Source organism: Streptomyces sp. NPDC020983, assembly GCF_044333485.1.
In the GTDB taxonomy this organism is placed as follows: Bacteria; Actinomycetota; Actinomycetes; order Streptomycetales; family Streptomycetaceae; genus Actinacidiphila.
The window spans coordinates 168,565-278,650 of sequence record NZ_JBIRRA010000008.1; the positions used below are offsets into that span (position 1 = coordinate 168,565).

A 110,086-nucleotide genomic window follows, 5' to 3' on the forward strand; every position below is an offset into this window, starting at 1 on the left:
GAGGAGAAGGACGAGTTCGACGTCATCCTCACCGCCGCGGGCGACAAGAAGATCCAGGTCATCAAGGTCGTGCGCGAGCTGACCTCGCTGGGTCTGAAGGAGGCCAAGGACCTCGTGGACGGCGCCCCGAAGCCCGTCCTGGAGAAGGTCAACAAGGAGGCCGCGGACAAGGCCGCCGAGTCCCTCAAGGGCGCCGGCGCCTCGGTCGAGGTCAAGTAACACCTCACGTCACCACGAGCCTCACGCTCCGTGACGTAGGAGCACTTGCTGCTCCACCCACCGCAGGGCGGTCACCCGGAAGGGTGGCCGCCCTCGGTCGTTCGTACGGCCTCCGGCGGGCCGCGGCGGGGGTTGTCGTGGCCGGCGGGTAGGGTGATCCTTCCTGCTGGGAACGGGTGCTCGCGCATGTGTGCGGGGCCGGGGCCTTGACGTTTGGCACGCGGCGCGCAATTCTCAGGACGCGCCACGACGTTGGGCACGATCCCGGCGGGGCCGGTCGTGGTCCGGCGCCGATCCGGTGCATGATCCGATGCATGGATCGGCGGCGATGCGGGAATGCATGGCTATGCAGCACGACGCAGGACGACGGCAGCGTATGACGGAGGCGATTCCAGGTTCCGAGGCTTGGGGTCGCGAGACGGGCGGAGGAGGCGACGATTCGGTACTCCGAATCTCAGCCTGGACATCAGTGTGCCAAGTGGCTACACTGACCCTTTGCGCTGCCTGTTAGCTGCTGCCTGGCCCGTCACCAGGAGCATGCCCACGTCTGAGAGCTGCTGAGAAGGCCCTTCATCAGGGCTTTCCCTCTGGTCCTCAGGGGCGGACCGGTACGCGCGTAGTGAGTCCGAGCCCTCGGAAGGACCCCCTCTTGGCCGCCTCGCGCAACGCCTCGACTGCCAATTCGAACAACGGCGCCAGCACTGCCCCGCTGCGCATCTCTTTCGCGAAGATCCGTGAACCGCTCGAAGTTCCGAACCTCCTCGCGCTCCAGACCGAGAGCTTTGACTGGCTGCTCGGCAATGCTGCGTGGAAGGCCCGGGTCGAGGCGGCGCTGGACAGTGGGCAGGACGTCCCCAGGAAGTCCGGTCTGGAGGAGATCTTCGAGGAGATCTCCCCGATCGAGGACTTCTCCGGGTCGATGTCGCTCACGTTCCGTGACCACCGGTTCGAGCCCCCGAAGAACTCGCTGGACGAGTGCAAGGAGCGCGACTTCACGTACGGCGCCCCGCTCTTCGTCACCGCCGAGTTCACCAACAACGAGACCGGCGAGATCAAGTCCCAGACGGTCTTCATGGGCGACTTCCCGCTGATGACCTCGAAGGGCACCTTCTGCATCAATGGCACCGAGCGTGTCGTCGTCTCGCAGCTGGTCCGCTCGCCGGGTGTCTACTTCGACTCCAGCATCGACAAGACGTCCGACAAGGACATCTTCTCGGCCAAGATCATCCCCTCCCGGGGTGCCTGGCTGGAGATGGAGATCGACAAGCGCGACATGGTCGGCGTCCGCATCGACCGCAAGCGCAAGCAGTCGGTCACGGTGCTGCTCAAGGCGCTCGGCTGGAGCACCGAGCAGATCCTCGAGGAGTTCGGCGACTACGAGTCGATGCGCGCCACCCTGGAGAAGGACCACACCCAGGGCCAGGACGACGCGCTGCTCGACATCTACCGCAAGCTGCGCCCGGGCGAGCCGCCGACCAAGGAGGCCGCCCAGACCCTGCTGGAGAACCTGTACTTCAACCCCAAGCGCTACGACCTGGCGAAGGTCGGCCGCTACAAGGTCAACAAGAAGCTCGGCAGCGACGCCCCGCTGGACGCGGGTGTGCTCACCACCGAGGACATCATCGCGACCATCAAGTACCTGGTGAAGCTGCACGCCGGCGAGACCGAGACGACCGGTGAGAACGGCTCGGCCATCGTGGTCGAGGTCGACGACATCGACCACTTCGGCAACCGCCGCCTGCGCAACGTCGGCGAGCTCATCCAGAACCAGGTCCGCACCGGCCTGGCGCGTATGGAGCGCGTGGTCCGCGAGCGCATGACCACCCAGGACGTCGAGGCGATCACGCCGCAGACCCTGATCAACATCCGGCCGGTCGTTGCCTCCATCAAGGAGTTCTTCGGCACCAGCCAGCTGTCGCAGTTCATGGACCAGACCAACCCGCTGTCCGGTCTGACCCACAAGCGCCGCCTGTCGGCGCTCGGCCCCGGCGGTCTGTCCCGTGAGCGGGCCGGCTTCGAGGTCCGTGACGTGCACCCGTCGCACTACGGCCGGATGTGCCCGATCGAGACGCCGGAAGGCCCGAACATCGGTCTGATCGGCTCGCTGGCCTCCTACGGCCGGGTCAACGCGTTCGGCTTCGTCGAGACGCCGTACCGCAAGGTCGTGGGCGGCGTCGTGACCGACGACGTCGACTACCTGACCGCCGACGAGGAGGACCGCTTCGTCATCGCGCAGGCCAACGCGCCGCTGACCGAGGACCTGCGGTTCGCCGAGTCCCGCGTGCTGGTCCGCCGCCGTGGCGGCGAGATCGACTACATCCCCGGTGACGACGTCGACTACATGGACGTCTCGCCGCGCCAGATGGTGTCGGTCGCGACCGCGATGATCCCGTTCCTGGAGCACGACGACGCCAACCGCGCGCTCATGGGGTCGAACATGATGCGCCAGGCCGTGCCGCTGATCAAGGCGGAGGCCCCGCTGGTCGGCACCGGCATGGAGTACCGCTGCGCGGTCGACGCCGGCGACGTGATCAAGGCCGAGAAGGACGGCGTCGTCCAGGAGGTCTCCGCGGACTACGTCACGGTGACCAACGACGACGGCACGTACAACACCTACCGCGTCGCGAAGTTCTCCCGCTCCAACCAGGGCACGTCCTTCAACCAGAAGGTCGTCGTCAACGAGGGCGACCGCGTCGTGGTCGGCCAGGTGCTCGCCGACGGTCCGTCGACCCAGGAAGGGGAGATGGCGCTCGGCAAGAACCTGCTGGTCGCGTTCATGCCATGGGAGGGCCACAACTACGAGGACGCGATCATCCTGTCGCAGCGCCTCGTGCAGGACGACGTGCTGTCCTCGATCCACATCGAGGAGCACGAGGTCGACGCCCGCGACACCAAGCTGGGCCCCGAGGAGATCACCCGGGACATCCCGAACGTCTCCGAGGAGGTGCTCGCCGACCTCGACGAGCGCGGCATCATCCGGATCGGCGCCGACGTGGTCGCCGGCGACATCCTGGTCGGCAAGGTCACCCCGAAGGGTGAGACCGAGCTGACGCCGGAGGAGCGGCTGCTGCGCGCGATCTTCGGTGAGAAGGCCCGTGAGGTCCGCGACACCTCGCTGAAGGTCCCGCACGGCGAGGTCGGCAAGATCATCGGCGTCCGGGTCTTCGACCGCGAGGAGGGCGACGAGCTGCCGCCGGGCGTGAACCAGCTGGTCCGCGTCTACGTCGCGCAGAAGCGCAAGATCACCGACGGCGACAAGCTCGCCGGCCGGCACGGCAACAAGGGTGTCATCTCGAAGATCCTCCCCGTGGAGGACATGCCCTTCCTCGAGGACGGCACCCCGGTCGACATCATCCTCAACCCGCTCGGTGTCCCGTCCCGGATGAACCCCGGCCAGGTGCTGGAGATCCACCTCGGGTGGCTCGCCAAGCAGGGCTGGGACGTCTCGGGCGTCGCCGACGAGTGGGCGCGCCGGCTGGAGGCCATCGACGCGCACCGCGTCGAGCCCGGCACCAACGTCGCGACCCCGGTCTTCGACGGTGCGCGCGAGGACGAGATCCGCGGGCTCTTCGAGTCCACGATCCCGAACCGCGACGGCGACCGGCTGGTCCTGCCCTCCGGCAAGGCCCGGCTCTTCGACGGCCGCTCCGGCGAGCCGTTCCCGGACCCGATCTCGATCGGCTACATGTACATCCTCAAGCTGCACCACCTGGTGGACGACAAGCTGCACGCCCGCTCCACCGGTCCGTACTCGATGATCACCCAGCAGCCGCTGGGTGGTAAGGCGCAGTTCGGCGGGCAGCGATTCGGCGAGATGGAGGTGTGGGCGCTGGAGGCGTACGGCGCCGCGTACGCACTCCAGGAGCTGCTGACCATCAAGTCCGACGACGTTCTCGGCCGCGTGAAGGTCTACGAGGCCATCGTCAAGGGCGAGAACATCCCCGAGCCCGGCATTCCCGAGTCCTTCAAGGTGCTCATCAAGGAAATGCAGTCGCTGTGCCTCAACGTGGAGGTGCTGTCCTCGGACGGCATGTCCATCGAGATGCGCGACACCGACGAGGACGTGTTCCGCGCCGCCGAGGAGCTCGGTATCGACCTGTCCCGGCGCGAGCCGAGCAGCGTCGAAGAGGTCTGACGGGTTCCGCCGGCCCCCCGGCCGTACACCACGTACGGCCGGGCCCGGCGGCCCCCACGACCCGTTCAGACCATTTGAGAATCAACCCTGAGAGGGATTGACGACACAGTGCTCGACGTCAACTTCTTCGACGAGCTGCGGATCGGCCTGGCCACCGCGGACGACATCCGGACCTGGTCGCACGGCGAGGTCAAGAAGCCCGAGACCATCAACTACCGCACCCTCAAGCCGGAAAAGGACGGGCTCTTCTGCGAGAAGATCTTCGGCCCCACCCGGGACTGGGAGTGCTACTGCGGCAAGTACAAGCGCGTGCGCTTCAAGGGCATCATCTGCGAGCGCTGCGGCGTGGAGGTCACCCGCGCCAAGGTGCGCCGCGAGCGCATGGGCCACATCGAGCTGGCCGCGCCCGTCACGCACATCTGGTACTTCAAGGGTGTCCCGTCGCGCCTGGGCTACCTGCTCGACCTCGCCCCGAAGGACCTGGAGAAGGTCATCTACTTCGCGGCGTACATGATCACGTGGGTCGACGACGAGCGCCGCACCCGCGACCTGCCGTCGCTGGAGGCCCAGGTCTCCGTCGAGCGGCAGCAGATCGAGCAGCGCCGTGACGCCGACGTCGAGGGCCGGCAGAAGAAGCTGGAAGCCGACCTCGGCGAGCTGGAGAACGAGGGCGCCAAGGCCGACGTCCGCCGCAAGGTCCGCGAGGGCGCCGAGCGCGAGATGAAGCAGCTGCGCGACCGCGCGCAGCGCGAGATCGACCGCCTCGACGAGGTGTGGGCCCGCTTCAAGAACCTCAAGGTCCAGGACCTGGAGGGCGACGAGCTGCTCTACCGCGAGCTGCGCGACCGCTTCGGCACGTACTTCCAGGGCTCGATGGGTGCCGCGGCGCTGCAGAAGCGCCTGGAGTCCTTCGACCTGGAGGAGGAGGCCGAGCGCCTCCGCGAGATCATCCGCACCGGCAAGGGCCAGAAGAAGACCCGTGCGCTCAAGCGCCTCAAGGTCGTCTCCGCCTTCCTGCAGACCACCAACAAGCCCAACGGCATGGTGCTGGACTGCGTCCCGGTGATCCCGCCGGACCTGCGCCCGATGGTGCAGCTGGACGGTGGCCGCTTCGCGACCTCCGACCTGAACGACCTGTACCGCCGCGTCATCAACCGCAACAACCGCCTGAAGCGGCTTCTCGACCTCGGCGCGCCCGAGATCATCGTGAACAACGAGAAGCGCATGCTCCAGGAGGCCGTGGACGCGCTCTTCGACAACGGCCGCCGCGGCCGCCCGGTCACGGGCCCCGGCAACCGCCCGCTGAAGTCGCTGTCCGACATGCTCAAGGGCAAGCAGGGCCGCTTCCGGCAGAACCTGCTCGGCAAGCGCGTCGACTACTCCGCCCGTTCGGTGATCGTCGTCGGCCCGCAGCTCAAGCTGCACCAGTGCGGCCTGCCCAAGGCCATGGCGCTGGAGCTCTTCAAGCCGTTCGTGATGAAGCGCCTGGTGGACCTCAACCACGCGCAGAACATCAAGTCGGCCAAGCGCATGGTCGAGCGCGGCCGTACGGTCGTGTACGACGTGCTGGAAGAGGTCATCGCCGAGCACCCGGTGCTGCTCAACCGCGCGCCGACGCTGCACCGCCTCGGCATCCAGGCCTTCGAGCCGCAGCTGGTCGAGGGCAAGGCGATCCAGATCCACCCGCTGGTCTGCACCGCCTTCAACGCGGACTTCGACGGCGACCAGATGGCCGTGCACCTGCCGCTGTCCGCGGAGGCGCAGGCCGAGGCCCGCATCCTGATGCTGTCCTCGAACAACATCCTCAAGCCCGCCGACGGCCGCCCGGTCACCATGCCGACCCAGGACATGGTGCTCGGTCTGTTCTTCCTGACCACGGACTCCGAGGAGCGCACGATCGTCGGAGAGGGCCGGGCCTTCGGCTCGACCGCCGAGGCGATCATGGCGTTCGACAACCGCGAGCTGTCGATGCAGGCGCCGGTGGACATCCGCTTCCCGGTGGGCACCGTCCCGCCGCGCGGCTGGACCCCGCCGGAGCCGGTCGAGGGCGAGCAGCCGTACCAGGTCGGTGACAGCTTCCGGCTGCGCACCACGCTGGGCCGGGCGCTGTTCAACGAGCTGCTGCCCGAGGACTACCCGTTCGTGGACTACGCGGTCGGCAAGAAGCAGCTCTCGGAGATCGTCAACGACCTCGCCGAGCGCTACCCGAAGGTCATCGTGGCGGCGACGCTCGACAACCTGAAGGCGGCCGGCTTCCACTGGGCCACCCGTTCCGGCGTCACCGTCGCCGTCACCGACATCGTCGTGCCGGAGGCGAAGAAGGCGATCATCGCCGAGTACGAGGCCAAGGACGAGAAGGTCCAGAAGCAGTACGAGCGCGGTCTGATCACCAAGCAGGAGCGGTCGGACGAGCTGATCGGGATCTGGAACAACGCCACCAACGACGTTGCCCAGGCGATGCGGGAGAACTTCCCGAGGACCAACCCGATCTTCATGATGGTCGACTCCGGCGCCCGCGGAAACATGATGCAGATGCGTCAGATCGCGGGTATGCGAGGCCTGGTCTCCAACGCCAAGAACGAGACCATCCCGCGGCCGATCAAGGCGTCCTTCCGTGAGGGCCTGTCCGTGCTGGAGTACTTCATCTCCACCCACGGTGCCCGCAAGGGTCTGGCCGACACCGCGCTGCGTACCGCCGACTCGGGTTACCTGACCCGTCGTCTGGTGGACGTCTCGCAGGACGTCATCATCCGCGAGGAGGACTGCGGCACCGAGCGCGGTCTGAAGCTGCGGATCGCCGAGCGCGGCGCCGACGGCGTCCTGCGCAAGGCGGACGACGTCGAGACCAGCGTGTACGCGCGCATGCTCTCCGAGGACGTGGTGGTGGACGGCAAGGTCGTCGCGCCCGCCAACGTCGACCTCGGCGACGTGCTCATCGACCAGCTGGTGCGGCTCGGCGTCGAGGAGGTCAAGGTCCGCTCGATCCTGACCTGCGAGTCGGCCGTCGGCACCTGCGCCTACTGCTACGGGCGCTCGCTGGCCACCGGCAAGCTGGTGGACATCGGCGAGGCGGTCGGCATCATCGCCGCCCAGTCGATCGGTGAGCCCGGCACCCAGCTGACGATGCGTACCTTCCACACCGGTGGTGTGGCCGGTGACGACATCACCCAGGGTCTGCCGCGTGTCGTCGAGCTCTTCGAGGCCCGTGTGCCCAAGGGTGTCGCCCCGATCTCCGAGGCGGCCGGCCGGGTGCGCATCGAGGAGACCGAGAAGACCAAGAAGCTGGTCGTCACGCCGGACGACGGCTCCGACGAGCTGGCGTACCCGATCTCCAAGCGCGTCAAGCTCATGGTGGGCGAGGGCGACCACGTCGAGGTCGGCCAGAAGCTCACCTACGGTGCCACCAACCCGCACGACGTGCTGCGCATCCTGGGCCAGCGCCAGGTGCAGATCCACCTGGTGGCCGAGGTCCAGAAGGTCTACAACTCGCAGGGCGTGTCGATCCACGACAAGCACATCGAGATCATCATCCGGCAGATGCTGCGCCGCGTGACGATCATCGAGTCCGGCGACGCCGAGCTGCTGCCCGGCGAGCTGGTCGAGCGCGGCCGGTTCGAGCAGGAGAACCGGCGGGTCGTGTCCGAGGGCGGTCACCCGGCCTCGGGGCGTCCGCAGCTCATGGGTATCACCAAGGCGTCGCTGGCCACCGAGTCGTGGCTGTCGGCGGCGTCCTTCCAGGAGACGACCCGGGTGCTGACGGACGCGGCGATCCACGCGAAGTCGGACTCGCTGCTGGGTCTGAAGGAGAACGTCATCATCGGCAAGCTCATCCCGGCCGGTACGGGCCTGTCCCGTTACCGCAACATCCGGGTGGAGCCGACCGAGGAGGCCAAGGCCGCGATGTACTCGGCCGTCGGCTACGACGACATCGACTACAGCCCCTTCGGCTCCGGCTCCGGCCAGGCCGTCCCGCTGGAGGACTACGACTACGGCCCGTACAACGGCTGAGCCGCAGGTCCGCGCAGGCAACGGAGCGGCCGTCCCCCTCGGGGGCGGCCGCTCCGCGGCCTTTTCCGGTGGGGCCGCTGAGCTGGCGGAATCCGGACGGTATGCATGTGTTTTGACCGCGGCCGATGCGGTAGGTACGCTCTGACCTTGTGCCTGGGGTGTGCCCGGGTTCTTGCGCGTGCCATGCGACCGTGCAAGAAGCCCGAGGCGGTGGCGCCCGACGATACGTACCTCCCCGCCTTTTCCGGGGGATGTGCAGGGTCCGCGACACACCCGACCGCGTGGGTCGGAGCCCAGGTTAGTTTCATCGAGATCGGCACAGAGAAACCGGAGATACGGTGCCTACGATCCAGCAGCTGGTCCGCAAGGGCCGGCAGGACAAGGTCGACAAGAACAAGACGCCCGCGCTGAAGGGTTCCCCGCAGCGCCGTGGCGTCTGCACGCGTGTGTACACGACCACCCCGAAGAAGCCGAACTCGGCACTCCGTAAGGTCGCACGTGTGCGCCTTACCAGTGGTATCGAGGTCACCGCTTACATCCCGGGTGAGGGCCACAACCTGCAGGAGCACTCGATCGTGCTCGTGCGTGGCGGTCGTGTGAAGGACCTGCCGGGTGTTCGCTACAAGATCATCCGTGGTTCCCTCGACACGCAGGGCGTCAAGAACCGTAAGCAGGCGCGCAGCCGCTACGGCGCCAAGAAGGAGAAGTAAGAATGCCTCGTAAGGGCCCCGCCCCGAAGCGCCCGGTCATCATCGACCCGGTTTACGGCTCCCCGCTGGTGACGTCCCTCGTCAACAAGATCCTCCTGCACGGGAAGCGCTCCACCGCCGAGCGCATCGTGTACGGCGCTCTCGAGGGCCTGCGCGAGAAGGCCGGGGTCGACCCGGTCATCACGCTCAAGCGCGCCCTGGAGAACATCAAGCCGACCCTGGAGGTCAAGTCCCGCCGCGTCGGTGGCGCGACCTACCAGGTCCCGGTCGAGGTCCGCCCGGGCCGGCAGAACACCCTGGCGCTGCGCTGGCTGGTCGGGTACTCCCGCGCCCGCCGCGAGAAGACCATGACCGAGCGGCTCATGAACGAGATCCTCGACGCCAGCAACGGCCTCGGGGCGTCCGTGAAGCGTCGCGAGGACACGCACAAGATGGCCGAGTCCAACAAGGCCTTCGCGCACTACCGCTGGTAGTCGCTACCCCCATCGAGAACCGAGAGAAGACTGAGCCACATGGCCACCACTTCACTTGACCTGGCCAGGGTCCGCAACATCGGGATCATGGCCCACATCGACGCGGGCAAGACGACCACCACCGAGCGGATCCTGTTCTACACCGGTGTCTCCTACAAGATCGGTGAGGTCCACGACGGCGCCGCCACCATGGACTGGATGGAGCAGGAGCAGGAGCGCGGCATCACCATCACGTCCGCCGCGACGACCTGTCACTGGCCGCTCGACGAGGTCGACCACACCATCAACATCATCGACACCCCCGGGCACGTCGACTTCACGGTCGAGGTGGAGCGTTCGCTCCGCGTCCTCGACGGTGCCGTCACCGTGTTCGACGGTGTCGCCGGTGTGGAGCCCCAGTCCGAGACGGTGTGGCGGCAGGCCGACCGCTACGGCGTTCCCCGCATCTGCTTCGTCAACAAGCTCGACCGCACCGGCGCCGAGTTCCACCGCTGCGTCGACATGATCGTGGACCGCCTCGGCGCGACCCCGATCGTCATGCAGCTGCCGATCGGCGCCGAGGCCGACTTCAAGGGCGTGGTCGACCTCGTCCAGATGAAGGCCCTCGTGTGGTCCGCCGAGGCGACCAAGGGCGAGATGTACGACGTCGTCGACATCCCGGCCACGCACACCGAGGCCGCCGAGGAGTGGCACGGCAAGCTGCTGGAGACCGTCGCCGAGAACGACGAAGAGATGATGGAGCTGTACCTGGAGGGCACCGAGCCCACCGTGGAGCAGCTGTACGCGGCGATCCGCCGTATCACCATCAACTCCGGCAAGGGCGGCGACACCACCGTCACCCCGGTGTTCTGCGGTACCGCGTTCAAGAACAAGGGTGTGCAGCCGCTGCTCGACGCCGTCGTGCGCTACCTGCCCTCCCCCCTGGACGTCGAGGCCATCGAGGGCCACGACGTCAAGGACGCCGAGGTCGTCGTCAAGCGCAAGCCGTCCGACGAGGAGCCGCTGGCCGCCCTCGCGTTCAAGATCATGAGCGACCCGCACCTGGGCAAGCTCACCTTCGTCCGGGTCTACTCGGGCCGCCTGGAGTCCGGTTCGGCCGTGCTGAACCCGGTGAAGGGCAAGAAGGAGCGGATCGGCAAGATCTACCGGATGCACGCCAACAAGCGTGAGGAGATCGACTCGGTGGGTGCTGGCGACATCGTCGCCGTCATGGGTCTGAAGCAGACCACCACCGGTGAGACCCTCTGCGACGACAAGGCGCCGGTGATCCTGGAGTCCATGGACTTCCCGGCGCCGGTCATCCAGGTCGCGATCGAGCCCAAGTCCAAGGGCGACCAGGAGAAGCTGGGTGTCGCCATCCAGCGTCTCGCGGAGGAGGACCCCTCCTTCCAGGTCCACTCGGACGAGGAGACCGGCCAGACCATCATCGGCGGTATGGGCGAGCTGCACCTCGAGGTGCTGGTCGACCGTATGAAGCGCGAGTTCAAGGTCGAGGCCAACGTCGGCAAGCCGCAGGTCGCGTACCGCGAGACCATCCGCAAGGCGGTCGAGCGGGTCGACTACACCCACAAGAAGCAGACCGGTGGTACCGGTCAGTTCGCGAAGGTGCAGATCGGCATCGAGCCCATCGAGGGCGGCGACGCGTCGTACGAGTTCGTCAACCAGGTCACCGGTGGCCGCATCCCCCGCGAGTACATCCCGTCGGTGGACGCCGGTTGCCAGGAGGCCATGAAGTTCGGCATCCTCGCCGGCTACGAGATGGTGGGCGTCCGCGTCATCCTGATCGACGGTGGCTACCACGAGGTCGACTCCTCCGAGCTGGCGTTCAAGATCGCCGGTTCGCAGGCCTTCAAGGAGGCCGCGCGCAAGGCCAGCCCCGTACTCCTCGAACCGATGATGGCCGTCGAGGTCACCACCCCCGAGGACTACATGGGCGACGTGATCGGCGACCTCAACTCCCGCCGTGGCCAGATCCAGGCCATGGAGGAGCGCAGCGGTGCCCGGGTCGTCAAGGGCCTGGTCCCGCTGTCGGAGATGTTCGGCTACGTCGGTGACCTGCGGTCGAAGACCTCGGGCCGGGCCAGCTACTCCATGCAGTTCGACTCCTACGCCGAGGTTCCGCGGAACGTCGCCGAGGAGATCATCGCGAAGGCCAAGGGCGAATAACTCGCTCTAGGCTTGCAATCCAGCAAAGATCACCTGGCGCCGATGAAGCAAGGCGTACAGATCCACCCCCAGGAGGAACCCAGTGGCGAAGGCGAAGTTCGAGCGGACTAAGCCGCACGTCAACATCGGCACCATCGGTCACATCGACCACGGTAAGACGACCCTTACCGCGGCGATCACCAAGGTGCTGCACGACGCGTACCCGGACCTGAACGAGGCCTCGGCCTTCGACCAGATCGACAAGGCTCCCGAGGAGCGCCAGCGCGGTATCACCATCTCCATCGCGCACGTCGAGTACCAGACCGAGTCGCGCCACTACGCCCACGTCGACTGCCCGGGTCACGCGGACTACATCAAGAACATGATCACCGGTGCCGCCCAGATGGACGGCGCGATCCTGGTGGTCGCCGCGACCGACGGCCCGATGCCGCAGACCAAGGAGCACGTGCTCCTGGCCCGCCAGGTCGGCGTCCCGTACATCGTCGTCGCCCTGAACAAGGCCGACATGGTGGACGACGAGGAGATCCTCGAGCTCGTCGAGCTCGAGGTCCGCGAGCTGCTCTCCGAGTACGAGTTCCCGGGTGACGACCTGCCGGTCGTCCGGGTCTCCGCGCTCAAGGCCCTCGAGGGCGACAAGGAGTGGGGCGAGAAGCTGCTCGGCCTGATGCAGGCCGTCGACGAGGCGATCCCGACCCCCGAGCGTGACGTCGACAAGCCGTTCCTGATGCCGATCGAGGACGTCTTCACGATCACCGGTCGTGGCACCGTCGTCACCGGCCGTATCGAGCGCGGTGTCCTCAAGGTCAACGAGACCGTGGACATCATCGGTATCAAGCAGGAGAAGACCAGCACCACGGTCACCGGCATCGAGATGTTCCGCAAGCTGCTCGACGAGGGCCAGGCCGGTGAGAACGTCGGTCTGCTGCTCCGCGGCATCAAGCGCGAGGACGTCGAGCGCGGCCAGGTCATCATCAAGCCGGGTTCGGTCACGCCGCACACCGAGTTCGAGGCGCAGGCGTACATCCTGTCGAAGGACGAGGGTGGCCGTCACACCCCGTTCTTCAACAACTACCGTCCGCAGTTCTACTTCCGGACCACCGACGTGACCGGCGTCGTGACCCTCCCCGAGGGCACCGAGATGGTCATGCCGGGCGACAACACCTCCATGAGCGTCCAGCTGATCCAGCCGGTCGCCATGGAGGAGGGCCTGAAGTTCGCCATCCGTGAGGGTGGCCGGACGGTCGGCGCCGGCCAGGTCACGAAGATCGTCAAGTAGTCTCCGACGCTTCTTCGTGAGCTACGGCTCACCTCACGAAGGTCCCGCACCCCTCGGGGGGTGCGGGACCTTCGTGCGTAGGGCGGGCCCCCGGGGGGACGGGGGGAGCCGCGCGGGCGACCACCCGTGGTCCGGTGGTCCGCAGCGGACTGCCCCGCCGGGGTGGCCGCGGAGTGCGGCGCGGCCTCGGCTGCGCTGGTCCCCGCGGGGATCGCCCCGCGCCGCAGGGGCGAGCCGCTACCGGAAGAGGCGGTCCGCCGCGCGCCCGGCGAGGAGGGCCAGAGCCAGGGCGAGGCCCAGCGCGACGACCACGGCCTGGGCCGGTGGCCCGGCGAGGGCCAGGGTGAGCCCCCCGCACGCCAGCAGCGGGCCCGCGGCGTACCAGGCCAGGTAGATGAGCGGCCCCGGATCACCCGCGGGCGTCGCGAGCCCCAGGAAGAGCAGCTGCGTACGGGCCGGCCCGCGCGCCGCGGACACCAGCGCCCCCGCGGCCGCCGCCGGCGCGCACGCGGGCAGCAGCACCAGTGCGGAGGGATGCCCCGCGGCGGCGTACGGCACGGCGGCGAGCAGCCCCAGCCCCGCCCCGAGGACCGCCGGCACCACACCGTGCAGCAGCATCACCCGGCGGAAGCGGTACGGCGCCCAGGCGGCCCGCCGTACGTCGTCGGTCTCCAGCCGCGCGGGCTCCGCGAGCGTCCCCACGGCGAGGTATCCGGCGAGCAGCCCGAGCACGAGCCCCACCCAGCGCCGCTCGCCGCCCAGCTCGGCCCCGGCACCCGCGGCGAGCGCCCCGCACGCGGTCCAGACGGCGGCCTTCCCGAGCCGTCCCGGCGTGCGCAGCAGCGTCAGCAGGTCCCGCCAGGGCACGAGCAGATGCCGTCCGAGGCGTCCGCGGGGCGGGCGCAGGCGCAGCGTGCGGACGGCCGGGCCGCCCCCGTCCGCGGCCATGATCGCGAGCTTGGCGGCGCGCAGCTCCAGGGACCAGGCCACGGCGGAGACGGCCGCGGCGGTCGCCGCCCGCTCCCGGAGCCGGGCGGTGGGCACGCGACCGGCGTCCCGGTGGGCGGCGAGCAGCGCCGCGGCGGTCGCGGCCGCGAGCAGCGCGACGGCGGCGGGCCAGCCCGGCGCCCGCCCCCCGACGGCGTGCACGACCGGCTGCCCGGCCCAGCCCCACGGCCCGCTCCACAGCTCCGCCTGCTCGACCGCGGGGGAACGGTGCCCCTTCGCCGCGAGGGCGGCCTGCGCGGCGAGCGCGCCGAGCAGCAGTACGGCGGGCGCCGTCCACCGCCGCACGGCCCGGCCCCACGCGGGCCGCCGCTCCACCGCCGTCCCCAGCGCGACCGCGAGCAGCGGCAGGCACACGGCGCCGGGCAGGACGGCGAGCAGCGCGCCGCCGAGCGAGGCGAGCCGCGTGACGTCCAGGACGGCGGCGCAGCAGAGCCCGGCGAGCAGCCCCGCGACGGGTGCGAGCCCCGCGGTGAGCCAGAACCACGGGCGCAGGACGCGCTCACGCCGGACCGGCTGCGCCAGCAGCCACCCCGCGGTCGGCCCCGGCACGACCACCGGCCCGCGCCACAGCGCGTCCCGCGCGGCGAGCACCCCGAGCGCGAGGGCCCCGAAGGCGGCGAGCGCGGGCATCGCCCCCCGCAGTTCCCGGGCGAGCGCGCCGTGCGCGCCACCGTCGTCGAGCCCGCGCAGGAAGCTCACGGCGAAGCTGCTGCCGTACCCGGCGAGGGCGATGACGACGGTGTACGCGGCGACCGCCATCTCCCGCCCCCTGGCCCGCCGCCGCGCCCGCCGCCTGCCCCGCAGCCACGCCATGACCTCGGCGGTGCGGTCGTCCTCGGCCTCCGACCAGGCCTCGTCGCCGAGCTCGCCGGATTCCTCCGCCGGGTGGTCGCCGGGCTCGTCCGCCAGGGGGTCGCCGGGCTCGTCCGCCGGGTGGTCGCTGGGCTCCTTGGCCGGGGTGCCGGGCTCCTGCGCCGGGAGGGCGCGGGCCTCCTCCGTCGAGTGGTCGCTGGTCTTCTCCGACGGGTGGGCGCCCGCGGTGTCGGATGTGGGGGCCGGGGCGGTCTCCGCCCGGTCGGCCGCGGCGGCGCCGGGTCCGGCACCGTTCGGGCTCCCGGGTCCGTCCGCCTGGCCGGCCGGGGCGGGGTCCGTGCCGTGGCCGGGTGCGGGTGCGGGGACGGGCGGTCCCGGGGTGCGGGGGGACGGTGGGGTGCCCGGCGTGCGGGGGCGGGCGTCGCCGACACCCGGGCGCGGCTCCTTCCTCATGCGCGGACGCCCAGCTCGCGCAGGACGGCCGCGGGCGGGCCGTCCGCGATGACGCGGCCGTCCTCCAGGGCGAGCAACCGGTCGGCGACGGCTTCCGCCAGGTCCGGCTGGTGGGTCGCGAGCAGGACGGCGACCCCGTCCTCCTTCTCCGCGACCAGCAGCTCCGCGAGCCGGACGCGGGCGGCGGGGTCGAGCCGCTGCTCGGGCTCGTCGAGGATGAGCAGCTCGCGCGGACGCACCAGGGCGGCGGCCAGCATGAGGGACTGCAACTGCCCGGAGGACAGGGAGCCGGGCAGCGCGCGGGCGTGGTCGGCGAGGCGCCGGTCGGCGAGCACCTGGTCGATCCAGGCGTCGGCGTCGTCCACGGCGTGCGCGATCGTGACCAGTTCCAGGTGCTCGCGCACGGTGAGGTCGGGGTAGCACGCGGCGGCGTCCCCGACGACCGCGACCCGCGCGCGTACCTCCGGATCGTCCTCCCGTACCGTCCGCCCGGCGAACAGCGCGTCGCCGCGGGTGGGCGTGTCCCGGCCGGCCGCGATCCGCAGCAGCGTCGACTTCCCGGAGCCGTTGCGCCCGTAGAGCGCCACGCACTCCCCGCGGCCGACCTCCAGGTCCAGCGGCTCCAGCGCCCGCCGCTCCCCGTACGTCCGGCCAACCTTCCGCAGCCGCAGCAGCGCCCCGCCGCCACCGCCCGTCGCGCGCATGGCGCCTCCGTACGGGTGAAGTGATTCGTGTCCGCCCGACCCTAGTACGGCCGCGCCGCGGACCCGCGGCCCGTACCCCGCGTGCACGCTGGACGTTCGACGGAGTTCGACGGGGGAGGGTGCCCGACCGGCCGCGCGCCCGTCCACGCACGTGTCTTGACGGTGGCCGTTCCGCGTCGGTACGCCTATGGGAGCGCTCCCACGCAGCGCGCTCCCCCCTCCCGGAAGGACACCGGACATGTCCCGCGAACTCCCGCTCACCCGGCCCGCATGGCGGGCGCCGAGATTACTGCTCGCCCTGCTGCTGCTCGCGCTCGGCGCCCTCGCCGCGGTGGGCGGCGCACGCCCGGCGTCGGCCTCCATGCCCGCCGCCGCACCTGCCGCCGCCACGGCGCCCGTGCGGGTGATGCCGCTCGGCGACTCGATCACCGGCTCGCCCGGCTGCTGGCGGGCCCTCCTCTGGAACCAGCTCCAGGCCGCCGGCTACACCGACATCGACTTCGTCGGCACGCTCCCGCCGCAGGGCTGCGGGGTCGCCTACGACGGCGACAACGAGGGCCACGGCGGCATCCTCGCCACCAACATCGCCAACCAGAACCAGCTGCCGCCGTGGCTCGCCGCCACCTCGCCGGACGTCGTGCTCATGCACCTCGGCACCAACGACGTCTGGAGCAACATCCCGCCCGCCCAGATCCTCGCCGCCTTCACGACGATGGTCGGCCAGATGCGGGCGAGCAACCCCGCCATGCAGGTGCTCGTCGCGCAGATCCTGCCGATGAACCCCGCCAACTGCGCGGAGTGCGCGCAGCGCGTCGTCGCCTTCAACGCGGCGATCCCGGCGTGGGCGAAGTCCGTCAGCACGGCGCAGTCGCCGGTGACCGTCGTCGACCAGTGGACCGGCTTCGACGACGCGACGGACACGGCGGACGGCGTCCACCCGAACGACGCGGGCATCGCGAAGATGGCCGCGCGCTGGTACCCGCCGCTGGCGGCGCTGCTGGCGAAGGACGGGGGGACGGCGGGCGGTACGTCGACCGGTACCTCCACCGGCACGTCGGCGGGTACCTCCACCGGCACGTCGACGGGTACCTCCACCGGCACGTCGACGGGCACGTCCACCGGCACCTCCACCGGTACGTCGACGGGCACCTCCACCGGCACCTCCACCGGCACCTCCACCGGCACGACGACCGGCGGCACCGGCGGCAAGGACTGCTCCGCCGCGCTCACCGTCAGCAACTCCTGGCAGGGCGGCTACCAGGCGTCCGTCACCGTCACCGCGCTGCGCGCCGTCACGAGCTGGACGGTCACGCTCACCGGCGTCACCGTCAGCCAGGGCTGGGGCGGGGGCTTCACGGTCAACCCCGACGGCTCGGTGACCGTCCACAGCGAGTCGTGGAACGGCAACCTCGGCGCGGGCGCGTCCACCAGCTTCGGCTTCCTCGCCACGAGCAGCCCGAGCCCGGCCCCGGCCGCCACCTGCGCCACGCCCTGACGGGTTTCCCCGCGCGGGGGCGTTGGCGGGCTGTTGGCGGCGCGTTGGCGCCCTCGCGCAGGATCGGGTCCGACGCCGGTGACGAGCCGGCGGCCTGATCGGAGAAGCGGGGAGACATGACGAAGACGATGAGCGCAGTGCGCAGAGCCGCCGTGGTGGTGGGCACGATGGCCGGTGCGGCGGCGCTGGTCCTGGGGAGCAGCGGGGCCGCGTCCGCCGAGACGGCGCGCAACGCCGTCTGGAGCGGCAACTGCCACGCCACGATGATGACCGAGTACAACTCGCTCGTCGGCTGGCAGGTCCGCAACCTGGTGGACAACTACGGCAGCGTGTCCTGCTCGGGCTGGATGGACTGGGCGCCCGAGGGCGACACCGGCCACTTCTACGGCCTCCAGAACCGCATCTGGCTCAACGCCGGCCAGTCCCTGGAGAGCGGCTACCTGCCCGACAACAGCCCGGCCCTGACCCGGGTGTGCGTCCAGGCCGCCAACGACGGGACGGCGCGCTGCTCGTCCTGGTGGTAGCCGGACCACCACCGGGGCGGCGCGCGCTGCCCGCCCCGGTGGTGCAGTGGGGGAATGCGTGACGGGCCGCGGCGAACTGACCACTCGCCGCGGCCCGTTGCCGTGCCCGGGTCCGTCACGGGCGCCCGCCGTGTCCCGGCGCCCTCACACCGGCTTGTGCGCGAACAGGTCCAGGTGGCCGCACGAGGTGCAGCGGAACGCCTCGATCTGCCAGCGCTGCTTGCCCATGCGCCGCGCACCGCCGAATATGCCGCGTTCCAGCGGGCCGGCGATCCAGCGGGCGTAGCCCTTCGACCCCTCGCCGGAGTCCTCGATGAAGCCGGGCTCCAGCGCGGTGCCGCCGCAACTGCTGCATTTCGCGGACCGGCCTGCCGCCGGCACGTCCCCCGTGTAGGTGTCCATGACGCCCGATGGTCGCGGAACGCCCGCCCTACCGGCAAGGCGCATACGCGGTCCACCGCGTCATTCGGCACGTGCACCTCATTCCCTGCCCGTGCAGGAGGAGCTTATGGAGACCACGAATCTGACCGGCGACGACCTGGTGAAGGTGCTGGCGACGCTCGCCAGCCCGCAACGGATCCGCGTCCTGGCGGCCCTCTCGGCAGGGCCGACCTACGTGAGCCAGCTGGCCCGCGACCTGGGGATCAGCAGGGCACTGCTCCAGGTGCACCTCAAGCGCCTGGAGACGGCCGGCCTGGTCGCGGCGCGGATCGAGGTGTCCGACGACGGCAAGGCGATGAAGTTCTACGCGGTCGCGCCCTTCGACCTGCACCTGACGCTGCGGGAGCTGACCGCGGCGGCCCGCACCCTTCCGGACGCCGCGGAGCACGGCGGGAGCGCGCGGAAGGAGGCGTGAACCGCATGCCCGGCCGGCTCGCCGAAGCGGCCGTCGTCCTGGCGGCGCCCGGCGCCGTGCGTCACGGCCGTCCGGCAGCCCGGCGCGCACCTGCGGGCGGGGGCGGGGACGCGGGCGGAGCAGCCCGGCGGAGGCCCGGGCGGGCCGGGCCTCCGGACGGCTCCGCGGCTTCGGCGCACCGGCTTTTTCGGTGGCGGGCGGTCCGCGCGGCTGCGAGCATCCCGGCATGCTCAGTCTGCCGCCCGAGGAGGGCGCCCTCCGCTACGTCGTCGAGGGCCCGCCGTCCGGCGCCGCCCCCGCGGCCCTGCCCGTCGTCCTCGTCCACGACGGACTGACCGACCACCACGTGTGGGACGAGGTCGCGCCCGCACTGGCCGCCGACCGTACGGTCGTCCGCTACGACCTGCGCGGCTTCGGCCAGTCCCCGCCGCCGGACGGCCCCTTCGAGGAGGTCGCCGACCTCACGGCGCTGCTCGACCACCTGGGCCTCGCGCGGGTGGCCCTGGCGGGCGTGTCGTGGGGCGGGCGGATCGCGATCGAGTTCGCGCTGACCCACCCGGAGCGGGTGGGCCTTCTCGCCGCCTTCTCGCCGCCCTGGCCCGGCTTCGACCGCTCGCCCGAGCTGCGCGCCTACGACACGGCCGAGGCGGCGGCGCTGGCGGCGGGCGACCTCGACGCGGCGGTCGAGCTCAACCTCGCCATGTGGCTGCGCGGCCCCGCCCGTCCCTGGTCCGCCGTCCCGCCCGCCCTGACCGCGCGCGTCCGCGGCCCCCTCCGCACCGCCCTGACCCACCAGCCCGCGGTCGAGGCCCACTCCCGGCCGGGCACCTCCCTGCCCGTCACGGCCCTGACGGCACCGGCGCTGATCGGCACCGGAGGCCTCGACACCCCCGATTTCGTGTCGATGGCCCACCGCTACGCCACCGCGATCCCCGCCGCGACGCTCATCCCCTTCCCGGCCGCCGGCCACCTCGTCCCGCTGGAGGCCCCGGCCGCGGTGGTCACGGCACTGCGGGACGGGGGCTTCTAGGGGCGCGGTGGTCGCGGCACTGCGGGACGGGGACTTCTAGGGGCGAGTGACGGACCCCGCCGCTACGATGGCCGCCGCTGAGGGAGAGGGCTGGGGGGCCGACGTGGCATCACTGGCAGGGCGCGGCCTGTGGCCGCGGCGACGGCGGCCGGGCGAGGACGCCGAGCTGAAGGACGTCAGGGCGCTGATCGGCACGGGGGAGCTGGCGGAGGCCGGCCACCGGCTGAGGCATCTGCTGGCGGTGCGTCAGGGCGTGCGGAAGCCGGATCCCGGCAGGGTCACGCCGGTGCAGTCGATGCTGTGGACGGTCGAGCTGGCCCTGGGCCGGTTCGAGGAGGCCCTGCAGATCGTCGACGCCGCCCGCTCCGCGGCCGAGTCGAGCCGGCGGCCGCCCGTCACCAGGGTGATGGCCCTGCGCAGTATGGCCGCGACCACTCATCTCCTGGCCGGCCGGTTCGCGCCGGCCGAGGCGGAGCTGGCGGAGGTCGCGAGGATCTACGGGACGTGTTCCGCGCCGAAACCGGCCACGGTGAAGGCGTATTTCGCCAGCCGCGCCGTGTCCTGCCGGCTGCTGAGCAACCAGGCGCGCTTCGACGCGTCCGCCGCCGCCGCGGACGAACTCCTTCCGCGGGCGGTCATGGTGCTGGGCGCGCAGAGCCCGCTGGTCTACCGCATCGTCCTGCAGCGTGCGTACGCCCTGGCCATGCTGGGCCGCTACGAGCAGGCGGAGTCGGTGTGCCGGTCGGTGCTGGCGGTGCGGCCCGGGGCGGTCCCGGAGGTCGAACGCACCGACAGCGCCTGCGGACTGGCCTACTGCCTCGTCGAGACCGGTCGCGCCCGCGAGGCGGAAACGGTCCTGCGCGAACTGCTGGCCTCGTGCGAGCGGGACAGGCCGGTGAGCCACGTCGCGTCGGTCCTGCGCCGTGAACTGGCCAACGCGCTCTCGCGGCAGAGCCGGTTCGAGGAGGCGCTCGCCCTCGTCGACGTCCCGCCGTCCGGGGCGCAGCTGCACGCGCCCGGCGAGCGCCAGTTCCAGCGCGCGGTGGCCCTGCTCGGCCTCGGCCGCCGGGAGGAGGCCGAAGCGGCGGCCGAGCAGGCGCTCGCAGCGGCCCGCACCGCCCTCGCACCCGCCCATGTCAGCGTCCTGGAGATCCGTACGGTCCTGGCCCGTGTCCGTGACACTCCCGGGGAGTGGGCGGCCGTCACCGCCGACTGGCTCACCCACTACGGCCCCGACCACCCGCGCACCCGCGCCGCCGCGGCCCACTAGCGCCCGCCCGGTCCGGCGCCGCGTGCGCGCCGCACGGGCTCGCCGGGGCCGGGGCCTCCGGCCGGCGGAGGCGGTCAGCCGGTCGCCAGCAGACGGCGGGACAGCTCGCGGAGCTGGAGGTCGGGGTGGGGCTCCTCCGCCGTGGAGGGGCCGAGAAGGCGGTGCGGGGAGGTGGCGAAGTCCGTGAGCGCGGGGTGGAGCACGGGCGGGACGGGCCCCATCGTGGCGAGGGCCTTCAGGGCCTTCAGGCCGGTCGGGGTGGCCGACACGGCCGCGGTCAGGACGGGGGTGGCGCGGGCCGGGTCGGCGGTGAGCCGGAAGGCCGCCTCGGCCGCGGCGACGCGCGTCGGCTCGTAGGGCTCCCGCAGCAGGGCCTCGACCTGGGGGAGGAGGCGGGACGCCGCCGGGCCCAGGGATTCCAGGAGGGGCAGGTGCAGGGGGGCCTCGCCCGGGGAGGCCAGGAGCGGGGCCAGGACGTTCAGGGCGGCGGTGGGATCGCCGGTGAGCTGGGAGTAGGCGACGGCCGCGGTGGCCCGCACGCGGGTGTCCCGGTGGTGCAGGGCCATCCGCAGCAGGCCCAGGATCTCGGGCGAGCCCACGCCCGCGCCGCCCAGCGCCCGTGCCGTCGTGAGCACCGCGCGGTCCGTGCGCAGGCACTCCGTCAGCTCCTCCTCGGCCTCGCGCACCGCCGCCGGGCCGAGCGCGGCCAGCGCCTCGACGAGGGTGACGGCGTCGCCGCCCCAGAGCTTCGGCGCGGCCAGTTCGCGGCGCAGCACCGGTACGAGCCGGGCGGACCGCGCCGGGAAGTGCAGCGCCGCCGCCCGCAGCGCCGCGGGCTGCGCACGCTCAGGGAGCAGGTCGAGGGCGCGCGGGTCGCGGGCGCGGACGAGGGCGAGCAGCGCCTCCCGCGCGGGCAGGTCCTCCGTGCCGGACGCGTGGGCGTTCAGCGCGTCGCGCAGCCGTTCGCCGGGCTCGGGGTCCAGCGCGACCCACCGGGTGATCGCCCCGATCCGGTTCGCCAGCTCCCCGGGGTGCGTCGCATGCGGCAGCGCGTCGAGGGTGAGGGCCAGGAAGGCGGGCTCGTGGTCCCGCCACGCGTGGAGGACGGCTTCGGCGAGGCCGGTGCCGCGCCGCTCCTCGTCGCCGTCCGCGATCCACCGGGCGGCGACTTCGAAGGCGGCGTCCGGGTCCGCCACGAGGAGGTCGCCGAGGGCCCTGACCTGCGTCCCGGGCAGCCGGGTGCCCGGCCAGGGGAAGTCCGCCACAGGCCCGTCGCCGGGGGAGGCGCCGGGGGCGCCGCCGTCCTCGTACGAGCCGGGCGCGTCGTCGGCGTCCTCCGCCTCCTCGGCGTACGGGGTGCCGTACGGCCGGGCGGTCGCCTCCGCCCACAGGTCCGCGAGGTCGTCGTCGGCGGAGTCGTCCTCCCCGTACACCTCGCCCTCCCCGTACACCTCGTCGTCCTCGTACTCCTGCTCCGGCTCGGCCTCCGCGAAGACCCGCACCACCTCCGGTGCGTACGGCGGGCCCGAGGCCAGGGCCGTCAGGATGGCCGCCGCCAGGCGTATCGGGGGCTCCGGGCTGTCCAGCGGGAGGTCGTCGGTGCGGCCCAGCAGCGCGCGCAGCGCCATCGCGTCGGCGCGGACGGACACCGCCGGGTCGCCGGCGTGGAGGGTGCCGGCCTCGGCGAGGACGGCCTCCCGTACGCCCGGGTCCAGCAGGTCGGCGACCGCGGCGGGCAGCCGCAGGGCCGCGCGGCGGACACCGGCGGCGGCGTCGTGCAGGCAGGGCAGCAGCGCCGGGACCTCGCGGGCGACGGCCGCGCGGAGGGCGGCGTCCTCCTCCGGCTCGGCCAGGAGGGCCAGCAGCATCAGCACATCGTCCCGCCGGCGGCTCGGCGAGTGGAGGGCGGCGTGCGCGAGGAAGGGCACGGCCTGGGCGGCGGACGACGCGTACACGGAGGTGTCCCCCTGGAAGACGCCGTGCAGCTCGAACAGCGCCTCGTTCGCGGCCTCCTCGTCCGCGTACAGCGCCCTGAGCATGCCCGGCAGGTCGTCGGCGCCGCCGTACGCGTGCGTGAGGTCCTGCCACCGGACGCGGTCCAGTTCGTGCGGCGGGCGCATGACACGGCTCCTCTCGTCGCCTCCCCGGCGCCACCGACCCTAGCGTTCGCCGCCGTGCGGCCGCTGCCCCCGCAACTGGTGCTCAAGGCATTCGAGTTGGGCGGCGGACAACCGGCGGGCCGCCCACAGCAGCGCGGCCGCGTTCCCGGCGGCGGGGGAGGCACGGGCCGGTTCCGGGAGCGGTCCGCCGGTCAGCAGGGCCAGCTCGTGGGCCTCGACGCCCAGGACGGTGCCCGCGTCGGCGACGAGCCGGGGTGTGAGGTCCGCGCGCCCGCTGCCGATCGCGCCGTAGGTGGCGGCCGACAGATAGCTGGGGGTGGAGCGGGCGAGGATCCGCGCGATGCCCGTCCAGCCCAGGTTGCGGTGACGGAGCATGCGGACGACCCGGCCGCCCGGAAGGTCGCGGAGCGCGGCGCCCGGCGGCCGGACGGACGGGGCGCCGGGTTCCTCGTCGGGCAACGCGCGTATGCGGGTGAGGAGCTGCCGCTGCCCGGCCGGCGGGAGCCGCAGCACGTCCGCGACGACGACCGCCACGTGCCGCTCGGCGTCCGGATGCGGCGGGGCCAGGTCCGCGGGCAGGGCGAGGTCCGCGGCGGCGAAGAGGTCGGCGGCGTGCAGGCCGAGCGCCGGGGCGAGCTGCCGGAGCAGGTCCCCGGCGGGCGGTGCGCCCGCGAGGACGGGGCGGAGCGCGTCGGGGTGCGGCCCGCCACGGGCCGCCAGCTCCCCGGCCGGCAGCCGCCGGTGGTCGAGCAGTTGCGCCAACCGCCCGCCGAAGAAGGGCACGTGCGTCACGGCGCCTCCGCCACCAGCGCGGCGACGAACCTCTCCCGGTGCGCGGCCTGCCATGCCTGGAGGCGGTCCCACCGCTCCCAGCCGCCCAGTTCGGCGTGGGCGCGGACGTATGCCGGGTCGCCCGCGGCGAGGCGTGCGGTGACGAAGGCGCGGCCCGCGGCGGTCGCCTCCTCGACGAGGGCGGGGAGGGCTGTGCGGTCTTCCGGGGGGAGGCCGTAGGCGTCGGCGAGGACGCGGAGGCGGGCGAAGGGGTCGGGGGCGGTGGGGTACTGGGTCGTGGCGGTGGCGGGGTCGAGCACGGGGACCCAGTAGCGGGCGGTCATGGCGACGTCCCAGAGGGGACGGCCGGGGGCGGCGAGGTCGAAGTCGATGAAGGCGGCGGCGCGGCCGTCGCGGAAGACGACGTTCTCCGGGCAGACGTCGTTGTGGCACAGCAGCGTGCCGCCCGCCGGATCGGCCAGCTCGCGCGGCCAGTCCGCGCCCTGGTCGACGGGGATCCGCGCGGCCGCGTCGTGGAGCCGGCGCAGCAGGCGCCCCACGGACGCGAGGGCGTCGTCCGTCATCACCCACGCGGGGAAGGGCGGCAGCGCGACGTCGCCGGGCAGGTAGGTCAGCTGCTCGCGGCCGTCTCCCGTGAGCTGTACGGGAGTCGGCGCCCCGGTGAAGCCGCGCTCGTGCAGCGCCCGCAGGTGCGCGTGCAGCGCGCGGGCGGTCCGCGGCGCGGGGCGGTCGACGACGTCCCCCCGCCGGAAGACCGCGCCCGCGTTGGCCAGCCCTCCGGCCAGCTCTTCCGGCGTACCGCCGCCGTCCGCGCGCCCGGTCGTCATGGCGGCCAGGCTACGGCTTGAAGTAGTCCGCCATCATGCGGGTCACCCACTCCGGCTGCGTGACGTCCATGACGCGGAATTCCTCCATCACCGGCTTGAGGTCGATCACCGGCGTGCCGGACACCGCGTCGAGCCCCACGACCGTCAACTCCCGCCCCCGGACGGACTCGACGGCGCAGCACGTCACCCCGATCCGGTTCGGCCTGCGCGGCCCGCGCCCGGCGAAGACGCCCATCGGCGGCAGATCCGCGCGCCCGCGGTACGGGTGCGGCTCGCGGTAGTCGTCCTTCTCCGGGAACTGGTCGAAGACGAAGAGGACTTCGACGTGCGAGAAGCTCTCCAGGCCTTGCAGGCACGCCTCCCCGAACCGCTCGTCGACGGTGATGACACTCCGGACGGCCCCCCAGTTGTCCGTGTCCTGGACGTCCGTCCGGTCGTTCCGGACCGTGCCGATCGGGTTGATCTCGAAGCTGGTCATGGCATGTTTCTACCGCGGGCCGCCGCTTCAGGAGTAGCGGCAGAGGTTGTCCGTGGAGATCGTCCACTCGCCGATCGTCACGTCCTCGCCGTGGACGAAGTCCGTACGCGCCGCGTAGCGGGCCGCCCGGCGTCGGGTGGATGCCGCTCAGGACGGCGCCCTCGCCGGTGCGGACGTCCGGGTGGCGCATGACGTCCTCGTGGACGTCCTCCACGTCCGGCGTGCCGGTGTGCGCGAGCAGGCCCTCCGGCATGACCTTCTCCAGCCTGCGGCTCACGCGCGCTGCCGTCAGCTCGTGGGGGCCGCCGGGGGACGCCATGTCGGGGACGATCCCCTCCCCGGTGATCTCCAGCGTGCCGGGCACTGCATGCTGCATCTGCTCGACGATGTCCCGCACGGCCAGGGCAGGGGAGCGCGTCACGCTGTGCGTCACCGGGGGCGATGGCCATGGCGCACGCTCCCTCCGCTCCGTGGTCTCGTGCTCCGCATGCTGACGGGCACCCCAGGCCTGAGCTGGTGTTCGCGCCTTGGATCACTCCGCCGCCGCGGGCTCCTCCGGCGAGGTGGGCGGCTGCGGTGGCGTCGGGGGCAGGGGCGGGGCCGCGGGCAGCGGCGGGGTTGCCGGGAGGGGCGGGGCGGTGGGCTCCGCGGGGGGTGGCGGGGGCGTCGCGGGCTTGGCGGGCGGCTCGGGCAGGGCCTCCTCCAGGGCGGGGCCGGGCTCTTCCGGCGCCTCCGGGCTCGGCTCCTCCGCAGCCGCGACCTGCGCGGGCTTCTCCGGCGGGACCGCCACGGCGTCCGGGGCCTGCGTCGCCGTCGACGGTGCGGGCTCCTCCGCGGGCGGCACCGGCGCAGTCACCGGCTCCTCCGCTCGCAGCGGGCCCGCCGCCGCGATCACCACGTCCACCAGCTGTTCCGCCGCGTCCGGGCGGCCGTGGGCCCGTGCGGCCTCCGCCATCGCCGTGCGGCGGGCGGGGTCGGCGAGCAGCGGGGCCACCGCCGCCGTCAGCGTGTCCGGGGTCACGGTGGGGTGCAGGGCCACCGCCGCGCCCGCGGCGGCGAGGTGCTGGGCGTTGTGGACCTGTTCATTGCCCGCCGACGACGCGAGCGGCACCAGCACGGACGGCTTGCCCAGCGCGGTGAGTTCGGCGAGCGTGCCCGCGCCGCTGCGCGAGACCACGACGTCCGCGAGCGCCAGCACGTCCGGCAGCTCCGCGCCCACGTACGGGGTCAGCAGGTAGCGTCCCGCCAACTCCCTCGGCAGCAGCGCCGCGGTGGACCGCAGCGAGGCGAAGTTGCCCGGCCCGCACTGGTGGATGACGTTCGCCTGCGCCAGCAGCCACGGCAGGACGGTCACGATCACGTCGTTGATCTGCTGCGAGCCCTGCGCGCCGCCGGTCACGTACACGGTCGGCAGGGTGCGGTCGAAACCGCCGAGCCCGAGCGTCTCGACGGCCCTGTCGGCGCGCCCGGCGAGGACCTCGGGGCGTACCGGGTTGCCGGTGACGGCCGCCTTCGCCCGTGCCCCGCGCGGCAGCAGCGGCAGCGTCGACTCCGACGACACGGCGAAGGCCGTCGCCACACGCGCCAGCAGCCGGTTGGCGAGCCCGAGCCGTACGGTCTGCTCGTGGACCACCAGCGGGCGCCCGTTGGCCTTCGCCGCGAGCCCGAGCGGCACCGCCACGTACCCGCCCGTCGCGAGCACCACGTCGGGCCGGAAGTCCGCGACGACGCGCCGCGCCTGGAGCACGCCGAGCGGCACACGGCCCATGTCCCGCAGGTTCGCGAGCGAGAGGAGCATCAGGGGGTTGCGCGAGCGGCGCACCTTTCCGGTCGCGACCGTCCGGAAGGGGATCGACTCGCCGGTCGCGACCCGCTCCTCCAGGCTGTCCCGGGTGCCGACCCACAGCACCTCCAGCGCCCGCCCCTCGTCCGCGAGCCGGGCCCGCAGCGTGCGTACCGCGGTGAGCGCGGGATACGTGTGGCCGCCGGTCCCGCCACCGGTGACGATGAGGCGGAAGGGCCGGGTGCCCGCCGGCCGCGGCGCGACGAGGTCAGGGTCACTGTTCACGAGGTGCTCCCCTTCTGGCGGGGCCCGCGCCCCGGTGGTGCTGGTCACAGTAGCCGCAGGCCGGGCACGCGGCCGAGCGGGAGGGGCGCGGGCCCGGTTAGCCTTCCGCTGCACGCGCCGTGGGCGACGGACCAAGGGGGACAAGTGCCGCGTACAGCAAGGGCATGGGCAGCCGTACTGCTTCCGGTGACGGCGGTCGCCGTGCTCGGCGCCTGCGCGTCGAAGGACGACAAGGACGACGACGGCAGGTCCGCCCCGGCGGCGTCCACCACGCCGGCGCCGTCCGCGAGCGCCACCTCCGCCGCCCCCGCGGACGGCGGCACCCACGGCCGCCTCGACTACACCGGCTCCGCGAGCGGCGGCTTCGACGTCACCACGAGCGTCGCCTGCGCGACGGCGGGCGGCAAGCTCGTCGCCGTCACCGCGCCCGCGCCCGACAGCGGTGGGTCCACGACGCCCTCCTTCGTCGCCACCGTCGGCGACCAGTCCCTGGCGACCCTCGTCACCGCCGAGAAGAAGACGTTCGTCAAGCTCGGCGCCGACGGCATCTCCGCTGGCCGCCAGGGCGCCACCTGGACGGTCAGGATCTCCGGCACCGAGCTCGGCGCCACGGACGCCTCGGGTGGTTCCGTCACCCTCAACGGCTCGCTGACCTGCACGAAGGTCTCGGGTACCTGACCTCCCGGCGTCCTGGCCGGGGCGTCACGGTTTGCGGTCCCCCGTTCCGGTTAGCCGACGGTTGTGGCTTTCGCGGCGATTCCGCCGGGGCCGCGAGCGAAGGAGGCTGCCGTGACCACGATGTACAAGCCGCCGGGGGACACGAAGCGGGAATCCGCCGGACCGGCCCACGCCCGCCCCCGCGACCCCCGCCTGCGGACGGCGCTGATCCTCGCGCCGCTCTACCTGATCACCTCCGCCCTGCTGGCGTGGTGGGCCTCGGACTCCATCACCGACCACAAGTGGTTCCTGGAGGTACTGGCCGGGGTCGCGCTGCTGCTCTTCGTGGTCGAGGTGGTCCGCGGGTACAAGGCCTGGCACCGGTCCCGCCACTGACGGCGGGCAGTCGGGAAGGAGGGCCGCACGCCGTGCGGCCCTCCCCGCAGCCGGCGGACCCCGGTAGCGTCCCGGCATGGCCTACCCCACCGTGATCTTCGACTTCTACGGCACGCTCACCCCGAGCACACCCGCGGCCGTCTGGGACGGCCACGCCGCCCTGGGCGCGGCCCCGCTGGGGATCCCCGCGGAGCAGTGGCGGGAAGCGCTGAACACGTCCTTCCCCGAGCGGGCGGTCGGCGCGCTGGGCGACCTGCCGCAGACGATCCGTACGCTCGCCCGGCGCTGCGGGGTCGAGGCCGGAGAGGACGCGGTCGCGGCAGCCGTCGCCGTCCGGCTCGCCTGCCAGCGCGAGCTGCTCGCGCTGCGGCCGGACGCGGTCGGGACGCTGGAACGCCTCCGCGGCGCGGGTGTGCGGATCGGCGTGCTGAGCGACTGCACGGTCGAGCTGGCGCAGTGCTGGCCGGAGCTGCCGCTCGCCGGGCTGGTGGACGCGGTCGTCCTGTCGTGCAGCGTGGGCCACCGCAAGCCCGCCCCGGAACTCTTCCACCGGATAGCCGCGGCCCTCGGCACCGCGCCCGCCGCCTGCCTCTACGTCGGCGACGGCGGTGGCGGCGAGCTGACCGGCGCGACGGCGCAGGGCATGACGGCCGTGATGCTGCGGGCCGGCGACTGGGCGGCGAACGACGCCCACGCCCGCGAGGACGACTGGCCGGGTCCGTACTTCGGCTCCCTCTCGGACGTCGTCGCGGCCGCCACCGGCCGGGCGTGAACGGGCTCACCGCCAGGACGCCGCACCACCCGGGTACGGGCGCGGTCCCGCCAGGTCACGGACCGAGACGCGCGAGGACCTCGCTCATCTCGGCGGCGCCCGCCTCGTAGACGGTCGTGCCCGCGCGCGGGTCGGGCGCGTGCAGGGTGTGGAGGAGCGGGCCGTACGGCGCCGCGAGGTCGACGAGGGTCGCCGACGGGCCGTGCACCGCGCGCTCCGTCCCGGGTGCGGCGGTCAGGTCGATGCGGCTCACGACACCGGGCGTGACCCAGACGGTCGCCGGCCCGAGCCGGCCCGTGAGCTGGAGGTGGAAGTGGCCGCACAGGACGAGGTGGACGTCCGTGCCGTCGATCGCCGCGGCCAGCTCCGCCGCGTTGTGCAGCCCGAAGACGCGCTGCACCTCGACGCCGGGCAGCGCGAGGGGCGGGTGGTGGAAGGCCAGCACCGTGCCGTGCGGCGCGGGTGCGGCCAGCAGGCCGCGCAGCCAGTCGAGCTGCCCCGCGGACAGGTGCCCGTAGCCCTTCCCGGGCACGAGCGAGTCGAGGGTCACCAGCCGGTGGCCGCCCACGGTGCTCGCCGCCGCCCGCTCGCCCCCGGGGCCGTCGTACACCGCGTCGGGTGCGGCGTGCCCGCAGCCCAGGACGTCGGCGAAGGCGGCGCGGTCGTCGTGGTTGCCCACCGCGTAGAAGACGCCGGCCCCGCGCGGGCCCGCGTAGGCGGTGAGCAGCTCGTGCGTGCGCGCGTACGCCTCCCGCGACCCGTCGTCCGCGACGTCCCCGGTGACGAGGACCGCCCCGATCCCGTCCAGGTGCCCCAGCCCGTCGAGCAGTATCCGCAGCGCGGCCGTCCCGTCCGCGCCGTCGGCGTCGGGGGCGCCGTTCCGGTCCAGGTGGGTGTCCGAGAGGTGAAGTATCCGCATCGGCCGACCGTAGCCAGCGCGGGCACGGGAGGCGAGGGGATTACACGCCGGGCCGCCCGCCCGGGCGGTGAGTGACCTCGGCGAGCCGTCCGGGCGCCACGCAGGGCGGCGCCCGCGGGGCCGCGGCGAGGCGAGGACGACCTGCGGCCCCGGGCCGGGCTCGTGGGCGGGGGCCGCGCCGTCCGGGAAGGCGGCGGCGGTCGGCGGCTGCTCGCCCTCGCCCTGACGGGGGCCGCCACCCGTCACCAGGACGGCGCCCACCGTCACCCGGGGGATCCACGCCGCCGCGGCGCCCCGCCGGGCCGCAGTTCGCCGCGACCACCCGGGAGATCGCCGGACCGGCTGCTGCGACCGCCTACACCGCGGGAACGGCGCCCAGGCCGGTACCACCCGGTGAGCCGTCCCGCGGGGCGGCACGGTGGTGGCGGGGCGCGGTGCCCGCCGGTTCCGCGCGGCCTTCGCTCAGTCCGCTTCCAGCAGCCCCCGCAGCCGCTCCAGGTCCGCGGTCACGGTGTCGGCGTCCCGCTCGAAGTCCGCCTCCGTCATGCCGGGCAGGCGGCGGAGGGTGAAGACGATCTCGCTGGTGGAGGGCTCGGTGCCGGGGAGGACGCGGACGGGGTTGTGCACGGTGCCGCCGGAGGGGAGGGTCACGTCGTGGTCGAGGACGCCGAAGTCGTTGGGCGGGGCGAAGGCGACGGTCACCCGGCCCATGGGGGACTCGGCGACCCACACGTCGCCCTCGCGCCGGATCGCCCCGCCGAGGCCGTGGGCCCAGTCGGGGAGGCGGGCGGGGTCGGAGGCGTACGCGTAGACGTCCGCGGCGGGGCGGGCGATCCGGACGGCGATGTGGCGGGACTCGTGCGGAGAGCTGGTCATACCGCCGACGCTAGTGCGGGCCGGCCGCGCCCGGCTTGAACAAAACGGCCGCCCTCGCACCGTCCCCGGCGGCGGGCGGCCGGCGCGTCCCGCCTCACCCGCGCGGCAGCCAGATCCTCACGCTGCGCGCCCGGCCGCGTACTCCGCGATGACGCGGGCGCAGGCCTCCGCGGAGGCGGACGTCGTGTCGACCTCCAGGTCGTACGCCACGCCCTCGTGGACGAGGGCGGCCTGCTTGGCCGCCATGCCCGGGACGCGGTCGCCGCGGGCGGCCTCGCGGCCGGCGGCGGCCCCGGGGGCGCAGCGGACGCCGACCCACAGGACGTCGAGGCCGTTGAGGACGCGGGCCCAGCGGGCGCGGGAGAGGGGCCCGCCGAGGAAGACGTCGTCGATGACGACGTGCGCGCCCGCGCGGGCCATCGCGGCGATCCCGGCGAGCCACGCCGCGTCCAGCTCGTCGAAGGCGGGGCCCACGCTCACCTCGCCGTCCGGGCCGATGAGCAGGCCCTCGCCGCCCTCGCGCAGCCGCGGCGGCAGCGCGTCCACGAAGGTGTCGACGCTCACGCTCAGCCACGCCTGCGGCAGCACCTCCTGGAGGCACCGGGCGATACTGGACTTCCCGGAGCTGGACCCGCCGTTGAGCACGATGACCTGGGGCATGGGCCGTTTCCTCCGGTGCGGCGCGGGCGGACCCGGCGACCTTACCGAGGCCCCTCCGCGGGGGCGAGGCGATTTCCGCCCGGCGGCGCGGTCCCCGCGTTTGCGCACCGGTCACCGACGGGTAAGCTACCCGGCTCGATTGGCGTCCCTTGTGGGGCGTATGGCAGACTACTCAAGTTGCTCGGTCGAGCGCCGATGCTGCGCGCCTCCCGTCGGGAGGACCGGAAGCGAGTCCCACGGTACTCGTCGCTCCAACTGCCCTGGTGGGCAGCGCTGGGGCGGACGTACGGGAATCTTCCGGGAAGCGTCAGTGCGGGGCAGACCAGGCATCCGGTGGGTGAGTTCTCCCACGCAAACCCCTTGAGCAGGGATTCCGCTGGCGGAAAACCCTGTGCGAGGGGCGCGACACGCCCGACCGCGTGGGTCGGAGCAAGCGGATGCCAGAGCTGAGAAGAGACAAGGACTACGGAGTAGCCATGGCGGGACAGAAGATCCGCATTCGGCTCAAGGCCTACGACCACGAGGTCATCGACTCCTCGGCGAAGAAGATCGTCGAGACGGTGACCCGTACCGGTGCGCAGGTCGCGGGCCCGGTGCCGCTGCCCACTGAGAAGAACGTGTACTGCGTCATCAAGTCGCCGCACAAGTACAAGGACTCGCGCGAGCACTTCGAGATGCGCACGCACAAGCGCCTGATCGACATCCTCGACCCGACGCCCAAGACCGTTGACTCGCTGATGCGCCTGGACCTGCCGGCCGGCGTCGACATCGAGATCAAGCTCTGAGAGGCGCGGAGAAGATGACCAAGCAGATCAAGGGCATCCTGGGCGAGAAGCTCGGCATGACCCAGGTCTGGGACGAGAACAACCGTGTCGTCCCGGTGACCGTCGTCAAGGCCGGTCCGAACGTCGTGACCCAGGTCCGCACCAATGACACCGACGGCTACGAGTCGGTGCAGATCGCGTTCGGCGAGATCGACCCGCGCAAGGTGAACAAGCCGCTCAAGGGCCACTTCGCCAAGGCGGACGTCACCCCGCGCCGTCACCTCGTCGAGCTGCGCACGTCCGACGCCGCCGAGTACACGCTCGGCCAGGAGATCACCGCCGCCGTGTTCGAGGCCGGTGTCAAGGTCGACGTGACCGGCAAGAGTAAGGGCAAGGGCTTCGCCGGTGTCATGAAGCGGCACAACTTCGGCGGCCTCGGCGCCGGCCACGGTGTGCAGCGCAAGCACCGCTCCCCGGGCTCCATCGGCGGCTGCGCCACCCCCGGACGCGTGTTCAAGGGCCTGCGCATGGCGGGCCGTATGGGCAACGAGCGGGTCACCACCCAGAACCTGACCGTCCACGCCGTTGACGCGGAGAAGGGCCTGCTGCTGATCAAGGGCGCGGTTCCTGGTCCGAACGGCGGCCTCGTCCTGGTCCGCACCGCGGCCAAGGGGGCCTGAGGTAACCGATGAGCACCATTGACATTCTGTCGCCGTCCGGCGACACCGCCGGGACCGTCGAGCTCCCGGCCGAGATCTTCGAGGCCAAGATCAGCATCCCGCTGATCCACCAGGTCGTCGTCGCGCAGCTGGCCGCCGCCCGTCAGGGCACGCACAAGGTCAAGACGCGTGGCGAGGTCCGCGGCGGTGGCAAGAAGCCGTACCGGCAGAAGGGCACCGGCCGCGCCCGTCAGGGCTCGACCCGCGCGCCGCAGTTCGCCGGCGGTGGCGTCGTCCACGGCCCCGTGCCGCGCGACTACTCGCAGCGCACGCCCAAGAAGATGATCAAGGCCGCGCTGCGCGGGGCCCTGACCGACCGGGCGCAGCACAACCGCGTCCACGTCGTCACCGGCGTGGTCGAGGGCGAGACGCCGTCCACCAAGGCCGTGCGGACGCTGCTCGGCAAGATCAGCGAGCGCAAGAACCTGCTGCTGGTCATCGAGCGCTCGGACGAGGCCGCCTGGCTGTCCGCTCGCAACCTGCCCCAGGTGCACATCCTGGAGGCCGGCCAGCTGAACACGTACGACGTGCTCGTCTCGGACGACGTGGTCTTCACCAAGGGCGCGTTCGACCGCTTCACCGGTGCCGGTGCCGCGGACGAGGCCGAGCTGGAAGGGAGCGACGCCTGATGGCCGAGCAGACCGTGACCACCAGCAAGACCTTCACGGACCCCCGTGACCTGCTGATCAAGCCCGTGGTCTCCGAGAAGAGCTACGCGCTGCTCGACGACAACAAGTACACGTTCGTCGTCGACCCGCGCGCGAACAAGACCCAGATCAAGCAGGCCGTCGAGACGGTCTTCCAGGTCAAGGTCACCGGGGTCAACACGATCAACCGGCAGGGCAAGCGCAAGCGCACCCGCACCGGTTTCGGCAAGCGCGCCAACACCAAGCGCGCCATCGTGACCCTCGCCGAGGGCGACCGTATCGACATCTTCGGCGGTCCGGTCTCCTAACGGGGACCGGCCGATTGAAGTCCGGAATATTCCGAGGACTGAGAAATGGGTATCCGCAAGTACAAGCCGACGACCCCGGGCCGTCGTGGCTCCAGCGTCGCCGACTTCGTCGAGATCACGCGGTCCACGCCGGAGAAGTCGCTGGTCCGCCCGCTGCACAGCAAGGGCGGCCGTAACAACGCCGGTCGTGTGACCGTCCGCCACCAGGGCGGTGGCCACAAGCGCGCCTACCGTGTCATCGACTTCCGTCGGCACGACAAGGACGGCGTGCCCGCCAAGGTCGCGCACATCGAGTACGACCCCAACCGCACCGCGCGCATCGCGCTGCTGCACTACGCGGACGGCGAGAAGCGCTACATCCTCGCCCCCGCGCGGCTCCAGCAGGGCGACCGGGTGGAGAACGGCCCCAACGCCGACATCAAGCCCGGCAACAACCTGCCGCTGCGCAACATCCCGGTCGGTACCACGATCCACGCGATCGAGCTGCGTCCGGGCGGCGGCGCGAAGATCTCCCGCTCCGCGGGGGCTTCGGTCCAGCTGCTGGCGAAGGAGGGCACCATGGCCACCCTTCGCATGCCCTCCGGCGAGGTCCGGATGGTCGACGTCCGCTGCCGCGCCACGATCGGCGAGGTCGGCAACGCCGAGCAGTCGAACATCAACTGGGGCAAGGCCGGCCGCATGCGCTGGAAGGGCGTCCGCCCGACCGTCCGCGGTGTCGCCATGAACCCGGTGGACCACCCGCACGGTGGTGGTGAGGGCAAGACCTCCGGTGGCCGTCACCCGGTCTCCCCGTGGGGTCAGAAGGAAGGACGTACGCGTTCGCCGAAGAAGGCGAGCAGCAAGTACATCGTCCGCCGCCGCAAGACGAACAAGAAGCGCTAGGAGCGGGTCAGATGCCGCGCAGTCTCAAGAAGGGGCCCTTCGTCGACGACCACCTGATCAAGAAGGTGGATGTCCAGAACGAAGCCGGCACCAAGAACGTCATCAAGACCTGGTCCCGCCGCTCGATGATCGTCCCGGCGATGCTGGGCCACACGATCGCGGTGCACGACGGCCGCAAGCACGTCCCGGTGTTCGTCACCGAGTCGATGGTCGGCCACAAGCTCGGCGAGTTCGCCCCGACCCGCACCTTCCGCGGGCACGAGAAGGACGACCGCAAGTCGCGGCGTCGCTGAGCGGGCTGAATCGTGACGACGAAGACAGACACTGAAGGGACGACCATGGAAGCCAGGGCCCAGGCACGGTACATCCGTGTCACGCCCATGAAGGCCCGCCGCGTGGTGGACCTGATCCGTGGCATGGACGCCACGGAGGCTCAGGCGGTCCTGCGATTCACCCCGCAGGCCGCGAGCGTGCCGGTCGGCAAGGTGCTGGACAGCGCCATCGCCAACGCGGCGCACAACTACGACCACACGGACGCGGGCTCGCTGTACGTCAGCGAGGCGTACGTCGACGAGGGTCCGACCCTGAAGCGGTTCCGGCCGCGCGCCCAGGGCCGTGCCTACCGGATCCGCAAGCGCACCAGCCACATCACCGTGGTCGTCGCCAGCAAGGAAGGTTCCCGGTAATGGGCCAGAAGGTTAACCCGTACGGGTTCCGGCTCGGTGTGACCACGGACTTCAAGTCCCGCTGGTACGCCGACAAGCTGTACAAGGACTACGTCAAGGAAGACGTCGCCATCCGCCGGATGATGACGCAGGGCATGGAGCGGGCCGGCATCTCCAAGGTGGAGATCGAGCGCACCCGCGACCGCGTCCGCGTCGACATCCACACCGCCCGCCCGGGCATCGTCATCGGGCGCCGCGGCGCGGAGGCCGACCGTATCCGCGGCGACCTGGAGAAGCTGACCGGCAAGCAGGTCCAGCTGAACATCCTCGAGGTCAAGAACCCGGAGATGGACGCCCAGCTGGTGGCCCAGGCCGTCGCCGAGCAGCTGTCCTCCCGCGTCTCCTTCCGCCGTGCCATGCGCAAGAGCATGCAGGGCACGCTGAAGGCCGGCGCCAAGGGCATCAAGATCCAGTGCGGTGGCCGTCTCGGCGGCGCCGAGATGTCCCGGTCCGAGTTCTACCGCGAGGGCCGTGTGCCGCTGCACACCCTGCGCGCGAACGTGGACTACGGCTTCTTCGAGGCCAAGACCACCTTCGGCCGCATCGGTGTGAAGGTCTGGATCTACAAGGGCGACGTCAAGAACATCGCCGAGGTCCGCGCCGACAACGCGGCCGCCCGGGCGGGCAACCGTCCGGCGCGCGGTGGCGGCAACGAGCGTCCGCAGCGTCGCGGTGGCGAGCGCGGTGGCCGCGGCCGTCGTCCTCAGACGGAAGGCGTCCAGTCGGCCCCCAAGGCCGCCGAGGCTCCCGCCGCTGAGGCTCCGGCGGCGGAGACCCCCGGAACGGAAGGCTGAGTAACAATGCTGATCCCCCGCAGGGTCAAGCACCGCAAGCAGCACCACCCCAAGCGTGACGGCATGGCCAAGGGCGGCACCGAGCTGGCGTTCGGTGAGTACGGCCTCCAGGCCGTGACCCCGGCGTACGTGACCAACCGGCAGATCGAGTCCGCTCGTATCTCCATCACGCGCCACATCAAGCGTGGCGGCAAGGTCTGGATCAACATCTACCCGGACCGCCCGCTGACCAAGAAGCCCGCCGAGACCCGCATGGGTTCCGGTAAGGGTTCGCCCGAGTGGTGGGTGGCGAACGTCAAGCCCGGTCGGGTGATGTTCGAGCTGTCGTTCCCGAACGAGAAGACTGCGCGCGAGGCGCTCACCCGCGCCGCGCACAAGCTTCCGATGAAGTGCCGCATCGTGCGGCGCGAGGCAGGTGAGGCGTGATGGCCGCCGGTACCAAGGTGACCGAGCTGCGCCAGCTCGGCGACGAGGAGCTCGTCGCGAAGCTGCGTGAGGCCAAGGAGGAGCTGTTCAACCTCCGCTTCCAGGCGGCCACCGGGCAGCTTGAGAACAACAGCCGGCTCAGGGTCGTTCGCAAGGACATCGCCCGGATCTACACCCTCATGCGTGAGCGCGAGCTGGGCATCGAGACGGTGGAGACGGTGGAGAGCGCCTGATGAGCGAGAAGAATGTGACTGAGAGCAGCGAGCAGCGGGGCTTCCGCAAGACCCGTGAGGGCCTGGTCGTCAGCGACAAGATGGACAAGACCGTCGTCGTCGCCGTCGAGGACCGCGTCAAGCACGCCCTGTACGGCAAGGTCATCCGCCGCACCAACAAGCTGAAGGCTCACGACGAGCAGAACGCCGCCGGCATCGGCGACCGCGTCCTCCTGATGGAGACCCGGCCGCTGTCCGCCACGAAGCGGTGGCGCGTCGTGGAGATCCTTGAGAAGGCCAAGTAAGGCCGAGTAATCCCTGAGCGGGCGCACCCGCTCAGGACCGTTCCGTCAGGCTCGGCGGTGCCGCACGGGGAGACTCGTGCGGCCCGCCGGGAACCGACGCGACACTTCAGGAGTAAGACGTGATCCAGCAGGAGTCGCGACTGCGTGTCGCCGACAACACTGGTGCCAAGGAGATCCTTTGCATCCGTGTTCTCGGTGGCTCGGGTCGCCGCTACGCGGGAATCGGTGACGTCATCGTCGCCACCGTCAAGGACGCGATCCCCGGTGGCAACGTGAAGAAGGGCGAGGTCGTCAAGGCGGTCGTCGTCCGGACCGTCAAGGAGCGCCGGCGCGCCGACGGCTCGTACATCCGGTTCGACGAGAACGCCGCCGTCATCCTCAAGAACGACGGCGACCCCCGCGGCACCCGTATCTTCGGCCCCGTCGGCCGTGAGCTGCGCGAGAAGAAGTTCATGAAGATCGTCTCGCTCGCGCCGGAGGTGCTGTAACCGATGAAGATCAAGAAGGGCGACCTGGTCCAGGTCATCACCGGTAAGGACAAGGGCAAGCAGGGCAAGGTCATCGTGGCCTACCCCGCTCAGGACCGGGTCCTCGTCGAGGGTGTCAACCGGGTCAAGAAGCACACCAAGGCCGGCCAGACCGACCGTGGTTCGCAGACCGGCGGCATCATCACCACCGAGGCCCCGATCCACGTCAGCAACGTTCAGCTGGTTGTGGAGAAGGACGGCAAGAAGGTCGTGACCCGCGTCGGCTACCGCTTCGACGACGAGGGCAACAAGATCCGCGTTGCCAAGCGGACCGGTGAGGACATCTGATGACTGCCACCACTGCGCCGCGTCTCAAGACGCGCTACCGCGAGGAGATCGCGGGCAAGCTGCGTGACGAGTTCACCTACGAGAACGTCATGCAGATCCCCGGCCTGACCAAGATCGTGGTCAACATGGGTGTGGGCGACGCCGCCCGCGACTCCAAGCTGATCGAGGGCGCGATCCGCGACCTCGCCACGATCACCGGCCAGAAGCCGCAGGTCACCAAGGCCCGCAAGTCCATCGCGCAGTTCAAGCTGCGCGAGGGCCAGCCGATCGGCGCGCACGTCACGCTGCGCGGCGACCGCATGTGGGAGTTCCTGGACCGGCTGCTGTCGCTCGCGCTGCCGCGTATCCGCGACTTCCGTGGCCTGTCGCCCAAGCAGTTCGACGGCCGCGGCAACTACACCTTCGGTCTCACGGAGCAGGTCATGTTCCACGAGATCGACCAGGACAAGATCGACCGGGTCCGGGGTATGGACATCACCGTGGTCACCACGGCGACCAACGACGACGAGGGCCGTGCCCTGCTGCGTCACCTCGGCTTCCCGTTCAAGGAGAACTGACCGTGGCTAAGAAGGCACTGATCTCCAAGGCCTCGCGCAAGCCCAAGTTCGCGGTGCGCGCGTACAACCGCTGCCAGCGCTGCGGCCGGCCGCACTCCGTCTACCGCAAGTTCGGCCTGTGCCGCGTGTGCCTCCGTGAGATGGCGCACCGTGGTGAGCTGCCGGGCGTGACCAAGAGCTCCTGGTAGATCCGGTTCCCCGGATCACCAGGAACTCTCGGTAAGCAGTTGGGCCGGTGAGCGCCCCGCTCTTCTTCCCGTAAGGTAGAAGGGTTGGGCGTTCGCCGCCCGCATCGACTTACTACGCCGTAGGTCCACCGCATCGCACCCGTCCCCGGCCTGCCGGGGGAGAGGGACGTCGCACCAGGAAACCCCGGCGAGAGAGGCCCAGGGCCACTTCATGACCATGACCGACCCCATCGCAGACATGCTGACCCGTCTGCGCAACGCGAACTCGGCGTACCACGACGACGTCGTGATGCCGTTCAGCAAGATCAAGTCGCACATCGCGGAGATCCTCCAGCAGGAGGGCTACATCACCGGCTGGAAGGTCGAGGACGCCGAGGTCGGCAAGAACCTCGTCCTCGAGCTGAAGTTCGGCCCCAACCGCGAGCGCTCGATCGCCGGCATCAAGCGGATCAGCAAGCCGGGTCTGCGGGTCTACGCAAAGTCCACCAATCTGCCGAAGGTGCTCGGCGGCCTCGGCGTGGCGATCATCTCCACGTCGCACGGGCTGCTCACCGGCCAGCAGGCTCAGAAGAAGGGCGTGGGTGGGGAAGTCCTCGCCTACGTCTGGTAACCGGGAAAGCGAGGTAAAGCAATGTCGCGCATCGGCAAGCTGCCCATCTCGGTTCCCGCCGGAGTGGACGTCACCATCGACGGCCGCACGGTGCAGGTGAAGGGCCCCAAGGGCTCGCTCACCCACACCGTTGCCGCGCCGATCGAGATCGCCAAGGGCGAGGACGGCACTCTGCTGGTCACCCGCCCCAACGACGAGCGTGTCTCGAAGGCCCTGCACGGCCTGTCCCGCACGCTGGTGGCGAACATGATCACCGGCGTGACCGCGGGCTACAGCAAGCAGCTCGAAATCAGCGGTGTCGGCTACCGCGTCCAGGCGAAGGGCTCCAACCTGGAGTTCGCGCTGGGCTACAGCCACCCGATTCTCGTCGAGGCCCCCGAGGGCATCTCCTTCAAGGTCGAGTCCCCGGTGAAGTTCTCCGTCGAGGGCATCGACAAGCAGAAGGTGGGCGAGGTCGCGGCGAACATCCGCAAGCTGCGCAAGCCCGACCCGTACAAGGCCAAGGGCGTCAAGTACGCCGGCGAGGTCATCCGCCGCAAGGTCGGAAAGGCTGGTAAGTAGCCATGGCATACGGTGTGAAGATCGCCAAGGGCAAGGCGTACAAGGGCGCTGCGATCAAGCGTCGCCACATCCGGGTCCGCAAGCGCATCTCGGGTACGCCCGAGCGCCCGCGCCTGGTCGTGACGCGTTCCAACCGCGGCATCGTCGCCCAGGTCATCGACGACCTCGCGGGCCACACGCTCGCGTCGGCGTCGACCCTCGACGCGTCCATCCGCGGCGGCGAAGGCGACAAGAGCGCCAAGGCGAAGCAGGTCGGCCAGCTCGTGGCCGAGCGTGCGAAGGCCAAGGGCGTCGAGGCCGTCGTGTTCGACCGTGGCGGCAACCAGTACGCGGGGCGCATCGCCGCCCTCGCGGACGCCGCCCGTGAAGCCGGCCTGAAGTTCTGAGCCGTCCGTCACCAGCGGAGAAACGCTAAAAGGATCGAGAGGTAATTCCAATGGCTGGACCCCAGCGCCGCGGAAGCGGTGCCGGTGGCGGCGAGCGGCGGGACCGTAAGGACAGGCGGGACGGCGGCCAGCAGGCCGAGAAGACCGCTTACGTCGAGCGGGTCGTCGCGATCAACCGCGTCGCCAAGGTTGTGAAGGGTGGTCGTCGCTTCAGCTTCACCGCGCTGGTCGTGGTGGGCGACGGTGACGGCACCGTCGGTGTCGGCTACGGCAAGGCCAAGGAGGTGCCGGCCGCCATCGCCAAGGGTGTGGAGGAGGCCAAGAAGCACTTCTTCAAGGTCCCCCGTATCCAGGGCACCATCCCGCACCCCATCCAGGGTGAGAAGGCCGCGGGCGTCGTCCTGCTCAAGCCGGCTTCCCCCGGTACCGGTGTGATCGCCGGTGGCCCGGTGCGCGCCGTGCTGGAGTGCGCGGGCATCCACGACGTGCTGTCCAAGAGCCTCGGCTCGGACAACGCGATCAACATCGTGCACGCCACGGTGGCCGCGCTCCAGGGGCTGCAGCGCCCCGAGGAGATCGCCGCCCGCCGCGGTCTGCCGATCGAGGACATCGCGCCCGCCGCCCTGCTGCGGGCTCGTGCCGGGGTGGGTGTGTGATGGCGCGCCTGAAGGTCACGCAGACCAAGTCCTACATCGGCAGCAAGCAGAACCACCGTGACACCCTGCGTTCGCTCGGGCTCAAGCGCCTGCACGACGTCGTGGTCAAGGAGGACCGCCCGGAGATCCGCGGCATGGTCCACACCGTCCGCCACCTCGTCACGGTCGAGGAGGTCGACTGATCATGGGTGACAACCCGATCAAGATCCACAACCTCCGTCCGGCCCCGGGCGCCAAGACCGCCAAGACCCGTGTGGGTCGCGGTGAGGCGTCCAAGGGCAAGACGGCCGGTCGTGGCACCAAGGGCACCAAGGCCCGCTACCAGGTTCCGGAGCGCTTCGAGGGCGGGCAGATGCCCCTCCACATGCGTCTCCCGAAGCTCAAGGGCTTCAAGAACCCGTTCCGCACCGAGTACCAGGTCGTCAACCTGGACAAGCTCGCGGCCCTCTACCCCGAGGGTGGCGAGGTGACGGTGGCCGGTCTGGTCGCCAAGGGTGCGGTCCGCAAGAACCAGCTCGTCAAGGTGCTCGGCACCGGCGAGGTCTCCGTGGCGCTGCAGGTGACCGTTGACGCGGTCTCCGGCTCCGCCAAGGAGAAGATCGCCGCTGCCGGCGGCACGGTCACCGAGCTCGTCTGAGCCCGATGCCCACCACGACCGGGGACGCTCTGACACACCAGAGCGTCCCCGGTCGTGCGTTCCTGTGATTTTTTCCTTCCCCGGTTGGTCATTCCTTGCGGGGCTACGTCGCCGGTAGGCTGACCGACGCTGCTGTCATCTTTGTGCTACCGCCAGACCCGCCAGACCTCGTCAGTGTCGTCAGATACCTCAAAACCGTCCGCCCGCGCTGTCCGCGGGGGGTGCAGGAGGCACCGTGCTCACCGCGTTCGCACGGGCGTTCAGGACGCCCGACCTGCGCAAGAAGCTGCTGTTCACGTTGGGCATCGTGGTGGTCTATCGCCTCGGGGCGCACGTCCCGGTCCCCGGCGTCGACTACACGGTCGTCAACCACTGTGTGAACCAGACGAAGGGCAACAACAGCCTCTTCGGTCTGGTGAACATGTTCAGTGGCGGCGCGCTGCTCCAGCTGACGATCTTCGCGCTGGGGATCATGCCGTACATCACGGCGAGCATCATCCTGCAGCTGCTGACCGTGGTCATCCCGCGCCTGGAGGCCCTGAAGAAGGAGGGCCAGGCCGGTACCACGAAGATCACGCAGTACACGCGGTACCTGACCGTCGCCCTCGCGGTGCTGCAGGGCACCGGCCTGGTGGCCACCGCCCGCTCCGGCAGCCTCTTCTCCGGCTGTGACCAGGCCGGCGGGATCGTGCCCAACCAGTCGATCTTCACCACCATCACCATGGTCACGACGATGACCGCGGGCACCGTGATGATCATGTGGCTGGGCGAGCTGGTGACCGACCGCGGTATCGGCAACGGCATGTCGATCCTGATGTTCGTCTCCATCGCGGCGGGCTTCCCCGGCAACCTGTGGGCGATCAAGGTCTCCGGCACCATCGCGGGCGGCTGGGTCGAGTTCCTCGCCGTCATCGCCGTCGGCCTGGCGATCGTCGGCCTGGTGGTCTTCGTCGAGCAGGCCCAGCGCCGCATCCCGGTGCAGTACGCCAAGCGCATGATCGGCCGGCGGTCGTACGGCGGCACGTCCACGTACATCCCGCTCAAGGTCAACCAGGCCGGTGTGATCCCGGTCATCTTCGCCTCGTCGCTGCTGTACATCCCGGCGCTGATCGTGCAGTTCTCCGGTTCCACGGCCGGCTGGGCGCAGTGGATCAGCCGCAACTTCACCAAGGGCGACCACCCGATCTACATGGCGGCGTACTTCCTGCTGATCGTGTTCTTCGCCTTCTTCTACGTCGCGATCTCGTTCAACCCCGAGGAAGTCGCCGACAACATGAAGAAGTATGGTGGGTTCATTCCGGGCATCCGGGCAGGTCGCCCCACTGCCGAATACCTGAGCTACGTGCTGAACCGCATCACGTGGCCGGGCTCGCTGTACCTGGGTCTCATCGCACTCGTGCCGACGGTCGCCATCGCGATCTTCAACGGGAGCAACGGCAACTTCCCGCTCGGCGGCACCAGCATCCTCATCATCGTGGGTGTGGGTCTGGAAACCGTGAAGCAGATCGAGAGCCAGCTCCAGCAGCGTAACTACGAAGGGTTCCTCCGCTGATGCGTATCGTCCTGGTCGGGCCGCCCGGCGCGGGCAAGGGGACACAGGCCGTGGTCCTCACCAAGAAGCTGTCGATCCCGCACATCTCCACGGGCGACCTCTTCCGCGCCAACATCAGTCAGGGCACCGACCTCGGCAAGCAGGCGAAGGCCTACATGGACGCGGGGGACCTGGTCCCCGACGAGGTCACCATCGGCATGGCCGAAGACCGGATGAGCGCGGCCGACGCCGCCGGCGGCTTCCTGCTCGACGGCTTCCCGCGCAACGAGTTCCAGGCGCAGGCGCTCGACGCCTACCTGGCCGGGCACCACCTCGCGCTGGACGGCGTGCTGGACCTGGAGGTCCCCGAGGACGAGGTGGTCAAGCGCATCGCGGGCCGCCGGGTGTGCCGCAACGACAGCGCGCACGTCTTCCACGTCGAGTACAAGACGCCGCGGGCCGAGGGCGTGTGCGACGTGTGCGGCGGCGAGCTGTACCAGCGCAGCGACGACGCCGAGGACAAGGTGCGCAACCGCCTCGACGTCTACCACCGCGAGACCGAGCCGATCATCGACTACTACAAGCGGCAGAACCTGGTGGTCACGATCTCCGCGCTCGGCTCCGTCGAAGAGGTCACCGCCCGTGCGATGGCCGCCCTCCAGGACCGCCGGGCGGACGGCGCCGCGTAGGCGCGACCGGCAGGCAGCAGCGTGACGTACGGCCGTGGTGCCCGCCCGGGCACCACGGCCGTATCGTTGAACGAGCCCCTTCAGCACCCGTACTTCTCAGCACCCCCACGACCCGAGGAAGGCGTCAGCCGCATGGTGGAGATCAAGACCCCCGAGCAGATCGCCACGATGCGCCGCGCCGGACTGGTCGTCGCCGCGGTGCACGAGGCGACCCGCGCCGCCGCCGTGCCCGGCGCCACCACCAAGGACCTCGACGAGATCGCCGCCAAGGTCATCGCCGACCACGGCGCCAAGCCGAACTTCCTCGGCTACGGCGGCTTCCCCGGCAACATCTGCACCTCGGTCAACGACGTCGTCGTCCACGGCATCCCGGACCGCGAGACCGTGCTCAGGGACGGCGACATCATCGCCATCGACGCCGGCGCGATCGTCGACGGCTGGCACGGCGACGCCGCCTTCACCACCCTCGTCGGCACCGGCCACGCCCCGGAGCTCGCCGAGCTGAGCCGGGTGACGGAGGAGTCGATGTGGGCCGGCATCGCCGCCTTCCGCAAGGGCAACCGGCTGGAGGACATCTCCAAGGCCGTCGAGGGCTACATCCGCCGCCAGCCGCGCCCGGCCTCCGGCAAGTACGGCATCGTCGAGGAGTACGGCGGCCACGGCATCGGCACCGCGATGCACATGGAGCCGCACGTGCTGAACTACGTCACGAAGAAGCGCGGCCGCGGCATCAAGCTCGTCCCCGGGCTGTGCCTGGCGATCGAGCCCATGGTCACGCTCGGCACCCCGCGCACCCACGTGCTGGAGGACGAGTGGACGGTGAAGTCCGACGACGGCTCGTGGTCCTCGCACTGGGAGCACACCGTCGCCCTCACCGAGGAGGGCCCGCTCGTGCTCACCGCGCCCGACGGCGGACGTGCCAAGCTGGCCGAGTACGGCATCACGACGGCCCCCGACCCGGTGGCGTAATGATCACCGCGACTGGGCATACACAGGGGATTCGTCTTTCTTCGAACGGTGTCGTAGACTGACACGTCGGCTGTCGCATGTCTTCCGGCATGCCCGCAGTCGACCAAGGTAGCCGATCCCGAAAGCAGGACATGGCCAAAAAGCAAGGCGCCATCGAAATCGAGGGCACCGTGATCGAGTCTCTGCCGAACGCGATGTTCAAGGTGGAGCTGCAGAACGGTCACAAGGTCCTCGCGCACATCAGCGGCAAGATGCGGATGCACTACATCCGTATCCTCCCGGATGACCGGGTCGTCGTGGAGCTGTCTCCGTACGACCTGACGCGCGGACGGATCGTCTACCGCTACAAGTAGATCTCACGACCCGGAGAACCTGATCCCATGAAGGTCAAGCCGAGCGTCAAGAAGATCTGCGACAAGTGCAAGGTGATCCGCCGCCACGGCCGGGTCATGGTCATCTGCGACAACCTGCGCCACAAGCAGCGCCAGGGCTGACGCACGACCTCCCCTTCTGCACACCCGCAGATCTTCGCGCGACGCACATCCGTACATACGCAGCGCCCGTCCCCTGCTCCAAGGGCGACGACACCCCCGGCGGAGGCCGGGGACCCGGCCGGTACCTGACACGGCCGCCGGGAACAGGCGCTGCGGAAGACCTCCGAACCACCAGGAGCCAGACACATGGCACGCCTTTCAGGCGTTGACCTCCCGCGCGAGAAGCGTGTGGAGATCGCCCTCACCTACGTCTTCGGCATCGGGCGCTCCCGCGCCCAGGAGATCCTGAAGAACACCGGTGTGAGCCCCGACATCCGCGTGCGCGACCTCGCCGAGGACGACCTCGTCAAGATCGCCAAGTACGTGGACGACAACTACACGACCGAGGGTGACCTCCGTCGTTCCATCCAGGCCGACATCCGCCGCAAGGTCGAGATCGGCTGCTACCAGGGTCTGCGCCACCGCCGCGGCCTTCCGGTCCACGGCCAGCGCACTCACACCAACGCCCGCACCCGCAAGGGCCCGCGTCGCGCGATCGCCGGCAAGAAGAAGCCGGGCAAGAAGTAGTCCGCAAGCAGGACCCCATCCGCGGTCTTCGCTTCGTAGGACCGACCACCTCACCGGGAAGTTGACACATGCCTCCTAAGGGCCGTCAGGGCGCAGCCAAGAAGGTGCGCCGCAAGGAAAAGAAGAACGTCGCTCACGGTCACGCGCACATCAAGAGCACGTTCAACAACACGATCGTCTCGATCACGGACCCCTCGGGCAACGTGATCTCCTGGGCCTCCGCCGGCCACGTCGGCTTCAAGGGCTCGCGCAAGTCCACCCCCTTCGCCGCGCAGATGGCCGCCGAGTCGGCCGCGCGCCGCGCGCAGGAGCACGGCATGCGCAAGGTCGACGTCTTCGTGAAGGGTCCCGGCTCCGGCCGCGAGACCGCGATCCGCTCCCTCCAGGCCACGGGCCTCGAGGTCGGGTCGATCCAGGACGTCACCCCGACCCCGCACAACGGCTGCCGCCCGCCGAAGCGCCGCCGCGTCTGACCAGCTGATACAGGAGATACGAGACAATGGCGCGTTACACCGGGGCCGACTGCAAGCGTTGCCGTCGGGAAAAGCAGAAGCTCTTCCTCAAGGGAGCTAAGTGCGAGAGCGCGAAGTGCCCGATCGAGATCCGTCCTTACCCCCCGGGTGAGCACGGACGCGGGCGCACCAAGGACAGCGAGTACCTGCTTCAGCTGCGTGAGAAGCAGAAGTGCGCGCGCATCTACGGTGTCCTCGAGAAGCAGTTCGTGAACTACTACAAGGAAGCGAACCAGAAGACCGGCAAGACCGGTGAGAACCTTCTGCGCATCCTCGAGACCCGCCTCGACAACGTGGTCTACCGGGCCGGCTTCGCCAAGTCCCGCGACCACGCCCGTCAGCTGGTCCGTCACGGACACATCACCGTCAACGGCCGCAAGAACGACATCCCGTCGGCGCGCGTGGCCGTGAACGACATCGTCGAGGTCCGCGAGTCGTCCCGCACCCTGACCCCCTTCCAGGTGGCGCAGGGCGAGGCCGGCGACAAGACCGTGCCGGCGTGGCTCGAGGCCAACGCGGGCAAGCTGCGGATCCTCGTGCACAGCCTGCCCGAGCGCCAGGTGATCGACACCCAGGTGCAGGAGCAGCTGATCGTCGAGCTCTACTCGAAGTAATCCCTCCGGGATCCACTGCGGGCAGGCTCACGGTCACGGGCGGTGCGGCATCCGTCACCCGACGGTTTTGCCGCGCCGCCCGTACCCTCGTAGTACAGGGGGCGTCAAATAGCGGGCGCCCACGACCGAAGGACCTCAGAACATGCTGATCGCTCAGCGACCCTCGTTGACCGAAGAGGTCGTCGACGAATTCCGCTCCCGGTTCGTGATCGAGCCGCTGGAGCCGGGCTTCGGCTACACCCTCGGCAACTCCCTGCGCCGTACGCTCCTCTCCTCGATCCCGGGTGCCGCGGTCACCTCCATCCGGATCGACGGCGTCCTGCACGAGTTCACCACCGTGCCGGGTGTCAAGGAGGACGTCACCGACCTCATCCTCAACATCAAGCAGCTCGTCGTCTCCTCGGAGCACGACGAGCCCGTCGTGATGTACCTGCGCAAGCAGGGCCCGGGTGTGGTCACCGCCGCCGACATCGCGCCGCCGGCCGGTGTCGAGGTGCACAACCCCGACCTGGTCCTGGCGACCCTCAACGCCAAGGGCAAGCTGGAGATGGAGCTGACCGTCGAGCGCGGTCGCGGCTACGTCTCCGCCGTCCAGAACAAGCAGCAGGGCCAGGAGATCGGCCGCATCCCGGTCGACTCCATCTACAGCCCCGTGCTCAAGGTCACCTACAAGGTCGAGGCGACCCGAGTCGAGCAGCGCACCGACTTCGACAAGCTCATCGTCGACGTCGAGACCAAGCAGGCCATGCGCCCGCGTGACGCCATGGCGTCCGCCGGCAAGACCCTGGTCGAGCTGTTCGGCCTGGCCCGCGAGCTGAACGTCGACGCCGAGGGCATCGACATGGGCCCGTCCCCCACGGACGCCGCCCTGGCCGCGGACCTCGCCCTGCCGATCGAGGAGCTGGAGCTCACCGTCCGCTCCTACAACTGCCTCAAGCGCGAGGGCATCCACTCGGTGGGCGAGCTCGTCGCCCGCTCCGAGGCGGACCTGCTCGACATCCGCAACTTCGGCGCGAAGTCGATCGACGAGGTCAAGGCGAAGCTGGCCGGCATGGGCCTGGCCCTCAAGGACAGCCCGCCCGGATTCGACCCCACCGCCGCCGCTGACGCCTTCGGCGCCGACGACGACGTGGACGCCGGGTTCGTCGAGACCGAGCAGTACTAGTCCCTGCGGGGCGCGTCCTGCGCGCCCCGCTCCGGGCGGGCGTTTCCCTGCCGCGGGTGAGCGTCTTCCGCCGCTGTGCGGCGGTGGGCGCCGTTCCCGCCGCGCGGGGCGAGCGTTGTCAGGGGCGCGGGGAACCGCGCGCCACCGGCCGGTGGCCCGTCAGGGTCCTCCTGCCCCTCGGGGGCGGTGGCGGCCGGCCTGGTGGCCGGTCCCCCGCCCCCGGTGCCTGCCCCCCTCGGGGGCGGGAGAGAAGCCTCCCAGGGCGGAAGCCCCGGGGATTCCGGGCCCAGGCCCGGGACACACGAGCCGGCGGCCAGCCGGTTCGCACTGACACCGGTACCTGATACGGCCGGTGCAGCGGAGAAGGAGAAAGACCATGCCTCAGCCCGCCAAGGGTGCCCGTCTGGGCGGCAGCGCCGCGCACGAGAAGCTGCTCCTCGCGAACCTCGCGAAGTCGCTCTTCGAGCACGGCCGCATCACCACCACCGAGGCCAAGGCGCGCCGTCTGCGCCCGGTCGCGGAGCGCCTGATCACCAAGGCGAAGAAGGGCGACATCCACAACCGTCGCCAGGTCCTGCAGGTCATCACGGACAAGAGCATCGTGCACACGCTCTTCACCGAGATCGGCCCGCGGTACGAGAACCGCCCGGGTGGTTACACCCGCATCACCAAGATCGGCCCCCGTCGCGGCGACAACGCCCCGATGGCGGTCATCGAGCTGGTCGAGGCCCTGACCGTGCAGCAGTCCGCCGTGGGCGAGGCCGAGGCCGCGACCAAGCGTTCCGCGAAGGACAAGGCCAAGGACGAGGCCGGCGACGCCGCCCTCGCCGAGGTCAAGAACGACAGCGCCGAGGACACCGAGGACGCGAAGCCGTCCGAGGAGTCGGACGAGGCCAAGGACGCCTGAGGCGTCCCGCAGGTCGACGGAACGGACCCGCACCCTCCCGGGGGTGCGGGTCCGTTCCCCGTTGAGGAGGACTGATCGTGAGCGACGAGCCCGCACCCGGTTCCGTACGGGTCCGGCTGGATCTGGCGTACGACGGGGCCGGCTTCTCCGGCTGGGCCAAGCAGCGGGAGCGGCGGACCGTGCAGGGGGAGCTGGAGGACGCCATCCGCACGGTGCTGCGGCTCCCGGAGCCCGTCGAGCTGACCGTGGCCGGGCGGACGGACGCGGGCGTGCACGCACGGGGGCAGGTGGCGCACGTCGACCTGCCGGGTGAGGTGTGGGACGCCGAGCGGGACAGGCTGCGGCGCCGGCTCGCCGGGCGGCTGCCGTGGGACGTCCGGGTCTTCGGCGTCGCGGAGGCACCCGCGGGCTTCGACGCGCGCTTCTCCGCGGTCTGGCGGCGCTACGCCTACCGGGTGGGCGACCACCCCGGCGGGGTGGACCCGCTGCTGCGCGGGCACGTCCTGTGGCACGACCGGCCGGTCGACGTCGCCGCCATGAACGAGGCAGGGCAGCTGCTCCTCGGGGAGCACGACTTCGCCGCGTACTGCAAGAAGCGGGAGGGCGCGACGACGATCCGCCGGCTGCTCCAGGTCAGCTGGGAGCGGCGGGAGGACGGCGTGGCCGTCGCCACGGTGAAGGCCGACGCCTTCTGCCACAACATGGTGCGGGCGCTCGTCGGGGCGATGATCCTCGTCGGCGACGGGCACAAGCACGTCGGCTTCCCCGCGGAGGTACTGGCCGGGCGCGTCCGGCACTCCGCCGTCAACGTCGTCCGCCCGCACGGCCTCACCCTGGAGGAGGTCGGCTACCCGCCGCCGCACCTGCTGGCGCAGCGCAACGCCGAAGCCCGCAACCTGCGGACCCTCACCCCGCGGGGTACGTGCGCCTGACGAGGCACCCTCTCCCGGCGGGGAGAGGGTGCCGGTGCGTCTGCGGCTGACCGCGCCCCCCGGCACGCGTGCCGTCGTGCGGCCGGTCCCCGTCAGGGGCTCGCGCATGCCGCGGGCGGCGAACCAGCGGCGCGGGGAGCTGCGTGGCCGGCCACGGCGGTGGAACAGCCGACCGCCGGGGCACGCGGCAACCACCTCAGCGGCGTGGGGGCTGCGTCACCGGCGGCAGCGCGAGACGCCCATCGTCAGGGGCGGCCCGGGGCGTGCCGCCGGGCTGCCGCGGCGTGGGGGCTGCGTCACCGGCGGCAGAGCGCGACGCCCATCGTCAGGGTCGGCCTGGGGGCGTGCCGCCGGGCCGTTCCGCGCGTCGCGGGGCTGCCGCGGCGCGGGGGCTGCGTCACCGGCGGCAGAGCGCGACGCCCACCGCCAGGGGGCGGCCCGGGGCGTGCCGCCGGGCCGTTCCGCGCGTCGCGGGGCTACCGGCGGGCCGGGTCCGCCGCGGCCGCGTCCTTGCCGCGCTGCACGATGCGGGTGAACGCGAAGTCACTCGCGTCGTTGGCCGCCTGCCTGCCCACCGTGTCGTTCGCGGCGAGCGTCGTGCCGTTCTTGTAGCCGGCGATCGCGAAGTAGGCGTAGCGGCCGACCGCGTTGGACGCCATCTGGCACCGCACGCCGCGGCAGAAGGAGGCGACGCCCCCGCCGTTCAGCGGGGCGAGGTACTGGGAGACGGCCTGGACCTTCTTCGCGTGGGCGGCGTCCTGGAAGACGGCCACGCCGACGGTGACGGCGAGGGCGCCGTTCGTGTACGTGGCCCGGACGAGCTTCTGGCAGCCGTTGGCGGTGAGGGCCGGGGCGAGGGCCGCGCGGGCGTTCGCGGCGCAGGAGGTCGTGACGTCGGTCCTCGCCTTGGCGTAGGTGCGGCCCTGCCACACGAACTGCTTGCCGGGGAAGAGGCTGTCCGGGGTGAGCGGCGCCTTGTCCTTGGCGGCGGTGCCGATGTAGTCGAGCGGGTTCGCCGGCGGCGGCGGGGCGACGGAGGAGAAGGACGGGGCCGGGGGCAGCGGCTCCTGGCTCGCGGTCGTGGCGCCGGAGGACGAGGGCGAGGCGACGGGCTTGCCGTCGCCGCTCTTGCCGGACATCACCACGGCCGTGGCGACGCCTCCCGCGATGACGGCCACGGCGACGATCCCGCCGGTGAGCATCAGGACCCGTTTGCGGCGGGCGCCGGACGCCTCCTGCTGCTCGGCGAGCGCGTTCCAGTCGGGGCTGCTGCCACCGCCGCGCCCCGACGGTGCCGCGGGAGCGGGGGAGGGCGCAGGGGAGGGGGCGGGCGCCGGGGCCTGCTGCTGCTGCGCCTGCTGCTGCGGGACGGGCCGCTGCGGCCCGGGTGCGGGCGCGGGGGCCTGCTGCTGCGGCTGGGCCCCGTACGGCTGCGCAGGGACGTAGTGCGACGGCGGCTGTTGCTGCTGCGGCGGTATGTACGGCTGCTGTGCGGCCGGCGCCTGCGGCTGCCCCGCGTACGGCTGCTGCGGGCCCGCGTGCGGCGCCGGGCCCGTCGGCGTCGCCTGCGTCGCCGCCTGCGGCTGCTGCGGGGCGGGCGCGGGCGCAGGGGCGGGCGCGGACTCGGCGGCGTAGGCCGGGCGCTCGACGGGAGCGGGGCCCTGCGGGGGCCGGCCGGCGGGGCCGCGGTGGTGCGGGACGGGGCGGATGATCTGCGTCGACGGGTCCGTGTCGCGCGGCTGGGCGTCCGGCGCGGGCTCCTGGCCGCCCTGCGCGGGGGACCAGGGCGCGCCCGGCTGGGCCTGCGCGGCCGCACCGGACTGCGGGGACCACGCGGGGCCCGGCTCGGGGGCCTGCGGCGGCGGGGTCTGCTGCCGGAACTGGGCGCGCGGGTCCGTGGTGTTCTGGCGGGAGGGGATGACGCGTCCCTCCAGGACTTCGCGTTCGCCGTCGGCGGCGCTGTGACGCGGTTCCTGCGGTGGCTGCTGCCCGGGGCCATCGGTCATGTCGCGCATCATAGGGCCGTGCCGCCCACGGGCCTACCGCCGCCGGCCGGCCGCCCCGGTGCCCGCCCGCCACTTGCGGCGGAGCGGCGAAAACGGGTTGGGGGGCGTACGGCCGGGCGGGGACAATCGGCTGCATGGGACATGTGGAAGCAGCGCACCTGGAGTACTTCCTGCCGGACGGGCGGGCGCTGCTCGGCGACGTCTCCTTCCGCGTCGGCGAGGGCGCGGCCGTCGCGCTCGTCGGGGCGAACGGCGCGGGCAAGACCACCCTGCTGCGGCTGATCTCCGGTGAGATCGCCCCGCACGGCGGCACCGTCACCGTCAGCGGTGGGCTCGGCGTGATGCGGCAGTTCGTCGGCAGTGTCCGGGACGACTCGACCGTCCGCGACCTGCTGGTCTCCGTCGCCCACCCGCGGATCCGCGCCGCCGCCGCGGCCGTCGACGCGGCCGAGCTGGCGATCATGGCGCAGGACGACGAGCCCGCGCAGATGGCGTACGCGCACGCGCTCGGCGACTGGGCGGAGGCCCGCGGCTACGAGGCCGAGACGCTGTGGGACATGTGCACCACGGCCGCGCTCGGCGTCCCGTACGAGCGGGCGCAGTGGCGCGAGGTGCGCACGCTGTCCGGCGGCGAGCAGAAGCGGCTGGTGCTGGAGGCGCTGCTGCGCGGCCCCGACGAGGTGCTGCTGCTGGACGAGCCGGACAACTACCTGGACGTCCCCGGCAAGCGCTGGCTGGAGGAGCAGATCGCGCAGACCCGCAAGACGGTGCTGTTCGTCAGCCACGACCGCGAGCTGCTGTCGCGTACCGCCGAGAAGATCGTCAGCGTCGAGACCGGCCCGACCGGCGCCACCGCGTGGGTGCACGGCGGCGGCTTCGACACCTTCCACGCCGCCCGCAAGGAGCGCTTCGCGCGCTTCGAGGAGCTGCGCCGCCGCTGGGAGGAGGAGCACGCCCGGCTCAAGGCGCTCGTGCTGCGGCTGCGGCAGCAGGCGGCGAACAGCCCCGACATGGCCTCCCGCTACCGCGCGGCCCAGACCCGGCTGCAGCGCTTCGAGGACGCGGGCGCCCCGCAGGAACCGCCGCGCGAGCAGGAGATCAGCATGCGGCTCAAGGGCGGCCGTACCGGGGTCCGCGCGGTCACCTGCGCACAGCTCGGCCTCACGGGCCTGATGAAGCCCTTCGACCTGGAGGTCTTCTACGGCGAGCGGGTCGCGGTGCTCGGCTCCAACGGCTCCGGCAAGTCGCACTTCCTGCGGCTGCTCGCCGGGGACGCCGGGGTGGCCCACACCGGCGAGTGGAAGCTGGGCGCGCGCGTCGTGCCCGGCCACTTCGCGCAGACGCACGCCCACCCGGAGCTGGCCGGCCGCACCCTCGTCGACATCCTGTGGACCGAGCACGCGCGCGACCGCGGCCGGGCCATGTCCGTGCTGCGCCGCTACGAGCTGGAGCGGCAGGGCGACCAGCCCTTCGACAAGCTGTCCGGCGGGCAGCAGGCCCGCTTCCAGATCCTGCTCATGGAGCTGGAGGGCACCACGGCCCTGCTGCTGGACGAGCCGACCGACAACCTGGACCTGGAATCCGCGGAGGCGCTCCAGGAGGGCCTGGAGTCCTACGAGGGCACGGTGCTCGCGGTGACGCACGACCGCTGGTTCGCCCGCACCTTCGACCGCTTCCTGCTCTTCGCGGCGGACGGCACCGTACGCGAGACGAAGGAGCCGGTGTGGGACGAGCCGCGGGTCGTGCGGGAGCGGTGAGGGGCTTCCCGGGGGCGGTACCGGGCCCGTCACCCGAAGGGCCGCGTTTTGACCCTGCCGGGGCCGCCCGGGTATCCTTCTGCTTTGTTATGCGTATTGGCTTGCTCTATCTCACGTGAGGGGCCCTTACGCCGGTCCACCGGGCCGATGACCAGCGGCAGGTACACGGTTGCGTCGCCGTGTGCCGCCATGGCTGTCGTGATCGTCCGGGTGGCCTTGTCAGGACCCTTCTTCCGCGGCCCGCGGGCGAGCGGGAGAAACCACTACTGAGAAGAAGCGAAGGCTACGACCGTGCGTACGTACAGCCCCAAGCCCGGCGACGTTCAGCGCCAGTGGCACGTCATCGACGCGCAGGATGTTGTCCTGGGCCGTCTGGCGACCCAGGCCGCTACCCTCCTGCGGGGCAAGCACAAGCCCATTTACGCGCCCCACGTGGACACCGGCGACTTCGTGATCGTCATCAACGCCGACAAGATCCACCTCTCGGGCAACAAGCGCACCCAGAAGATGGCCTACCGCCACTCCGGCTACCCGGGCGGTCTGCGCTCGGTGCGCTACGACGAGCTGCTCGCCAAGGCACCGGAGAAGGCGATCGAGAAGGCCGTCAAGGGCATGCTCCCCAAGAACTCCCTGGGCCGTCAGATGCTCTCGAAGCTCAAGGTGTACTCGGGCGACCAGCACCCGCACGCTGCCCAGCAGCCGGTGCCGTTCGAGATCACCCAGGTCGCGCAGTAGTTCCGGCCACCAGCTACCAGAAGGAATCAGAGGAGAGACGTGGCTGAGACCACTGCCGAGAACGTTCTCGAGGGCGACGAGTCCTACGAGGAGATCACCACCTTCGAGTCCGAGGCCGTCGAGGGGGAGTACACCTCCGAGTCCCTCGCCTCGCGCTTCGGCGACCCGCAGCCGGCTGCCGGTACCGGCCGCCGCAAGCGTTCCATCGCCCGCGTCCGGATCGTCCCGGGCAGCGGCAAGTGGAAGATCAACGGTCGCACCCTCGAGGGCTACTTCCCGAACAAGGTGCACCAGCAGGAAGTCAACGAGCCCTTCAAGGTGCTCGAGCTCGACAACCGCTACGACGTGATCGCCCGCATCAGCGGCGGTGGCGTCTCCGGCCAGGCCGGTGCGCTGCGCCTGGGCGTCGCCCGTGCGCTCAACGAGGCGGACGTCGACAACAACCGCGGCCCGCTCAAGAAGGCCGGCTTCCTGACCCGTGACGACCGCGCGGTCGAGCGGAAGAAGGCCGGTCTGAAGAAGGCCCGCAAGGCGCCGCAGTTCAGCAAGCGCTGATCGACGGCGCTCTGCGCCGCCGGCCCCTCGGCTGGGCCATACGCGCGGTCGCCGTCGCCGGCGGCACGCCGTAGCCGTATCGCAACGCCCCGGAGGCACACCATGGCCTCCGGGGCGTTCGCATGGGGCGCCGCACGCGTATAAATCGGGTTGTACGACGTTCGCTTGTGCGACATCCGGTTGTACGACTGGTACAACCAAAGACAGGGCGTCAGGCGTCAGAAAGCTGTCACGCCTGTGCCCGGGACGGCGCAGGCGGCACCGGACGGCGCGCAGGCCCGTGCCGCACGACGCACCGCGGGCGCGCCGCAGGCGCAGCACATCGCCGAGACGGCAGCGCAGCCGAATCACATCGGAGGACACAACAGTGGGACGACTCTTCGGCACCGACGGGGTGCGGGGCATCGCCAACGCGGATCTCACCGCCGAGATGGCGCTCGGCCTGTCGGTCGCCGCGGCGCACGTACTCGCCGAGGCGGGCAGCTTCGCCGGACACCGGCCCGTCGCGGTGGTCGGGCGTGATCCGCGCGCCTCGGGCGAATTCCTGGAGGCCGCCGTCGTCGCGGGCCTCGCGAGCGCGGGTGTGGACGTCCTGCGGGTCGGTGTGCTGCCCACCCCGGCGGTGGCGTATCTCACCGGCGCGCTGGGCGCCGACCTCGGCGTCATGCTGTCCGCGAGCCACAACGCCATGCCGGACAACGGCGTGAAATTCCTCGCCCGCGGCGGCCACAAGCTCGACGACGAGCTGGAGGAGCGCATCGAGAGGATGTACGAGGAGCACCGCACCGGTGCTCCCTGGGTGCGCCCCACCGGTGACGGCGTCGGGCGCGTCCGCGACTACGACGAGGGCTTCGACCAGTACGTCGCCCACCTCATCGGCGTCCTGCCGAACCGCCTCGACGGCGTCACGGTCGTGCTCGACGAGGCCCACGGTGCCGCGTCCCGCGTGTCCCCCGAGGCCTTCTCCCGGGCCGGCGCCGAGGTCGTCACGATCGGCGCCCGCCCCGACGGCCTCAACATCAACGACGGCTGCGGCTCCACCCACCTGGAGCCCCTCAAGGCCGCCGTCCTGGAGCACGGCGCGGACTTCGGCATCGCGCACGACGGCGACGCCGACCGCTGCCTCGCCGTCGACGGCAACGGCGAGGAGGTCGACGGCGACCAGATCCTCTCCATCCTCGCGCTCGCGCTGCGCGAACGCGGCCAGCTGCGGCACGACACCGTCGTCGGCACCGTCATGTCCAACCTGGGCTTCAAGCTCGCCATGGAACGCGAGGGCATCACCCTCGTGCAGACCGCGGTCGGCGACCGCTACGTCCTGGAGTCCATGAAGGAGCACGGCTACGCCCTCGGCGGCGAGCAGTCCGGCCACGTCATCGTCCTCGACCACGCCACGACCGGCGACGGCACGCTGACCGGCCTGCTCCTCGCCGCCCGCGTCGTCGAGACCGGCCGCTCGCTGGCCGACCTCGCGTCGGTCATGCAGCGCCTGCCGCAGGTGCTCGTCAACGTCCCCGACGTCGACAAGAGCCGCGTCCACACCTCGGCCGAGCTCGGCGCCGCCGTCGCCGAGGCCGAGGCCGAGCTGGGCGACACCGGACGGGTGCTGCTGCGCCCCTCCGGGACGGAGCCGCTGGTACGCGTCATGGTCGAGGCGGCCGACATCGACCACGCGCGGGCGGTCGCGGGCCGGCTCGCGGACGCGGTGAAGTCGGCGCTGGGCTAACGGGTGCCCGGGCGGCGCCCGGCGGAGGCCTTGCCCTCCGCCGGGCGCCGCTGCCTTTCCAGCAGGAACTTCTGCGTCAGCAGCGTCAGGGTGCCCGCGCACACGATGCCCGCGAGGTTCACGGCCAGCTGGACGGACGAGCCCCACGTCTCGTGCCAGGAGCCGTACGCGATCGACAGCGCGGCGTTCGCGGCGGCCGGCACCGTCGTCACCGAGATCGCCACGCCCACGAGCGCGCCGGACTTCGCCGACGTCAGCGACAGCATCCCGGCGATACCGGCCAGGAACGCCACGACGAAGGAGTCCCAGCTCGGCTGCCAGATGAACTGCGTGGCCGGGTGCGGGGCGAAGAAACGGGCCTGCGAGAACAGGCCCAGGCCGTTCATCGCGTAGGCGAAACCGCCGGTGATCAGCATCGCGGCGGGGAAGCCCAGCGCCAGCGCGGCGAGTGACCGCCCCACCAGCGGCGGCACGCGCCGCACGAGGCCCGTGCACACCCCCGCCAGCGGCCCGAACTCCGGGCCCACCACCATCGCGCCGACGATCAGGATCGAGCTGTCCAGCATCACCCCGTACGCGGCGAGCATGGTCGCGACCGTCAGGAACGCCAGGTAGGTGACGGTCAGGGTGGACTCCTCGTGCGTCGCCTCGACCAGCGACTCCCAGACCACCGCGTCCGCGCCCTCGCCGGGCGCCTCCCTCTCGGCGTCGTCCGCGCTGCGCGACAGCGTCACGTCGACCGTCTCGACCGCGATCGAGCCCGTTTCCGCCACGCCCAGCGCCCGCAGGTCCGCGAGCAGCGGATCGGCGGCCTCGCGCGCCACGTCGCACGTCAGCAGATCGCCCGGCGGGTCGTACGCGGCGCCCCTGACCACCGTCAGATGCGTGGCGCCGGGTGTCTGCGACACCAGCGCGGTCACCGCCTCGGTCTGCTCGGCGGGCACGATCATCCGCAGGTGCAGCATGTCCCGGCCCCCTAGAGCTTGCGCAGCGACAGGCGCTGGACCTTGTGGGCGTCGTTCTTGCGGAGGACCAGCGTCGCGCGGCCCCGGGTGGGCAGGACGTTCTCCTCCAGATTCGGGCGGTTGATCGTCCGCCAGATCATCCGGGCGTAGTCCATCGCCTCGGGCTCCTCCACCCGGGTGTACTTCGTGAAGTACGAGTCCGGGTTCTGGAACGCCGTCTCCCGGAGCTTGCGGAAGCGGCCGAGATACCACTGCTCGATGTCCTCGGTGCGCGCGTCCACGTACACGCTGAAGTCGAAGTAGTCCGCCAGGCCCGCGCGCGTCCGGCCGTCCCTGCCGGGCAGCGCGGGCTGCAGCACGTTCAGGCCCTCCACGATCAGGATGTCCGGACGGCGCACCGCCAGCCGCTCACCGGGCACGATGTCGTACGACAGGTGCGAGTACACCGGGGCGGTGACCTCCGGCTTGCCCGACTTCACGTCCGCGACGAAACGGGTGAGCGCCCGGCGGTCGTACGACTCCGGAAAGCCCTTGCGCGACATCAGGCCCCGCCGCTCCAGCTCGGCGTTCGGGAAGAGGAAGCCGTCCGTCGTGACCAGCTCGACACGGGGATGCTCCGGCCAGCGCGCCAGCAGCGCCTGGAGCAGCCGGGCGGTCGTCGACTTCCCCACCGCCACACTGCCGGCCACCCCTATGACGAAGGGCGTGCCCGGCTGCGGCGCCGCGCCGTCGCCGGAAGTACCGGCGAGGAAGGTGTTGAGCGCACCGCGCAGGCCGCTGTGGGCGGCGATGTAGAGGTTGAGCAGCCGGGAGAGCGGGAGGTACACCTCCTCGACCTCCGTGAGGTCGATGACGTCGCCGAGGCCGCGCAGCTTCTCGACCTCGTCGGCGGTGAGCGGGAGCGGGGTGCGGTCGCGCAGCGCGCTCCACTGCTCCCGGGTCAGGTCGACGAAGGGGCTCGGGCCTGCGGCCTGCCGGGGGAGGGTCGGGGGTGTCGGCACAGGGACCATCCTCGCAGCGGGGGGTGGGGGCGGGGCGCTCCGGGGGGGGCGGTTCGCCGTTCTGCGGGCGGGGGTTGCGCTCGCGCCGTTCCCTGCGGGCCTATTGCGCTGCGGGGTGCCGGGTGCGGTTCGCCGCGCGAATTTGCGGTGGGGGGTGCTCGCGCCGTTCCCCGCGCCCCTGGGGGGGTGCGGCTTGGGGTGAGCGGTTTGCCGTTCGCTTGGTGGGGGCTGGTCGCGCAGTTCCTCGCGCCCCTGGGGTCATCCGGCGGGGCATCGCGCACTTTGTGCGGGGGTGGGGTCGGGTGCCACTCCGGGGGTACCTCCTCGGAATGCGCGTCTGACCTCTTCCGGTAGGTGGCGGGGAGTGGGTGCGCATTCCTGCGGGGGCACCCCCGGATCGTCCCCCTCCCGGGCCGGTGTGGCGGCTGCCTGCCGGTGGGGGTGAAGTCTCTGCGGGGACTGCGGTTCGCCCCCGACGGCGGCGCACCCCCACGAGAAGGCCGTCAGCCGACGTCGAATCTGCACGGGTGGTGGGGGTGGGAACACCCCGCGCCGCCAGGCGCGGGCACCCCCGGCGTCGGGTCAGCCGCTCACGCACCCTGGGCGGGCACCGTCCGAAGCGGCGCGCCGCCAGGCGCGGGCACCCCCGCGGCGGGGCAGCCGCCAACGCACCCCGGGTGGGCACCGTCCGGAGCGGCGCGCCGCAAGGCGCGGGAAACCCCCACGGCGGGTCAGCCGCCTACGCACCGGCAACCGGGCACCGCCCGAGCGCGGCGCCGCAAGGCGCGGGGTCAGGCCTCGGCGATGACCACAGCGGAAGCGACCCCGGCGTCGTGGCTGAGGGAGAGGTGCCAGGTGCGGACGCCGAGGGCGGTGGCGCGGGCGGCGACCGTGCCCTTGACGGCGAGGCGGGGACGGCCGGACTCCTCGGTGACGACTTCCGCGTCGAGCCAGCTCAGACCGGCGGGGGCGCCGAGGGATTTGGCCAGGGCCTCCTTCGCGGCGAAGCGGGCGGCGAGGGAGGCGACGCCACGGTCCTCGCCGGAGGGGAGTTTGAGCTCGTCCGGGGTGAAGAGGCGTTCGGCGAGACCGGGGGTGCGGTCGAGGGCGGCGCCGAAGCGGTCGATCTCGGCGACGTCGATGCCCACTCCGATGATCACGGGCAGCAGTTTAGAGGTGCTGGGGGCCGGTGGCGTCCGTATGGTCGGGAGGAAAGGCGGACGGGAGGGTTTGCGGATGAGGTACGCGCATACGGTGGAGGCCGTGCGGGAGGCCGAGGCGGCGCTCATGGCGCGGCTGCCGGAGGGGGCCCTCATGCAGCGGGCCGCCGCGGGGCTCGCGGCGGTGGGGGCCGAGGTGCTGGGGCGGGTGTACGGGCGTCGGGTCGCGGTGCTCGCCGGGAGCGGCAGCAACGGGGGCGACGCGCTCTTCGCCGCGGCGCGGCTGGCGCGGCGGGGGGCCGGGGTGACGGCGGTGCTGCTCGCGCCCGAGCGGGTGCACGCGGAGGGGCTGGCGGCGCTGCTGGCCGCGGGCGGGCGGGTGGCGGAAGGCACCTCCGCGGTGGCGCGGGCCGACCTCGTGTTCGACGGGATCGTCGGGATCGGGGGCAAGGGAGCGCTGCGGGAGAAGGCCGCGGAAGTGGTGGACGCGGTACGGGGGGCGGTCGTGGCGGTGGACCTGCCGAGCGGCGTGGACGCCGACACGGGCGCGGTCGCGGGGGCGGCCGTACGGGCCGATGTGACGGTGACCTTCGGGACGTACAAGCCCGGGCTGCTCGTCGACCCCGGCGCCGAACGGGCCGGGGTGCTGCGGCTCGTCGACATCGGGCTGGAACTCGGCGCGCCGGAACTGGAGGCGCTTCAGCACGCGGACCTGGCGCGGATGCTGCCGCGGCCCGGCGGGGAGAGCGACAAGTACCGCCGGGGTGTGGTCGGCGTGGTCGCCGGGTCCGACCGGTATCCCGGGGCGGCCGTGCTCGCCGTGTCCGGGGCACTGCGGGGCGGGGCCGGCGCCGTACGGTACGTCGGCGGGGGCGGGCCGGCGGTGCTCGCGCGGCACCCGGAAGTGCTGGTGTCGACCGGCTCGCCGCACGCCGCCGGGCGCGTGCAGGCCTGGGTGGTCGGGCCCGGCCTGGGCGACGACGCGGGCGCGCGGGCGGCGGTGGCGGAGGTGCTCGCCGCGGACGTGCCCGTACTCGTGGACGCGGACGGGCTGCGGCTGATGGAACGGGACACGGTACGGGCGCGTACCGCCCCCACACTGCTCACCCCGCACGCGGGAGAGGCGGCGGCGCTGCTCGGGCGCGGCCGGGAGGAGGTCGAGGCCTCGCGCCTGGCCGCGGTGCGCGAACTGGCCGAGGCCTACGGGGCGACCGTGCTCCTGAAGGGCTCCACCACGCTGGTGGCCGCTCCCGGCGGGGGAGCGGCGCGGGTGAACGCCACCGGGACGCCGTGGCTGGCCACCGCCGGGAGCGGCGACGTCCTCTCCGGCCTCGCCGGCTCCCTCCTGGCGGCGGGCCTCCCCGCCCTCGACGCGGGCTCCGCCGCCGCCTACCTCCACGGCCTCGCCGCCCGCCTCGCCGGCGGGCCGCTCTCGGCGATGGACGTCGCCGAGGCACTCCCCACTGCGTGGCGCTCCCTCACGAACTGACCGCCGCGCCCGGCGCCCGCGCCCGGCGGTGCCCCCTCGCGGTGGGGCCTGCCGCTGCCCCGCCGCGGAGGTGCCCGCGCCTGGCGGCGCCGCGCTCGGGCGGTGCCCGGTTGCCGGTACTTGGGCGGCTTGCCCGCCGCGGGGGACGCGTCGGGTGGTGCCCGCCCGGGGTGCGTTGGCGGCTTGCCCGCCGCGGGGTTTCCCGCGCCTGGCGGCGCGGGGTGTTCCCACCCCCACCACCCGTGCAGATTCGACGTCGGCTGACGGCCTTCTCGTGGGGGTGCGCCGCCGTCGGGGGCGAACCGCAGTCCCTCACGGACTTCACCCCCACCGGCAGGCAGCCGCCACACCGGGCCCGGGAGGGGGACGATCCGGGGGTGCCCCCGCAGGAATGCGCACCCCACCGCCCCACCAACACGTCATGACGTCAGACGCGCATTCCGAGGAGGTACCCCCGGAGTGGCACCCGACCCCACCCCCGCACGAAGTGCGCGATGCCCCGCCGGATGACCCCAGGGGCGCGAGGAACTGCGCGACCAGCCCCCACCGGGCGAACAGCGGACCGCCCACCGCAAGCCGCACCCCCTCAGGGCCGCGGGAACACCGCAAGCCCCCCCCGGGGGGGCCACCGCACGGGCCGGCCCAGGGCCCACCACCTCACCCCGCGGAGCGCAACGCGCGCAGGGCCTCCGTGAAGGCGGGGGCCGCCGCCGCGAGCGGCGCGAAGAAGGCGGCGTCACACGCCTCGGCAGCGGCGACCGCCGCGTTGGCGAGGGCCCGCCCCTCCGGCGTGACGGAGAGGGTGCGGGCGCGGGCGTCGTGCGGGTGGGGCTCCCGGGTCAGGAGGCCCCGGGCTTCCAGCGCACGGAGGACCTGCGAGGTCATCATGGGATCGGTCGCGGCGTGGTCGGCGAGCCGCCGCTGCGTGACGGGCGCGGGCGCCTCCGCGGCCTGGAGGTACGTCAGGGACGCGAGCAGCACGAACTGCACGTGCGTGAGCCCGTACGGCTTGAGCGCGGCGCGCTGCGCGGCCTGCCACCGGTTGGTGACCTGCCACAGCAGCAGCCCGGCGCTCTCGTCGGCGGACGAATGCCCGGTCGCGAGCCCGCCCCGCGCCTCGCCGGCGTCCCGCCCGCCCCCGGACCCGTCGGCGGAATCCTCCCCCGATGCCTGGGCGGCGGAGTGGTGGCCCGCGGGCTCACCGGTGTCGCGCCCGGCGGTGGGCCCCGCGGCGGAACCGTCCCCCGATGCCTGGGCGGCGGAGTGGTGGCCCGCGGGCTCGCCCGTGTCGCGCCCGGCGGTGGGCCCCGCGGCGGAACCCTCCCCCGACGCCTGGGCGGCGGAGTGGCGGCCCGCAGGCTCGCCCGTGTCGCGCCCGGCGTCGCGCCCGGCGGCGGAGCCGCCCGCGTTCGGTCTGGGGCGCGGGGTCACGCGGACTCCGCCGCCGCGCGCAGGCGGTCCAGGTCCGGCTGGAGGGAGGCCGCGATGTTCTTGCCCAGCGCGAGGTTCCAGATCCGCGCCAGCGGCCCCCGCATCGTCACGGTGACGTCCACGCGGGTGGACCCGTCGGGGGTGACGGAGACGAGGTGGCGGAAGGTGAGCCGCGCTCCGAGGAGTTTCGAGACGTCCGTGAACTCCCGCCCCGGCACGAGTTCCGTGACGGCGAACGGCACCTTCGGCGCACCCTTGGGCTTCAGTTCGCCCTTGGCGCCCTTGGTGAAGGGGCCCTTGAGGCGGACCCATTCGGTGTCGGTGTTCCATTCGGGCCAGGTCTCCGTGTCGGCCCAGCGGGCGAAGAAGGCGTCGGGTGCCGCGGAGGACGTGGTGTGTGCGGTGGCCAGCGTGATCATGTAATTAGTATGCGCGCTTATTAACAGGCCGTCAAGGAACGCACCCGCGTCACGCGCCTGCCACACTGACCTGGATGAACGACATGACGAACCAGCGCGCATGGGCCCGTATCGACCTCGCCGCCCTGCGGGCGAACGTCGCCGCGCTGCGGGCGAAGGCCCCCGGCGCGGCCTTCATGGCCGTCGTGAAGGCCGACGCGTACGGCCACGGCATGGTGCCGTGCGCGCGCGCGGCGCTGGAGGCGGGCGCGGGCTGGCTGGGTACGGCGACGCCCGAGGAGGCGCTCGCGCTGCGGGCCGCGGGTATCGGGGCGGATCGGGCCCGCGTGCTGTGCTGGCTGTGGACGCCCGGCGGGCCGTGGCGCGAGTGCGTCGAGGCGGACGTCGACGTGACCGTCAGTGCGCAGTGGGCGCTGGCGGAGGCCGTGGCGGCGGCGCAGGCCGCGGGCCGCCCGGCGCGCGTGCAGCTGAAGATCGACGCGGGGCTCGGCCGCAACGGGGCGCAGCCGGCCCAGTGGCCCGCGCTGACCGCGGCGGCCCGGGCCGCGGAGAAGGCCGGGCTGGTGCAGGTCACGGGCGTGTGGGCGCATTTCAGCTGTGCGGACGAGCCGGGCCACCCGGCGATCGCACGCGAGCTGGCGGTCTTCCGGCGGGCGCTGGAGCAGGCCGCGGACGCGGGGCTCGAGCCGGAGGTGCGGCACATCGCGAACTCGCCGGGCACGCTGACGCTGCCCGAAGCGCATTTCGACCTGGTCCGGCCGGGCGTGGCGATGTACGGGATCTCCCCGGTGCCGCAGGTCGGCGGCCCCGCCGACTTCGGGCTGCGGCCGGTGATGACGCTGGGCGCGCGGCTGGCGAACGTCAAGTCCGTGCCGGGCGGCCACGGGGTCAGCTACGGGCACCGCTACGTCACACCGGGCGCGACGACGCTTGCGCTGGTTCCCGTGGGGTACGGGGACGGTGTGCCGCGGCACGCGTCCGGCGCGGGGCCGGTCCTGGTGGCCGGGAAGTGGCGGACGGTGGCGGGACGGGTGGCGATGGACCAGTTCGTGGTGGACCTCGGCGGCGACTCCGCGGCCGTGGGTGACGAGGTGCTGCTGTTCGGCCCCGGCGACCGGGGGGAGCCCACGGCGGAGGACTGGGCGCGCGCGTGCGGCACGATCGCGTACGAGATCGTCACACGGATCGGCCCGCGCGTTCCGCGGGTGTACGACGGGTGTGCGTGAGCCGGTGGGAGACGGCGTGAAGTGGGAGCGGGCCGGGCTGGTCGGCGCGGCCATCGGCGTGGTGGCCGCGGGCGCGGCCGCCGGTGTGGCCATCGAGCGGGTCACCGTGGGCCGTGGTGTCCGCCGCAAGGCGCAGCTGGCGCTGGACACCGCGGGCCCGTACGGCAGCCTGCGCGGGCAGCCGGGCACGGCCGTCGCCGAGGACGGCACCGAGCTGTACTACGAGACCGACGAGGCGGCCGAGGTCCCGCCCGGGCCGGAAGCCGCGCGGCGCGGCTGGCGCAGGCGGCGCGAGGTCGCGCCGGCGCCGGCGCCGCTCACCGTCGTCTTCTGCCACGGCTACTGCCTCAACCAGGACGCCTGGCATTTCCAGCGCGACGTCCTGCGCGGCACCGTACGGGCCGTCTACTGGGACCAGCGCAGCCACGGCCGCAGCGAGCACGGCCGCGACCAGGCGGCGGGCGGACCGGTCACCATCGACCAGCTCGGCCGCGACCTCAAGGCGGTGCTGGACGCGGCCGCGCCCGAGGGCCCGGTCGTGCTCGTCGGGCACTCGATGGGCGGTATGACGGTGATGGCCTTCGCCGACCAGTACCCGCAGTACGTGCGCGAGCGCGTCGCGGGCGTCGGTTTCGTCTCGACCTCCTCCGGCAAGCTCGCCGCCGTCACCCTGGGGCTGCCCGCGATCGGCGCGCGGGCCTTCCGGGCGGTCGCGCCGGGCCTGCTGAGGATCATGGGCAGCCAGGCGGAGCTGGTGGAGCGCGCCCGGCGTGCCACCGCCGAGCTGTTCGCGGGCGTCATCAAGCGCTACTCGTTCGGCTCGGACGTCGAGCCCGGCGTCGAGCGCTTCGCCGAGCGGCTCATCGAGTCCACGCCGATCGACGTGGTCGCCGAGTTCTACCCCGCCTTCACCGAGCACGAGAAGGCCGAGGCGCTCGCCGTGCTCGACGGGCTGCCCGCGCTCGTGCTCGCCGGCGACAGGGACCTGCTCACGCCGAGCGCCCACAGCACCGAGATCGCGGAGCGGCTGCCTGCCGCCGAGGCCGTGATCGTGCCGGGCGCCGGCCACCTGGTCACCTTCGAACGGCCCGACGTCGTCAACCCGGCGCTCGCCCGGCTCATAGCGCGCGCCGCCGATTCCGTCCGCGCGCCGGTCGGCGACGGGTTGCGCGAGCTGGCGGCCACCGGCGACGCACAGGGGGTCCACGGCGGGTGACGCGCGGCGGATCGGGGGCGGACGGCGCGTAGGCTTCCCGTACATGGGCACACCGCACGACGACCGCCACCTGACGGGCACGCAGGACCGCCTCCCGCCGGCGATCCGCGTCACCGTACGCACCCCTGAGCGCATGCGCGACCTGGGCCGGCGGCTCGCCGCCCTGCTCGGGCCCGGCGACCTGGTCCTGCTCAACGGGGAGCTGGGCGCCGGGAAGACCACGCTGACCCGCGGGCTCGGTGAGGGCCTCGGTGTCCGCGGCGCCGTCACCTCCCCGACCTTCGTCATCGCCCGCGTCCACCCCTCCCTGACCGGCGGCCCCGCGCTCGTCCACGTCGACGCGTACCGCCTCGGCGGCGGGCTCGACGAGATGGAGGACCTCGACCTCGACGTCTCGCTGCCGGAGTCGGTGGTGGTCGTCGAGTGGGGCGAGGGCAAGGTCGAGGAGCTGTCGGAGGCGCGGCTCCAGGTCGTCATCGAGCGCACGGTGGGCTCCACGCCGGAGGCCGACGACGACGCGCGCATCGTGACCGTGAGCGGTATCGGGCCGCGCTGGGCCGCGGTGGAGCTGTCGCCGCTGGCGGAGTAGGCCGCTCCCTCCCGGTGTGACGGGCGCCGCCGTGGCCGCGCCGGGCCGGCGTACGGAAGCACGTGCGGGCGTGCGCCCGCTACGGCGCGTGCGCCGGGCGCGCGTGCGTGCGCCGGGGCGGTGGGGGTGGTTGAACCGACAGGGTGTCGGGAAGCTGTTGCATACCGGGCCGGACCGTGATGTCCTGGTTCCGGCACCCCTTGTTAGGGCTGCCTAACTTCCACCGTTCGGGGAGGTCACGATGCCTGTGCCTGCGGCGCCCGCCTTCAAGGACGTGCTGGCCTCCGCGGAGGCGGCGCGGCTCGTCTCCACGCCGCCACCGCCGCCGCCCGCGGCCGACCGGCCCGCACCACCCGCTCCTGCGGAGGTCCCGTCCCAGGACGCCGCCTAGCTCTTCCGGGTGACCTCCCGGGGCTGCCCTCACGGTGGTGCCGGCGGGCCTCTGCCGGTGGGCAGTGGCGCGCGCAGTTCCCCGCGCCCCCCGGGAGGGGACCGCGGGGCGTCAGGCCATGACGTTGATGGCGAGGCCCATCGTCGCGAACTGCCAGAGCGCGGCGGTGTCGGCGCGCGACGCGCGGATCGCCGAGCTGTGCGTACCGGGCTTCGGGAGGGAGCCGTCGACCGCGGCGCTGAAGCCGACGTTGGACACCCCGTGGGTGGCGAAGAGCACGGTGTGCTCGACCTGCTTGCCGTCACCGCCCGTGCCGAGCGCGCGGCGGAAGAAGACGTGGTGGAGCCCCTTCGAGGGGGACACGTCGCCTGCGACGACCGCGTACGTGCGCTGCACCTTGTTGCCGTCGCCGACGAGCCACACCCGGTGCTGGCCGACGCTGTAGACGACGCGCTTCCCTATCCCCGAGTGCGGCGGCAGCGGGTACGACGTGGGTGTCGGCTTCACCGTCGCGGACTTCTTCGGCGGCGGGGCGGAATGCGCCGCGGGCGTCTTGGGGGCGGAGCCCGACGCCTGGGCCGCGAGGACCGCGATGATCGCGATCGCGCCCGCGGTCAACCCGCTGACCAGGGTGCCGGCCTTGACTGCCACGAGTGTTCCTCCGCTCGGGTTGCGCGCTCGCTCCCGTTGACGGTAGCAGCCGCGGCGACCGGCGGAACGGGGTCACCGCGGCTGCCCGTACCCTGGGGGCGTGCTGCTGCTTGCCTTCGACACCGCCACGCCCGCCGTGACCGCCGCCCTGCACGACGGGGAGCGGGTGCTCGCCGAGTCCACGGTGGTCGACGCCCGCCGGCACGGCGAGCTGCTGGTGCCCGCCGTGGACCGGGTGCTGGCCACCGCGGGGCGCGCGCTGGACGAGGTCACCGGCGTGGTCGTCGGCGTCGGGCCGGGCCCGTACACGGGTCTGCGCGTCGGTCTGGTCACCGCCGCGGCCTTCGGCGACGCCCTCGGCGTCCCCGTGCACGGCGTGTGCACGCTCGACGGGCTCGCGTGGGCCGCGGGGGAGGCGGGGCTCGACGGGCCCTTCACCGTCGCGACCGACGCGCGCCGCAAAGAGGTGTACTGGGCGCGCTACGACGGCCCCACCGCGCGCGTGACCGAGCCCGCCGTGGACCGGGCCGCCGGCCTGCCGGAGGAGATCCGCGCGCTGCCCGCGGTCGGCGCGGGCGCCGCGCTCTACCCCGACGCCTTCCCGGACCGCCGCCCCGACCCCGCGCACCAGTCCGCGGGCGCGCTCGCCGCGCTCGCCGCGCACCGGCTCGCGACCGGCGCGGACTTCCTGCCGCCGCTGCCGCTCTACCTGCGCCGTCCGGACGCGCAGGTGCCGGCCGGCTACAAGGCGGTCCTGCCGACGTGAGCACGGCCCCCGACGCGGCGGCGGTGGCGCTGCGGGACATGCGCTGGTGGGACCTGGACCGCGTCATCGGCCTCGAACACGACCTCTTCCCCGACGACGCCTGGTCGCGCGGCATGTTCTGGTCCGAGCTGGCCGACGCCCGGCACCCGGCGGCGACCCGCACGTACCTCGTCGCGGAGACGCCCGGGGGCCGTGTCGTCGGATACGCCGGGCTCGCCGCGGTCGCCGGCACCGGCGACGTGCAGACCATCGCCGTCGCGCGCGACCACTGGGGCACCGGGCTCGGCGCGCGGCTGCTGGGGGCGCTGCTCCAGGCCGCGACGGACGCGGAGTGCCACGAGGTGCTGCTGGAGGTGCGGGTCGACAACCCGCGCGCCCAGCGGCTCTACGAGCGGTTCGGCTTCGAGCCGATCGGCGTCCGCAAGGGCTACTACCAGCCGGGCAACGTCGACGCGCTCGTCATGCGCCGCGCCGACCCGGCACAGAACATCGACAACGGCTGACAACGGCTGACAACGGCTGAGGGACCCATGGCTGACGAACCACTCGTACTCGGTATCGAGACCTCGTGCGACGAGACCGGCGTCGGAATCGTGCGCGGGCACACGCTGCTCGCCGACGCCGTCGCCTCCAGCGTCGACGAGCACGCCCGCTACGGCGGCGTCGTCCCCGAGGTCGCCAGCCGGGCCCACCTGGAGGCGATGGTCCCGACGATCCAGCGCGCCCTGGAGCAGGCCGGGGTGAGCGCCCGCGACCTCGACGGCATCGCCGTCACCGCCGGCCCCGGCCTCGCGGGCGCGCTGCTCGTCGGCGTGTCGGCGGCGAAGGCGTACGCGTACGCGCTCGGCAAGCCGCTCTACGGCGTCAACCACCTCGCGTCGCACATCTGCGTCGACCAGCTCGAACACGGCGCGCTGCCCGAGCCGACGATGGCCCTGCTGGTCTCCGGCGGCCACTCCTCGCTGCTGCTCGCCCCCGACATCACCTCCGACGTGCGGCCGCTCGGCTCCACCATCGACGACGCGGCCGGCGAGGCCTTCGACAAGGTGGCCCGCGTCCTCGGCCTCGGCTTCCCCGGCGGCCCCGCGATCGACCGGCACGCCCGCGAGGGCGACCCCGCCGCGATCGCCTTCCCCCGGGGCCTGACCGGCGGCCGCGACCCGCTCTACGACTTCTCCTTCTCCGGCCTCAAGACGGCCGTCGCCCGCTGGGTCGAGGCCCGCCGCCGCGACGGCCAGGACGTCCCGGTCGCGGACGTGGCCGCGTCCTTCCAGGAGGCCGTCGTCGACGTCCTGACCCGCAAGGCGATCCGCGCCTGCCGCGACAACGGCGTCGACCACCTGATGATCGGCGGCGGCGTCGCCGCCAACTCCCGCCTGCGCTCGCTGGCCATGGAACGCTGCGAGGCCGCCGGCATCCGGCTGCGCGTGCCGCGCCCCGGCCTGTGCACGGACAACGGCGCGATGGTCGCCGCCCTCGGCGCCGAGATGGTCGCCCGCGGCCGCGCGGCCTCCACCCTCGACCTCCCCGCGGACTCCTCCCTCCCCGTCACGGAGGTCTCCGTCCCCGGCCACACGCACGTCCACGAGCTGTCCGCCGACCACCTCCACACCTGAGCCTGCGATGCCCCTGACCTTGATGTGGGAGGCCGCCGCCCGGCCCGGTGCCGGCCCGGCCCTCCTGCAATGGGCCCGCGCGGCCGCCGCGCCAGGCCCCTACCTCCGCCGCGAGTTCTTCACCGCCCCGGGCGACCGCGTCCTCGTCCTGACCTGGTGGCCCGACGACGGGCAAGCGGAGGATCTGCCCTCCCCGCCGGAGGCGCTGACCCGCCGGGAGGTCCACCGGTGGCGCTTCACGTCGGTGGGGGTGGAGGAGCCGTAACCCGGTGGTGGCCGCGCCGGACGGTGTGCGAGCCTGCTGCTCCGCGCCGCGTGACCTGTGCGGGAGGCCGGGGCGGCCCGCCGGTTTCCGGGGCGGGCGGTCGCCGGAGAGGCTGAGGGGGACGAACGGGTGCTGATCGTCGAAGCCGTCCTGGAGACGCCGGAAGCGGCCGGTTTCTCCCTCTGGCCGGTGGCGGGTCTGCCGCCGTACACCTTCGCGCCGGTGTCGGCCCGCATGCCGCCGCCCGAGGTGGGCGGCGCGCTGGCGATGCTGGCCGACTACAACGCGCGGGCGGGGGACGGCGACGACCCTCCCGCGGACGCCGAGGCGCTGCTCCGCGCCCTGCTGGACACGGACAGGATCCTCGCCCCGGGCGGCCTGCGCTTCCACGACACGGCGACCGGCGTCACCGTCGTTCCCGGCTGCTGCTGCGGCCTGGAGGACTGGCGCGAATGGCTGGAGGTCACGGCCGGTGGGTCCCTGTGGCTCGGCCACGACCCGTCCCCGCGCATCGAGCACCACGGCGCCGCCGTCCACCTGTGGCCGGACGGCGCCGGGGCCCCAGGGCCCCCGGGCGGTCCGCCGCTGGAGATCCCGCTGGCGGGCCTCCCGGCGATCCTGCGCGGTGTCCAGGACGACCTGCGCGGCTTCCTCACCGTCGCCCGGCAGTGGACCGCCCACCGCTTCCCGGCCCTCGCGGAACCCCTGGCCGCGGCCCTCGACGAGGGCCTGGCCGTCAGCGCCCCGCTGCCGGGGGCCTGACCGGCCGCGGCCGGCGACGGCGGCAGGACGGAGCGGAACGGAACGGACAAGAGGGCGACGGCGGGTGCGGCAGCCGTGTCAGCGGACGACGTCGAACACGTTCTTCTGCAGACCGTTCGCGTACGCCTGGTGCTCGACCAGCCTCAGCTTCTGGGTGTCCTTGTCCGTGGAGCTGAACAGGCGCTTGCCCGCGCCGAGCAGGAGCGGGAAGACGAGCAGGTGGTACCGGTCGATCAGGCCGGCGTCCGAGAGGCCCTGGTTCAGGGAGGCGCTGCCGTGGACGATGATCGGGCCGCCCTCGGTCTCCTTCAGGGCGGCGACCTCGTCGAGTGAGCGCAGGATCGTCGTCTCGCCCCAGTTCGTCACCAGGTCGTCCTCGGTGAGGGTGGTGGAGACGACGTACTTCGGCATCACCTTGTAGTCGGCGAAGTCCGCCATGTCCGGCCACACCGGGCTGAAGGCCTCGTAGCTGGTCCGGCCCATCAGCATCGCCGCGGCCTCCTTCTGCTCGCGGCCCTTGATGTCGAACGCCTCGGGGAGGAACTCGACGTCCTTGAAGGTCCAGCCGGAGTTCCGGTAGCCGGGCTCGCCGCCCGGAGCCTCCACGACGCCGTCGAGCGAGATGAAGGCAGTGCTGATCAGGGTGCGCATCCGTGGTTCCTCGGTGTCTCGTGTCCGGTTCGCGGGTCGGGCGGGCGGGCGCTTCAGCCCCGTCCTCGGCTGCGGCGCACCGACCGTGACCTATGACCGGTGATCGTGCGGGAACTCATCGGTCCGCACCCGGTCCTTTTCCGCGGTCACGGCCCGGTGGGTGATCCGGGGGGAGCGTCCCGGCCGGCCGGGTGCCCCAGCAGCATCGTGGGCGCCCCCGCCACGCGGGTCAGGAAGACCGTGGCGCTGTTCGGGCCCTGGGGGCGGACGCGGCGGCGCAGCTCTTCGGGGTCGACCGCGGAGCCGCGCTTCTTCACCGTCAGGATGCCGACCCCGCGCTCGCGCAGGAGGGCCCTGAGGCGCTTGAGGTGGAAGGGGAGCACATCGGTGATCTCGTACGCGGTCGCGTACGGGGTCGGGCGCAGGGTGTCCGCGGTGACGTAGGCGATGGTCGGGTCGATCAGGGCGGCGTCCAGCTCCTCCGCGGCCTCGGCGACGAGGTGGGCGCGGATGACGGCGCCGTCCGGTTCGTAGAGGTAGCGGGCGACGGGGCGGACGGGAGGGTCGGGGAGGCCGCGGCCGACGAGGGTGGCACCGGAGGGGAGCAGGGTGGCGCGCCGCACCCCGGCCCCGCCCGCGCCGAACCACAGCACCGCTTCCTTGACGTCACCGCCGTCCGAGATCCACTCGGCCTCCGCCTCCGGCGGGACGGCCTCGTGCGGGATGCCCGGCGCGACCTTGACCGCGCCCGGCGCGCCCTTCGCCGCCGCGTCCAGCGCCCAGGACAGGGGCGGGGAGTAGGCCTCGGGGTCGAAGACGCGGCCGCGGGCGGTGCGGCGGGCGGGGTCGACGAAGACGCCGTCGCGGCCGCCGGTGCCGGTGTCCGCGACGTCCGCGCACACCACCTCCAGCCGCGCGCCCAGCCCCAGCGCCTCGGCGTTCGCCCGTACGACGGCGCAGGTCAGCGGATCGCGGTCGACCGCGGTGACGGCGAGGCCCGCGCGCAGCAGGGCGATCGCGTCGCCGCCCACCCCGCAGCAGAGGTCGGCGACGCCGCCGGGGCCGTGCGCGGCGAAGCGCCGGGCGCGGTGGCCGGCGACGGCCGCGCGGGTGGACTGCTCCAGGCCGTGCGGCGTGAAGTACATCCGTTCCGCCTCGGGCCCGAACTTCGCCGCGCCGCGCTGCCGCAGCCGCGTCTGCGTGAGGGCCGCGGCGACGAGCCCGGCGTCGTACGTCCGCCGCAGCCGGGTGGAGGCGGCGAGGTCGTCGGCGGGGTCGTGGCCTCGCAGCCCGGTGAGCAGTTCCTGCCCCTCGGGCGCCAGCAGCCGGTCCAGGTCCTCGGGCGTCACCCGCCCATTCTGCCCTGGCGGGAGGGCCTCCCCGCCCGTCAGCGGGAGGCGCCGCCGCGCTGGGCGTAGGCGCGGGCGGCGCGGGCGCGGTCGCCGCAGCGGGTGGAGCACCAGTGGCGGCGGCCGTGGGTGCGCAGGAGGAAGCGGTCGCAGGGGGCGGAGCCGCAGGCGGCGAGGATGCCGGCGTCGGGCCCGGTGAGCAGGTCGGCGGCGTCGGCGGCGAGGGTCGCCAGTGCGTGGTTGACGGCCTGGTCGGTGGGGTGCGCCCGGACGCGGCGCGGGCCCTCGGCGCCGTCCCAGCTCAGCAGGGGCGCGGTCGGGACGGCGGTGAGGGCCTGGTTCACCGCGAGCAGGGACGCCTCGGCCGGGGCGGTGCCGTCGACGCGGGCGGCGAACAGGGCCCGCACGTGGGCGCGCAGGGTGCGCATGCGCTGGGCGCAGAGCTCGTAGAGCCGCACGTCCGGGGTGGTGAGGCCGTGGGCGGTGAGCCAGCGCATGGCGGCGTCGGGGGTGGCGAGCAGGTCGTAGCTCTGGCCGGCGGGCAGGGTGGCTGCGGTGTCGGCGAAGTCCAGGGAGCGGTGCCGGTCGGCTCCCGGGGCCGGGGGCAGGGCGGGCTGCGGCGTGCCGGTGGCCTGGGTGTCGTCCATACCTCTCATGGTAGTGCTTGCGTTTTTCCGTGATGCCTGCCTAGCCTGTCGATGTCATCACGTTAAACGCAGACTTTTTTCGTGAGAAAACAGGGAGATGCGATGTCCCAGACCGGCGCCGGCCAGTTCCCCGTCCGCACGTTCGGCGGCCCGACCGTCTCGTTCGAGTACGGCGGCCTGCGGTTCCTGACCGACCCGACGTTCGACGGCCCCGGCGACTTCCGCCGCCCCGGACGCCCGGTCCTGACCAAGACCGCCCCCTCCGCCGGCACCCCCGCCGACGTCGGGCCCGTCGACGTCGTCCTGCTCTCCCACGACGAGCACGCCGACAACCTCGACGACGCCGGCCGCGCCCTCCTCGCCGGCGTCCCCCTGACGCTGACCACCCCCGGCGGCGGCGAGCGCCTCGGGGGGAGCGCCAGGGGCCTGGCCGACTGGGAGACGGCCGAACTGGAACGTCCGGGCGGCGGCACCGTCACCGTCACCGCGGTGCCCGCCGTCCACGGCCCCGGCCCGCGCGAGGAGGTGGAGCCGTCCACCGGCCAGGTGGTCGGTTTCGTCCTGACCGGGGAGGGCCTGCCGACGGTCTACGTCAGCGGTGACAACGCCTCCCTGGACGCCGTCAGGGAGATCGCCGCGCGCTTCGCCCCGGTGGACACCGCGGTCCTGTTCGCGGGCGCCCCGCGCTTCCCCGCGCTCTTCGGCGGCGGCCTGCTCGTCCTGGACAGCGCCCAGGCCGCCGAGGCCGCCCGTATCCTCGACGCCCGCCGCGTCGTCCCGGCCCACCACGACAGCTGGGCCCACTTCACCGAGGGCCGCGAGGACCTGCTCGCGGCCTTCACCGCGGCCGGCCTGGCCGACCGCCTGGACGGGGACTGGTCCCGCCGCGCCTGACCCCGCGCCGCGAACGACGGACGCCCGCCACCCCGGCGAGGGGGTGGCGGGCGTCAGGCCCGTGAAGGGGTCAGTGCGAGTGGCCGTGGCCGTGGCCGCCGGCCGCCTCGGGCTCCTCTTCCTTCTTCTCGACGACCAGGGTCTCGGTCGTGAGCAGCAGGGAGGCGATCGACGCGGCGTTCTCCAGCGCGGAGCGGGTGACCTTGACCGGGTCGATGACGCCGGCCTTGACCAGGTCGACGTACTCGCCGGTCGCGGCGTTGAAGCCGTGGCCCTTGTCGAGGTCGGCGACCTTGGAGGTGATGACGTAGCCCTCCAGGCCCGCGTTCTCGGCGATCCAGCGCAGCGGCTCGACGGCGGCGCGGCGGACGACGGCGACACCGGTGGCCTCGTCGCCCTCCTTGCCCAGGTTCTCGCCGAGCACCTTGACGGCGTGGACGAGCGCGGAGCCACCGCCGGAGACGATGCCCTCCTCGACGGCCGCGCGGGTCGCGGAGATCGCGTCCTCCAGGCGGTGCTTCTTCTCCTTCAGCTCGACCTCGGTGGCCGCGCCGACGCGGATGACGCACACGCCGCCCGCGAGCTTCGCCAGGCGCTCCTGGAGCTTCTCGCGGTCCCAGTCGGAGTCGGTGGTGGAGATCTCCGCCTTGATCTGGGCGACGCGGCCCTCGATCTCGGCCTTGTCACCGGCACCGTCGACGATGGTGGTCTCGTCCTTGGTGATGGTGGCGCGGCGGGCGGAGCCGAGCAGGTCCAGGCCGGCCTGGTCGAGCTTGAGGCCGACCTCCTCGGCGATGACGGTCGCGCCGGTGAGGGTGGCGATGTCGCCGAGCATGGCCTTGCGGCGGTCACCGAAGCCGGGCGCCTTGACCGCGACGGCGTTGAACGTGCCGCGGATCTTGTTGACGACCAGGGTGGACAGGGCCTCGCCCTCGACGTCCTCGGCGATGATCAGCAGCGGCTTGGAGCCACCGGCCTGGATGACCTTCTCCAGCAGCGGCAGCAGGTCCTGGATCGAGGAGATCTTGCCCTGGTGGATGAGGATGTACGGGTCGTCGAGGACGGCCTCCATCCGCTCCTGGTCGGTGACGAAGTACGGCGACAGGTAGCCCTTGTCGAAGGCCATGCCCTCGGTGAACTCCAGGTCCAGGCCGAAGGTGTTGGACTCCTCGACGGTGATGACACCGTCCTTGCCGACCTTGTCCATCGCCTCGGCGATCAGCTCGCCGACCTGCTTGTCCTGCGCGGACAGCGCGGCGACGGCGGCGATGTCGTCCTTGCCCTCGATGGCGCGCGCGGTGGCCAGCAGCTCGTCGGAGACGGCCTTGACCGCGGCGTCGATGCCCTTCTTGAGGGCGGCGGGGGACGCGCCGGCGGCGACGTTGCGCAGGCCCTCGCGGACCAGCGCCTGGGCCAGCACGGTCGCGGTGGTGGTGCCGTCACCCGCGATGTCGTTGGTCTTGGTCGCCACCTCCTTGACGAGCTGGGCGCCCAGGTTCTCGTACGGGTCCTCCAGCTCGACCTCGCGGGCGATCGTGACGCCGTCGTTGGTGATGGTCGGCGCACCGAACTTCTTGTCGATGACGACATTGCGGCCCTTGGGGCCGATGGTCACCTTCACGGTGTCGGCGAGCTTGTTGACGCCGCGCTCCAGGGCGCGACGGGCGTCCTCGTCGAACTTCAGAATCTTGGCCATGCCTGCGAACTACCTCGTCTACTCGTCTAACACGTCGTCACGGACGATAAGGACGGTGAAACAACCCCGCCCCGGGGACCCGGCCGCAAGGCTCGGACACCCGGGGCGGGATCAAGGGCTTGTGCAGCCGGGACTTACTTCTCGACGATCGCGAGAACGTCGCGGGCCGAGAGGACGAGGTACTCCTCGCCGTTGTACTTCACCTCGGTGCCGCCGTACTTGCTGTACAGCACGACGTCGCCGACGGCGACGTCGAGGGGCAGCCGCTGGCCGTCCTCGAAGCGGCCCGGGCCCACGGCCAGGACGACGCCCTCCTGGGGCTTCTCCTTGGCGGTGTCCGGGATGACCAGGCCCGAGGCCGTGGTCTGCTCGGCGTCGAGCGGCTGGACCACGATGCGGTCCTCGAGCGGCTTGATGGCAACCTTGGTGCTGGCGGTCGTCACGATCCGACCTCCCCCTTCAAAGGGCTCACGGGAGTGTCTGTCAGGGTCGGCGACCTGGTAGGCCCGTCGTCGCGGGTGCCGGACCTGCCTCGTCGCTGAGTTCTGGCACTCAGCCTCGCTGAGTGCCAGAAGTGAGCGTAGGCCGCTCTTAGCACTCGGTCAAGCGGAGTGCCAGCCGCGTGCCGTACCGGACGAACGTTCCCAGGCCGCCCGATCAGCCGCGCCGGGGGTCGTAGCGGCGGCCCGCCGTCGTGGAGGCGGCGCCGAAGAGACGGGACGGGACATGGCGGGCGAGGCCCACGGCCACCTTGTAGCGGGCGTCGGGAACGCTCACGACACGGCCGCGGGCCAGGTCGCGCAGCGCCGCGGAGACGACCTTGTCCGCGTCGAGCCAGGCGAGGCGCGGCAGGCGGCTCGCGTCCATGCCGGCCCGCTCGTGGAATTCGGTGCGCACGAAGCCCGGGCACAGCGCGAGGAAGCGGATGCCGGAGCCGCGCAGGTCGAGGGCGGCGCCCTCGGTGAAGCGGACGACCCACGCCTTGCTCGCCGCGTACGTGCCGCGCGGCATGAAGGCCGCGACCGAGGACACGTTGACCACGAAGCCGCGGCCGCGCTCGCGCATCCCCTCCACCGCGGCGGCGGTGAGCCGGAGCACCGCCTCGCAGTGCAGCGTGAGCATGCGCAGCTCGTCGGCCATCGGGGAGTCGGGGAAGGGGCTGCCCTGGCCGAAGCCCGCGTTGTTGACCAGGACGTCCACCGGCGGCAGGACGGGGCTGCGCAGCCGCTCCTCGACCGCGGAGATGCCGCCGTCCGCGGCCAGGTCCGCCTGGAGGATCTCGACGTCGACGCCGTACCGCCCGCGCAGTTCCCCGGCGCGCTCGCCGAGGCGTACGGCGTCGCGCGCGACGAGCACCAGGCCGTGCCCGTCGGCGGCGAGCCGCCGGGCGAATGCCGCACCGATGCCGGACGTCGCGCCCGTGATGAGGGAAGTCGTCATTGGGGCAGCGTACGGGGCGGGCGCGGCCCTCAGCCCGGATGCGGGTCCAGGCGCTTGCGGACCGCCGCGAGGTCCTCCGGCGGGAGCGCGTCGGCGTCCAGCAGCCGGGGGAGCAGCTCGGGTTCGGTGGTGAAGGCGCGGAAGGAGAGGCTCACCGTCACGGCGTGGTGCCCGGGGCGGTGGACGACCTCCAGCGTGTCGCCCGCGGCCAGCTCGCCCGGCTCGACGACGCGCAGGTACGGGCCGGGCCGCGCGTCCCGCGTGAAGCGCTTCATCCAGCCCTGCTCGCCGAGCCACCCGGCGAAGGTCACACAGGGGATGCGCGGGCAGGAGACCTCCAGGACCGGCCCGGCGCTCCCGCCGATCCGCCAGCGCTCCCCGATCAGGGCCTCGTTGACGTCGTAGCCGGCCGTCGTCAGGTTCTCCCCGAAGGAGCCGCTGGGGAGGGTGCGGCCGAGTTCGCGCTCCCAGCGGTCGAGGTCCTCGCGCGCGAAGGCGTAGACGGCCTGGTGGGTGCCGCCGTGGTTCCTCACGTCGTACGCCCGGTCCCCGGCCAGGCCCACCGCGCCGGTGCCCTTGGGCCCCGCCGCCGTCACCGCGACCGGCCCGGCGACGGGCCGCTTGTCGATGCCGGTCGCCTCCAGACTCTTCCAGGGGTTGGGCTGCGGCCGGCCGACGTTGACGCTCAGTACGTGCACGGGCGGTGTCTCCTGGGGGTACGGGATCGGGGCGCGGGGGCCCGGGGCGGCCCCGCGCGGGCGGGAGTGCCGCGCCCCGCGGGCGGGGAACGGCGGCGTGCCGCCGGGGTGGTGCGCAGGCGTGCGCCGTACGCGCCGGCCCCGGCTCTGCCCGGCACCCGGGCGAGGGGGCGTCCGCACGCGCGCGGCGCACCTGCCGCCGTGCCGGAGCACGCCCCCGCCGGGCAGGCGCTACGCCGGGGCGGTGATCAGGTACGGCGTCGTCACGCTGAGCGCCGCGAAACCGAGGCGCTGGAGGATCGGGCGGCTCTGGTCGGAGGCGTCGACCTGGAGGTGGCCGTACCCGGCGTCCCGGGCGACGCGCGCGCGGTGGGCGACCAGGGCGCGGTAGATGCCCCTGCCGCGCCAGTGCTCGACGGTGCCGCCGCCCCACAGGCCCGCGAAGTCGGTGCCGGGGTAGAACTCCATGCGGGCCGCGCACACCGGCTCGTCCCCGGCCATCGCGACGACGATGCTCACGCTGTCGCCGCGCTCGGCGATCTGGTCGAGCATGCGCGCCCGCAGCCGCTCCGCGCTCGTGCCGAAGGCCTGCTCGTGGACGGCCGCGGCCAGGTCGACGCCCGCCGCGTCGGTGACGGGCTCCAGCCGCACGCCGGCGGGCAGGGCCGCGCCCTCGGTGTGCGCGATGACCTCGGCGACGTCGCCGACCATGAGCGTCTCGGGCGGGTCGGGCGTGAAACCGGCCGCGCGCAGCCGCTCGCCGAGATCGGCGGGGCGGTCGTGCGCGTAGGTCTTCCACTCGAACTCGCGCCCCGCCGCCTCGGCGGTGCGCAGCCAGGCCAGCTGCGCGGCGACGGCGGCGTCCGCGGTCGTCTCGTCCAGGTCGGACCAGAGGATGCCGCACCACTCGTGCGGCCCGGCGCCGACCTGCCGTACGACCCCGTCGAGGCGGTCGACACGGGTGGTGGGGCTCTCCGGCGGGGCGTCGCGGCGCAGCTGGCGGTCGAAGAGCGCGAGTACGTGACTGGTGTCCATTGGCGCCATTCCACCACCGGCCGCGCCCCCGGCCAACCGTATTTCCGCAGGCCCGGCCGCGGCGGCTGTGCGGCGGGCGCCGCGTGCCGCCCGCCCCGCCGTGCGGGCCGCGGTCACCGGCTGGCGGAGGCCCGGCCGCGGGGCTGTTCGGCCGCCGCCAGGGCGAGGTCGACGTCCGCGGCGGTGTTGTAGAAGTGCGGCGCCAGGCGCACCTTCCCCGCGCGGGCGGCGAAGGTGACGCCCGCGGCGCGCAGCCGCGCGGTCACCGCGTCCGGTACGCCGGGGACGGCCACGATCGCCGACGTGCCGGGCACGGGGGAGTAGCCGAGCGCGGTGAAGCCGTCGCGCAGCCGCTGCGCGAGCGCGGTGTCGTGGGCGTGGATGCGGTCGACACCCAGCTCCTCGACCAGCGAGAGCGCCGCGGCTGCGCCGACGTACGACAGCAGGGCCGGCCGGGTGTCGAAGCGGCGGGCGCCGGGGGCGAGTTCGGCGACGGGGCCGTAGATGGAGGCGCCCGGGTCGGCGGCGGCGTACCAGCCGGCGAAGGTCGGGGCGAGCGTGTCCTCGGCGCCGGGGCGGACGGTGAGGAAGGCGGCGCCGTGCGGACTGGTGAGCCACTTGTAGCCGTGGCAGACCACGTAGTCGTCCTGCGACGCGTCCAGCGGCAGCCAGCCCACGGACTGCGTGGCGTCGACGAGCGTACGGGCGCCGTGCGCGGCGGCCGCGGCGCGGATCGCGGGCAGGTCGGCGACCCGGCCGTCCGCGGACTGCGCGGCGCTGACGGCGACCAGCGCGGTGCCGGGGCGTACGGCGCCGGCCAGCTCCTCCAGCGCCACGAGCCGCAGCCGGACGTCGGGGCGGGCGGCGAAGGGGTGCACCAGCGAGCTGAAGTCCCCCTGGTACGCCACGACCTCGGCGCCCGGCGGCAGGGCGGTCGCGATCAGGCCGACGGCCCCGGCGACCGTACCGGCCAGCGCGACCTGCGTGACGGGCACGTGCGCGAGCCGGGCGAAGGCGGCGCGGGCGGCGGCGACCGCCTCCTCCGGGTCGCCGGCGTCGCCCGGCCGCCCTGCCGCCCACGCGTCGAGGGCGCGGTGCATCGCGGCCGTCACACGGGCGGGGGGGATGCCGACCGTCGCGGTGTTGAGGTAGCCCGGGGCCGGCACGGGGTATTCCGCGGGGCACATGGGGCTGGTGATGTCCACGGGGGTGAGGGTGTCGGGGCTCATGACACCTCAGCCTGGCCCCGCAAGAAGCCAAAGTCCATTGCGTATCCGTTGGGTATATCCCTAAGCAATGCTTATGGTGGGCGCATGATGGAGGCACGGCACCTGCGGGTCCTGCGCGCGGTGGCGCGCGGCGGGTCCTTCTCGGCGGCCGCCCGCGCGCTCGGCTGCACACAGCCCGCGGTCAGCCAGCAGATGAAGGCACTGGAGCTCGCCGCGGGCACCCCGCTGCTGGTGCGGGGCCCGCGCGAGATGCGGCTCACGCAGGCGGGCGAGGCACTCGTCCGGCACGCCGACGGCATCCTCGCCGGGCTCACCGCCGCGGAGGAGGAGATCGCCGCGATCGCCGGGCTGCGCGCCGGGCGGGTGCGGCTGGCCTCCTTCCCCTCGGGGACGGCGACGCTGGTGCCGGGCGCGGTCGCGGAGATGCGGGCGGCGCACCCGGGCACGGAGATCTCGCTCGTGGAGGCCGAGCCGCCGCGCTCGGTGGAGATGCTGCGCGCCGGGGACTGCGACATCGCGCTCGCCTTCCGCTACGCCGACCTGCCGACGCCCGCCGAGGAGTCGTGGGACGACCTTGTGGTGCGCCCGCTGCTGGGCGACCCGCTGGTGTGCGTCGTACCGCCGGGGCACCGGCTCGCGGACACCGCCGCGCAGGCGCGGCTGGCCGAACTGGCGGGCGAGCGCTGGATCGCGGGCTGCCCGCGCTGCCGGGGCCATCTGGTGGAGCTGTGCGAGCGGGCGGGCTTCACACCCCGGATCGACTTCGCGACCGACGACTACCCGGCGGTGGTCGGCCTGGTCGCGGCGGGGCTGGGGGTGACGGTGCTGCCCCGGCTGGCGCTGGAGTCCGTCCGGGCGCGGGGTGTGGCGGTGGTCGGGCTGGCACCGCGGGTGCGGCGCGAGGTCGTGGCGCTGACGCTGCCCGACCTCGCGCAGGTGCCCGCGGTGGACGTCATGCTGGGGCGGCTGGCGCGTGCGGGGCTGCGGCGGCGCGCCGCCTAGGCGCAGCCGGACGCGGCGGCGCCGGGGTCAGTTCTGGTGGACGGGCATCCGGTTGCGGGAGCGGCCCATCATCTCCTCGCGCTCGTCCTCGGTGAGCCCGCCCCACACGCCGTAGGGCTCGCGGACGGTGAGGGCGTGGGTGGCGCACTCGGCGCGTACCGGGCAGCGGCTGCACACCTCCTTGGCGGCGGCCTCACGCGCGCTGCGGGCGGCACCGCGCTCACCCTCGGGGTGGAAGAACAGCGAGCTGTCGACGCCGCGGCAGGCTGCCACGAGCTGCCAGTCCCAGAGATCGGCGTTAGGGCCGGGTAGGCGGGAGAAGTCTGCCATTGCTCATCCCCTCGACGGGTGCGTGACGGCCAAGACGACCTCGGTGTCTCCGACCGTACATCTACTGTCGTAGTAGATGTAAATATGACTCATCGCCAATCTACCGGCGATTAGCCCACGCATCAGAAAAGAGCGGCCAAAGGGTGCACACCGGACAGAAGGCCGGTGTCACCGCCCGTTCAGCAGCATTCGGCGCGCGCCCCGCGCCTCCCGTCGGGCCGGACGGCCCGCGGAAATTTCCCGGCTCACCCGTTCTGACCTGCGGCGTGACCGAACCGTAGGTGCATGATCACGTACAGTGCCGATCGCGGCCACCAAACCTCGTAACTCTTTCGGGTGAGGGTCGTTGAGTGTGGCGGAAGTGGTTACTTCGTACAGCCTGGAGGCACAACGTGACGCGGTTCAGCTGCGGGGGGCGGTCATGACTTCCGTCCTCGTCTGCGACGACTCCCCGCTCGCCCGAGAGGCCCTGCGCCGCGCGGTCGCGACCGTACCCGGCGTCGAGCGCGTAACGACCGCGGCCAACGGCGAGGAAGTGCTCCGCCGCTGGGGAGCCGACCGGTCCGACCTGATCCTCATGGACGTCCGGATGCCCGGCCTCGGCGGGGTGGAGACCGTACGGCGGCTGCTGTCCGCCGACCCGGGTGCCCGCATCATCATGCTCACCGTCGCCGAGGATCTCGACGGGGTCGCGCTCGCGGTCGCCGCGGGCGCCCGCGGCTACCTGCACAAGGACGCCTCGCGCGCCGAACTGCGGGCCACCGTCACCCAGGCGCTCGCCGACCCGACCTGGCGGCTCGCCCCGCGCCGGCTGCGGTCCGCCGAGATGGGCGCCGCGCCCACCCTCACCGCCCGGGAGATCCAGGTGCTGGAGGGCATGAGCCACGGGCGGTCCAACGCAGAGATCGGCCGCGAGCTGTTCCTGTCGGAGGACACCGTCAAGACGCACGCCCGGCGGCTGTTCAAGAAGCTCGGCGCGTCCGACCGCGCGCACGCCGTGGCCCTCGGTTTCCGCTGGGGTCTGGTCCGCTGAGGTCCGCCGGCACCAGGGGGGCCGCCCGGCCCGCCGGGTGGGCCGCGCGGGTCACGGCCCGCGCTACGCCGTACGCCGTACGCATTACGCCGTACGGTGAAGCCCCGCGCGAGTCCGCGCTTTCCCGGGGGAGGACGCATGCTTGACGTATGGACTTCCTCGGGGATCGGCGGGGGCACCAGATGGCAGACCACACAGCGGAAGACACAGCGGACGGCGCGGCGGAAGGGACGGCGGAGCACACCGTGCGGATGACGGCCCCGGCCGCCGAACCGGGCGCCGGTACGGACACGGCGGCTCATAACGCTTCGGTGCAGAAGTATCCCCGCGATGCGGCGGAAGCTCCGGCGGCGAGGCACCATGGGTGGATGCGCGACGACGACACTCCGGCCACCACGGCCATCGGTGCCCTCGTCCGCCGCGCCGCCGCGGGCGACCAGCGGGCGACCCACGAGCTGCTCGCGCACGTCCACCCGCTCGCCGAGCGCTACTGCCGCACACGGCTCAGCCGGCTGCCGGGCGACGCCCGGCACTTCGTGGACGACCTCGCACAGGAGGTCTGCCTCGCGGTGCTGTGCGCGCTGCCGCGCTACCGCGACCTCGGGCGGCCCTTCGAGGCCTTCGTGGTGTCGATCGCCGCGCACAAGGTCGCCGACCTCCAGCGCGCCGCGATGCGCCACCCCGGCAGCACCGCCGTCCCGTCCGACGAGATGCCGGAGAAGCCCGACGACTCGCTCGGCCCCGAGGAACGCGCCCTGCTCAACAGCGACGCCGCCTGGGCCCGCGGCCTGCTCGACCGGCTGCCCGGCCACCTGCGCGAGCTGGTGCTGCTGCGGGTCGCGGTCGGGCTGAGCGCCGAGGAGACCGGCCAGGTGCTGGGCATGTCGCCGGGTGCCGTACGCGTCGCGCAGCACCGGGCCCTCAGCCGGCTGCGGGCCATCGCCGAGGAGTCGGCCGCCGCCCACCCGGCGAGCGCGCGCGGCCTCAGCGCCTGAGCGCCTCCGGGTGACGGGCCGGTCACGCGGCGTGCGTTCCGGCCGGTGAGCGGCCCGCGCGGGTGGGGCCGTGGCAGGTGGTCCGGGGAATACCGGCGAAGCCACTACCATTGAACAACTCGCCGGGCAAGACCATTCGAGAAGGTGTCATGACGCTGAACGCCGACGGAGTAGCCGAGAAGTTCGCCGCCCTGGGGCTGACCTACGACGATGTGCTGCTGCTGCCGGGCGCGTCGGACGTACTGCCCAACCAGGTCGACACCTCGTCGCTCGTCTCCCGCAATGTCAGGGTGAACATCCCGCTGCTGTCCGCGGCCATGGACAAGGTCACCGAGGCGCGGATGGCCATCGCCATGGCCCGCCAGGGCGGCGTGGGCGTGCTGCACCGCAACCTGTCCGTCGAGGACCAGGTCAACCAGGTCGACCTGGTCAAACGGTCCGAGTCCGGCATGGTCACCGACCCGATCACCGTCCGCCCGGACGCCACGCTCGCCGAGGCCGACGGCCTGTGCGCGAAGTTCCGCATCAGCGGCGTCCCGGTCACCGACGAGGCCGGCAAGCTGCTCGGCATCGTCACCAACCGCGACATGGCCTTCGAGACCGACCGCAGCCGCCAGGTCCGCGAGGTCATGACCCCGATGCCGCTCGTCACCGGCAAGGTCGGCATCTCCGGCGTGGACGCGATGGCGCTGCTGCGCCGCCACAAGATCGAGAAGCTGCCGCTGGTCGACGAGGACGGCCGGCTGTGCGGCCTCATCACCGTCAAGGACTTCGTCAAGGCCGAGCAGTACCCGAACGCCGCCAAGGACTCCGAGGGCCGGCTCGTCGTCGGCGCCGCCGTGGGCACCGGGCCCGAGGCGCTGGACCGCGCGCAGGCGCTGGTCGGCGCGGGCGTCGACTTCCTCGTCGTCGACACCTCGCACGGGCACAACAGCAACGCGCTGAACTGGATGGCCAAGATCAAGTCCGCCGTCGGCATCGACGTCGTCGGCGGCAACGTCGCGACCCGCGACGGCGCCCGCGCGCTCATCGACGCCGGCGTGGACGGCGTCAAGGTCGGTGTCGGCCCCGGCTCCATCTGCACCACCCGCGTCGTCGCCGGCATCGGCGTCCCCCAGGTCACCGCGATCTACGAGGCCGCGGTCGCCTGCCAGGACGCGGGTATCCCGGTCATCGGCGATGGCGGCCTCCAGTACTCCGGCGACATCGGCAAGGCGCTGGCCGCGGGCGCGCAGAGCGTCATGCTCGGCAGCCTGCTGGCGGGCTGCGAGGAGTCGCCCGGCGAGCTGCTCTTCATCAACGGCAAGCAGTTCAAGTCCTACCGCGGCATGGGCTCGCTCGGCGCGATGCAGTCCCGCGGGCAGGGCCGCTCCTACTCCAAGGACCGCTACTTCCAGGCGGAGGTCGCCTCCGACGACAAGCTCGTCCCCGAGGGCGTCGAGGGCCAGGTCCCCTACCGCGGCCCCCTCGCGGCGGTCCTGCACCAGCTCGTGGGCGGCCTGCGGCAGACCATGGGCTACGTCGGCGCGGCCACCGTCGCCGAGATGGCGACGAAGGGGCGGTTCGTCCGCATCACCGCCGCGGGCCTCAAGGAGTCCCACCCCCACGACATCCAGATGACCGTCGAGGCCCCCAACTACCACGGCTGAGACGCCGGCCACCGCCCTCGGCCGGTCACGTGGCGCAGGCCGCCGCCGGCCGAAGGGGCGGCCGGTGCCGGGCGACGGGCCGGTGGCGGGCCGGACGCGCGGCTCCCCGCGCCCCGGGGGCCGCCCGGCGCGGCACGCGCCCACGCGGGGTGCGGGATACTGGGGCCGCAGGCCAATGAGAGAGGCACAGGACGTGACAGAGATCGAGATCGGGCGGGGCAAGCGCGGCCGCAGGGCGTATTCCTTCGACGACATCGCCGTGGTGCCGAGCCGCCGTACGCGTGACCCCAAGGAAGTCTCGATCGCCTGGCAGATCGACGCCTACCGCTTCGAGCTGCCCTTCCTGGCCGCGCCGATGGACTCCGTCGTGTCGCCGGAGACGGCGATCCGGATCGGCAACCTCGGCGGGCTGGGGGTGCTGAACCTCGAAGGGCTGTGGACGCGCTACGACGACCCCGAGCCGCTGCTCGCGGAGATCGCGGAGCTGGACGACACCCTGGCGACCGCGCGGCTCCAGGAGATCTACGCGGCGCCGATCCGCGAGGAGCTGATCGGGCAGCGCATCAAGGAGGTCCGGGACGCCGGGGTGGTGACGGCGGCGGCGCTGTCGCCGCAGCGCACCGCCCAGTTCTCGAAGACGGTCGTGGACGCGGGCGTCGACCTGTTCGTGATCCGCGGCACCACGGTGTCCGCGGAGCACGTGAGCGGGTCGCACGAGCCGCTGAACCTGAAGCAGTTCATCTACGAGCTGGACGTCCCGGTCATCGTCGGCGGCTGCGCGACGTACACGGCGGCGCTGCACCTGATGCGTACGGGCGCGGCCGGCGTGCTGGTGGGCTTCGGCGGCGGCGCCGCGCACACCACCCGCAACGTGCTGGGCATCCAGGTGCCGATGGCGACGGCGGTCGCGGACGTCGCGGCGGCCCGCCGGGACTACATGGACGAGTCGGGCGGCCGCTACGTGCACGTCATCGCGGACGGCGGCTTCGGCTCCAGCGGCGACCTGCCGAAGGCCGTGGCGTGCGGCGCGGACGCGGTGATGATGGGCTCGCCGCTGGCACGCGCCACCGACGCGCCGGGCCGCGGCTTCCACTGGGGCATGGAGGCGGTCAACCCCGAGCTGCCGCGCGGCAAGCGGATGAACCTGGGGACGGCGGGCACCACCGAGGAGATCCTGCTCGGCCCCTCGCACGCGCCCGACGGCTCGATGAACTTCTTCGGCGCGCTGCGCCGCTCGATGGCCACGACCGGCTACTCGGACCTGAAGGAGTTCCAGCGCGTCGAGGTGACGGTCTCCCCGACCCACCACCGCTGATTCCTGAGCACGACGGAGGGGCGGCCCCGCGGGGCCGCCCCTCCGTCGTGCGGGTACTGCTGCGTCAGCCGGCGACGCGGCGGGTGACGACGAAGCCCTCGACGCCGGCGATGGCCAGGAAGAAGAACGACTTGACGTCGAAGTCGTGCTTCCACTGCTTGAAGACGTCGCCGCCGTGGTCGGTGAGGACCTTGAACCAGGAGATGTCCAGCCCGTTCTGCGACGCGTAGTGGCTGGCGATCATCGACAGGCCCATCATCTCGCCCAGGAACACGCCCAGCAGCGCGAGGACGACGCCCACGACGGGCAGCACGGGGTTGCGGCCGCCGACCTTGCCGAGGACGGCGCCGACGAGCAGGCCGACGGCCAGCGCGATGTAGCCGACCTCGGTGTAGCTGCCGTCGTCCTTGGCCATCGCCCGCATGATGCCCGCGTAGGCGAAGGCGGCCGCGAGCATGGCGACGACACCGACGAGGATGGCCACGCCCGGGTTCTTCTGCTGCTGCGTCATGCCGGCCGGGGCGGGCGGGGCGTAGGCGCCGGCGTTGAAACCGCCGGGGGCCTGCGCGCCGGGCTGGCCCCCGGCGTACGGCGACGCGGCGTAGGGCGACTGGGGCTGGCCGGACTGCGGCTGGCCGTACGGGTTCTGGCCGCCGGGCTGCTGCGGCGGCGGGTAGTTGGCGCTCATGAGGGCTTCCCCCGGGGACGGACGTGCAAGCGGGTGTCGTGCCGCGGTGAGCTGTGGGCTTGATGCGCACATGCCCGCGGACGAGTGGTGACGAGGAAATCTAGCAGGGGGGAGTGACAATCGGACAAGACGATTCGTCCGGTCGTTACACGACCCGTACGTATGGCCCGACCTGGACGGTTGTCCAGGTGTGTCCCGCACCCGGGTCCCGGTGCGCCGGGACGCTCCCGGAACACGGCGGCGACACCGTCGTGAAATCCGCGCAGGTGGGGCGCCTGCGACGGAAGTTGACGCCGGGTCAGAGCCGGGCGGCCGCGCCCGCCGGGGTGGCGCCCCGGGTGTCCAGGAGCAGCTGGGCCTTGACGGCGAGGCCCTGCAGGTCGTACGTGCGGTGGTGCTGGAGCAGCAGCGTGAGATCGGCCTCGGCGGCGGCCTCCCACAGCGAGTCCGTGCGCGGGACGGGGCGGTCCATGACGCGCCACTGGGGTACGTAGGGATCGTGGTAGCAGAGCTGGGCGCCGAGTTCGAGCAGCCGGGTGGCGATCTCGCGGGCGGGCGCGCCCTGCTGGTCGGCGAGGTCCGCCTTGTACGTGACGCCGAGCAGCAGGACGCGGGAGCCGCGCAGCGACTTGCCGTGCTCGTTGAGCAGGGCGGCGGCCCGCTGCACGACGTAGCGCGGCATGCGGGCGTTGACCTCCGCGGCGAGTTCGACCATCCGCAGCGGGTGTCCGGGCAGCCTGGGGTGGGCAGGCGGGGTGAAGTGCGGTGCGGCGTTGGGGTCGAGCGGGTGGGCGGGACCGCCGACGCCGGGGCCGGGGCGGAAGGCCTGGAAGCCGAAGGGCTTGGTCTCGGCGCAGCGGATGACGTCCCACAGGTCGACGCCGAGGTCGTGGCAGAAGACGGCCATCTCGTTGGCGAAGGCGATGTTGACGTGCCGGTAGTTGGTCTCCAGCAGTTTGACCGTCTCGGCCTCGCGGATGCCGCGGGCGCGCACCACGCGCTCGGTGAGCCGGCCGTAGAAGGCGGCGGCGGCCTCGGTGCACGCGGGGGTGGCGCCCCCGACGACCTTGGGGGTGGTGGCGAAGTGGACGGCGCGGTTGCCCGGGTCGAGGCGGCCGGGGGAGTAGGCGAGGTGGAAGTCGCGGCCGGCGCGCAGTCCGTGCGCTTCGAGCAGCGGGCGCAGGAAGCCGTCCGTGGTGCCCGGGTACACCGGCGACTCCAGGACGACGGTGGTGTGCGGCCGCAGGTGCGGGGCGAGGGCGCGGGCGGCGGCCGCGACGGCCGACAGGTCCAGTGCGTGGTCCTCGCCGAGCGGGGTGGGGGCGCAGATGACGGCGGTGCGGACCCGGCCGAGCACCGCCGGGTCCGAGGTGGCGCGGAAGCCGCAGGAGAGCATGCGGCGCAGGTCGGCAGCGGCGAGCGAGCCGGGCGGCACGCGGCCCGCGGCGATGTCCGCGACCGTGGCGGGGTCGGGGTCGTAGCCGATGACGCCGATGCCCGCGGCGGCCGCCGCCTGGGCGAGCGGCAGTCCGGTGTGGCCGAGTCCGAGCACGGCGAGGTCTGCGGGCATGGGTGTCCTCCCTGGCGACCACCACGAACCACCTCGAATGGGCTCACGCATGGCGTCAAATCAGGCTAACCAGACAAATGACTGATATGACCACTCGCCGCGCCGGTCGGCACGAGGACACGCCCCGCCTCAGCCGTACGGGCTGCCCTGGCAGCCCGCCGCCCGGCCGGTCACTATCGAAGGGAACGGGACCGCCCGCGGTCCCGCTCGCCACGCCCCGCACGACCCGCAGGACCGACGACCGCCGGAAGGCACGGAGGCACGGATGCGTACGACGACACTCGGACCCGAGCAGCGGGCTGCGGCCATCGCCCGGATGGCGGAGCAGGAGCTGGACATCCTGGTGGTGGGCGGCGGCGTCGTCGGCGCCGGGACCGCGCTGGACGCCGTGACCCGCGGGCTGTCGACCGGGCTGGTGGAGGCCCGCGACTGGGCGGCGGGCACCTCCAGCCGCTCCAGCAAGCTCATCCACGGCGGCCTGCGCTACCTGGAGATGCTGGACTTCGCGCTGGTCCGCGAGGCCCTCAAGGAACGCGGGCTGCTGCTGGAGCGCCTGGCCCCGCACCTGGTCCGCCCGGTGCCCTTCCTCTACCCGCTCCAGCACAAGGGCTGGGAGCGGCTCTACGCGGGCACCGGCGTGGCGCTCTACGACACCATGTCGGTCTCCTCCGGCCACGGCCGCGGCCTGCCCGTGCACCGCCACCTGACCCGCCGGCACGCGCTGCGGGTGGCCCCCGCGCTGCGCAAGGACGCGCTGGTCGGCGCACTCCAGTACTACGACGCCCAGGTCGACGACGCGCGCTTCGTCACGGCCCTGGCGCGTACCGCCGCCTCCTACGGCGCGCAGGTGGCCAACGGGGTGCGGGTGACCGGCTTCCTCCGGGAGGGGGAGCGCGTGGTCGGCGCCCGGGTGCACGACGGCGAGGCGGGCGGCGAGTACGAGATCCGCGCGCGGCAGGTCGTCAACGCGACCGGGGTGTGGACGGACGACACCCAGGCGCTGATCGGGGAGCGGGGGCAGTTCCACGTGCGGGCGTCGAAGGGCATCCACCTGGTGGTGCCCAAGGACCGCATCCACTCCAGCAGCGGGCTGATCCTGCGCACCGAGAAGTCCGTGCTGTTCGTCATCCCGTGGGGGCGGCACTGGATCATCGGCACCACCGACACCGACTGGGACCTCGACAAGGCCCACCCGGCGGCCTCCAGCGCCGACATCGACTACCTGCTCGACCACGTCAACTCCGTGCTCGCCACCCCGCTGACACGGGACGACGTGCAGGGCGTCTACGCGGGCCTGCGGCCGCTGCTGGCGGGCGAGTCGGACGCGACGAGCAAGCTGTCGCGCGAGCACACCGTCGCCCACCCCGTGCCCGGACTGGTGGTGGTCGCGGGCGGCAAGTACACGACCTACCGGGTCATGGCCAAGGACGCGGTGGACGAGGCGGTGCACGCCCTGGACCACCGGGTCGCGCCGTGCTGCACCGAGGAGATCCCGCTCGCCGGCGCCGAGGGCTACCAGGCGCAGTGGAACGCCCGGGCCAGGACGGCGGCCCGCACGGGTGTCCACGTCGCGCGCGTCGAGCACCTGCTGGGCCGCTACGGCGGCCTCACCGAGGAACTGCTGGACCTGATCGCGGCCGACCCGTCGCTCGCCGCCCCGCTCGGCGGCGCGGACGACTACCTGCGCGCCGAGGTCGTCTACGCGGCGGCCGCCGAGGGCGCACTGCACCTCGACGACGTCCTGGCCCGCAGGACGCGTATCTCGATCGAGACCTTCGACCGCGGCACGCGCTGCGCGCGCGAGGCCGCCGAGCTGATGGCACCCGTCCTGGGCTGGGACACCGGGCAGATCGACAAGGAGGTGGCGTACTACGAGAAGCGCGTCGAGGCCGAGCGTGAATCGCAGCGCCAGCCCGACGACTTGACCGCGGATGCCGCGCGGCTGGGGGCGCCGGATATCGTGCCACTCTAGACGCGAGACGTCTGGGCGCGGCAAACCCGCGCGAAACGGGGGACGGTGGAGGGGCGCGAGATGGTGGGACCGGCGGACCAGGGGAAGTTGGTCGCGGGCCGCTACCGGCTGCTCGAACGCATCGGCCGCGGCGGCATGGGCACCGTGTGGCGGGCGCAGGACGAGCTGCTCGACCGTCAGGTCGCCGTCAAGAAGCTGCACCCGCCGCAGCCGGACATGGACGACGACGAGCTGGCCACGCTCTTCGAGCGCACCCGGCGGGAGGCCCGCGCCGCCGCCCGCATCAGCCACCCCAACGTCATCGTCGTGCACGACGTGGTGGACGACGCCGGCCTGCCGTCCATCGTCATGGAGTACGTCCCCTCCGTGACGCTCGGCGACCTGGTCAAGGAGCACGGCCCGCTCGCCCCCGGCGAGGCCGCCCGCATCGGCCGCGGCATGATCGCCGCCCTCATCGCCGCCCACCGGGCCGGCGTGCTGCACCGCGACGTCAAACCCGGCAACGTGCTGCTCGGCCACCCCGCCGGCGGCCCGGCCGCCGGCGACACCGGTACCGGGCGCGTGCCGCTGGGCAGCCGCGTCGTGCTCACCGACTTCGGCATCGCCCAGTCCTCCGGCACCTCCACCCTCACCCGCACCGGCGAGATCATCGGCTCCATCGACTTCCTGTCGCCGGAGCGGCTGCGCGGCGCCCCGCCCGGCCCCGAGGCCGACCTGTGGTCGCTCGGCGCCACCCTCTACCAGGCCGTCGACGGCCGCTCGCCCTTCCGCCGCCCCACCCCGATCGAGACCGCCTACGCCATCGCCGAGGAGACCATCGAGCCGCCGCCCGGCGCGGGCGCGCTCACCGAGGTGATCGCCGGGCTGCTCGCCAAGGAGCCCGCCCGGCGGCTGTCCGCCGAGGAGGCGGAGCGGATGCTGCGCATACCCGCCGCCGAGCCGGACACCGCGTTCGTCCCGCGCACGGGGCTCACCCGGACCCTGGCGCCGCCCGCCGCCGGGCCCGCACAGCAGGTCGCGGCGGGCGCGCCCGCCGGGCCGCGCCCGCCCGCCGGGGCCCGGCCGCCGGCGTACACCGGTGGCGGGGCGCCGCCGCGCGGGCCCCAGCACGCGCCGCCGCCCGCGGCGCAGCAGCGCCGCCCGGGGCGCTGGATAGCCGCCGCCGTCGCGGTCGCCGTCGTGGCCGCGGGCGTCGCGGTGGCCGTCGACCGGGCCCACCGCTCCGACGCCGCGAGCCCCGACCCGTCCCCGAGCACGACGTCCACCGGCACGGCGGCCCCCACCAGCGACGCCCCGACGACGCAGCCGACGCCCACCACGCAGGCCCCCACCTACGAGCCGCCGCCCGTGCCCGAGGGCTACCACCTCGCCGCGCAGGCCAACCGCGGCTACAAGGTCCCCGTGCCCGACGGGTGGCACAAGAAGGTCTACGACGGCGGCGACCAGGTCAGCTACGTCGACCCGACCGACACCGTCGCCCTGAAGATCAGCGCCCTGGACTTCGCCGGGCTCGACCCGTACCAGCACTGGATCGACCTGGAGCCGCAGACCCGGGGGCAGGTCAGGGACTACCACCGCGAGCGGATGGAGCGGACGAGGACGGCGGACGGCCAGCCGGCCGCGCTGTGGCAGTTCACCTTCCGGGGCACGACGAGCGCCTTCCGCGCGCTCGACCTGGGCTTCGGCAAGCCCGGCGGCCGCGAGTACGCCATCTACCTCTCGGCGCCCAAGGCCCATTGGGGCGACTACAAGCAGGTGTTCGACAACGCCGTCGCGGGATTCCGGGAGACCGGCTGACGCGCCGGCACCGCCGTTCGCCGAACCACCGGGGCCCTTCCTGCGTATTGGCCTGCGAGTGCCCGCTTCGGGGATGATGGGGATTCACCCGTACGACCACAGAGGGAAGCCATGAGCGAGGTCGAAGGTACCGACGGACGTCTGCTCGCCGACCGGTACCGGCTCGACGGCGTGCTCGGCAAGGGCGGCATGGGCACGGTCTGGCGCGCGACCGACGAGACCCTGGGCCGCACCGTCGCCGTCAAGGAACTGCGCTTCCCCGGAAACGTCGACGAGGAGGAGAAGCGCCGCCTCGTCACGCGCACCCTGCGCGAGGCCAAGGCGACCGCGCGCATCCGCGGCACCGGCGCCATCACCGTCTACGACGTCGTCAAGGAGGACGACCGGCCGTGGATCGTGATGGAGTTGATCGAGGGCCGCTCGCTCTCCGACCGGATCCGCGACGACGGCCCGCTCACCCCGCGCCGCGCCGCCGAGGTCGGCCTCGTCGTCCTGGACGTGCTGTCCGCCGCCCACCGCGAGGGCATCCTGCACCGCGACGTCAAACCCTCCAACGTCCTCATCGCCGACGACTCCCGCGTCGTGCTCAGCGACTTCGGCATCGCCCAGATCGACGGCGACCCGTCCGTCACCTCCACCGGCATGCTCGTCGGCGCGCCCTCCTACATCTCGCCCGAACGCGCCCGCGGCCAGAAGCCCGGCCCGCCCGCCGACCTGTGGTCGCTCGGCGCGCTGCTCTTCGCCGCCGTCGAGGGCCACCCGCCCTACGACAAGGGGTCGGCCATCGCGACCCTCACCGCGGTGATGACCGAACCCGTGGGCCCGATGCCCCACGCCGGGCCGCTCGCCCGCGTCATCTCCGGGCTGCTCGAGAAGGATCCCGGCAAGCGGCTCGACGAGCACGCCGCCCGCGCGCTGCTCCAGGAGGTCGTCGACGCGCCGGAGCCGCCCGCGGACACCCCGCGCATATCCACCGGCGAGACACGCACCAGCGTGCTCCCGTCCGTTCCCGAGCCGCCCGCCGCCCCGGCCGGCACGCCCGCCGCGGCTTCGGAGCCCGCGCCCGCCTCCGCCGCCGCGCCCGACCTCGACCGGGCCCGCGAGGCGCTCGCCGCCGTCCGCCGGGCCGCCGCCAAGCCCAAGGCGAAGCCCGCCGCCCACCCCGCGGCCGCGCCCGGCGGCCCCGCCGGCGCGCGCCCGGCGCGCGCCCCGCTCACCGACGTCGTGCCGCGCCGCACGCTGTTCATCGTGGCCGTCGCCGTCCTCGCCGTGATCGCGGCGATCGTCGGCGTCCTGGCCGCCAACGCGGGCGGCGGCAGCGGCGACAGGAGCGGCGACGGTACGACGAAGGGCACCACGGGCACCACGCCCGGCACGGGCACGGACGGCAAGGACACCGCCCAGACGTCCGAGCCCGCCACGCCGCCCGGAGACGGCGGCCAGGGCGACGACCACGGCGGCAGGAACAAGGGCAAGGACAAGGGGAAGGGTGACGACGCGGCGATGGCCCCCGGCGTCGCCCCCGAGGGCTTCCAGCTCGTCACCGCCAACGGCGGCGCCGCCGTCGCCCTCCCGAACGGCTGGAAGCGCCTTCCGGACCGGGCGGGCTACCGCACCGGCACCTACTACAGCGGCCCGAACGGCGCGCGCCTGATGGTCGACTACACCACCTCGCCCAAGCCCAGCGCCCTCGCGGAGTGGCAGCGCAGCGCCGCCCACAACACCATCACCGGCTACCAGCAGATCGGCGTGCGGAGCGCGACGTACCGCACGTACGACACGGCGGACTGGGAGTACAAGCGCACGTCCGAGGGTAGGCAAGTGCACGTCCTGAACCGCGGGATGGTGGTCGACAAGCACCACGGCTACGCACTGCTCTTCACGACCCCCGTGGACGACTGGAACAGCACGGAGAACCGGCGGATGCGCGAGGTCGTGCTCGCCACTTTCAAACCGGCCGGATGAGTGCGGTACAGCACGTATGGTAAGGGTGCACGAACCGTCCGCAGCCGGATGAGGACCGGAAACGACCGGTTCGGGGCGCGGAAGGACCGCAGCCGGCCGGGCCGGGGAGGGGGCGCCGTGGACGAATACGCAGGGCGGGTGCTCGCCGACCGCTACCGGCTGCCCCGGCCGCCCGCCGACGAGTACGAACTCGTCGAGACGCGCGCCTTCGACACGTACAGCGGCCAGGAGGTCCTGGTCCGCCAGGTGCTGCTGCCCGAGGTCGTCGGCGACGACGACGGCTACGGCGGCCACGGCTTCGAGGACGGGCCCGGCGGGCTCGGCGAGAGCGCCCGGCGCGCCCTGGACGCCGCCCGCGCGGCCGCCGCCATCCCCGACCACCCGCGCCTGGTACAGGTCTTCGACATCTTCGTCGAAGGCGGCAGCCTGTGGATCGCGAGCGAACTGGTGTCCGGTCGGCCGCTCGCCGCGTTACTCGCCGAACGCCCCCTCGACGCCTACCGCGCCGCCGAGATCGCCGCCGACGTCCTCACCGCGCTGCGCGCGCTGCACGCCGACGGCTGGACCCACCGCAACGTCACCGCCAGCACCGTGCTCGTGTGCGACGACGGCCGCGCCATGCTCGGCGGCCTCGCCGCCGGCGCCGCGCAGGAGGCCCTGTGCGGCTACGACCCGCTCCCCGGGGACGGGCCCGAGCACGTCCCCGCCATGACCGGCCCCGCGGGCGAGGAGACGGAGGAGGGCGCCGACACGCCCGCCGGCTCCGCCGGTACCCCCGGGGCCGAGGCCTGGCACGGGCCGCGCTCCGCGCTGGAGGCCGAACGCGCGCGGCAGAACCGCATCACCGTCGTCGGCGCCGTCACCGAGCGCTGGGCGCCCGAACAGGCCCACGCCGTCCACGAGAAGTGGCAGCTCTCCCCGCCGGTCGGCCCGCCCGCCGACCTGTGGGCACTCGGCGCGCTCCTCTTCCGCTCCGTCCAGGGCCACCCGCCCTACCCCGAGGAGAACGCCGCCGAGCTCGTGCAGATGGTCTGCTCCGAGCCGCCCGCCTTCGCCGAGGAGTGCGGGGCGCTGCGCCCGCTCGTCGAATCGCTGCTGCGGCCCGATCCCGAGGAGCGCCCCGAAGCCGAGGAACTGGGCGGCTGGCTGCGCTCCCTCATCCGCTCCGCGCCCGAACCCGACCTCGGCGAGCACACCGTCTACGTACCCGCCGACCCCGCGAAGCTGCCCGTCAAACGCCGCAAGGGCGAGCTCGTCCGGCGCCGCCGCCGCGAGGCCGGCGAGGGCGGCGGACTCCAGCACCGCCGGCACGCCCGCGGCAAGCAGGCCAAAGCCGCGCGGCCGGTGCGGCCGCCGCGGCCGGCCCGCCGCGAGCGCGCTCCCCGCGCGGAGGAGGAGCACTTCCTGCACGAGCAGGTCGTCTCCTCCCGCCGGCCCGCCTCCGACGGCGCCGCCTCACCGCGCCGGCTCGGCCTGCGGCTGCTCGTCGTCCTGCTGGCGCTGCTCGTCGTCGCCGCGGTCGCGGTGGTGCTGCTCATGCCGCACCGCGACACCTCCTCCGACGGCTCGAACGGGGACCGCACGGTGCCGGCCCAGATGCCGGGGTCGCACTCCGGGTCCGGCACGGGCGGCACAGGCGGCACGGGCGGCGGGAAGACGCCGTCCGCGTCCCCCTCGCACTCCGCCGCCCCGCCGCCCTCCGCGCCGGCCACCACCCCCGCCCCGCCGCCCTCCGCGCCCCCCGACCTCGGGCCCGACTTCGCCCTCCGCGCCGACCCCGCCGGCTTCACCGTCGCCGTCCACACCGGCTGGCAGCGCGCCGGCAAGAACGGCAGGGGCCAGGTCCGCTACACCGGCAGCGACCTCACCATGACCGTCGTCCCCGGCCGCGACAAGGCCACCGGCGACGCGCAGGACCCGCTGGCCTACCAGCTCGTCGAGCCGGAACTCGCGGACTTCCGCGCCTCGTCGTGGTCGTCGGCCTCGGGGCTCCAGACCTTGACCGTCCACGGCCACTCCGCGGCCGAGGGCGAGTACACGTGGCGGGACGCCAACCAGCAGTCCGTCTACGCCCGGAACCTGGCGATCCAGATCGGCGGGCGCTACCACGTCGTGCTCGTGTACGGGCCGGACGCGCAACGGGCGGCTGTGCAGAGGGCTTTCGACAAGGTCGTCGAAACCTACACTGCGGGCTAGCGCCCCGCCGGGTGCCCGATCTCGCGCGGTGATGCCGGCGGGGGTCCCCGCGCCCCTTTCCGCGCTGCGAGGTGCCCCGTGCGGTGGCGGCCCGCCGTTCCGCGGGTGGGGATTGCCCGCGCCGTTCCCCGCGCCCCTGAGGGGGTGCGGCTTGGGGTGGGCGGTTTGCCTTTCTGCCGGTGGGGGCTGGTCGCGCGGTTCCTCGCGCCCCTGGGGGGTGCGGCTTGCGGTGGCGGTTCGCCGTTCTGCCGGTGGGGGCTGGTCGCGCCGTTCCTCGCGCCCCTGGGGGGTGCGGCTTGGGGTGGGGGTTCGCCGTTCTGCCGGTGGGGGCTGGTCGCGCCGTTCCCCGCGCCCCTGAGGGGGTGCCTCTTGGGGTGGGGGTTCGCCTTTCTGCCGGTGGGGGCTGGTCGCGCAGTTCCTCGCGCCCCTGGGGTCATCCGGCGGGGCATCGCGCTGTCCCTGCGGGGGTGGGGTCGGGTGCCACTCCGGGGGTACCTCCTCGGAATGCGCGTCTGACCTCTTTCGTGAGGTGGCGGGGAGGGGGTGCGCATTCCTGCGGGGGCACCCCCGGATCGTCCCCCTCCCGGGCCGTGTGGCGGCTGCCTGCCGGTGGGGGTGATGTCCTTGAGGGACTGCGGTTCGCCCCCGACGGCGATGCACCCCCACGAGAAGGCCGTCAGCCGACGTCGAATCCCGCACGGGTGGTGGGGGTGGGAGCACCCCGCGCCGCCAGGCGCGGGAAACCCCCGCGGCGGGCGAGCCGCCCACGCACCTCGGGCGGGCACCGTCCGGAGCGGCGCGCCGCCAGGCGCGGGAAACCCCCGCGGCGGGTTAGCCGCCCACGTACCGGCAATCGGCCACCCCCCGAAGCGGCGCCGCCAGGCGCGGGTACCCCGGCGGTGGGTCAGCCGCCTACGTATCGGCAACCGGGCACCGCCCGAAGTGGCGCCGTCAGGGGCGGGAGACCCCGGCGGCGGGGCAGCCGCCAACGTGTCGGCAACCGGCGGCACCGCCCGGGTGCGCGGGGGAAGCGGTAGGGTCCGGGGGTCATGGGGACGGAGCAGGTCGTCGCGGGGCGGTACCGGCTGGGGCCGCGGCTGGGACGCGGCGGAATGGGCACGGTCTGGGCCGCGACGGACGAGCTGCTCCACCGCGACGTGGCCGTCAAGGAGCTGCACCTCGCCGAGGGTGAGCCCTCGTTGGAGCGCGCGTTGCGCGAAGCGCGCGGGCTGGCCCGCATCCGGCATCCGAACGTCGTGGTGGTGTACGACGTGGTGGAGCAGGACGGCCGCCCGTGGATCGTGATGGAGCTGATCGACGGGCGTTCCCTCGCGGAGGTGCTGCGCGAGGACGGCCCGCTGCCGCCGCGTGAGGCGGCCCGGGTGGGGGCGGCGGTCGCGGGCGCGCTGCTGGCCGCGCACGCGCACGGCATCCAGCACCGGGACGTGAAGCCGGCGAACGTGCTGCTCGGCCGCGGCGGGCGGGTGGTGCTCACGGACTTCGGGATCGCCCGGGTGCCGGGGAGCGCCACGGTGAGCGAGTCCGGCGCCTTCGTGGGGTCGCCGGAGTACACCGCGCCGGAGCGGATGGAGGGGAAGGCGGCGGGGCCGGAGTCGGACCTGTGGTCGCTGGGGGCGCTGCTGTGCGCGGCGGTGGAGGGGCATTCGCCGTTCCGGGGCGATTCGATCGGCGAGATCGTGCACGCGGTGGCGTTCGCGGACATCCGCCCGCCGGTGGCGGTGGGGCCGCTGCTGCCGGTGGTGCGGGGGCTGCTGGAGCGGGATCCGGCGCGCCGGATGGCGGCCGCGGAGGTGCAGACGGTGCTGGTCGCTTTCGCGGAGGCGGGTGTCGAGCCGCCGACCCCGCCGACGGTGCCGCAGGTCCGCACGGGTGGTGGGCGCCGTCCGCGGCGGCGCCGGCTGCTGGCGGGGCTCGCGGCGGTGGTGCTGGTCGCGGTGGTGGCGGGCGGTACTGCCGCGTTGGTCGTCCTGCGTGACGGGGGACGCGGGGACCGCCGCGCCGCCACGGTGCCGCCGTCCACGACGGCGGCGGCGTCCACCACGGCTCCGGCACCTGTGACGACGTCCGTCGCCCCCGTGTCCGCCACGCCGACGCCGAGCCCGCTGCCGGAGGGCTTCCGCGAGATCACGGACAAGCACGGCTGGTCCGTCGCGCTCCCGGACGGCTGGGTCCGCGAGGAGGTTCCGCCGCGGGTCTACTACTGGTCCGCGGACCACGTCTTCCGTTTCGGGGAGCGCATACAGCCGCCGGGCAAGGGGTCGGCGTACGACGTGATGCACGGTCAGGACGTCGTGGCGCAGGGGCCGAAGGGCCCGTACAAGGGCTACCGGGACGGCGTGGTGACGCGGACGGAGCAGGGCGGCGCGGACGCGGCGCTGTGGGAGTTCACCTACGACGGCTTCCCCGGCGGCGGCGGGCCGCGGCGCACCTTCGACCTGTGCTGGGTGCAGGACGGGAAGATGTACGACGTCTGGCTCTCCGGCCCGCTGGACCGGACCGAGGAGACCAGGGCCGTCTTCGACACCGTCCGCCTGACGTTCAGGCCGTGACGGGGGCGCCGCGGCGCAGCGCGGCGATGCCCTCGTCGAGGGCGGCCTCCAGGTGGGCGGGGCTGCCGGTCGACATGAGGATCAGCACCCCGCCCTGGATCGCGGCGAGCAGCGCCGCCGCGACGCGCTCGGGGTCGATGCCGGGGTCCGTGAGGCGGGTGTCGCGCATGTGCGCGACGCCCTCGGCGAGGGCGGACTGCCAGTGCTGCATCAGCTCGGCGACGACCGCGCGGGCCGCGGGGGTGGAACGGCCCGCCTGGGAGACGGCGATGCTCAGCGGGCAGTCCTGGCCCTGCGCCCGGTAGTGGCCGACGACCTTGTCGCGCCAGGCCTGCCACGCCTCCCAGGAGGTGAGCGCGCCCAGTTCCGGCTGCTGGCCGGCGAGCACGCGGTCGGCCTCGTACCGGGCGACGGCGAGGAACAGCTCCTCCTTGCCGCCGGGGAAGTAGTGGAAGAGCTGGCTCTTGCTGGTGGAGGTGGCGGCGAGCACGTCGTCGAGCGTCACGGAGAAGACGCCCTGACGGCGGATCTCGGCGGCGGCTCCCTCCAGGATGCGCTCACGGGTGGCCGCGCCCCTGCTGGTGAGCGTCATGGGTCTCCTTCTAGGGGATCAGCAGCAGCTTGCCGGTGGTGCGGCGCGATTCCAGGTCGGTGTGCGCGGCCGCGGCGTCGGTGAGCGCGTACCGCCCGCCGACCCGTATCCGGATCTTCCCCTGCGCGAGCATGGCGAAGACCTCCGCGCTGCGCCGCCGCAGGGCCTCGGGGGTGCGCACGTGGTCCCGCACCGTCGGGTAGCTGAGCAGGATGCTGTTGGGCAGGTCCGTCACGGAGAAGGACGGTACGCCCATGAAGGGGCCGTAGTAGACGTGCACGCCGTGCGGGCGCAGGGCGAGCTGGGAGGAGCGGAACGTCGGGGTGCCGGCGCCGTCGTAGACGACGTCCGCGCCCTCGCCGCCGGCCAGCTCCCTGACCTGGTCCTCGAAGCCGCCGCCGGTGTGGACGAGGACGTGGTCGGCGCCGGCCTCCTTGGCGACGGCGGCCTTGTCCTCGCGGGAGACCAGGCCGATGACCGTGCCGCCGCGGGCCTTGACCATCTGGGTGAGCAGGCGCCCGACGCCGCCGGCCGCCGCGTGGACGACGGCGGTGTCCCCGGGGCGCACGGCGTAGGTCTCGGTCGTGAAGTGGCTGGCGGTCAGGCCCTGCATCATCACGGCGGCGGCGGTCTCGTCGTCCACGCCGTCCGGGACACGGACGAGGGACCTGACGGGGACCGCGGCCAGTTCGGCGTAGCTGCCGGGGTGGTAGTACCAGGCGACGCGGTCGCCGACGGCGAGGTCCCGGGGCCCGTCCGCCGCGGCCGCGCCCTCGCCGAGGGCGACGATCTCGCCCGCGCCCTCGACGCCGGGCAGGAAGGGCGGGGTCCAGCCGGGGCCGCCGACCTGCCGGGCGCCGACGTCCATGTAGTTGACGCCCGCCACGGTGACCCTGACCAGGGCCTCGCCGGGGCCGGGGACGGGATCGGGGAGGTCGGCGACGTCCATGACCTCGGGGCCGCCGTGCCGTTCGACGCGGATCGCGCGCATGGGTCTTTCCTTTCCGGAGGGCCGCGGGCGGCCCGCTGCGGGGACGTCTCCGACGGTAGGAAGCGAAAAATGGACCGGCAAGTCCAGTTCTGCCCCGGGCGCGGGGGGGCCGCGCCCAGGGTGTTACCGCCGGTAGAAATCGGCTACTCATGGGTAGCCACGCCGGGCGCCGCGTCGTAACCTCACCGGCATGACGGATTCGCCGCAGCCGACCCCCAGTCGCGACGACGCCCCCCCGGCCCCCGACGGCGGCAACCCGGTGCTGCCCCGCGGCGCCCGCGGCCCCGCGGACGTCGTCACGCCCGACCTCGTCGCCCGGCTCACCCGCGGCCTGCCCGGCGCCGGCCGCACGGTCAGCCACACCCCGCTCACCGGCGAGGAGCTGGCCTCCTTCCCCGAGGCCACGCCCGACGACGTCGCCGAGGCCTTCCGCCGGGCGCGCGCCGCCCAGCCGGGGTGGGCCGCCCTTCCGGCGCGCCGGAGGGCCGCGGTCCTGCTGCGCTTCCACGACCTCGTCCTCGCCCGGCAGGCCGAGGTGCTGGATCTCATCCAGGTCGAGACGGGCAAGGCCCGGCTGCACGCCCACGAGGAGGTGCAGGTCGTCGCGATGGCGGCGCGGCACTACGGGCGCAAGGCCCCGTCCTACCTCGCCCCCCGGCGGCACCAGGGCGCGATCCCGGCGCTGACCCGCACGGTCGAGCTGCGCCAGCCGCGCGGGGTCGTCGGGCAGATCTCGCCCTGGAACTACCCGCTGGAGCTGTCGGTCGGCGACGCGCTGCCCGCCCTCGCCGCGGGCAACGCGCTCGTCACCAAGCCGGACACCGAGACCGCGCTGACCGCCCTGTGGGCGCGCGAGCAGCTGGTCGAGGCGGGCCTGCCGGAGGGCGTGTGGCAGATCGTGGTCGGCGAGGGCCCGGTCGTCGGACCCGCCGTCGTCGACAACGCCGACTACGTGTCCTTCACCGGCTCCACCCGCACCGGCCGCGAGGTCGCCCGGCGCGCCGCCGCCCGGCTCGTCGGCGCGAGCCTGGAACTCGGCGGCAAGAACGCCCTGCTGGTGCTGCGCGACGCCGACCTCGACAAGGCCGCCGAGGGCGCGGTGCGCGCGTGCTTCGCCTCCGCGGGCCAGCTGTGCATCTCCATCGAGCGGCTGTACGTGGACGCCTCGGTGGCCGACGCCTTCCTGGAGCGCTTCACCGCCCGCACGAAGGCCCTGAAGCTCGGCACCGCGCTCGCGTACGGCGCGGGCATGGGCTCGCTCGTCGGCCCGGCGCAGCTCGACGTCGTCACACGGCACGTGGACGAGGCGCGCGAGAAGGGCGCCCGCGTCCTGGCCGGCGGCCGCGCCCGCCCGGACGCCGGGCCGTACGTCTACGAGCCGACGATCCTGGACGGTGTCGAGCCCCCGATGGCGGTGTGCACCGAGGAGACCTTCGGCCCGGTCGTGTCCGTCTACCGCTTCCGTGACGAGGACGAGGCGGTCGAGCGCGCCAACGCCACGCCCTACGGCCTCAACGCGAGCGTCTGGACCAGGGACGTCCGGCGCGGCGCCCGCATCGCCGCCCGGCTGCGTTCCGGCACGGTCAACGTCAACGAGGCCTACGCGGCCGCGTACGGCAGCGTGCGCGCGCCGATGGGCGGCATGAAGGACTCCGGGCTGGGCCGCCGGCACGGCTCGGAGGGCATCCTCAAGTACACCGAGGCGCAGACCGTCGCCACCCAGCGGCTGCTGCCGCTGGGTCCCGCCCTCGGCATGGACGACGAGAAGTACGCGGCTTTCCTGAGCCGTTCGCTGCGGTTGATGAAGACGCTCCGGATGCGCTGAGGAGGCGCTTGTGACAGCGGAAGGCGAGTCCCGCGCACCCCGCGCGGCGGACGACGGCTTCGACTACGACGTCATCGTGGTCGGCTCCGGCTTCGGCGGCTCGGTCGCCGCGCTGCGGCTGACGGAGAAGGGCTACACGGTCGGCGTCTTGGAGGCCGGCCGCCGCTTCGCCCGCGGGGAACTGCCCAAGAACTCCTGGGACCTGCGCAACTACCTGTGGGCGCCCGCGCTGGGCCTCTACGGCATCCAGCGCATCCACGTCCTCGGCAACGTCCTGGTCCTCGCGGGCGCGGGCGTCGGCGGCGGCTCCCTCAACTACGCCAACACCCTCTACGTGCCGCCCGCCGCCTTCTTCCAGGACCGCCAGTGGGGCGGCATCACCGACTGGCACCGCGAGCTGAAGCCGTACTACGACCAGGCCAGGCGCATGCTCGGGGTGCGGCTCAACCCCACCATGACGCCCTCCGACGAGCACCTGAAGGCCGCGGCCCAGGAGATGGGCGTCGGCGACACCTTCCACCTCGCCCCGGTCGGCGTCTTCTTCGGCGACGGCGACGACGCCGACGGCACCGCCGAAGCCGCCCCCGGCGAGGAGGTGCCCGACCCGTACTTCGGCGGCGCCGGGCCCGCCCGGCGCGCCTGCACCGAGTGCGGGGAGTGCATGACCGGCTGCCGGCACGGCGCGAAGAACACCCTCAACGAGAACTACCTGCACCTGGCCGAACGCGCGGGCGCGACCGTCCACCCCATGACCACGGTCGTGGAGCTCACCGAGGAAGCGGCCGGGGGCTACCGGGTCACGACCGTCCCCACCGACCGCCGCCGCAAGGGCCCCCGGACGACCCTGCGCGCCCGCCAGGTGGTCGTCGCCGCCGGGACGTACGGGACGCAGACGCTGCTGCACACCATGCGCGACACCGGCCGGCTGCCCGGGCTGTCGCCCCGGCTCGGCGAGCTGACGCGCACCAACTCCGAGGCCCTGGTGGGCGCGCAGACCTCGCCGCGGCGCTACCGGAAGAAGAACCCGGGCCGCACACCGGACTTCACCCGCGGGGTGGCGATCACCTCGTCGGTGCACCCCAACGACCACACCCACATCGAGCCGGTCCGCTACGGCCGCGGCTCCAACTCCATGGGCTCGTTCTCGATCCTGGCCGCGCCCTACCGCGGGAAGCTGCCGCGCTGGATGGAGTTCGTCGGCGCCAACCTGCGGCACCCGCTGCTGGCGATGCTGTCGCTGTCCAACCGGCGCTGGTCGGAGCGCACCATCATCGGCCTGGTCATGCAGACCAGCGACAACTCCCTCGCCACCTACCGCAAGAAGCGCGGGCCCGGCAAGGGCCTGCTGACCGCCCGGCAGGGCCACGGGGAACCCAACCCCGTGCACATCCCCGAGGGCGCGCGGGCCGCGAAGCTCCTCGCCGAGCAGATCAACGGCTTCCCCGGCAGCAACATCGGCGAGGCCGTCAACCGCCCGATGACCGCGCACTTCCTCGGCGGCTGCCCGATCGGCGAGGACGCCGAGCACGGCGTCATCGATCCTTACCACCGGCTGTACGGGCACCCGGGCATCCACGTCGTCGACGGCGCCGCCGTCTCGGCGAACCTCGGCGTCAACCCGTCGCTCACCATCACCGCGCAGGCCGAACGCGCGATGTCGCTGTGGCCCAACAAGGGCGAGCCGGACCCGCGGCCGGCGCAGGGCGAGCCCTACCGCGAGATCCCGGCGGTGCCACCGGCCGAGCCGGCGGTGCCGGACGGCGCCTTCGGCGCGCTGCGGCTTCCGCTGCTGCCCGTCCCCGTGGTGCCGCGGGCGCGCGGCAAGGGGGCGGGGGCCGCGGCCCCGGGGGGCGAGGAGGCTCCCGGAGGCGCCGCTGAGGGCACGGGGGACGCCTCTTCCCGGTGAAGCGCACCGAAGGCGCCTGTACGCACGGTAATGTGTGCGTTACGGTGCTCTCGGTGCAATTGCGGCGGCGACCGCCGCGGTGCGCACCGCCGGAGGTGCCGTCACAGGCGCCGTTCTCCGGCAGGTGCCGTCAGCAGGTGCCGCAGAGCGGCCGGTCCCGGGCGTCCCCGGAGCCGACCGCCTCTTTGGAGTTGTGACCGGGCTGCTGTCCCCTGCCGTCCGGTCACTCGCTGCCGGTGCGAGGTCCCACGGCGGCGCATCCCTGCGCCGCCTCATCGCACCGGCCACACCCCGCCCAGCTGCGTCTGGGCGGTGTCCACTTCCACGCGTGGTGTTCGGTGACCGCCCCTGGCTGGCACGGACACCACCTCCAACGAAGACGCCGCGGGGCGGTCACGTGCCGTTCGGGTGATGCCCCCGAAAGGGTCGCGCCCGCCGGCCGCGTTGTCCCGCGGCGGCCCGCCGCCTCACACGGTGCCCCGGCACAGCTCCAGCAGCGTCATCGCGACGGAGGTGCCGGGCCGGCCGAGCGCGTCGCCGTACGTGCGCAGGATCTCCATCTCGCGGGCCAGGTGCACGCGGCGCCCGCCGGAGCCGATCCGCGCCTGCTGGACGGCGCGCGACGCCGCCATGCGCTCCCCGACCAGCGCGATGATCCGCGCGTCCAGCTCGTCGATACGCGCCCGGTTCGCCGCGATCACCTCCTCGGGGGTGGTCGCGTCCTCGTGCCGTGGTGCGGTTGCGGTCATGGTCTGCTCCTCGGGTCCGGTGTGCGGTGGACTCCGGGTGCCGCGGTGGCCGTCCGGCCCGGGAAACGGAAGGCGCCCCGGGCGGTGAGCCCGGGGCGCCTGGAAGTCGCGGTGTCAGCGGCACACGCGACGCGACCATGGCAGCCGGCCGGGCCGGTTGCCATAGGTAAACGCGAAGGTGTGCGCGGTCATGGGGCCGAGTGTAGCGGCGGTAGAATCGGAGATCGACCCCCCTTCGCAGACCGCCGGAAGGCAGCACGTGGCACCAGCGACCCCCGCGACCTCCGAGACGACTCCCAGGACCGACGAACTGACGCCGGAGAACGACACGGTCCTCGTCGTCGACTTCGGGGCGCAGTACGCCCAGCTCATCGCCCGCCGGGTGCGCGAGGCCAGGGTCTACAGCGAGATCGTCCCGTCGACCATGCCGGTCGAGGAGATGCTCGCCAAGCGCCCCAAGGCCGTCATACTCTCCGGCGGCCCCTCCTCCGTCTACGAGCCGGGGGCCCCGACGCTGGACCGCGCGCTCTTCGAGGCCGGTGTGCCCGTCTTCGGTATGTGCTACGGCTTCCAGATCATGGCCACCACCCTGGGCGGCACGGTCGACAACACCGGCGCGCGCGAGTACGGGCGCACCGCGCTGAGCGTGTCCCGTCCCGGTTCGACGCTCTTCGAGGGCACCCCGGCCGAGCAGTCGGTGTGGATGTCGCACGGCGACGCGTGCTCGGCCGCGCCCGAGGGCTTCACCGTCACCGCCTCCACCGACCTGGTGCCGGTCGCGGCGTTCGAGAACGACGAGAAGCGGCTCTACGGCGTCCAGTACCACCCCGAGGTGCTGCACACCACGCACGGCCAGCAGATCCTGGAGCACTTCCTCTACCGCGGCGCGGGCCTGGCCCCCACGTGGACGGCCGAGAACGTCGTCGAGGAGCAGGTCGCCGCGATCCGCGCCCAGGTCGGCAGCAGCCGCGCCATCTGCGGCCTGTCCGGCGGTGTGGACTCCGCGGTCGCCGCGGCCCTCGTGCAGCGTGCCATCGGCAGCCAGCTGACGTGCGTCTACGTCGACCACGGGCTCATGCGCAAGGGCGAGACCGAGCAGGTGGAGAAGGACTTCGTCGCCGCCACGGGCGTGCAGCTGAAGGTCGTCGACGCCTCCGAGCGCTTCCTGAGCGCGCTCGCCGGGGTGTCCGACCCCGAGCAGAAGCGCAAGATCATCGGCCGGGAGTTCATCCGGGTCTTCGAGCAGGCGCAGGCCGAGATCGTCGCCGAGGCACCCGACGAGCACCCGGTGGAGTTCCTGGTGCAGGGCACCCTCTACCCGGACATCGTCGAGTCCGGCGGCGGCACGGGCACCGCGAACATCAAGTCGCACCACAACGTCGGCGGCCTGCCCGAGGACCTGGAGTTCCAGCTCGTCGAGCCGCTGCGGCAGCTGTTCAAGGACGAGGTCCGGATGGTCGGCCAGGAACTGGGCCTGCCCGAGGAGATCGTCCAGCGCCAGCCCTTCCCCGGCCCCGGCCTGGGCATCCGCATCGTCGGCGAGGTCACCCGCGAGCGCCTGGACCTGCTCCGCGAGGCCGACGCGATCGCCCGCGAGGAGCTGACCGCGGCCGGCCTGGACCGCGAGATCTGGCAGTGCCCCGTCGTCCTCCTGGCCGACGTCCGCTCCGTCGGTGTCCAGGGCGACGGCCGCACCTACGGCCACCCCGTCGTGCTGCGCCCCGTCTCCTCCGAGGACGCGATGACCGCCGACTGGTCGCGCCTGCCCTACGACGTCCTGGCCCGCATCTCCACCCGCATCACCAACGAGGTCCGCGACGTCAACCGCGTCGTGCTCGACATCACGAGCAAGCCCCCGGGCACCATCGAGTGGGAGTGACCTCCCGCACGTCCGGGATCCCGGCAGCCGCGCGGCTGCCGGGATCTTTTTCGTGGACGCGGTGAGACACAGCCGGCCGGTGTACGTATGACTGTCCGACGCCGGCGGGGTGGAAGGGACGCTTCCGCCACGGTGCCGGCGGCGTGAGAGGCGGAGGACGATGCGGGAGACGGTCGAGAAGTGGCGGGCGGTCGCCGGGCGGTACGCGCTGCTGCCGCTGCGGGTGTTCCTCGGGGTGACGTTCGTCTACGCCGGACTGGACAAGCTGACCAGCGACAGCTTCTTCACCGACAGCGCCGGCGGTTCGCTGCTGCAGATCCTGCACGCCTCGCACGACAGCGCCGCGATCCCCGGCCTGGTGGACCTCGCGCTCAGGGCACCGCACGGCTTCGGGTACGCCATCGCGCTCGGCGAGATCGCGGTCGGACTCGGAACGCTGGCGGGCCTGTTCGGGCGGGTCGCCGCCGCGGGCGGCGCGCTTCTCTCGCTGAGCCTGTGGCTCACCGTGAGCTGGTCCACCACGCCCTACTACTACGGCAACGACCTCGCCTACCTGATGGCCTGGCTGCCGCTGGTGCTCGCCGGGACGCCCCTGGTCTCGGTCGACCGGCTGCTCGCCGTGCGCCGGGGGCGCACGGCGGACGCGCCGGACGGGCCGGACGCGCCCGGGGTCACACGCGCCTCCGGCGCCGGCGGGCCCGTACGGTCCGCACCGCCTGCGTGAGCACGCCGGTGGCGGCGGCCAGCACCAGGCCGCCGCCCGCCAGCCGTGCGGCGGTGTGCCAGCCCAGGTGCCACACCCCGCCCGCGTCCAGCAGGAAGAACACCGACAGGGTGCAGAGCACCAGGCCCGTCACCAGGGCCGCGGGTTCGAACCGGTGCCGTCTCACCTGACCACCTTCAGCTGTCCCACGCCCACCTCGACGTGGAGGTCGACCGTTCCGTGTGCGGGGACGCCCGCCGCCGGGCGCAGCGTCACCGTGCCGTGCTTGCCCGACTGGATGCGCACCCCGTGGTTGGCCCGGCCCGGCAGGACCAGCTCGGCCACACCCAGGTCGTAGTCCAGCACCACCGTCGCGTCCTTCGGCAGGTGCACCTCCGCCCGGCCCGCGCCCACCGTGACGTGCGAGGCCACCGTGGTGCCCGCGGGCAGCGCCAGGCCCGACAGGTCCAGCAGCCCGCGGCCGGTGCCGCGCTCGTACAGCGGCCGTACGTGGGCGGCGTCCGCCGGGCGCCAGACCGTGGTGCCGACGCCGGGGCCGCCCGCGGTGGGCAGCGCCGTCACGCCGACGAGCGCGGCCAGCGTCAGCACGGAGAAGAAGACCGTGCCTTCGCGGGCCCGCCCCGCGAAGGACGCCACCAGGAACGCCGTGCCCAGCACGCCGAGCGCCGACGCAAGGCCGATCTCCGCGCTGACGGCCGCGGGCTGGTAGGGCCAGGACGCGCCCGCGCCGACGCCCAGGGCCGTCACCGTCAGCAGGAAGACCGCGAGCGAGAAGGGCCACGAGCGGTCCGCCGCCCGCACCGCCTTCTTGCGGTCCCGCCACGCCTGCCGGTCCTCGTCGCCGTACGGCCCGTCGTCCGGACCCCACAAATACCGCGGCAGCTCCTTCGACAGCGGGTCCCGCCACCACGAGGGCCGGCCCGGCTCGGGCGGCGGCGCCACCGCGGGCGGTGCCTCCCCCACCACCGCCGGGGACACCGGCGGGGCGGGCGACTGGCGGCGCTGCGACCAGTACACCGCGCCCGCGGTCGCGAAGAGCAGCACGAGCGAGAAGGCCTGGTTGGTGGCGTTGCCGAGCATCGAGGCGTAGAGGCCGCAGCCGACGAGCGTCATGAGCACGGCCGTGAGCGGCGCGCCCTCGATCCGCCCCGACATCAGCCGGTGCGCCTCGCTCTGCTCCTCGTCCTCCTGCGGGATGACGAGCCAGCCCATCCCGTACACGATCAGGCCGATGCCGCCGGTGAGCGCGAGCACCGCCAGGACGATCCGGAAGATCACCGGATCCAGCCCGAAGTACCGCCCGGCCCCGTCGCACACCCCCGCGACCACCCGGCGCTCCCGGCTGCGCGTGATGCGCGGGCGGGCGGGGCGGTCGCCCCGCTCGCCGCCCTCCGCGGCACGGGCCGCGCCGCTGTCCGCGCCGCCGGGACCGTCCGCGCGGGTGCCGCCGTGCCCGGCGCCCTCCGCGGGGGGCCGCTCCTCCTGCGCCGGGGCGCGGGTCGCACCCGCGTGCGGGGCGGCGGGGGATGGGGGCCAGGGCCCGGCGGGGGGCTCGTCGGTCGGCTCGTCCGTCATAGCCACCATGGTGGCCGCTCGCGGTGCGCCCCGGCACCCGGCCCGACCCTGGTAGGACCCTGATCCGACCCTGGGGGGCTCCCCGGGGCCGCCCCCGGCGGCTTCCGGCGACCCTTGGGGG

At 73.1% G+C, this 110,086-nt stretch carries 109 protein-coding genes and 3 pseudogenes (1 of these 112 cut by a window edge); 76 read left to right on the forward strand and 36 right to left on the reverse strand.

All coding sequences use genetic code 11. The annotated features are described in order from the left end of the window. The 7 genes from rplL to tuf all read left to right on the forward strand — a co-directional run. Positions 1-219 carry the 3' portion of a 50S ribosomal protein L7/L12 gene (rplL, locus tag ACH4SE_RS19790; RefSeq protein WP_398544701.1) on the forward strand. It extends 168 nt beyond the left edge of the window, so the window shows 219 of its 387 coding nt (coding positions 169-387); its start codon lies off the left edge, out of view; its stop codon occupies positions 217-219. A gap of 649 nt (positions 220-868) precedes the next feature. Continuing rightward, the gene (gene rpoB, locus ACH4SE_RS19795; RefSeq protein WP_398544702.1) at positions 869-4,354 is read left to right on the forward strand and encodes a DNA-directed RNA polymerase subunit beta; all 3,486 of its coding nucleotides are present in this window, start codon (positions 869-871) and stop codon (positions 4,352-4,354) included. Between the two features lie 108 nt (positions 4,355-4,462). Next, positions 4,463-8,362 carry a DNA-directed RNA polymerase subunit beta' gene (locus ACH4SE_RS19800; RefSeq protein WP_398544703.1) on the forward strand — a complete coding sequence of 1,300 codons (3,900 nt, stop codon included), beginning with the start codon at positions 4,463-4,465 and terminating at the stop codon, positions 8,360-8,362. A gap of 338 nt (positions 8,363-8,700) precedes the next feature. After that, entirely contained in the window at positions 8,701-9,072 is a 372-nt protein-coding gene (rpsL, locus tag ACH4SE_RS19805; protein ID WP_031519741.1) for a 30S ribosomal protein S12, read from the forward strand. A 2-nt stretch (positions 9,073-9,074) separates the two neighbouring features. Beyond that, positions 9,075-9,545 carry a 30S ribosomal protein S7 gene (gene rpsG / locus ACH4SE_RS19810; protein ID WP_031519738.1) on the forward strand — a complete coding sequence of 157 codons (471 nt, stop codon included), beginning with the start codon at positions 9,075-9,077 and terminating at the stop codon, positions 9,543-9,545. Between the two features lie 39 nt (positions 9,546-9,584). Then, the gene (fusA, locus tag ACH4SE_RS19815) at positions 9,585-11,711 is read left to right on the forward strand and encodes an elongation factor G (protein ID WP_398544704.1); all 2,127 of its coding nucleotides are present in this window, start codon (positions 9,585-9,587) and stop codon (positions 11,709-11,711) included. An 82-nt stretch (positions 11,712-11,793) separates the two neighbouring features. Further along, positions 11,794-12,987 (forward strand): elongation factor Tu, encoded by a 1,194-nt coding sequence (gene tuf / locus ACH4SE_RS19820; RefSeq protein WP_398544705.1) that lies wholly within the window; start codon positions 11,794-11,796, stop codon positions 12,985-12,987. A 237-nt stretch (positions 12,988-13,224) separates the two neighbouring features. Here the strand turns inward: tuf and ACH4SE_RS19825 are convergent, their stop codons facing one another. Next, positions 13,225-15,261, reverse strand: a complete 2,037-nt coding sequence (locus ACH4SE_RS19825; protein ID WP_398544706.1) for a hypothetical protein — start codon at positions 15,259-15,261, stop codon at positions 13,225-13,227. After that, positions 15,258-15,965, reverse strand: a complete 708-nt coding sequence (locus ACH4SE_RS19830; protein WP_398544707.1) for an ABC transporter ATP-binding protein — start codon at positions 15,963-15,965, stop codon at positions 15,258-15,260. The genes ACH4SE_RS19825 and ACH4SE_RS19830 overlap by 4 nt, the downstream gene beginning before the upstream one ends. Positions 15,966-16,203: 238 nt before the next feature. On the opposite strand from ACH4SE_RS19830, the gene ACH4SE_RS19835 reads away from it, so the two are divergent. Further along, positions 16,204-17,460: a GDSL-type esterase/lipase family protein gene (locus ACH4SE_RS19835; RefSeq protein WP_398544708.1), complete on the forward strand. Its 1,257-nt coding sequence runs from the start codon at positions 16,204-16,206 to the stop codon at positions 17,458-17,460. A gap of 116 nt (positions 17,461-17,576) precedes the next feature. After that, entirely contained in the window at positions 17,577-17,984 is a 408-nt protein-coding gene (locus ACH4SE_RS19840; RefSeq protein ID WP_398544709.1) for a hypothetical protein, read from the forward strand. A 144-nt stretch (positions 17,985-18,128) separates the two neighbouring features. Here ACH4SE_RS19840 and ACH4SE_RS19845 read toward each other — a convergent pair whose 3' ends face one another. Further along, entirely contained in the window at positions 18,129-18,386 is a 258-nt protein-coding gene (locus ACH4SE_RS19845) for a hypothetical protein (RefSeq protein WP_398544710.1), read from the reverse strand. 106 nt (positions 18,387-18,492) lie between these two features. Between ACH4SE_RS19845 and ACH4SE_RS19850 the strand changes: the two genes are divergently transcribed. The 3 genes from ACH4SE_RS19850 (at position 18,493) to ACH4SE_RS19860 (ending at position 21,140) form a co-directional block, all read left to right on the forward strand. Next, positions 18,493-18,840, forward strand: a complete 348-nt coding sequence (locus tag ACH4SE_RS19850; protein ID WP_398544711.1) for an ArsR/SmtB family transcription factor — start codon at positions 18,493-18,495, stop codon at positions 18,838-18,840. A 226-nt stretch (positions 18,841-19,066) separates the two neighbouring features. After that, the gene (locus tag ACH4SE_RS19855; RefSeq protein WP_398544712.1) at positions 19,067-19,870 is read left to right on the forward strand and encodes an alpha/beta fold hydrolase; all 804 of its coding nucleotides are present in this window, start codon (positions 19,067-19,069) and stop codon (positions 19,868-19,870) included. 103 nt (positions 19,871-19,973) lie between these two features. Beyond that, on the forward strand, positions 19,974-21,140 hold the full coding sequence (locus ACH4SE_RS19860) for a tetratricopeptide repeat protein (protein ID WP_398544713.1): 1,167 nt from the start codon (positions 19,974-19,976) through the stop codon (positions 21,138-21,140). Positions 21,141-21,214: 74 nt separating this feature from the next. On the opposite strand, the gene ACH4SE_RS19865 is transcribed toward ACH4SE_RS19860, so the two are convergent. The 6 genes and pseudogenes from ACH4SE_RS19865 to ACH4SE_RS19890 form a co-directional block, all read right to left on the reverse strand. Continuing rightward, positions 21,215-23,260: a hypothetical protein gene (locus ACH4SE_RS19865; RefSeq protein WP_398544714.1), complete on the reverse strand. Its 2,046-nt coding sequence runs from the start codon at positions 23,258-23,260 to the stop codon at positions 21,215-21,217. 39 nt (positions 23,261-23,299) lie between these two features. Next, entirely contained in the window at positions 23,300-24,052 is a 753-nt protein-coding gene (locus tag ACH4SE_RS19870) for a hypothetical protein (RefSeq protein ID WP_398544715.1), read from the reverse strand. Further along, positions 24,049-24,879: a phosphotransferase enzyme family protein gene (locus tag ACH4SE_RS19875; RefSeq protein WP_398544716.1), complete on the reverse strand. Its 831-nt coding sequence runs from the start codon at positions 24,877-24,879 to the stop codon at positions 24,049-24,051. The genes ACH4SE_RS19870 and ACH4SE_RS19875 overlap by 4 nt, the downstream gene beginning before the upstream one ends. A gap of 10 nt (positions 24,880-24,889) precedes the next feature. Then, a complete protein-coding gene (locus tag ACH4SE_RS19880; RefSeq protein WP_398544717.1) occupies positions 24,890-25,357 on the reverse strand; it encodes an SAM-dependent methyltransferase in 468 nt (155 codons plus the stop codon). Positions 25,358-25,384: 27 nt separating this feature from the next. Further along, a pseudogene (locus ACH4SE_RS19885) lies at positions 25,385-25,806 on the reverse strand (Uma2 family endonuclease). A 431-nt stretch (positions 25,807-26,237) separates the two neighbouring features. After that, a pseudogene (locus ACH4SE_RS19890) lies at positions 26,238-27,365 on the reverse strand (UDP-N-acetylglucosamine--N-acetylmuramyl-(pentapeptide) pyrophosphoryl-undecaprenol N-acetylglucosamine transferase); the annotation flags it as partial. Positions 27,366-27,569: 204 nt separating this feature from the next. Here ACH4SE_RS19890 and ACH4SE_RS19895 point away from each other — a divergent pair. The 3 genes from ACH4SE_RS19895 to ACH4SE_RS19905 all read left to right on the forward strand — a co-directional run bounded on the left by ACH4SE_RS19895 (position 27,570) and on the right by ACH4SE_RS19905 (position 29,250). Continuing rightward, the gene (locus ACH4SE_RS19895; protein ID WP_398544718.1) at positions 27,570-28,103 is read left to right on the forward strand and encodes a hypothetical protein; all 534 of its coding nucleotides are present in this window, start codon (positions 27,570-27,572) and stop codon (positions 28,101-28,103) included. Positions 28,104-28,214: 111 nt separating this feature from the next. Beyond that, positions 28,215-28,478, forward strand: coding sequence for a hypothetical protein (locus tag ACH4SE_RS19900; protein ID WP_398544719.1), 264 nt, complete (start codon positions 28,215-28,217; stop codon positions 28,476-28,478). A 76-nt stretch (positions 28,479-28,554) separates the two neighbouring features. After that, positions 28,555-29,250 carry an HAD family hydrolase gene (locus tag ACH4SE_RS19905; RefSeq protein WP_398544720.1) on the forward strand — a complete coding sequence of 232 codons (696 nt, stop codon included), beginning with the start codon at positions 28,555-28,557 and terminating at the stop codon, positions 29,248-29,250. Between the two features lie 55 nt (positions 29,251-29,305). On the opposite strand, the gene ACH4SE_RS19910 is transcribed toward ACH4SE_RS19905, so the two are convergent. The 3 genes from ACH4SE_RS19910 to cpt all read right to left on the reverse strand — a co-directional run bounded on the left by ACH4SE_RS19910 (position 29,306) and on the right by cpt (position 31,705). Continuing rightward, positions 29,306-30,169, reverse strand: coding sequence for a metallophosphoesterase family protein (locus ACH4SE_RS19910; protein WP_398544721.1), 864 nt, complete (start codon positions 30,167-30,169; stop codon positions 29,306-29,308). Positions 30,170-30,631: 462 nt separating this feature from the next. After that, positions 30,632-31,045, reverse strand: coding sequence for an SRPBCC family protein (locus ACH4SE_RS19915; protein WP_398544722.1), 414 nt, complete (start codon positions 31,043-31,045; stop codon positions 30,632-30,634). A 117-nt stretch (positions 31,046-31,162) separates the two neighbouring features. After that, a complete protein-coding gene (cpt, locus tag ACH4SE_RS19920) occupies positions 31,163-31,705 on the reverse strand; it encodes a chloramphenicol phosphotransferase CPT (RefSeq protein ID WP_398544723.1) in 543 nt (180 codons plus the stop codon). 476 nt (positions 31,706-32,181) lie between these two features. Between cpt and rpsJ the strand changes: the two genes are divergently transcribed. The 32 genes from rpsJ to truA all read left to right on the forward strand — a co-directional run bounded on the left by rpsJ (position 32,182) and on the right by truA (position 50,277). Then, positions 32,182-32,490: a 30S ribosomal protein S10 gene (rpsJ, locus tag ACH4SE_RS19925; protein ID WP_014144312.1), complete on the forward strand. Its 309-nt coding sequence runs from the start codon at positions 32,182-32,184 to the stop codon at positions 32,488-32,490. 14 nt (positions 32,491-32,504) lie between these two features. Further along, positions 32,505-33,149 (forward strand): 50S ribosomal protein L3, encoded by a 645-nt coding sequence (rplC, locus tag ACH4SE_RS19930; protein WP_398544724.1) that lies wholly within the window; start codon positions 32,505-32,507, stop codon positions 33,147-33,149. 8 nt (positions 33,150-33,157) lie between these two features. After that, on the forward strand, positions 33,158-33,817 hold the full coding sequence (rplD, locus tag ACH4SE_RS19935; protein WP_398544725.1) for a 50S ribosomal protein L4: 660 nt from the start codon (positions 33,158-33,160) through the stop codon (positions 33,815-33,817). Continuing rightward, complete coding sequence (rplW, locus tag ACH4SE_RS19940) at positions 33,817-34,143, forward strand: 50S ribosomal protein L23 (RefSeq protein ID WP_031524805.1); 327 nt, start codon at positions 33,817-33,819, stop codon at positions 34,141-34,143. Before rplD ends, rplW begins: the two co-directional genes overlap by 1 nt. Before the next feature lie 45 nt (positions 34,144-34,188). Beyond that, a complete protein-coding gene (gene rplB, locus ACH4SE_RS19945) occupies positions 34,189-35,025 on the forward strand; it encodes a 50S ribosomal protein L2 (RefSeq protein ID WP_398544726.1) in 837 nt (278 codons plus the stop codon). An 11-nt stretch (positions 35,026-35,036) separates the two neighbouring features. Continuing rightward, a complete protein-coding gene (rpsS, locus tag ACH4SE_RS19950) occupies positions 35,037-35,318 on the forward strand; it encodes a 30S ribosomal protein S19 (protein WP_014178772.1) in 282 nt (93 codons plus the stop codon). Positions 35,319-35,363: 45 nt separating this feature from the next. After that, on the forward strand, positions 35,364-35,711 hold the full coding sequence (gene rplV / locus ACH4SE_RS19955) for a 50S ribosomal protein L22 (protein WP_398544727.1): 348 nt from the start codon (positions 35,364-35,366) through the stop codon (positions 35,709-35,711). After that, the gene (gene rpsC, locus ACH4SE_RS19960; protein WP_398544728.1) at positions 35,711-36,544 is read left to right on the forward strand and encodes a 30S ribosomal protein S3; all 834 of its coding nucleotides are present in this window, start codon (positions 35,711-35,713) and stop codon (positions 36,542-36,544) included. Before rplV ends, rpsC begins: the two co-directional genes overlap by 1 nt. A gap of 6 nt (positions 36,545-36,550) precedes the next feature. Next, positions 36,551-36,970: a 50S ribosomal protein L16 gene (gene rplP / locus ACH4SE_RS19965; protein ID WP_031524795.1), complete on the forward strand. Its 420-nt coding sequence runs from the start codon at positions 36,551-36,553 to the stop codon at positions 36,968-36,970. Further along, positions 36,970-37,203, forward strand: coding sequence for a 50S ribosomal protein L29 (rpmC, locus tag ACH4SE_RS19970; RefSeq protein WP_031524793.1), 234 nt, complete (start codon positions 36,970-36,972; stop codon positions 37,201-37,203). The genes rplP and rpmC overlap by 1 nt, the downstream gene beginning before the upstream one ends. Further along, positions 37,203-37,487: a 30S ribosomal protein S17 gene (rpsQ, locus tag ACH4SE_RS19975; protein WP_398544729.1), complete on the forward strand. Its 285-nt coding sequence runs from the start codon at positions 37,203-37,205 to the stop codon at positions 37,485-37,487. The genes rpmC and rpsQ overlap by 1 nt, the downstream gene beginning before the upstream one ends. Positions 37,488-37,606: 119 nt before the next feature. Next, positions 37,607-37,975, forward strand: a complete 369-nt coding sequence (rplN, locus tag ACH4SE_RS19980) for a 50S ribosomal protein L14 (protein ID WP_069462148.1) — start codon at positions 37,607-37,609, stop codon at positions 37,973-37,975. Between the two features lie 3 nt (positions 37,976-37,978). Further along, positions 37,979-38,302, forward strand: coding sequence for a 50S ribosomal protein L24 (gene rplX, locus ACH4SE_RS19985; RefSeq protein ID WP_031524786.1), 324 nt, complete (start codon positions 37,979-37,981; stop codon positions 38,300-38,302). After that, positions 38,302-38,859 (forward strand): 50S ribosomal protein L5, encoded by a 558-nt coding sequence (gene rplE / locus ACH4SE_RS19990; RefSeq protein ID WP_398185363.1) that lies wholly within the window; start codon positions 38,302-38,304, stop codon positions 38,857-38,859. The genes rplX and rplE overlap by 1 nt, the downstream gene beginning before the upstream one ends. 2 nt (positions 38,860-38,861) lie before the next feature. Then, a complete protein-coding gene (locus ACH4SE_RS19995) occupies positions 38,862-39,047 on the forward strand; it encodes a type Z 30S ribosomal protein S14 (RefSeq protein WP_031524782.1) in 186 nt (61 codons plus the stop codon). Between the two features lie 211 nt (positions 39,048-39,258). Beyond that, positions 39,259-39,657, forward strand: a complete 399-nt coding sequence (gene rpsH / locus ACH4SE_RS20000; RefSeq protein ID WP_093713219.1) for a 30S ribosomal protein S8 — start codon at positions 39,259-39,261, stop codon at positions 39,655-39,657. A 21-nt stretch (positions 39,658-39,678) separates the two neighbouring features. After that, entirely contained in the window at positions 39,679-40,218 is a 540-nt protein-coding gene (gene rplF / locus ACH4SE_RS20005) for a 50S ribosomal protein L6 (protein WP_398544730.1), read from the forward strand. Between the two features lie 2 nt (positions 40,219-40,220). Then, on the forward strand, positions 40,221-40,604 hold the full coding sequence (rplR, locus tag ACH4SE_RS20010) for a 50S ribosomal protein L18 (protein ID WP_398185356.1): 384 nt from the start codon (positions 40,221-40,223) through the stop codon (positions 40,602-40,604). A 50-nt stretch (positions 40,605-40,654) separates the two neighbouring features. Further along, a complete protein-coding gene (gene rpsE, locus ACH4SE_RS20015; protein WP_398185354.1) occupies positions 40,655-41,260 on the forward strand; it encodes a 30S ribosomal protein S5 in 606 nt (201 codons plus the stop codon). Beyond that, positions 41,260-41,442 (forward strand): 50S ribosomal protein L30, encoded by a 183-nt coding sequence (rpmD, locus tag ACH4SE_RS20020; RefSeq protein WP_031524772.1) that lies wholly within the window; start codon positions 41,260-41,262, stop codon positions 41,440-41,442. Before rpsE ends, rpmD begins: the two co-directional genes overlap by 1 nt. A gap of 2 nt (positions 41,443-41,444) precedes the next feature. After that, complete coding sequence (rplO, locus tag ACH4SE_RS20025; protein WP_031524770.1) at positions 41,445-41,897, forward strand: 50S ribosomal protein L15; 453 nt, start codon at positions 41,445-41,447, stop codon at positions 41,895-41,897. A gap of 235 nt (positions 41,898-42,132) precedes the next feature. Then, entirely contained in the window at positions 42,133-43,449 is a 1,317-nt protein-coding gene (gene secY / locus ACH4SE_RS20030; protein ID WP_398544731.1) for a preprotein translocase subunit SecY, read from the forward strand. Continuing rightward, the gene (locus ACH4SE_RS20035; RefSeq protein WP_398544732.1) at positions 43,449-44,117 is read left to right on the forward strand and encodes an adenylate kinase; all 669 of its coding nucleotides are present in this window, start codon (positions 43,449-43,451) and stop codon (positions 44,115-44,117) included. Before secY ends, ACH4SE_RS20035 begins: the two co-directional genes overlap by 1 nt. 132 nt (positions 44,118-44,249) lie before the next feature. Further along, positions 44,250-45,086 carry a type I methionyl aminopeptidase gene (map, locus tag ACH4SE_RS20040; RefSeq protein WP_398544733.1) on the forward strand — a complete coding sequence of 279 codons (837 nt, stop codon included), beginning with the start codon at positions 44,250-44,252 and terminating at the stop codon, positions 45,084-45,086. A gap of 131 nt (positions 45,087-45,217) precedes the next feature. Beyond that, on the forward strand, positions 45,218-45,439 hold the full coding sequence (gene infA, locus ACH4SE_RS20045; RefSeq protein WP_003956442.1) for a translation initiation factor IF-1: 222 nt from the start codon (positions 45,218-45,220) through the stop codon (positions 45,437-45,439). 27 nt (positions 45,440-45,466) lie between these two features. Beyond that, entirely contained in the window at positions 45,467-45,580 is a 114-nt protein-coding gene (gene rpmJ / locus ACH4SE_RS20050; RefSeq protein WP_003956441.1) for a 50S ribosomal protein L36, read from the forward strand. A gap of 186 nt (positions 45,581-45,766) precedes the next feature. After that, positions 45,767-46,147: a 30S ribosomal protein S13 gene (gene rpsM / locus ACH4SE_RS20055; RefSeq protein ID WP_398544734.1), complete on the forward strand. Its 381-nt coding sequence runs from the start codon at positions 45,767-45,769 to the stop codon at positions 46,145-46,147. Between the two features lie 68 nt (positions 46,148-46,215). Further along, positions 46,216-46,620, forward strand: coding sequence for a 30S ribosomal protein S11 (gene rpsK / locus ACH4SE_RS20060; RefSeq protein WP_003956432.1), 405 nt, complete (start codon positions 46,216-46,218; stop codon positions 46,618-46,620). Between the two features lie 26 nt (positions 46,621-46,646). Further along, on the forward strand, positions 46,647-47,273 hold the full coding sequence (gene rpsD, locus ACH4SE_RS20065) for a 30S ribosomal protein S4 (protein ID WP_398544735.1): 627 nt from the start codon (positions 46,647-46,649) through the stop codon (positions 47,271-47,273). 142 nt (positions 47,274-47,415) lie between these two features. Then, positions 47,416-48,438, forward strand: coding sequence for a DNA-directed RNA polymerase subunit alpha (locus ACH4SE_RS20070; protein WP_093786121.1), 1,023 nt, complete (start codon positions 47,416-47,418; stop codon positions 48,436-48,438). A gap of 376 nt (positions 48,439-48,814) precedes the next feature. After that, a complete protein-coding gene (rplQ, locus tag ACH4SE_RS20075) occupies positions 48,815-49,345 on the forward strand; it encodes a 50S ribosomal protein L17 (RefSeq protein ID WP_398544736.1) in 531 nt (176 codons plus the stop codon). Between the two features lie 77 nt (positions 49,346-49,422). Next, positions 49,423-50,277: a tRNA pseudouridine(38-40) synthase TruA gene (gene truA / locus ACH4SE_RS20080; protein ID WP_398544737.1), complete on the forward strand. Its 855-nt coding sequence runs from the start codon at positions 49,423-49,425 to the stop codon at positions 50,275-50,277. Between the two features lie 476 nt (positions 50,278-50,753). Here the strand turns inward: truA and ACH4SE_RS20085 are convergent, their stop codons facing one another. Continuing rightward, positions 50,754-52,283: a hypothetical protein gene (locus ACH4SE_RS20085; RefSeq protein ID WP_398544738.1), complete on the reverse strand. Its 1,530-nt coding sequence runs from the start codon at positions 52,281-52,283 to the stop codon at positions 50,754-50,756. A 134-nt stretch (positions 52,284-52,417) separates the two neighbouring features. Here ACH4SE_RS20085 and ACH4SE_RS20090 point away from each other — a divergent pair, with 134 nt between their 5' ends. The 4 genes from ACH4SE_RS20090 (at position 52,418) to glmM (ending at position 57,056) form a co-directional block, all read left to right on the forward strand. Beyond that, positions 52,418-54,040 (forward strand): ABC-F family ATP-binding cassette domain-containing protein, encoded by a 1,623-nt coding sequence (locus tag ACH4SE_RS20090; protein ID WP_398544739.1) that lies wholly within the window; start codon positions 52,418-52,420, stop codon positions 54,038-54,040. Between the two features lie 291 nt (positions 54,041-54,331). Beyond that, positions 54,332-54,775: a 50S ribosomal protein L13 gene (gene rplM / locus ACH4SE_RS20095; protein WP_398185321.1), complete on the forward strand. Its 444-nt coding sequence runs from the start codon at positions 54,332-54,334 to the stop codon at positions 54,773-54,775. A 39-nt stretch (positions 54,776-54,814) separates the two neighbouring features. Then, positions 54,815-55,330, forward strand: coding sequence for a 30S ribosomal protein S9 (gene rpsI / locus ACH4SE_RS20100; protein WP_398544740.1), 516 nt, complete (start codon positions 54,815-54,817; stop codon positions 55,328-55,330). Positions 55,331-55,697: 367 nt separating this feature from the next. Beyond that, the gene (glmM, locus tag ACH4SE_RS20105; protein ID WP_398544741.1) at positions 55,698-57,056 is read left to right on the forward strand and encodes a phosphoglucosamine mutase; all 1,359 of its coding nucleotides are present in this window, start codon (positions 55,698-55,700) and stop codon (positions 57,054-57,056) included. Here glmM and ACH4SE_RS20110 read toward each other — a convergent pair. From ACH4SE_RS20110 to ACH4SE_RS20120, 3 genes are all read right to left on the reverse strand, one after another. Further along, the gene (locus ACH4SE_RS20110; RefSeq protein ID WP_398544742.1) at positions 57,053-58,021 is read right to left on the reverse strand and encodes a DUF389 domain-containing protein; all 969 of its coding nucleotides are present in this window, start codon (positions 58,019-58,021) and stop codon (positions 57,053-57,055) included. The two genes, glmM and ACH4SE_RS20110, sit on opposite strands and share 4 nt — an antisense overlap. Before the next feature lie 11 nt (positions 58,022-58,032). After that, positions 58,033-59,031 carry a type I pantothenate kinase gene (gene coaA, locus ACH4SE_RS20115; protein ID WP_398544743.1) on the reverse strand — a complete coding sequence of 333 codons (999 nt, stop codon included), beginning with the start codon at positions 59,029-59,031 and terminating at the stop codon, positions 58,033-58,035. 782 nt (positions 59,032-59,813) lie between these two features. Further along, positions 59,814-60,182 carry a holo-ACP synthase gene (locus ACH4SE_RS20120; RefSeq protein WP_398544744.1) on the reverse strand — a complete coding sequence of 123 codons (369 nt, stop codon included), beginning with the start codon at positions 60,180-60,182 and terminating at the stop codon, positions 59,814-59,816. Positions 60,183-60,258: 76 nt separating this feature from the next. On the opposite strand from ACH4SE_RS20120, the gene ACH4SE_RS20125 reads away from it, so the two are divergent. Continuing rightward, positions 60,259-61,671 carry an NAD(P)H-hydrate dehydratase gene (locus tag ACH4SE_RS20125; protein ID WP_398544745.1) on the forward strand — a complete coding sequence of 471 codons (1,413 nt, stop codon included), beginning with the start codon at positions 60,259-60,261 and terminating at the stop codon, positions 61,669-61,671. Between the two features lie 657 nt (positions 61,672-62,328). On the opposite strand, the gene ACH4SE_RS20130 is transcribed toward ACH4SE_RS20125, so the two are convergent. Next, positions 62,329-63,102 carry a MarR family winged helix-turn-helix transcriptional regulator gene (locus tag ACH4SE_RS20130; RefSeq protein WP_398544746.1) on the reverse strand — a complete coding sequence of 258 codons (774 nt, stop codon included), beginning with the start codon at positions 63,100-63,102 and terminating at the stop codon, positions 62,329-62,331. After that, positions 63,099-63,521 carry an SRPBCC family protein gene (locus ACH4SE_RS20135; protein ID WP_398544747.1) on the reverse strand — a complete coding sequence of 141 codons (423 nt, stop codon included), beginning with the start codon at positions 63,519-63,521 and terminating at the stop codon, positions 63,099-63,101. The genes ACH4SE_RS20130 and ACH4SE_RS20135 overlap by 4 nt, the downstream gene beginning before the upstream one ends. 74 nt (positions 63,522-63,595) lie before the next feature. Here ACH4SE_RS20135 and alr point away from each other — a divergent pair, with 74 nt between their 5' ends. From alr to ACH4SE_RS20155, 4 genes are all read left to right on the forward strand, one after another. Next, complete coding sequence (alr, locus tag ACH4SE_RS20140) at positions 63,596-64,747, forward strand: alanine racemase (protein WP_398544748.1); 1,152 nt, start codon at positions 63,596-63,598, stop codon at positions 64,745-64,747. Positions 64,748-64,763: 16 nt separating this feature from the next. Further along, positions 64,764-65,963: an alpha/beta fold hydrolase gene (locus tag ACH4SE_RS20145; RefSeq protein ID WP_398544749.1), complete on the forward strand. Its 1,200-nt coding sequence runs from the start codon at positions 64,764-64,766 to the stop codon at positions 65,961-65,963. Positions 65,964-66,006: 43 nt separating this feature from the next. Next, positions 66,007-66,552, forward strand: a complete 546-nt coding sequence (gene tsaE, locus ACH4SE_RS20150; protein ID WP_398544750.1) for a tRNA (adenosine(37)-N6)-threonylcarbamoyltransferase complex ATPase subunit type 1 TsaE — start codon at positions 66,007-66,009, stop codon at positions 66,550-66,552. A gap of 241 nt (positions 66,553-66,793) precedes the next feature. Beyond that, on the forward strand, positions 66,794-66,943 hold the full coding sequence (locus ACH4SE_RS20155) for a hypothetical protein (protein ID WP_398544751.1): 150 nt from the start codon (positions 66,794-66,796) through the stop codon (positions 66,941-66,943). Positions 66,944-67,054: 111 nt separating this feature from the next. Here ACH4SE_RS20155 and ACH4SE_RS20160 read toward each other — a convergent pair whose 3' ends face one another. Next, positions 67,055-67,594 (reverse strand): hypothetical protein, encoded by a 540-nt coding sequence (locus ACH4SE_RS20160; RefSeq protein WP_398544752.1) that lies wholly within the window; start codon positions 67,592-67,594, stop codon positions 67,055-67,057. A 100-nt stretch (positions 67,595-67,694) separates the two neighbouring features. On the opposite strand from ACH4SE_RS20160, the gene tsaB reads away from it, so the two are divergent. From tsaB to ACH4SE_RS20185, 5 genes are all read left to right on the forward strand, one after another. After that, positions 67,695-68,360, forward strand: a complete 666-nt coding sequence (gene tsaB, locus ACH4SE_RS20165) for a tRNA (adenosine(37)-N6)-threonylcarbamoyltransferase complex dimerization subunit type 1 TsaB (protein WP_398544753.1) — start codon at positions 67,695-67,697, stop codon at positions 68,358-68,360. Positions 68,361-68,398: 38 nt separating this feature from the next. Then, positions 68,399-68,863 (forward strand): ribosomal protein S18-alanine N-acetyltransferase, encoded by a 465-nt coding sequence (gene rimI, locus ACH4SE_RS20170; RefSeq protein WP_398544930.1) that lies wholly within the window; start codon positions 68,399-68,401, stop codon positions 68,861-68,863. A gap of 27 nt (positions 68,864-68,890) precedes the next feature. Beyond that, on the forward strand, positions 68,891-69,976 hold the full coding sequence (gene tsaD / locus ACH4SE_RS20175; protein WP_398544754.1) for a tRNA (adenosine(37)-N6)-threonylcarbamoyltransferase complex transferase subunit TsaD: 1,086 nt from the start codon (positions 68,891-68,893) through the stop codon (positions 69,974-69,976). A 7-nt stretch (positions 69,977-69,983) separates the two neighbouring features. After that, positions 69,984-70,241 (forward strand): hypothetical protein, encoded by a 258-nt coding sequence (locus tag ACH4SE_RS20180; RefSeq protein WP_398544755.1) that lies wholly within the window; start codon positions 69,984-69,986, stop codon positions 70,239-70,241. 129 nt (positions 70,242-70,370) lie between these two features. After that, complete coding sequence (locus ACH4SE_RS20185) at positions 70,371-71,003, forward strand: hypothetical protein (protein WP_398544756.1); 633 nt, start codon at positions 70,371-70,373, stop codon at positions 71,001-71,003. Between the two features lie 78 nt (positions 71,004-71,081). On the opposite strand, the gene ACH4SE_RS20190 is transcribed toward ACH4SE_RS20185, so the two are convergent. The 3 genes from ACH4SE_RS20190 to ACH4SE_RS20200 form a co-directional block, all read right to left on the reverse strand. Continuing rightward, positions 71,082-71,654, reverse strand: a complete 573-nt coding sequence (locus tag ACH4SE_RS20190) for a dihydrofolate reductase family protein (RefSeq protein ID WP_398544757.1) — start codon at positions 71,652-71,654, stop codon at positions 71,082-71,084. A gap of 146 nt (positions 71,655-71,800) precedes the next feature. Beyond that, complete coding sequence (locus tag ACH4SE_RS20195; protein WP_398544758.1) at positions 71,801-73,003, reverse strand: SAM-dependent methyltransferase; 1,203 nt, start codon at positions 73,001-73,003, stop codon at positions 71,801-71,803. 38 nt (positions 73,004-73,041) lie between these two features. Further along, on the reverse strand, positions 73,042-73,650 hold the full coding sequence (locus tag ACH4SE_RS20200) for an ABATE domain-containing protein (RefSeq protein WP_398544759.1): 609 nt from the start codon (positions 73,648-73,650) through the stop codon (positions 73,042-73,044). Between the two features lie 102 nt (positions 73,651-73,752). On the opposite strand from ACH4SE_RS20200, the gene ACH4SE_RS20205 reads away from it, so the two are divergent. After that, positions 73,753-74,544, forward strand: a complete 792-nt coding sequence (locus ACH4SE_RS20205; protein ID WP_398544760.1) for an MBL fold metallo-hydrolase — start codon at positions 73,753-73,755, stop codon at positions 74,542-74,544. 70 nt (positions 74,545-74,614) lie between these two features. Here the strand turns inward: ACH4SE_RS20205 and groL are convergent, their stop codons facing one another. From groL to ACH4SE_RS20235, 6 genes are all read right to left on the reverse strand, one after another. Continuing rightward, positions 74,615-76,240, reverse strand: a complete 1,626-nt coding sequence (gene groL / locus ACH4SE_RS20210; RefSeq protein ID WP_398544761.1) for a chaperonin GroEL — start codon at positions 76,238-76,240, stop codon at positions 74,615-74,617. Between the two features lie 134 nt (positions 76,241-76,374). Continuing rightward, on the reverse strand, positions 76,375-76,683 hold the full coding sequence (gene groES, locus ACH4SE_RS20215) for a co-chaperone GroES (RefSeq protein ID WP_031516465.1): 309 nt from the start codon (positions 76,681-76,683) through the stop codon (positions 76,375-76,377). A gap of 214 nt (positions 76,684-76,897) precedes the next feature. Beyond that, a complete protein-coding gene (locus ACH4SE_RS20220) occupies positions 76,898-77,680 on the reverse strand; it encodes an SDR family NAD(P)-dependent oxidoreductase (RefSeq protein ID WP_398544762.1) in 783 nt (260 codons plus the stop codon). A gap of 29 nt (positions 77,681-77,709) precedes the next feature. Further along, positions 77,710-78,378 (reverse strand): MOSC domain-containing protein, encoded by a 669-nt coding sequence (locus ACH4SE_RS20225; RefSeq protein ID WP_398544763.1) that lies wholly within the window; start codon positions 78,376-78,378, stop codon positions 77,710-77,712. A 231-nt stretch (positions 78,379-78,609) separates the two neighbouring features. After that, on the reverse strand, positions 78,610-79,413 hold the full coding sequence (locus ACH4SE_RS20230) for a GNAT family N-acetyltransferase (RefSeq protein WP_398544764.1): 804 nt from the start codon (positions 79,411-79,413) through the stop codon (positions 78,610-78,612). Positions 79,414-79,526: 113 nt separating this feature from the next. Continuing rightward, a complete protein-coding gene (locus tag ACH4SE_RS20235; RefSeq protein ID WP_398544765.1) occupies positions 79,527-80,642 on the reverse strand; it encodes an aminotransferase class V-fold PLP-dependent enzyme in 1,116 nt (371 codons plus the stop codon). 84 nt (positions 80,643-80,726) lie between these two features. Here ACH4SE_RS20235 and ACH4SE_RS20240 point away from each other — a divergent pair, with 84 nt between their 5' ends. After that, entirely contained in the window at positions 80,727-81,644 is a 918-nt protein-coding gene (locus ACH4SE_RS20240) for a LysR family transcriptional regulator (protein ID WP_398544766.1), read from the forward strand. Between the two features lie 27 nt (positions 81,645-81,671). Here the strand turns inward: ACH4SE_RS20240 and ACH4SE_RS20245 are convergent, their stop codons facing one another. Next, positions 81,672-81,974: a WhiB family transcriptional regulator gene (locus tag ACH4SE_RS20245; RefSeq protein ID WP_398544767.1), complete on the reverse strand. Its 303-nt coding sequence runs from the start codon at positions 81,972-81,974 to the stop codon at positions 81,672-81,674. Between the two features lie 421 nt (positions 81,975-82,395). Here ACH4SE_RS20245 and ACH4SE_RS20250 point away from each other — a divergent pair, with 421 nt between their 5' ends. From ACH4SE_RS20250 to ACH4SE_RS20265, 4 genes are all read left to right on the forward strand, one after another. Beyond that, positions 82,396-83,007, forward strand: coding sequence for a response regulator transcription factor (locus tag ACH4SE_RS20250; protein ID WP_003948568.1), 612 nt, complete (start codon positions 82,396-82,398; stop codon positions 83,005-83,007). Positions 83,008-83,375: 368 nt separating this feature from the next. Beyond that, entirely contained in the window at positions 83,376-84,002 is a 627-nt protein-coding gene (gene shbA, locus ACH4SE_RS20255; protein ID WP_167986882.1) for an RNA polymerase sigma factor ShbA, read from the forward strand. Between the two features lie 149 nt (positions 84,003-84,151). After that, positions 84,152-85,651 (forward strand): IMP dehydrogenase, encoded by a 1,500-nt coding sequence (guaB, locus tag ACH4SE_RS20260; RefSeq protein WP_398544768.1) that lies wholly within the window; start codon positions 84,152-84,154, stop codon positions 85,649-85,651. Between the two features lie 193 nt (positions 85,652-85,844). Then, positions 85,845-86,966: a GuaB3 family IMP dehydrogenase-related protein gene (locus ACH4SE_RS20265; protein WP_398544769.1), complete on the forward strand. Its 1,122-nt coding sequence runs from the start codon at positions 85,845-85,847 to the stop codon at positions 86,964-86,966. 64 nt (positions 86,967-87,030) lie between these two features. Here ACH4SE_RS20265 and ACH4SE_RS20270 read toward each other — a convergent pair whose 3' ends face one another. Both ACH4SE_RS20270 and ACH4SE_RS20275 read right to left on the reverse strand, forming a co-directional pair. Next, a complete protein-coding gene (locus tag ACH4SE_RS20270) occupies positions 87,031-87,654 on the reverse strand; it encodes a hypothetical protein (protein ID WP_398544770.1) in 624 nt (207 codons plus the stop codon). A 298-nt stretch (positions 87,655-87,952) separates the two neighbouring features. Further along, positions 87,953-89,224 carry a nucleotide sugar dehydrogenase gene (locus ACH4SE_RS20275; RefSeq protein ID WP_398544771.1) on the reverse strand — a complete coding sequence of 424 codons (1,272 nt, stop codon included), beginning with the start codon at positions 89,222-89,224 and terminating at the stop codon, positions 87,953-87,955. Positions 89,225-89,489: 265 nt separating this feature from the next. Between ACH4SE_RS20275 and ACH4SE_RS20280 the strand changes: the two genes are divergently transcribed. The 5 genes from ACH4SE_RS20280 to ACH4SE_RS20300 all read left to right on the forward strand — a co-directional run bounded on the left by ACH4SE_RS20280 (position 89,490) and on the right by ACH4SE_RS20300 (position 99,724). Further along, positions 89,490-91,196, forward strand: a complete 1,707-nt coding sequence (locus tag ACH4SE_RS20280; RefSeq protein WP_398544772.1) for a glycerol-3-phosphate dehydrogenase/oxidase — start codon at positions 89,490-89,492, stop codon at positions 91,194-91,196. A gap of 60 nt (positions 91,197-91,256) precedes the next feature. Beyond that, on the forward strand, positions 91,257-92,993 hold the full coding sequence (locus tag ACH4SE_RS20285) for a serine/threonine-protein kinase (RefSeq protein ID WP_398544773.1): 1,737 nt from the start codon (positions 91,257-91,259) through the stop codon (positions 92,991-92,993). 111 nt (positions 92,994-93,104) lie between these two features. After that, entirely contained in the window at positions 93,105-94,958 is a 1,854-nt protein-coding gene (locus ACH4SE_RS20290) for a serine/threonine-protein kinase (RefSeq protein ID WP_398544774.1), read from the forward strand. Between the two features lie 117 nt (positions 94,959-95,075). Then, on the forward strand, positions 95,076-97,154 hold the full coding sequence (locus ACH4SE_RS20295) for a protein tyrosine kinase (RefSeq protein WP_398544775.1): 2,079 nt from the start codon (positions 95,076-95,078) through the stop codon (positions 97,152-97,154). A 1,049-nt stretch (positions 97,155-98,203) separates the two neighbouring features. Continuing rightward, positions 98,204-99,724, forward strand: a complete 1,521-nt coding sequence (locus ACH4SE_RS20300) for a serine/threonine-protein kinase (protein ID WP_398544776.1) — start codon at positions 98,204-98,206, stop codon at positions 99,722-99,724. On the opposite strand, the gene ACH4SE_RS20305 is transcribed toward ACH4SE_RS20300, so the two are convergent. Then, a complete protein-coding gene (locus tag ACH4SE_RS20305; protein ID WP_398544777.1) occupies positions 99,714-100,316 on the reverse strand; it encodes a TetR/AcrR family transcriptional regulator in 603 nt (200 codons plus the stop codon). The two genes, ACH4SE_RS20300 and ACH4SE_RS20305, sit on opposite strands and share 11 nt — an antisense overlap. Positions 100,317-100,326: 10 nt before the next feature. Beyond that, the gene (locus ACH4SE_RS20310) at positions 100,327-101,307 is read right to left on the reverse strand and encodes a quinone oxidoreductase family protein (protein WP_398544778.1); all 981 of its coding nucleotides are present in this window, start codon (positions 101,305-101,307) and stop codon (positions 100,327-100,329) included. Positions 101,308-101,497: 190 nt separating this feature from the next. Here ACH4SE_RS20310 and ACH4SE_RS20315 point away from each other — a divergent pair, with 190 nt between their 5' ends. Both ACH4SE_RS20315 and ACH4SE_RS20320 read left to right on the forward strand, forming a co-directional pair. Then, positions 101,498-103,132, forward strand: coding sequence for a succinic semialdehyde dehydrogenase (locus ACH4SE_RS20315; protein ID WP_398544779.1), 1,635 nt, complete (start codon positions 101,498-101,500; stop codon positions 103,130-103,132). 10 nt (positions 103,133-103,142) lie between these two features. Beyond that, positions 103,143-105,038, forward strand: a complete 1,896-nt coding sequence (locus ACH4SE_RS20320; RefSeq protein ID WP_398544780.1) for a GMC oxidoreductase — start codon at positions 103,143-103,145, stop codon at positions 105,036-105,038. Between the two features lie 467 nt (positions 105,039-105,505). Here ACH4SE_RS20320 and ACH4SE_RS20325 read toward each other — a convergent pair. Further along, positions 105,506-105,790 (reverse strand): annotated as a pseudogene (locus ACH4SE_RS20325) (chorismate mutase); the annotation flags it as partial. Between the two features lie 256 nt (positions 105,791-106,046). On the opposite strand from ACH4SE_RS20325, the gene guaA reads away from it, so the two are divergent. Both guaA and ACH4SE_RS20335 read left to right on the forward strand, forming a co-directional pair. After that, entirely contained in the window at positions 106,047-107,666 is a 1,620-nt protein-coding gene (gene guaA, locus ACH4SE_RS20330) for a glutamine-hydrolyzing GMP synthase (RefSeq protein WP_398544781.1), read from the forward strand. A 160-nt stretch (positions 107,667-107,826) separates the two neighbouring features. Further along, on the forward strand, positions 107,827-108,390 hold the full coding sequence (locus ACH4SE_RS20335; RefSeq protein ID WP_398544782.1) for a DoxX family protein: 564 nt from the start codon (positions 107,827-107,829) through the stop codon (positions 108,388-108,390). On the opposite strand, the gene ACH4SE_RS20340 is transcribed toward ACH4SE_RS20335, so the two are convergent. Together ACH4SE_RS20340 and ACH4SE_RS20345 are read right to left on the reverse strand one after the other, a co-directional pair. After that, the gene (locus ACH4SE_RS20340; protein WP_398544783.1) at positions 108,338-108,556 is read right to left on the reverse strand and encodes a hypothetical protein; all 219 of its coding nucleotides are present in this window, start codon (positions 108,554-108,556) and stop codon (positions 108,338-108,340) included. The two genes, ACH4SE_RS20335 and ACH4SE_RS20340, sit on opposite strands and share 53 nt — an antisense overlap. Further along, positions 108,553-109,965 (reverse strand): PspC domain-containing protein, encoded by a 1,413-nt coding sequence (locus ACH4SE_RS20345; RefSeq protein WP_398544784.1) that lies wholly within the window; start codon positions 109,963-109,965, stop codon positions 108,553-108,555. Before ACH4SE_RS20345 ends, ACH4SE_RS20340 begins: the two co-directional genes overlap by 4 nt. Positions 109,966-110,086 lie beyond the last annotated feature (121 nt).

Bases quoted from the DNA above. Each gene is read 5' to 3' on its own strand.
- rplV (WP_398544727.1), top strand. From the start codon at position 35,364: ATGGAAGCCAGGGCCCAGGCACGGTACATCCGTGTCACGCCCATGAAG.
- ACH4SE_RS20190 (WP_398544757.1), bottom strand. From the start codon at position 71,654: ATGCGCACCCTGATCAGCACTGCCTTCATCTCGCTCGACGGCGTCGTG.
- ACH4SE_RS20335 (WP_398544782.1), top strand. From the start codon at position 107,827: ATGCGGGAGACGGTCGAGAAGTGGCGGGCGGTCGCCGGGCGGTACGCG.
- fusA (WP_398544704.1), top strand. From the start codon at position 9,585: ATGGCCACCACTTCACTTGACCTGGCCAGGGTCCGCAACATCGGGATC.
- ACH4SE_RS20345 (WP_398544784.1), bottom strand. From the start codon at position 109,965: ATGACGGACGAGCCGACCGACGAGCCCCCCGCCGGGCCCTGGCCCCCA.
- rplF (WP_398544730.1), top strand. From the start codon at position 39,679: ATGTCGCGCATCGGCAAGCTGCCCATCTCGGTTCCCGCCGGAGTGGAC.
- ACH4SE_RS20305 (WP_398544777.1), bottom strand. From the start codon at position 100,316: ATGACGCTCACCAGCAGGGGCGCGGCCACCCGTGAGCGCATCCTGGAG.
- rplP (WP_031524795.1), top strand. From the start codon at position 36,551: ATGCTGATCCCCCGCAGGGTCAAGCACCGCAAGCAGCACCACCCCAAG.
- ACH4SE_RS19845 (WP_398544710.1), bottom strand. From the start codon at position 18,386: ATGGACACCTACACGGGGGACGTGCCGGCGGCAGGCCGGTCCGCGAAA.
- ACH4SE_RS19840 (WP_398544709.1), top strand. From the start codon at position 17,577: ATGACGAAGACGATGAGCGCAGTGCGCAGAGCCGCCGTGGTGGTGGGC.
- rpsD (WP_398544735.1), top strand. From the start codon at position 46,647: ATGGCGCGTTACACCGGGGCCGACTGCAAGCGTTGCCGTCGGGAAAAG.
- rpsQ (WP_398544729.1), top strand. From the start codon at position 37,203: ATGAGCGAGAAGAATGTGACTGAGAGCAGCGAGCAGCGGGGCTTCCGC.
- rpsH (WP_093713219.1), top strand. From the start codon at position 39,259: ATGACCATGACCGACCCCATCGCAGACATGCTGACCCGTCTGCGCAAC.
- ACH4SE_RS19825 (WP_398544706.1), bottom strand. From the start codon at position 15,261: ATGAGGAAGGAGCCGCGCCCGGGTGTCGGCGACGCCCGCCCCCGCACG.
- ACH4SE_RS20070 (WP_093786121.1), top strand. From the start codon at position 47,416: ATGCTGATCGCTCAGCGACCCTCGTTGACCGAAGAGGTCGTCGACGAA.
- rplC (WP_398544724.1), top strand. From the start codon at position 32,505: ATGACCAAGCAGATCAAGGGCATCCTGGGCGAGAAGCTCGGCATGACC.
- alr (WP_398544748.1), top strand. From the start codon at position 63,596: ATGAACGACATGACGAACCAGCGCGCATGGGCCCGTATCGACCTCGCC.
- rpsS (WP_014178772.1), top strand. From the start codon at position 35,037: ATGCCGCGCAGTCTCAAGAAGGGGCCCTTCGTCGACGACCACCTGATC.
- rplO (WP_031524770.1), top strand. From the start codon at position 41,445: ATGGGTGACAACCCGATCAAGATCCACAACCTCCGTCCGGCCCCGGGC.
- cpt (WP_398544723.1), bottom strand. From the start codon at position 31,705: ATGCCCCAGGTCATCGTGCTCAACGGCGGGTCCAGCTCCGGGAAGTCC.
- rpsC (WP_398544728.1), top strand. From the start codon at position 35,711: ATGGGCCAGAAGGTTAACCCGTACGGGTTCCGGCTCGGTGTGACCACG.
- rpsE (WP_398185354.1), top strand. From the start codon at position 40,655: ATGGCTGGACCCCAGCGCCGCGGAAGCGGTGCCGGTGGCGGCGAGCGG.
- ACH4SE_RS19830 (WP_398544707.1), bottom strand. From the start codon at position 15,965: ATGCGCGCGACGGGCGGTGGCGGCGGGGCGCTGCTGCGGCTGCGGAAG.
- ACH4SE_RS20205 (WP_398544760.1), top strand. From the start codon at position 73,753: ATGTCCCAGACCGGCGCCGGCCAGTTCCCCGTCCGCACGTTCGGCGGC.
- rplB (WP_398544726.1), top strand. From the start codon at position 34,189: ATGGGTATCCGCAAGTACAAGCCGACGACCCCGGGCCGTCGTGGCTCC.
- ACH4SE_RS20270 (WP_398544770.1), bottom strand. From the start codon at position 87,654: ATGAGCGCCAACTACCCGCCGCCGCAGCAGCCCGGCGGCCAGAACCCG.
- guaB (WP_398544768.1), top strand. From the start codon at position 84,152: ATGACGCTGAACGCCGACGGAGTAGCCGAGAAGTTCGCCGCCCTGGGG.
- ACH4SE_RS20315 (WP_398544779.1), top strand. From the start codon at position 101,498: ATGACGGATTCGCCGCAGCCGACCCCCAGTCGCGACGACGCCCCCCCG.
- rplQ (WP_398544736.1), top strand. From the start codon at position 48,815: ATGCCTCAGCCCGCCAAGGGTGCCCGTCTGGGCGGCAGCGCCGCGCAC.
- rplD (WP_398544725.1), top strand. From the start codon at position 33,158: ATGAGCACCATTGACATTCTGTCGCCGTCCGGCGACACCGCCGGGACC.
- rpsK (WP_003956432.1), top strand. From the start codon at position 46,216: ATGCCTCCTAAGGGCCGTCAGGGCGCAGCCAAGAAGGTGCGCCGCAAG.
- rpmJ (WP_003956441.1), top strand. From the start codon at position 45,467: ATGAAGGTCAAGCCGAGCGTCAAGAAGATCTGCGACAAGTGCAAGGTG.
- ACH4SE_RS20035 (WP_398544732.1), top strand. From the start codon at position 43,449: ATGCGTATCGTCCTGGTCGGGCCGCCCGGCGCGGGCAAGGGGACACAG.
- rplW (WP_031524805.1), top strand. From the start codon at position 33,817: ATGGCCGAGCAGACCGTGACCACCAGCAAGACCTTCACGGACCCCCGT.
- ACH4SE_RS20285 (WP_398544773.1), top strand. From the start codon at position 91,257: ATGGTGGGACCGGCGGACCAGGGGAAGTTGGTCGCGGGCCGCTACCGG.
- ACH4SE_RS20085 (WP_398544738.1), bottom strand. From the start codon at position 52,283: ATGACCGATGGCCCCGGGCAGCAGCCACCGCAGGAACCGCGTCACAGC.
- ACH4SE_RS20240 (WP_398544766.1), top strand. From the start codon at position 80,727: ATGATGGAGGCACGGCACCTGCGGGTCCTGCGCGCGGTGGCGCGCGGC.
- ACH4SE_RS20310 (WP_398544778.1), bottom strand. From the start codon at position 101,307: ATGCGCGCGATCCGCGTCGAACGGCACGGCGGCCCCGAGGTCATGGAC.
- rpmC (WP_031524793.1), top strand. From the start codon at position 36,970: ATGGCCGCCGGTACCAAGGTGACCGAGCTGCGCCAGCTCGGCGACGAG.
- rpsJ (WP_014144312.1), top strand. From the start codon at position 32,182: ATGGCGGGACAGAAGATCCGCATTCGGCTCAAGGCCTACGACCACGAG.
- tsaD (WP_398544754.1), top strand. From the start codon at position 68,891: ATGGCTGACGAACCACTCGTACTCGGTATCGAGACCTCGTGCGACGAG.
- rplE (WP_398185363.1), top strand. From the start codon at position 38,302: ATGACTGCCACCACTGCGCCGCGTCTCAAGACGCGCTACCGCGAGGAG.
- rplR (WP_398185356.1), top strand. From the start codon at position 40,221: ATGGCATACGGTGTGAAGATCGCCAAGGGCAAGGCGTACAAGGGCGCT.
- rpsG (WP_031519738.1), top strand. From the start codon at position 9,075: ATGCCTCGTAAGGGCCCCGCCCCGAAGCGCCCGGTCATCATCGACCCG.
- ACH4SE_RS20235 (WP_398544765.1), bottom strand. From the start codon at position 80,642: ATGAGCCCCGACACCCTCACCCCCGTGGACATCACCAGCCCCATGTGC.
- ACH4SE_RS20300 (WP_398544776.1), top strand. From the start codon at position 98,204: ATGGGGACGGAGCAGGTCGTCGCGGGGCGGTACCGGCTGGGGCCGCGG.
- shbA (WP_167986882.1), top strand. From the start codon at position 83,376: ATGCGCGACGACGACACTCCGGCCACCACGGCCATCGGTGCCCTCGTC.
- ACH4SE_RS20090 (WP_398544739.1), top strand. From the start codon at position 52,418: ATGGGACATGTGGAAGCAGCGCACCTGGAGTACTTCCTGCCGGACGGG.
- tsaE (WP_398544750.1), top strand. From the start codon at position 66,007: ATGGGCACACCGCACGACGACCGCCACCTGACGGGCACGCAGGACCGC.
- ACH4SE_RS19915 (WP_398544722.1), bottom strand. From the start codon at position 31,045: ATGACCAGCTCTCCGCACGAGTCCCGCCACATCGCCGTCCGGATCGCC.
- rpsM (WP_398544734.1), top strand. From the start codon at position 45,767: ATGGCACGCCTTTCAGGCGTTGACCTCCCGCGCGAGAAGCGTGTGGAG.
- ACH4SE_RS20275 (WP_398544771.1), bottom strand. From the start codon at position 89,224: ATGCCCGCAGACCTCGCCGTGCTCGGACTCGGCCACACCGGACTGCCG.
- ACH4SE_RS19850 (WP_398544711.1), top strand. From the start codon at position 18,493: ATGGAGACCACGAATCTGACCGGCGACGACCTGGTGAAGGTGCTGGCG.
- groL (WP_398544761.1), bottom strand. From the start codon at position 76,240: ATGGCCAAGATTCTGAAGTTCGACGAGGACGCCCGTCGCGCCCTGGAG.
- ACH4SE_RS20280 (WP_398544772.1), top strand. From the start codon at position 89,490: ATGCGTACGACGACACTCGGACCCGAGCAGCGGGCTGCGGCCATCGCC.
- ACH4SE_RS19910 (WP_398544721.1), bottom strand. From the start codon at position 30,169: ATGCGGATACTTCACCTCTCGGACACCCACCTGGACCGGAACGGCGCC.
- ACH4SE_RS19855 (WP_398544712.1), top strand. From the start codon at position 19,067: ATGCTCAGTCTGCCGCCCGAGGAGGGCGCCCTCCGCTACGTCGTCGAG.
- ACH4SE_RS20220 (WP_398544762.1), bottom strand. From the start codon at position 77,680: ATGACGACTTCCCTCATCACGGGCGCGACGTCCGGCATCGGTGCGGCA.
- ACH4SE_RS19835 (WP_398544708.1), top strand. From the start codon at position 16,204: ATGTCCCGCGAACTCCCGCTCACCCGGCCCGCATGGCGGGCGCCGAGA.
- ACH4SE_RS19905 (WP_398544720.1), top strand. From the start codon at position 28,555: ATGGCCTACCCCACCGTGATCTTCGACTTCTACGGCACGCTCACCCCG.
- ACH4SE_RS19880 (WP_398544717.1), bottom strand. From the start codon at position 25,357: ATGACCAGCTTCGAGATCAACCCGATCGGCACGGTCCGGAACGACCGG.
- rpmD (WP_031524772.1), top strand. From the start codon at position 41,260: ATGGCGCGCCTGAAGGTCACGCAGACCAAGTCCTACATCGGCAGCAAG.
- ACH4SE_RS20180 (WP_398544755.1), top strand. From the start codon at position 69,984: ATGCCCCTGACCTTGATGTGGGAGGCCGCCGCCCGGCCCGGTGCCGGC.
- ACH4SE_RS20230 (WP_398544764.1), bottom strand. From the start codon at position 79,413: ATGGACACCAGTCACGTACTCGCGCTCTTCGACCGCCAGCTGCGCCGC.
- rimI (WP_398544930.1), top strand. From the start codon at position 68,399: ATGCGCTGGTGGGACCTGGACCGCGTCATCGGCCTCGAACACGACCTC.
- ACH4SE_RS20110 (WP_398544742.1), bottom strand. From the start codon at position 58,021: ATGCTGCACCTGCGGATGATCGTGCCCGCCGAGCAGACCGAGGCGGTG.
- infA (WP_003956442.1), top strand. From the start codon at position 45,218: ATGGCCAAAAAGCAAGGCGCCATCGAAATCGAGGGCACCGTGATCGAG.
- ACH4SE_RS19865 (WP_398544714.1), bottom strand. From the start codon at position 23,260: ATGCGCCCGCCGCACGAACTGGACCGCGTCCGGTGGCAGGACCTCACG.
- ACH4SE_RS20290 (WP_398544774.1), top strand. From the start codon at position 93,105: ATGAGCGAGGTCGAAGGTACCGACGGACGTCTGCTCGCCGACCGGTAC.
- rplX (WP_031524786.1), top strand. From the start codon at position 37,979: ATGAAGATCAAGAAGGGCGACCTGGTCCAGGTCATCACCGGTAAGGAC.
- ACH4SE_RS19875 (WP_398544716.1), bottom strand. From the start codon at position 24,879: ATGACGACCGGGCGCGCGGACGGCGGCGGTACGCCGGAAGAGCTGGCC.
- ACH4SE_RS20155 (WP_398544751.1), top strand. From the start codon at position 66,794: ATGCCTGTGCCTGCGGCGCCCGCCTTCAAGGACGTGCTGGCCTCCGCG.
- ACH4SE_RS20125 (WP_398544745.1), top strand. From the start codon at position 60,259: ATGAGGTACGCGCATACGGTGGAGGCCGTGCGGGAGGCCGAGGCGGCG.
- ACH4SE_RS20245 (WP_398544767.1), bottom strand. From the start codon at position 81,974: ATGGCAGACTTCTCCCGCCTACCCGGCCCTAACGCCGATCTCTGGGAC.
- ACH4SE_RS20135 (WP_398544747.1), bottom strand. From the start codon at position 63,521: ATGATCACGCTGGCCACCGCACACACCACGTCCTCCGCGGCACCCGAC.
- ACH4SE_RS20200 (WP_398544759.1), bottom strand. From the start codon at position 73,650: ATGGACGACACCCAGGCCACCGGCACGCCGCAGCCCGCCCTGCCCCCG.
- map (WP_398544733.1), top strand. From the start codon at position 44,250: ATGGTGGAGATCAAGACCCCCGAGCAGATCGCCACGATGCGCCGCGCC.
- ACH4SE_RS20250 (WP_003948568.1), top strand. From the start codon at position 82,396: ATGACTTCCGTCCTCGTCTGCGACGACTCCCCGCTCGCCCGAGAGGCC.
- coaA (WP_398544743.1), bottom strand. From the start codon at position 59,031: ATGGTCCCTGTGCCGACACCCCCGACCCTCCCCCGGCAGGCCGCAGGC.